109 protein-coding genes (1 of these 109 running past the window's edge) are annotated in these 110,912 nt (G+C 69.5%); 51 read left to right on the forward strand and 58 right to left on the reverse strand.

Annotation, left to right across the window (positions count from 1 at the left end; translation table 11 throughout):
• Window positions 1-354 precede the first annotated feature (354 nt).
• Window positions 355-1,329 carry a prolyl aminopeptidase gene (gene pip / locus Q8Q71_RS00900; RefSeq protein ID WP_305757764.1) on the reverse strand — a complete coding sequence of 325 codons (975 nt, stop codon included), beginning with the start codon at window positions 1,327-1,329 and terminating at the stop codon, window positions 355-357.
• 157 nt (window positions 1,330-1,486) lie between these two features.
• Here pip and Q8Q71_RS00905 point away from each other — a divergent pair, with 157 nt between their 5' ends.
• Window positions 1,487-2,665 carry an MFS transporter gene (locus tag Q8Q71_RS00905; protein ID WP_305757765.1) on the forward strand — a complete coding sequence of 393 codons (1,179 nt, stop codon included), beginning with the start codon at window positions 1,487-1,489 and terminating at the stop codon, window positions 2,663-2,665.
• Here Q8Q71_RS00905 and Q8Q71_RS00910 read toward each other — a convergent pair.
• From Q8Q71_RS00910 to Q8Q71_RS00920, 3 genes are all read right to left on the reverse strand, one after another.
• Window positions 2,629-3,228 (reverse strand): hypothetical protein, encoded by a 600-nt coding sequence (locus Q8Q71_RS00910; RefSeq protein WP_305757766.1) that lies wholly within the window; start codon window positions 3,226-3,228, stop codon window positions 2,629-2,631. The genes Q8Q71_RS00905 and Q8Q71_RS00910 overlap by 37 nt on opposite strands.
• 109 nt (window positions 3,229-3,337) lie before the next feature.
• On the reverse strand, window positions 3,338-5,848 hold the full coding sequence (locus Q8Q71_RS00915) for a tipN (RefSeq protein WP_305757767.1): 2,511 nt from the start codon (window positions 5,846-5,848) through the stop codon (window positions 3,338-3,340).
• Between the two features lie 129 nt (window positions 5,849-5,977).
• Complete coding sequence (locus Q8Q71_RS00920) at window positions 5,978-6,166, reverse strand: hypothetical protein (RefSeq protein WP_305757768.1); 189 nt, start codon at window positions 6,164-6,166, stop codon at window positions 5,978-5,980.
• A 131-nt stretch (window positions 6,167-6,297) separates the two neighbouring features.
• Here Q8Q71_RS00920 and Q8Q71_RS00925 point away from each other — a divergent pair, with 131 nt between their 5' ends.
• On the forward strand, window positions 6,298-7,824 hold the full coding sequence (locus tag Q8Q71_RS00925) for a phospholipase D-like domain-containing protein (protein ID WP_305757769.1): 1,527 nt from the start codon (window positions 6,298-6,300) through the stop codon (window positions 7,822-7,824).
• On the opposite strand, the gene Q8Q71_RS00930 is transcribed toward Q8Q71_RS00925, so the two are convergent.
• The 5 genes from Q8Q71_RS00930 to folD form a co-directional block, all read right to left on the reverse strand.
• Entirely contained in the window at window positions 7,811-8,548 is a 738-nt protein-coding gene (locus Q8Q71_RS00930) for an endonuclease/exonuclease/phosphatase family protein (RefSeq protein WP_305757868.1), read from the reverse strand. The genes Q8Q71_RS00925 and Q8Q71_RS00930 overlap by 14 nt on opposite strands.
• 79 nt (window positions 8,549-8,627) lie before the next feature.
• Window positions 8,628-9,320, reverse strand: a complete 693-nt coding sequence (locus Q8Q71_RS00935; protein ID WP_305757770.1) for a TPM domain-containing protein — start codon at window positions 9,318-9,320, stop codon at window positions 8,628-8,630.
• Window positions 9,314-10,135 (reverse strand): YgcG family protein, encoded by an 822-nt coding sequence (locus Q8Q71_RS00940; RefSeq protein WP_305757771.1) that lies wholly within the window; start codon window positions 10,133-10,135, stop codon window positions 9,314-9,316. Before Q8Q71_RS00940 ends, Q8Q71_RS00935 begins: the two co-directional genes overlap by 7 nt.
• Window positions 10,132-10,818 carry a LemA family protein gene (locus tag Q8Q71_RS00945; RefSeq protein WP_305757772.1) on the reverse strand — a complete coding sequence of 229 codons (687 nt, stop codon included), beginning with the start codon at window positions 10,816-10,818 and terminating at the stop codon, window positions 10,132-10,134. The genes Q8Q71_RS00940 and Q8Q71_RS00945 overlap by 4 nt, the downstream gene beginning before the upstream one ends.
• A 52-nt stretch (window positions 10,819-10,870) precedes the next feature.
• Window positions 10,871-11,794, reverse strand: coding sequence for a bifunctional methylenetetrahydrofolate dehydrogenase/methenyltetrahydrofolate cyclohydrolase FolD (folD, locus tag Q8Q71_RS00950; RefSeq protein WP_305757773.1), 924 nt, complete (start codon window positions 11,792-11,794; stop codon window positions 10,871-10,873).
• 98 nt (window positions 11,795-11,892) lie between these two features.
• Between folD and Q8Q71_RS00955 the strand changes: the two genes are divergently transcribed.
• Window positions 11,893-13,719 (forward strand): PPC domain-containing protein, encoded by a 1,827-nt coding sequence (locus Q8Q71_RS00955; protein WP_305757774.1) that lies wholly within the window; start codon window positions 11,893-11,895, stop codon window positions 13,717-13,719.
• 63 nt (window positions 13,720-13,782) lie between these two features.
• The gene (gene fni, locus Q8Q71_RS00960; protein WP_305757775.1) at window positions 13,783-14,802 is read left to right on the forward strand and encodes a type 2 isopentenyl-diphosphate Delta-isomerase; all 1,020 of its coding nucleotides are present in this window, start codon (window positions 13,783-13,785) and stop codon (window positions 14,800-14,802) included.
• 558 nt (window positions 14,803-15,360) lie between these two features.
• Here fni and hutH read toward each other — a convergent pair.
• The 3 genes from hutH to hutG are packed head-to-tail and all read right to left on the reverse strand — an operon-like array spanning window position 15,361 to window position 19,378.
• Window positions 15,361-16,890 (reverse strand): histidine ammonia-lyase, encoded by a 1,530-nt coding sequence (gene hutH, locus Q8Q71_RS00965; protein WP_305757776.1) that lies wholly within the window; start codon window positions 16,888-16,890, stop codon window positions 15,361-15,363.
• 2 nt (window positions 16,891-16,892) lie between these two features.
• Window positions 16,893-18,557, reverse strand: a complete 1,665-nt coding sequence (gene hutU / locus Q8Q71_RS00970; protein ID WP_305757777.1) for a urocanate hydratase — start codon at window positions 18,555-18,557, stop codon at window positions 16,893-16,895.
• Between the two features lie 2 nt (window positions 18,558-18,559).
• The gene (gene hutG, locus Q8Q71_RS00975; protein WP_305757778.1) at window positions 18,560-19,378 is read right to left on the reverse strand and encodes an N-formylglutamate deformylase; all 819 of its coding nucleotides are present in this window, start codon (window positions 19,376-19,378) and stop codon (window positions 18,560-18,562) included.
• A 63-nt stretch (window positions 19,379-19,441) separates the two neighbouring features.
• Between hutG and Q8Q71_RS00980 the strand changes: the two genes are divergently transcribed.
• The 3 genes from Q8Q71_RS00980 to hutI are packed head-to-tail and all read left to right on the forward strand — an operon-like array spanning window position 19,442 to window position 22,766.
• On the forward strand, window positions 19,442-20,839 hold the full coding sequence (locus Q8Q71_RS00980) for a formimidoylglutamate deiminase (RefSeq protein WP_305757779.1): 1,398 nt from the start codon (window positions 19,442-19,444) through the stop codon (window positions 20,837-20,839).
• Window positions 20,836-21,540, forward strand: a complete 705-nt coding sequence (gene hutC, locus Q8Q71_RS00985) for a histidine utilization repressor (protein WP_305757780.1) — start codon at window positions 20,836-20,838, stop codon at window positions 21,538-21,540. The genes Q8Q71_RS00980 and hutC overlap by 4 nt, the downstream gene beginning before the upstream one ends.
• Entirely contained in the window at window positions 21,537-22,766 is a 1,230-nt protein-coding gene (gene hutI, locus Q8Q71_RS00990; protein WP_305757781.1) for an imidazolonepropionase, read from the forward strand. The genes hutC and hutI overlap by 4 nt, the downstream gene beginning before the upstream one ends.
• A gap of 157 nt (window positions 22,767-22,923) precedes the next feature.
• On the opposite strand, the gene Q8Q71_RS00995 is transcribed toward hutI, so the two are convergent.
• Entirely contained in the window at window positions 22,924-23,526 is a 603-nt protein-coding gene (locus Q8Q71_RS00995) for a nitroreductase (RefSeq protein WP_305757782.1), read from the reverse strand.
• 45 nt (window positions 23,527-23,571) lie between these two features.
• On the opposite strand from Q8Q71_RS00995, the gene Q8Q71_RS01000 reads away from it, so the two are divergent.
• From Q8Q71_RS01000 to Q8Q71_RS01010, 3 genes are all read left to right on the forward strand, one after another.
• Window positions 23,572-24,222 (forward strand): NUDIX hydrolase, encoded by a 651-nt coding sequence (locus Q8Q71_RS01000; RefSeq protein ID WP_305757783.1) that lies wholly within the window; start codon window positions 23,572-23,574, stop codon window positions 24,220-24,222.
• 20 nt (window positions 24,223-24,242) lie between these two features.
• Window positions 24,243-25,064: a serine O-acetyltransferase gene (cysE, locus tag Q8Q71_RS01005; protein WP_305757784.1), complete on the forward strand. Its 822-nt coding sequence runs from the start codon at window positions 24,243-24,245 to the stop codon at window positions 25,062-25,064.
• A gap of 64 nt (window positions 25,065-25,128) precedes the next feature.
• Window positions 25,129-25,341 carry a DUF3126 family protein gene (locus Q8Q71_RS01010; RefSeq protein ID WP_298743451.1) on the forward strand — a complete coding sequence of 71 codons (213 nt, stop codon included), beginning with the start codon at window positions 25,129-25,131 and terminating at the stop codon, window positions 25,339-25,341.
• Window positions 25,342-25,421: 80 nt separating this feature from the next.
• On the opposite strand, the gene Q8Q71_RS01015 is transcribed toward Q8Q71_RS01010, so the two are convergent.
• Window positions 25,422-25,925, reverse strand: coding sequence for a hypothetical protein (locus tag Q8Q71_RS01015; RefSeq protein WP_305757785.1), 504 nt, complete (start codon window positions 25,923-25,925; stop codon window positions 25,422-25,424).
• 94 nt (window positions 25,926-26,019) lie between these two features.
• Between Q8Q71_RS01015 and Q8Q71_RS01020 the strand changes: the two genes are divergently transcribed.
• The 3 genes from Q8Q71_RS01020 to Q8Q71_RS01030 all read left to right on the forward strand — a co-directional run bounded on the left by Q8Q71_RS01020 (window position 26,020) and on the right by Q8Q71_RS01030 (window position 28,123).
• Entirely contained in the window at window positions 26,020-26,889 is an 870-nt protein-coding gene (locus tag Q8Q71_RS01020; protein ID WP_305757786.1) for a 50S ribosomal protein L11 methyltransferase, read from the forward strand.
• Entirely contained in the window at window positions 26,886-27,563 is a 678-nt protein-coding gene (locus Q8Q71_RS01025; protein WP_305757787.1) for an SMI1/KNR4 family protein, read from the forward strand. Before Q8Q71_RS01020 ends, Q8Q71_RS01025 begins: the two co-directional genes overlap by 4 nt.
• A gap of 68 nt (window positions 27,564-27,631) precedes the next feature.
• Entirely contained in the window at window positions 27,632-28,123 is a 492-nt protein-coding gene (locus Q8Q71_RS01030) for a hypothetical protein (protein WP_305757788.1), read from the forward strand.
• Between the two features lie 28 nt (window positions 28,124-28,151).
• Here Q8Q71_RS01030 and Q8Q71_RS01035 read toward each other — a convergent pair whose 3' ends face one another.
• The 5 genes from Q8Q71_RS01035 to Q8Q71_RS01055 are packed head-to-tail and all read right to left on the reverse strand — an operon-like array spanning window position 28,152 to window position 30,041.
• Complete coding sequence (locus Q8Q71_RS01035) at window positions 28,152-28,583, reverse strand: DUF1801 domain-containing protein (RefSeq protein ID WP_305757789.1); 432 nt, start codon at window positions 28,581-28,583, stop codon at window positions 28,152-28,154.
• A 14-nt stretch (window positions 28,584-28,597) separates the two neighbouring features.
• Complete coding sequence (locus tag Q8Q71_RS01040; RefSeq protein WP_305757790.1) at window positions 28,598-29,026, reverse strand: DUF1801 domain-containing protein; 429 nt, start codon at window positions 29,024-29,026, stop codon at window positions 28,598-28,600.
• Between the two features lie 5 nt (window positions 29,027-29,031).
• Window positions 29,032-29,253 (reverse strand): hypothetical protein, encoded by a 222-nt coding sequence (locus tag Q8Q71_RS01045; RefSeq protein ID WP_305757791.1) that lies wholly within the window; start codon window positions 29,251-29,253, stop codon window positions 29,032-29,034.
• 33 nt (window positions 29,254-29,286) lie between these two features.
• Complete coding sequence (locus Q8Q71_RS01050; RefSeq protein WP_305757792.1) at window positions 29,287-29,718, reverse strand: SRPBCC domain-containing protein; 432 nt, start codon at window positions 29,716-29,718, stop codon at window positions 29,287-29,289.
• Window positions 29,715-30,041, reverse strand: a complete 327-nt coding sequence (locus Q8Q71_RS01055) for a helix-turn-helix transcriptional regulator (protein ID WP_305757793.1) — start codon at window positions 30,039-30,041, stop codon at window positions 29,715-29,717. The genes Q8Q71_RS01050 and Q8Q71_RS01055 overlap by 4 nt, the downstream gene beginning before the upstream one ends.
• Before the next feature lie 145 nt (window positions 30,042-30,186).
• Between Q8Q71_RS01055 and Q8Q71_RS01060 the strand changes: the two genes are divergently transcribed.
• The gene (locus Q8Q71_RS01060; RefSeq protein ID WP_305757794.1) at window positions 30,187-32,001 is read left to right on the forward strand and encodes an aminopeptidase P family protein; all 1,815 of its coding nucleotides are present in this window, start codon (window positions 30,187-30,189) and stop codon (window positions 31,999-32,001) included.
• A gap of 72 nt (window positions 32,002-32,073) precedes the next feature.
• Entirely contained in the window at window positions 32,074-33,063 is a 990-nt protein-coding gene (locus tag Q8Q71_RS01065) for an aldo/keto reductase (protein ID WP_305757795.1), read from the forward strand.
• Between the two features lie 7 nt (window positions 33,064-33,070).
• Here the strand turns inward: Q8Q71_RS01065 and Q8Q71_RS01070 are convergent, their stop codons facing one another.
• Both Q8Q71_RS01070 and ligA read right to left on the reverse strand, forming a co-directional pair.
• Window positions 33,071-34,294 (reverse strand): hypothetical protein, encoded by a 1,224-nt coding sequence (locus Q8Q71_RS01070; RefSeq protein WP_305757796.1) that lies wholly within the window; start codon window positions 34,292-34,294, stop codon window positions 33,071-33,073.
• 86 nt (window positions 34,295-34,380) lie between these two features.
• Window positions 34,381-36,717, reverse strand: coding sequence for an NAD-dependent DNA ligase LigA (ligA, locus tag Q8Q71_RS01075; protein WP_305757797.1), 2,337 nt, complete (start codon window positions 36,715-36,717; stop codon window positions 34,381-34,383).
• Between the two features lie 161 nt (window positions 36,718-36,878).
• On the opposite strand from ligA, the gene Q8Q71_RS01080 reads away from it, so the two are divergent.
• From Q8Q71_RS01080 to Q8Q71_RS01090, 3 genes are all read left to right on the forward strand, one after another.
• Complete coding sequence (locus tag Q8Q71_RS01080; RefSeq protein WP_305757798.1) at window positions 36,879-37,850, forward strand: M28 family peptidase; 972 nt, start codon at window positions 36,879-36,881, stop codon at window positions 37,848-37,850.
• 146 nt (window positions 37,851-37,996) lie between these two features.
• Window positions 37,997-38,566, forward strand: a complete 570-nt coding sequence (locus Q8Q71_RS01085; protein WP_305757799.1) for an isoprenylcysteine carboxylmethyltransferase family protein — start codon at window positions 37,997-37,999, stop codon at window positions 38,564-38,566.
• Between the two features lie 55 nt (window positions 38,567-38,621).
• Window positions 38,622-39,164: a hypothetical protein gene (locus Q8Q71_RS01090; protein WP_305757800.1), complete on the forward strand. Its 543-nt coding sequence runs from the start codon at window positions 38,622-38,624 to the stop codon at window positions 39,162-39,164.
• A 7-nt stretch (window positions 39,165-39,171) separates the two neighbouring features.
• Here Q8Q71_RS01090 and Q8Q71_RS01095 read toward each other — a convergent pair whose 3' ends face one another.
• The 4 genes from Q8Q71_RS01095 to Q8Q71_RS01110 all read right to left on the reverse strand — a co-directional run bounded on the left by Q8Q71_RS01095 (window position 39,172) and on the right by Q8Q71_RS01110 (window position 44,763).
• Window positions 39,172-40,680 (reverse strand): Ppx/GppA family phosphatase, encoded by a 1,509-nt coding sequence (locus tag Q8Q71_RS01095; RefSeq protein WP_305757801.1) that lies wholly within the window; start codon window positions 40,678-40,680, stop codon window positions 39,172-39,174.
• Window positions 40,680-42,902, reverse strand: a complete 2,223-nt coding sequence (locus Q8Q71_RS01100; RefSeq protein WP_305757802.1) for an RNA degradosome polyphosphate kinase — start codon at window positions 42,900-42,902, stop codon at window positions 40,680-40,682. The genes Q8Q71_RS01095 and Q8Q71_RS01100 overlap by 1 nt, the downstream gene beginning before the upstream one ends.
• A gap of 106 nt (window positions 42,903-43,008) precedes the next feature.
• A complete protein-coding gene (locus tag Q8Q71_RS01105; RefSeq protein ID WP_305757803.1) occupies window positions 43,009-44,007 on the reverse strand; it encodes an RcnB family protein in 999 nt (332 codons plus the stop codon).
• 156 nt (window positions 44,008-44,163) lie between these two features.
• A complete protein-coding gene (locus Q8Q71_RS01110; RefSeq protein WP_305757804.1) occupies window positions 44,164-44,763 on the reverse strand; it encodes an RcnB family protein in 600 nt (199 codons plus the stop codon).
• Between the two features lie 172 nt (window positions 44,764-44,935).
• Here Q8Q71_RS01110 and Q8Q71_RS01115 point away from each other — a divergent pair, with 172 nt between their 5' ends.
• Both Q8Q71_RS01115 and Q8Q71_RS01120 read left to right on the forward strand, forming a co-directional pair.
• Window positions 44,936-45,655: a glutathione S-transferase family protein gene (locus Q8Q71_RS01115; RefSeq protein WP_305757805.1), complete on the forward strand. Its 720-nt coding sequence runs from the start codon at window positions 44,936-44,938 to the stop codon at window positions 45,653-45,655.
• Window positions 45,656-45,869: 214 nt separating this feature from the next.
• Window positions 45,870-46,172: a sel1 repeat family protein gene (locus tag Q8Q71_RS01120; protein WP_292068012.1), complete on the forward strand. Its 303-nt coding sequence runs from the start codon at window positions 45,870-45,872 to the stop codon at window positions 46,170-46,172.
• A gap of 127 nt (window positions 46,173-46,299) precedes the next feature.
• On the opposite strand, the gene Q8Q71_RS01125 is transcribed toward Q8Q71_RS01120, so the two are convergent.
• Window positions 46,300-47,073 carry a polysaccharide biosynthesis/export family protein gene (locus Q8Q71_RS01125; RefSeq protein WP_305757806.1) on the reverse strand — a complete coding sequence of 258 codons (774 nt, stop codon included), beginning with the start codon at window positions 47,071-47,073 and terminating at the stop codon, window positions 46,300-46,302.
• A 200-nt stretch (window positions 47,074-47,273) separates the two neighbouring features.
• On the opposite strand from Q8Q71_RS01125, the gene Q8Q71_RS01130 reads away from it, so the two are divergent.
• Window positions 47,274-47,774: a nuclear transport factor 2 family protein gene (locus Q8Q71_RS01130; RefSeq protein ID WP_305757807.1), complete on the forward strand. Its 501-nt coding sequence runs from the start codon at window positions 47,274-47,276 to the stop codon at window positions 47,772-47,774.
• A gap of 5 nt (window positions 47,775-47,779) precedes the next feature.
• Here Q8Q71_RS01130 and copD read toward each other — a convergent pair whose 3' ends face one another.
• Together copD and copC are read right to left on the reverse strand one after the other, a co-directional pair.
• Entirely contained in the window at window positions 47,780-48,673 is an 894-nt protein-coding gene (gene copD / locus Q8Q71_RS01135; protein ID WP_305757808.1) for a copper homeostasis membrane protein CopD, read from the reverse strand.
• 25 nt (window positions 48,674-48,698) lie between these two features.
• Complete coding sequence (copC, locus tag Q8Q71_RS01140) at window positions 48,699-49,061, reverse strand: copper homeostasis periplasmic binding protein CopC (protein WP_305757809.1); 363 nt, start codon at window positions 49,059-49,061, stop codon at window positions 48,699-48,701.
• 385 nt (window positions 49,062-49,446) lie between these two features.
• Between copC and Q8Q71_RS01145 the strand changes: the two genes are divergently transcribed.
• The 6 genes from Q8Q71_RS01145 (at window position 49,447) to Q8Q71_RS01170 (ending at window position 60,827) form a co-directional block, all read left to right on the forward strand.
• Window positions 49,447-51,948, forward strand: coding sequence for an exo 1,3/1,4-beta-D-glucan glucohydrolase (locus Q8Q71_RS01145; protein ID WP_305757810.1), 2,502 nt, complete (start codon window positions 49,447-49,449; stop codon window positions 51,946-51,948).
• 276 nt (window positions 51,949-52,224) lie between these two features.
• Entirely contained in the window at window positions 52,225-55,353 is a 3,129-nt protein-coding gene (locus tag Q8Q71_RS01150; protein ID WP_305757811.1) for a TonB-dependent receptor, read from the forward strand.
• Between the two features lie 79 nt (window positions 55,354-55,432).
• On the forward strand, window positions 55,433-56,950 hold the full coding sequence (locus Q8Q71_RS01155) for a tryptophan halogenase family protein (protein WP_305757869.1): 1,518 nt from the start codon (window positions 55,433-55,435) through the stop codon (window positions 56,948-56,950).
• Between the two features lie 8 nt (window positions 56,951-56,958).
• Complete coding sequence (locus Q8Q71_RS01160; protein WP_305757812.1) at window positions 56,959-58,497, forward strand: tryptophan halogenase family protein; 1,539 nt, start codon at window positions 56,959-56,961, stop codon at window positions 58,495-58,497.
• Between the two features lie 72 nt (window positions 58,498-58,569).
• Window positions 58,570-59,616, forward strand: coding sequence for a LacI family DNA-binding transcriptional regulator (locus tag Q8Q71_RS01165; protein ID WP_305757813.1), 1,047 nt, complete (start codon window positions 58,570-58,572; stop codon window positions 59,614-59,616).
• Window positions 59,613-60,827, forward strand: a complete 1,215-nt coding sequence (locus tag Q8Q71_RS01170; protein WP_305757814.1) for an MFS transporter — start codon at window positions 59,613-59,615, stop codon at window positions 60,825-60,827. The genes Q8Q71_RS01165 and Q8Q71_RS01170 overlap by 4 nt, the downstream gene beginning before the upstream one ends.
• 51 nt (window positions 60,828-60,878) lie before the next feature.
• Here Q8Q71_RS01170 and Q8Q71_RS01175 read toward each other — a convergent pair whose 3' ends face one another.
• The 6 genes from Q8Q71_RS01175 to cysG are packed head-to-tail and all read right to left on the reverse strand — an operon-like array spanning window position 60,879 to window position 67,066.
• Window positions 60,879-61,655: a sulfite exporter TauE/SafE family protein gene (locus Q8Q71_RS01175; RefSeq protein WP_305757815.1), complete on the reverse strand. Its 777-nt coding sequence runs from the start codon at window positions 61,653-61,655 to the stop codon at window positions 60,879-60,881.
• The gene (locus Q8Q71_RS01180; protein ID WP_305757816.1) at window positions 61,656-62,675 is read right to left on the reverse strand and encodes a cysteine synthase A; all 1,020 of its coding nucleotides are present in this window, start codon (window positions 62,673-62,675) and stop codon (window positions 61,656-61,658) included. It abuts the gene before it with no gap.
• Between the two features lie 35 nt (window positions 62,676-62,710).
• Window positions 62,711-63,784, reverse strand: coding sequence for a phosphoadenylyl-sulfate reductase (locus Q8Q71_RS01185; protein WP_305757817.1), 1,074 nt, complete (start codon window positions 63,782-63,784; stop codon window positions 62,711-62,713).
• Complete coding sequence (locus tag Q8Q71_RS01190) at window positions 63,771-65,438, reverse strand: nitrite/sulfite reductase (RefSeq protein WP_305757818.1); 1,668 nt, start codon at window positions 65,436-65,438, stop codon at window positions 63,771-63,773. The genes Q8Q71_RS01185 and Q8Q71_RS01190 overlap by 14 nt, the downstream gene beginning before the upstream one ends.
• A complete protein-coding gene (locus Q8Q71_RS01195; protein ID WP_305757819.1) occupies window positions 65,439-65,708 on the reverse strand; it encodes a DUF2849 domain-containing protein in 270 nt (89 codons plus the stop codon).
• Window positions 65,705-67,066, reverse strand: coding sequence for a siroheme synthase CysG (gene cysG / locus Q8Q71_RS01200; protein ID WP_305757820.1), 1,362 nt, complete (start codon window positions 67,064-67,066; stop codon window positions 65,705-65,707). The genes Q8Q71_RS01195 and cysG overlap by 4 nt, the downstream gene beginning before the upstream one ends.
• Before the next feature lie 113 nt (window positions 67,067-67,179).
• On the opposite strand from cysG, the gene gcvA reads away from it, so the two are divergent.
• The 4 genes from gcvA (at window position 67,180) to cysC (ending at window position 71,962) form a co-directional block, all read left to right on the forward strand.
• A complete protein-coding gene (gcvA, locus tag Q8Q71_RS01205; RefSeq protein ID WP_305757821.1) occupies window positions 67,180-68,109 on the forward strand; it encodes a transcriptional regulator GcvA in 930 nt (309 codons plus the stop codon).
• Window positions 68,110-68,208: 99 nt separating this feature from the next.
• Complete coding sequence (locus tag Q8Q71_RS01210) at window positions 68,209-69,030, forward strand: ferredoxin--NADP reductase (RefSeq protein ID WP_305757822.1); 822 nt, start codon at window positions 68,209-68,211, stop codon at window positions 69,028-69,030.
• 92 nt (window positions 69,031-69,122) lie between these two features.
• Window positions 69,123-70,088, forward strand: a complete 966-nt coding sequence (gene cysD, locus Q8Q71_RS01215) for a sulfate adenylyltransferase subunit CysD (protein ID WP_305757823.1) — start codon at window positions 69,123-69,125, stop codon at window positions 70,086-70,088.
• Window positions 70,088-71,962 (forward strand): adenylyl-sulfate kinase, encoded by a 1,875-nt coding sequence (cysC, locus tag Q8Q71_RS01220; protein WP_305757824.1) that lies wholly within the window; start codon window positions 70,088-70,090, stop codon window positions 71,960-71,962. The genes cysD and cysC overlap by 1 nt, the downstream gene beginning before the upstream one ends.
• Window positions 71,963-71,966: 4 nt before the next feature.
• On the opposite strand, the gene hisIE is transcribed toward cysC, so the two are convergent.
• Genes hisIE through Q8Q71_RS01260 form a run of 8 tightly spaced genes read right to left on the reverse strand, consistent with a single transcriptional unit; the run spans window position 71,967 to window position 78,630 of the window.
• Entirely contained in the window at window positions 71,967-72,587 is a 621-nt protein-coding gene (gene hisIE / locus Q8Q71_RS01225) for a bifunctional phosphoribosyl-AMP cyclohydrolase/phosphoribosyl-ATP diphosphatase HisIE (RefSeq protein ID WP_305757825.1), read from the reverse strand.
• Window positions 72,584-73,351 carry an imidazole glycerol phosphate synthase subunit HisF gene (hisF, locus tag Q8Q71_RS01230; protein WP_305757826.1) on the reverse strand — a complete coding sequence of 256 codons (768 nt, stop codon included), beginning with the start codon at window positions 73,349-73,351 and terminating at the stop codon, window positions 72,584-72,586. Before hisF ends, hisIE begins: the two co-directional genes overlap by 4 nt.
• Entirely contained in the window at window positions 73,348-74,082 is a 735-nt protein-coding gene (locus Q8Q71_RS01235; protein ID WP_305757827.1) for a 1-(5-phosphoribosyl)-5-[(5-phosphoribosylamino)methylideneamino] imidazole-4-carboxamide isomerase, read from the reverse strand. The genes hisF and Q8Q71_RS01235 overlap by 4 nt, the downstream gene beginning before the upstream one ends.
• Complete coding sequence (gene hisH / locus Q8Q71_RS01240) at window positions 74,079-74,681, reverse strand: imidazole glycerol phosphate synthase subunit HisH (RefSeq protein ID WP_305757828.1); 603 nt, start codon at window positions 74,679-74,681, stop codon at window positions 74,079-74,081. Before hisH ends, Q8Q71_RS01235 begins: the two co-directional genes overlap by 4 nt.
• Window positions 74,678-76,117 carry an imidazoleglycerol-phosphate dehydratase HisB gene (gene hisB, locus Q8Q71_RS01245; protein WP_305757829.1) on the reverse strand — a complete coding sequence of 480 codons (1,440 nt, stop codon included), beginning with the start codon at window positions 76,115-76,117 and terminating at the stop codon, window positions 74,678-74,680. The genes hisH and hisB overlap by 4 nt, the downstream gene beginning before the upstream one ends.
• Complete coding sequence (hisD, locus tag Q8Q71_RS01250; RefSeq protein WP_305757830.1) at window positions 76,114-77,418, reverse strand: histidinol dehydrogenase; 1,305 nt, start codon at window positions 77,416-77,418, stop codon at window positions 76,114-76,116. Before hisD ends, hisB begins: the two co-directional genes overlap by 4 nt.
• A complete protein-coding gene (hisG, locus tag Q8Q71_RS01255; RefSeq protein ID WP_305757831.1) occupies window positions 77,418-78,299 on the reverse strand; it encodes an ATP phosphoribosyltransferase in 882 nt (293 codons plus the stop codon). Before hisG ends, hisD begins: the two co-directional genes overlap by 1 nt.
• A 10-nt stretch (window positions 78,300-78,309) precedes the next feature.
• A complete protein-coding gene (locus Q8Q71_RS01260) occupies window positions 78,310-78,630 on the reverse strand; it encodes a YerC/YecD family TrpR-related protein (protein WP_305757832.1) in 321 nt (106 codons plus the stop codon).
• A 156-nt stretch (window positions 78,631-78,786) separates the two neighbouring features.
• On the opposite strand from Q8Q71_RS01260, the gene Q8Q71_RS01265 reads away from it, so the two are divergent.
• The 3 genes from Q8Q71_RS01265 to Q8Q71_RS01275 are packed head-to-tail and all read left to right on the forward strand — an operon-like array spanning window position 78,787 to window position 81,436.
• A complete protein-coding gene (locus Q8Q71_RS01265; RefSeq protein WP_305757833.1) occupies window positions 78,787-79,389 on the forward strand; it encodes a YdeI family protein in 603 nt (200 codons plus the stop codon).
• 1 nt (window position 79,390) lies between these two features.
• Window positions 79,391-79,978 carry a 2'-5' RNA ligase family protein gene (locus Q8Q71_RS01270; RefSeq protein WP_305757834.1) on the forward strand — a complete coding sequence of 196 codons (588 nt, stop codon included), beginning with the start codon at window positions 79,391-79,393 and terminating at the stop codon, window positions 79,976-79,978.
• A gap of 54 nt (window positions 79,979-80,032) precedes the next feature.
• The gene (locus Q8Q71_RS01275) at window positions 80,033-81,436 is read left to right on the forward strand and encodes a dicarboxylate/amino acid:cation symporter (RefSeq protein ID WP_305757835.1); all 1,404 of its coding nucleotides are present in this window, start codon (window positions 80,033-80,035) and stop codon (window positions 81,434-81,436) included.
• Here the strand turns inward: Q8Q71_RS01275 and Q8Q71_RS01280 are convergent.
• A complete protein-coding gene (locus Q8Q71_RS01280; RefSeq protein ID WP_305757836.1) occupies window positions 81,433-81,924 on the reverse strand; it encodes a VOC family protein in 492 nt (163 codons plus the stop codon). The genes Q8Q71_RS01275 and Q8Q71_RS01280 overlap by 4 nt on opposite strands.
• A 110-nt stretch (window positions 81,925-82,034) precedes the next feature.
• Between Q8Q71_RS01280 and Q8Q71_RS01285 the strand changes: the two genes are divergently transcribed.
• Window positions 82,035-82,382, forward strand: a complete 348-nt coding sequence (locus tag Q8Q71_RS01285; protein WP_305757837.1) for an arsenate reductase — start codon at window positions 82,035-82,037, stop codon at window positions 82,380-82,382.
• On the opposite strand, the gene Q8Q71_RS01290 is transcribed toward Q8Q71_RS01285, so the two are convergent.
• The 4 genes from Q8Q71_RS01290 to Q8Q71_RS01305 all read right to left on the reverse strand — a co-directional run bounded on the left by Q8Q71_RS01290 (window position 82,379) and on the right by Q8Q71_RS01305 (window position 86,396).
• Window positions 82,379-84,658 (reverse strand): glycoside hydrolase family 3 N-terminal domain-containing protein, encoded by a 2,280-nt coding sequence (locus tag Q8Q71_RS01290; protein WP_305757838.1) that lies wholly within the window; start codon window positions 84,656-84,658, stop codon window positions 82,379-82,381. The genes Q8Q71_RS01285 and Q8Q71_RS01290 overlap by 4 nt on opposite strands.
• A gap of 69 nt (window positions 84,659-84,727) precedes the next feature.
• Window positions 84,728-85,087, reverse strand: a complete 360-nt coding sequence (locus Q8Q71_RS01295) for a cytochrome c family protein (protein WP_305757839.1) — start codon at window positions 85,085-85,087, stop codon at window positions 84,728-84,730.
• A gap of 27 nt (window positions 85,088-85,114) precedes the next feature.
• Window positions 85,115-86,083: a lyase gene (locus tag Q8Q71_RS01300; RefSeq protein WP_305757840.1), complete on the reverse strand. Its 969-nt coding sequence runs from the start codon at window positions 86,081-86,083 to the stop codon at window positions 85,115-85,117.
• Between the two features lie 73 nt (window positions 86,084-86,156).
• Window positions 86,157-86,396 (reverse strand): hypothetical protein, encoded by a 240-nt coding sequence (locus Q8Q71_RS01305; RefSeq protein ID WP_305757841.1) that lies wholly within the window; start codon window positions 86,394-86,396, stop codon window positions 86,157-86,159.
• 189 nt (window positions 86,397-86,585) lie between these two features.
• On the opposite strand from Q8Q71_RS01305, the gene Q8Q71_RS01310 reads away from it, so the two are divergent.
• The 12 genes from Q8Q71_RS01310 (at window position 86,586) to Q8Q71_RS01365 (ending at window position 95,154) form a co-directional block, all read left to right on the forward strand.
• Window positions 86,586-86,999: a hypothetical protein gene (locus Q8Q71_RS01310; RefSeq protein ID WP_305757842.1), complete on the forward strand. Its 414-nt coding sequence runs from the start codon at window positions 86,586-86,588 to the stop codon at window positions 86,997-86,999.
• A 21-nt stretch (window positions 87,000-87,020) separates the two neighbouring features.
• Window positions 87,021-87,560: an RNA polymerase sigma factor gene (locus Q8Q71_RS01315; RefSeq protein WP_305757843.1), complete on the forward strand. Its 540-nt coding sequence runs from the start codon at window positions 87,021-87,023 to the stop codon at window positions 87,558-87,560.
• Window positions 87,550-87,873 (forward strand): hypothetical protein, encoded by a 324-nt coding sequence (locus Q8Q71_RS01320; RefSeq protein ID WP_305757844.1) that lies wholly within the window; start codon window positions 87,550-87,552, stop codon window positions 87,871-87,873. Before Q8Q71_RS01315 ends, Q8Q71_RS01320 begins: the two co-directional genes overlap by 11 nt.
• A 134-nt stretch (window positions 87,874-88,007) precedes the next feature.
• On the forward strand, window positions 88,008-88,409 hold the full coding sequence (locus Q8Q71_RS01325) for a DUF6249 domain-containing protein (protein ID WP_305757845.1): 402 nt from the start codon (window positions 88,008-88,010) through the stop codon (window positions 88,407-88,409).
• Window positions 88,410-88,433: 24 nt separating this feature from the next.
• Complete coding sequence (locus tag Q8Q71_RS01330) at window positions 88,434-88,988, forward strand: RNA polymerase sigma factor (RefSeq protein WP_305757870.1); 555 nt, start codon at window positions 88,434-88,436, stop codon at window positions 88,986-88,988.
• Window positions 88,978-89,391 carry a hypothetical protein gene (locus tag Q8Q71_RS01335; protein ID WP_305757846.1) on the forward strand — a complete coding sequence of 138 codons (414 nt, stop codon included), beginning with the start codon at window positions 88,978-88,980 and terminating at the stop codon, window positions 89,389-89,391. Before Q8Q71_RS01330 ends, Q8Q71_RS01335 begins: the two co-directional genes overlap by 11 nt.
• Window positions 89,392-89,470: 79 nt before the next feature.
• On the forward strand, window positions 89,471-90,307 hold the full coding sequence (gene panB / locus Q8Q71_RS01340) for a 3-methyl-2-oxobutanoate hydroxymethyltransferase (protein WP_305757847.1): 837 nt from the start codon (window positions 89,471-89,473) through the stop codon (window positions 90,305-90,307).
• Window positions 90,308-90,398: 91 nt separating this feature from the next.
• A complete protein-coding gene (locus Q8Q71_RS01345) occupies window positions 90,399-91,157 on the forward strand; it encodes a tetratricopeptide repeat protein (RefSeq protein ID WP_305757848.1) in 759 nt (252 codons plus the stop codon).
• 23 nt (window positions 91,158-91,180) lie between these two features.
• Window positions 91,181-92,602: a PQQ-like beta-propeller repeat protein gene (locus Q8Q71_RS01350; RefSeq protein ID WP_305757849.1), complete on the forward strand. Its 1,422-nt coding sequence runs from the start codon at window positions 91,181-91,183 to the stop codon at window positions 92,600-92,602.
• A gap of 33 nt (window positions 92,603-92,635) precedes the next feature.
• On the forward strand, window positions 92,636-94,258 hold the full coding sequence (gene der / locus Q8Q71_RS01355; RefSeq protein ID WP_305757850.1) for a ribosome biogenesis GTPase Der: 1,623 nt from the start codon (window positions 92,636-92,638) through the stop codon (window positions 94,256-94,258).
• A gap of 178 nt (window positions 94,259-94,436) precedes the next feature.
• Window positions 94,437-94,670: a hypothetical protein gene (locus Q8Q71_RS01360; protein WP_305757851.1), complete on the forward strand. Its 234-nt coding sequence runs from the start codon at window positions 94,437-94,439 to the stop codon at window positions 94,668-94,670.
• 67 nt (window positions 94,671-94,737) lie between these two features.
• A complete protein-coding gene (locus tag Q8Q71_RS01365) occupies window positions 94,738-95,154 on the forward strand; it encodes a hypothetical protein (RefSeq protein WP_305757852.1) in 417 nt (138 codons plus the stop codon).
• Here the strand turns inward: Q8Q71_RS01365 and Q8Q71_RS01370 are convergent.
• From Q8Q71_RS01370 to Q8Q71_RS01400, 7 genes are all read right to left on the reverse strand, one after another.
• Window positions 95,151-95,903: an SDR family NAD(P)-dependent oxidoreductase gene (locus Q8Q71_RS01370; RefSeq protein ID WP_305757853.1), complete on the reverse strand. Its 753-nt coding sequence runs from the start codon at window positions 95,901-95,903 to the stop codon at window positions 95,151-95,153. The genes Q8Q71_RS01365 and Q8Q71_RS01370 overlap by 4 nt on opposite strands.
• A gap of 36 nt (window positions 95,904-95,939) precedes the next feature.
• On the reverse strand, window positions 95,940-96,284 hold the full coding sequence (locus Q8Q71_RS01375) for a VOC family protein (protein WP_305757854.1): 345 nt from the start codon (window positions 96,282-96,284) through the stop codon (window positions 95,940-95,942).
• A gap of 6 nt (window positions 96,285-96,290) precedes the next feature.
• Complete coding sequence (gene purF / locus Q8Q71_RS01380) at window positions 96,291-97,805, reverse strand: amidophosphoribosyltransferase (RefSeq protein WP_305757855.1); 1,515 nt, start codon at window positions 97,803-97,805, stop codon at window positions 96,291-96,293.
• A gap of 26 nt (window positions 97,806-97,831) precedes the next feature.
• Complete coding sequence (locus tag Q8Q71_RS01385) at window positions 97,832-98,425, reverse strand: CvpA family protein (RefSeq protein ID WP_305757856.1); 594 nt, start codon at window positions 98,423-98,425, stop codon at window positions 97,832-97,834.
• Window positions 98,426-98,453: 28 nt separating this feature from the next.
• The gene (radA, locus tag Q8Q71_RS01390) at window positions 98,454-99,818 is read right to left on the reverse strand and encodes a DNA repair protein RadA (RefSeq protein WP_305757857.1); all 1,365 of its coding nucleotides are present in this window, start codon (window positions 99,816-99,818) and stop codon (window positions 98,454-98,456) included.
• Window positions 99,819-99,901: 83 nt separating this feature from the next.
• Window positions 99,902-101,191 (reverse strand): lytic murein transglycosylase, encoded by a 1,290-nt coding sequence (locus tag Q8Q71_RS01395; protein WP_305757858.1) that lies wholly within the window; start codon window positions 101,189-101,191, stop codon window positions 99,902-99,904.
• Between the two features lie 390 nt (window positions 101,192-101,581).
• Entirely contained in the window at window positions 101,582-102,094 is a 513-nt protein-coding gene (locus Q8Q71_RS01400; protein ID WP_305757859.1) for a hypothetical protein, read from the reverse strand.
• Between the two features lie 221 nt (window positions 102,095-102,315).
• Here Q8Q71_RS01400 and ykgO point away from each other — a divergent pair, with 221 nt between their 5' ends.
• The 3 genes from ykgO (at window position 102,316) to Q8Q71_RS01415 (ending at window position 103,261) form a co-directional block, all read left to right on the forward strand.
• A complete protein-coding gene (gene ykgO, locus Q8Q71_RS01405) occupies window positions 102,316-102,441 on the forward strand; it encodes a type B 50S ribosomal protein L36 (RefSeq protein ID WP_055832286.1) in 126 nt (41 codons plus the stop codon).
• Window positions 102,442-102,623: 182 nt separating this feature from the next.
• The gene (locus Q8Q71_RS01410; protein WP_292025971.1) at window positions 102,624-102,899 is read left to right on the forward strand and encodes a DUF2312 domain-containing protein; all 276 of its coding nucleotides are present in this window, start codon (window positions 102,624-102,626) and stop codon (window positions 102,897-102,899) included.
• Window positions 102,900-102,901: 2 nt separating this feature from the next.
• Window positions 102,902-103,261: a hypothetical protein gene (locus Q8Q71_RS01415; protein ID WP_305757871.1), complete on the forward strand. Its 360-nt coding sequence runs from the start codon at window positions 102,902-102,904 to the stop codon at window positions 103,259-103,261.
• Here the strand turns inward: Q8Q71_RS01415 and Q8Q71_RS01420 are convergent.
• From Q8Q71_RS01420 to Q8Q71_RS01435, 4 genes are all read right to left on the reverse strand, one after another.
• Window positions 103,258-106,023, reverse strand: a complete 2,766-nt coding sequence (locus Q8Q71_RS01420; protein WP_305757860.1) for a TonB-dependent receptor plug domain-containing protein — start codon at window positions 106,021-106,023, stop codon at window positions 103,258-103,260. The two genes, Q8Q71_RS01415 and Q8Q71_RS01420, sit on opposite strands and share 4 nt — an antisense overlap.
• Window positions 106,024-106,188: 165 nt before the next feature.
• Entirely contained in the window at window positions 106,189-107,661 is a 1,473-nt protein-coding gene (locus tag Q8Q71_RS01425) for a sigma-54 dependent transcriptional regulator (protein WP_305757861.1), read from the reverse strand.
• A gap of 286 nt (window positions 107,662-107,947) precedes the next feature.
• Window positions 107,948-108,262 (reverse strand): type II toxin-antitoxin system PemK/MazF family toxin, encoded by a 315-nt coding sequence (locus tag Q8Q71_RS01430; protein WP_305757862.1) that lies wholly within the window; start codon window positions 108,260-108,262, stop codon window positions 107,948-107,950.
• Window positions 108,263-108,403: 141 nt separating this feature from the next.
• On the reverse strand, window positions 108,404-110,248 hold the full coding sequence (locus tag Q8Q71_RS01435; protein WP_305757863.1) for a DUF4153 domain-containing protein: 1,845 nt from the start codon (window positions 110,246-110,248) through the stop codon (window positions 108,404-108,406).
• Between the two features lie 451 nt (window positions 110,249-110,699).
• Here Q8Q71_RS01435 and rplJ point away from each other — a divergent pair, with 451 nt between their 5' ends.
• A protein-coding gene (gene rplJ / locus Q8Q71_RS01440; RefSeq protein ID WP_305757872.1) for a 50S ribosomal protein L10 crosses the window boundary here: on the forward strand, window positions 110,700-110,912 show its 5' end (the start). The gene runs 303 nt beyond the window's last position; 213 of the gene's 516 nt are visible here — the first part of the coding sequence; the start codon lies at window positions 110,700-110,702; its stop codon lies beyond the right edge, outside the window.

The following is a 110,912-nucleotide window of genomic DNA, read 5'->3' on the forward strand; positions in this document are numbered from 1 at the left end:
CCGCCCCCGTCGGCTTGCGTGAACCGGTCGCGCGGAGCGCAGGCGGCGACGCCGAAAACTCAATCCGGTCCCCGTAACGCGAAAGCAGGGGGCCACATCACGGTTCCGGGCCGACCCGCCCGCGCTCCGCCTCCTCCCCACCACTTTCCGGCCCCCGGGCCGGAGAGGCGATCATGCATGCGCGGTCGGTCTCCCTCCCCCGAAGTGGGGAGGGACGGCGAGCCCTTGGCGAGCCCGGGTGGGGAACGCCAGTCCCGCACTGACCGCGCCCGGCTTCACCCTTCCCCACCCGGTCGCTTCGCGACCACCCTCCCCCCGAGGGGAGGGAGAAGGCGCCACCCCGGTCTTTGAAAACTAGAGCCCCGCCGCCCAGTCCGTCGCCCGGACCAGGCTGTCGACGATGCCCGGCTCGCTCGAGGCGTGGCCGGCGTCCTTGATGATGTCCAGCTTCGCTTCCGGCCAGGCGCGGTGCAGCGCCCAGGCGCTGGTGATCGGCGTCACCACGTCGAACCGGCCCTGGGCGATCCAGCAGGGGATGTGCCTGATCCGGCCGATGTTCTTCAGCAGCCAGCCTTCCTCCGGGAAGAAGCCGCCGTTCATGAAGTACCAGCATTCGATCCGCGCGAAGGCCACGGCGAATTCGGGTTCGGCGAATTTGTCGGGGCGGGCGTCCGGCCCCTCGACGCTGACCGTCTCGCCTTCCCAGCTGGACCAGGCGATGGCGCAGCGCTCGCGCTCGGCCCTGTCGTCGCCGATCAGCCGTTTGTAGTAGGCCCCCATCAGATCGTGGCGCTCGTCCTCGGGGATGGGCGCGACGAACCGCTCCCAGGCGTCCGGAAAAATGTTCGACGCCCCGTCCTGGTAGAACCAGTGCAGCTCCGGCTTGGTCAGCAGGAAGATGCCGCGCAGCACCAGGGCGGCGCTCCGTTCGGGATGGGTGATGGCGTAGGCCATCGACAGGGTCGAGCCCCAGCTGCCGCCGAACACGACCCATTTGTCGATGCCCAGCATCTCGCGCAGCCGTTCGATGTCCTCGATCAGCGTCCAGGTGGTGTTGTCCTCCAGCGAGGCGTTCGGCCGGCTCTTGCCGCAGCCGCGCTGGTCGAACAGGACGATGCGGTATTTCGCCGGATCGAAATAGCGCCGCATGCCCGGATTGACCGCCCCGCCCGGGCCGCCGTGCAGCACCACGACGGGCAGGCCCTGGGGATTGCCGCATTCCTCGTAGTAGATCTCGTGCACCCCGCCGGTGGGCATGAAGCCGGTGGCGTAGGGTTCGATGTCCGGGAACAGATCGCGGCGGGGGGCTTCGGGCACGGGAAAGGCCATACTGGAAATCGGTCTCTTTTCGCGCCGTCGGACGGCGATGGATTGTGTCCGCAATGCGGCATGGAAGGGCAAAAGCCAAGCCGCGATCGTCACGACGCCGCCGACATGGGCTGAACGCTAGCCGACAGAATCCGTCGCGTCTGCTATTGCCCCGCCCATGACCGCCGCCCAGCGCCTGGCTTTGCAGTATGTGTTGCTCTTCGGCGCCACCGGGGTCAGCCTTCCGTTTGCAGGATTATGGCTAAGCTCGCGGGGGTTGAGCGGCGCGCAGATCGGAACCCTGCTGGCCATCCCCATGCTGGCCCGAATCATCACGGGGCCGCTGCTCGCGGTCTGGGCCGACGGTTTCAGGCTGCGTCGCACCCCGGTCGCCCTGCTGGGCCTGGTCATGACGCTCGGCTACGGCGCGGCAGGGCTGGTGGACGGCTACCTGGCCTGGGCGGCCTGCTGGTTCGTCGGCGCCACCGCCATGGGGGCGCTGGTGCCGCTGACCGACGTGCTGAACCTGCGTCTGGCCGGTCGGCTCGGCTATACCTTCGCCCTGCCGCGCGCCTTCGGCTCCGCGGCCTTCGTCGTCGCCAACATGGTCATGGGCGCGATGCTGCTGACCCTGCCGGCCGATGCGGTCATCGTCTGGCTGGTCATCGCCTCGCTGGGCCTCGCCGTGGTGGCGGTGCTGGCCCTGCCGCCGGAGCCGGTGGCCGATGGAGAGCCGCTGCGCGGCCGCGAGCGGTTCCGCGGCCTGGGCCGGCTGGCGAAGAATCCGACCTTCATGGTCGCCATCTTCGCCGTCGGCGCGGTTCAGGCGGCCCACGCCTACCAGTACGGCTTCTCGGCCATCCTGTGGAAGGCCGAGGGGATCAGCGAGGCGGTCATCGGCCAGCTCTGGGCCTTCGGCGTCGTGGCCGAGATCGCCCTGATGTGGCTGTTCGAGCCGTGGCGCCGTCGCGTGGGCCTCGATCCGTGGCTCATGCTCGTCGGGGGCGCGGCCGCCGCCGTCGTGCGCTGGAGCGCCATGGCCTTCGCGCCGCCGCTCTGGCTGCTGTGGCCGCTTCAGGCGCTGCATGCCCTGACCTTCGCCGCCACCTTCCTGGCCGGCGTGCAGATCGTCGAACGCCTGGCGCCGCGCGACAGCCAGACAGCGGCCCAGACCCTGAGCTCGGTGCTGTCGGCGGGGGTGCTGATCGGCCTCGCGACGGCGGCGGCGGGGCCGCTGTACGACCGCTACGGCGCGGGCGGCTACTGGGCGATGGCGGTGATGGCGGGGGCGGGTCTGCTGGCCGCCCTCCCGCTCGGACGTCAGCTGGCCCGCGACCGGGGCAGGGGCGAAAGGTGACGCGCCATCGCCTGGGCGGCGGTCTTCACCGCGCGTTGAACGGCCGCGTCGGACGCGGTCTCCGGGGCGCGCAGCAAACCCACGGCGGGCGCGTCCAGACCCTCCGGAAGACCGGAGAGCACCCGGTACAACAAATAGCTGCCGGCATCCTCTTCAGCGTCGGAACTGGCTTCGACGGTCAGGCCGGCCTCGTTCAGCGCACTGACGATGTCGGCGACGGGCGCGGTCGCACGGGCCAGACCCGGACCGACGGTGTCCAACCGCCGCACCCCGTCCAGCGACCGGTTCTCGGCCCGGAGCTGCAGTCTGAAGGCGTCGCTGCGGCGGGTACGGCCGACCAGCAGCAGGCCGCGGCAGCGCTGATCGGCCAGGTGAACGGACAAGACCCTGGCCAAGGCGTCGGGCTCGTCGCTGGCCACGGCGACCGTCCGGGCGCCCGACGGACTCCAGGGCTCCCCGGACAGATCCTCGACCGGGTCCCAGGCCGTCTCGTCGGCGTCATAGGCGCAGATCAGGATCGCGGGGCGATGATCGGACGTCGTCTCGGCGGCGATGTCGGGCATGGACCCTGCTTACGCGTGACGGATAGGTGACGGCGGACGGTGTCCGGACGCCGACGCGTCCGTCAAGACGAAATCGGTCCCGGACCCTCTGTGGACGACCGATTCCCCTTCAGGTGAGATCGCCCACCGCGGCGTCGAGCAGCATGAAGGCGCGTCCGCCGTCCGAGGTCAGCCGTCCCAGGACGCCCGGCCGGTCGCCGGCGCCGGCGCGGGCCGCCAGGTCGCGTGCGAAGGCGCGAACATAGGCCTCGGCGTCGGCTCGCAGGTCGGGATCGGTCAGTACGCGGCGGGATACGCTGCGCACGGCCGCCGGCGCCACGCGACGCACGATCTGGCGCGCCCGGTCGGGATCGCGCTCGGCGACCGCCGCGGCGGCCTCCTCGACGCGCGACCGGGGCAGCAGCGCATTGGGGTCGACCCCCATCCGGCGTATGGCGGCGGTGACCCGTTCCTCGAGCGCCTCGGCGGTCGCCGCCGGCATCACCGGCGTTTCCAGATCCAGCGGCGCCTCGCCAGGGCCGTCATCGACCAGGTCGCTCCAGCCCAGACGCTCTCCGGCGGGCCTGGACGGCGCTCCCGAGCCGGGCATGGGCTCCAGTTTCAGTCGGCCCCGCAGGCCAAAACCTCTCGGCTCGTCGGCCTGGGGAGCATGCGGACGCGGCGCCGCGGCCTCGGCGGCGGGATCGGGCGCCGGCGCCGGCTCGCGGCGGCGCAGGGCGGGCGTGTCCCCCGACACCACGCCCATCAGCCGCACGGCCTCGGTCAGCATGTCGTAGTTGCGGCGCACCCGCTCCTGGAAGCCGGCGTCCAGCGCCTCGGTATCGGCCGCAGCCTTTTGCGAGGCGGCGGACAGGGCCGCGAGTCCCTCCTCGACCGAAGCCCTGACGGCCTCGACCCGCTTCTGCGCCTCGTCGGGCAGGCGGGCCGCGCGATCGTCCAGGTCGCCGATGGTCTCGTCGATCCGGGCCAGGGCGGCGTTCATCCGCTCGACCGTCGATTCCAGCCGTTCCACCGCGCGCTGGCCGGCCTCGTCCACGAGACCGCCCGTCTCGACGACGATCTTGCGGGCGCTGTCGACGCGGGCGTCGGCGGCCTGATCGGCCTTTTGCGCCGCGTCGAACAGGGCTTCGCCCAACCGGTCGGCGCGAATCTGGGCCTGTTCCGCGGCGTCGGTCGCGGCGGCGCGGGATTCCTCGGCCGTGGCCTGAAGGGCCGACAACGCCAGACGGGTCTCCTCCACCAGGGCGTCGCGGGCCTCGGCCGCCAGGGCCTCGAACCGGTCCAGCGCCAGCTTGGTGGCGGCGTCGAAACCGTCGGCCTCCCGCTGGGACATTTCGACCAGGGCGCGGAACTGATCCGTCGCGGCCTCGACCAGATCCTTGATCGTCTCGGTGGTGCGCGTCGAGGTGTCGCCCAGTTCGCCGGCGGCGGCGCGGGCGGCCGACAGCTGTTCGGTCAGCTGGGCGCGCTGGCTCTCGACCTGGGCCGAGAAATCTTCCTGGTCGGTCCGCAGGGCGTAGGCGGCGGTGACGAGGGAGGCGCGCTGCTGGCCCAGGCCTTCCTCGACCGACTGGATCTGTTCGGCGACGCCCGAACCGGCGTTTTCCAGGCGCAGGGTCTGCCGCGCCAGGTCGTCGGCGGCGACGCGGGCCGCGTCCTGGGCCTCTCCGGCGGCGGCGGCGAGATCGGCGGCGCGTGCGGCAAGGGCGGCTTCGGCCTCGCGCAACTGGGTCTGGGCCAGATCCGAAGCGTCGATGACCATGCGCGATTGCCGCTCGACGGCGTCGATCACACCGGACGCCTGGCTGTCCAGCTGGACGCCCAGGGTCTGCATCTGGGCGCGCTCGGCGCCCAGCTGCTCGGCCAGGCGGCGCGCGGTGCGGCCGGCGGTCTCGGCGGCCTCGTTGAGGCGGGAGGTCTCCTGGGACAGGGCCTCGCGCAGCAGGGCCATGTCGTTGCGGGCGCGTTCCGCCGCGAGAGAGGCCTGGTCGATGTCGTTGCGCAGGGAATGCAGGACTTCTCCGGTCTGCTGCGCCGCCAGGGCCGTGGGGGCGACCAGGGCCTCGGACAGCTCGCGGGCGCGGCGGGTTTCAGCCGCGAGGCCGGCGCCTTGGCGCACGGCATGGGCCAGCATGATGGCCATGCCGGCGGGAGCGAGAGCGATCAGCGCATAGACAGCCAGGCGCAGGGGTTCCAGCTCGACCGCGCCGGCCCCGACCTCGAAGGCGAGCCAGGCCGCGACGCCGCCCACCCACAGGGCCGAGGCGACGCCCGCGAGCAGATAGGCGTGGCGACCCGACGGCGCGGGCGGCTCGCGTCGGCGAACGGGAAGGGAGGGGGGCTCGTAGGCGACCGGCGGCGTTTCGGCGGATACCGTCAGTTCGGGCGCCGCGGCCGGCGGCGCCGCGCGTTCGGCCTCGGCCAGACTCCGCTCCTCGGCCCGTCGTTGTTCCTCGGCCAGGCGACGACGGCGACGTTCGGACATGGGTCGTTCCGCCATCGGAGCCGCGATGGGCTCCGGGGTCGACAGATGGTCGGTATCCAGAAAGGACTCGACCGCCGGCGCCTCCGTCTCCGGATCGGTCAGGTTCAGCGGGGGCCGTTGACGGGGTGGTTTCATGAAGCGGCGATCTCGTCACGGAGCGGCGTCGGCGGCCGACGCGCGAAAGGACGGTTCGACCCTAACGAGTCATTGGCGGCGCGCAAAGGCGAGCGCGGACGAATCCGGGGACAGTCCGCGCGCCGCGGATCAGCAGTCCTGATCGCGCTCGGCCGACCTGGCCAGGGTCGCGGCCGACGGCCCGTCGCCGCAATCGCGCACGCGGTGGATTTCACGTTGGGGCTTTTGCGGCGCATCGAGATCCACGCCGAACTGCGACAAGGCCGCGGCGGCCAGCATGGCCACAAATCCCGCGATGAACTCGATCAGCGCCTGCATCGCCGATCTCCCCCTGTCCGACTGACGGCGATCCTTATGCGCTCAAAACCGCGTTCAAACAATCCGGCCCCGCATGAACAAAGCGTCACCATTGACCCGTTGCTCCCGGACGTGGAACGGAAGTCGCCGGCATGCGTCCTGTAGAGCTTGGGGCGCACATCGTCGTCACGCGAATCGGCCAGACCTGCGCCATGAACGAACTCGGGGATGACCGCGGCCAAAGCCTGCTGACGCCGGGGCGCAATTGCTGGCGCGTCGATACGGCGGACCGGTTCGCCGTGCTGCTGGAGAATGCCGCCTATTTCGACGCCCTGCGCTCGGCGCTGGCCAAGGCGCGCCGATCGATCGTCATCCTGGGCTGGCAGTTTGATCCGCGCACCCGCCTGGATCCGGAGAGCCCGCATCGCGACCATCAGGCCCAGATCGGCCATCAGTTGCGCATGCTGGTGAGGGCGCGCCCAGACCTGGACGTGCGCCTGTTGATCTGGAAGTCGCCCTTGCTGATCGCGGCGTCCCAGGGATTTTACCCGCACCGGGCGCAGAACTGGTTCCGCAAGCGGATGGTGGAGTTCCGGCTGGACCAGACCGCCGCGCTGGGCGCCTGTCATCACCAGAAGGTGGTGATCATCGACGACGCGGTCGCCTTCTGCGGCGGTGGCGACATCGCGACCGACCGCTGGGACACTGAAGAGCATCTGGATGGCGATCCGCGCCGTTGCCAGCCGTCCGGCCTGATTCCTTCGCCCCGACATGAGGTCATGTGCGTCATGGACGGCCCGGCGGCGCGGGCGCTTGGCGACCTCGCCAGGGAGCGCTGGTTTCGTTCGACCGGCGAGAGGACGATACCCGACGAAACCGCCGGCGATCCGTGGCCCGACGACCTGGAGCCCGACATGCGGAAGACCCCGGTGGCCATTGCACGCACTGAACCGGCCGCGGGCGGACGCGCCGAAGTGCGCGAGAACGAAGCGCTGCACCTGGACGCCATCCGGCGAGCCAGGAAGCTGATCTATTACGAGAACCAGTATTTCACATCGCCGGTCATCGCGGCGGCCCTGGCGGAACGGCTGGCCGAAGATGACGGGCCGGAGATCGTACTTGTCTCGACCGGAACCAGTCCGAGCTGGTTCGATCGCATTACCATGGACACGGCGCGGTCGGAGGTGCTGTTCCGCCTGGAACAGGCCGACCGGCACAACCGCTTCTTCGCTTTCGCACCCCATACTCTCGGCGGCGAGCGGATTATCGTCCATGCCAAGGTGTCCATCTATGACGACGCGATTCTTCGGATCGGCTCGACCAATCTGAACAACCGGTCGCTGGGCTTCGACACCGAGTGCGACGTCGCCGTGGCGCCCCCCGGCGACGCGGGGCGGGCGGCCATCCGCCGCTTCCGCCAGCGTTCCATCGGCCACTGGATCGGGGTCGAAGGGGAGATCTTCGGGGCGGTCGAGGCGGTTACGGGGTCGGTGGGGGAAGCGATCCAGCAATCTGACACCGGCCGTTTGCACCCCTTGGGCGCGGAGCCGCCGTCACGGGTGGAACGCATCATAGCCGAGTTCCAGCTGGGCGATCCGACTTCGACCGGGGACGCCTTTCGTCCCTGGAGGCGGCGGACCCGCTCGCATCGCAGCCTGCCTTCGCCTACGGAATCCTGATCTCGAAATCGACGATCAGCGGCAGGTGGTCCGACGCCATGCGGGCCAGCGGGGAAAACGGGGCCTTCACCGCCGTCACCACCACTTCGGGGCTGGTGAAACAGTGGTCGATGCGAATGGCGGGGAAGCTGGATGGAAACGTCTTCACCGATGGCCGGAGTCCCAGGCTGCGCTGGCAGTCGGACAGCCGCCGGGCCAGGGTCTGGTAAGGGCGGGTGACCGAGGTCGCATTGAAATCGCCGGTCAGCAGGGTGGGGCCGACGCAGTCCGGATGGCCCAGCCAGTCGGGACCGACAAGCGCCGCCGCTTGCAGCCTCTGCTCGCGGGGGATCAACCCCAGATGGGTGTTGACGACGTTCAGCGCGACCCCGTCGATGTCGATCACCGCCCACAGGGCCCCGCGCGGCTCCAGCCCCGGGACGCCGCGGACCGAGGGCAGGGGGCCGGACTTCACCAGCCTTTCGGGCCTCAGGGTCAGGATGGCGTCCCCGTATTGCTCGGCCTCGACGCGCATCGCGGCATGGAAGTGAAACGTCATGGCCAGACCGTCGGCGATCGACCGGGCCTGATCGACGAATCCGGTGCGAGCCCGTCCGACGTCCAGTTCCTGCAGGCAGACGATGTCCGGCTCGTGCTCGGCGATCACGCCGACGATCCGGGCGACGTCGAGCTTGCGATCGACGCCGACGCAGCGATGGACATTGTAGGTCAGCAGGCGGGGCATGACGTCCTGGAAGCGGGTCGGGCGGCGGTCAGCCAATACCACGGGGATTGCGACACCAAAGCGGCGGGGCGATCCTGGTTCAGATCACGACCACCCTGTCTTCGATCTCGTTGGGATTCGTGTCCCGAGGAGGGAAATGCTCGGCCAGAACCTGACCGCACAGGTTGATCGCAACCTCGAAGCCAGCCGCGGGATCGCCGTTCTTCATGCCCCTGGCCAAGCCCTCGACGGCGTCGCCCCAGACGGCCTGGTCGACCTTGTCGTGGATGCCCTGATCGGCGACTACCTCGACCTGATGGTCCGACAGGGCGGCGAAGATCAGCACGCCGGTGCGACCCTCGGTCACGTGGAGGCCGTGGGCGAGAAACTGCTCGACCGCCGCCCGGCGCACCCGCGCCCGTCGGATGCTGCGCGGCGTCACGATGCGACGGACCCGGGGAATCGATGTGAGCAGGAACACCGTCAGGAACACCGCCGACTGGATCAGGGCGTAGGCGGCCAGGGATTGTCCCACGATCACGTCGCTGGATGACAGGTGGGCCGCCTGCCAGCCGTCGCCAAGGCCTGGAATCCAGGCTGGATCGAAACCGAACGGGATCAGGCCCAGCGGCAGGATCAGGGCCGCCGCCGCCGCCCAGCCCAAAGAGATGTCGCGATAGGACGAGACCCTTCGCGCCAGCACGCAGAAGATTTCGCCGGAAGTCCCGGCCTCGGCGGCCGCGATCGCCCTGGCGATTCGGTCATGAACCTCGGGAGTCAGCTTGATCACCATCCGCCGGACGCTCCCCCGCCGCCGAAGCTGCCGCCGCCGCCCCCGAAACCGCCGCCGCCCCCGAAACCGCCTCCGCCGCCTCGACCGCCGCTTCTCAACGCCTCGGCCGCCGCCCAAAGCAGGATGGGGCCCACCCCGTTGCCCCGCCGCCGCCGCCCCCGGCCGCCCGCGCCGCCGATCATCGCCAGGATCATGAGGACGAAGATCACCGCGATCACCACCCCGACGCCGACGGGGGGGCTGGACCGGGGTCGCTCCGCGGCCGCCGCCCGGGCCTGGGCCTCCGCGGGGTCCAGCCGCAGTTGCCGGTCGATGGCGTCGACGCCCTGTTCGATGCCCCGCTCGAAATGACCTTCCCGGAACGAGGGCAGGATCTCGTTCTGGATGATGAGGGCGGACAGGGCGTCCGTCAGCACCGGTTCGAGACCGTAGCCGACCTCGATCCGGACCTTGCGCTCCTTCGGGGCGACGATGAGCAGGACGCCGTTGTTCTTTCCGGCCTGTCCGATGCCCCAGGCCCGACCCAGTTGATAGCCGTACTCCTCGATCTCGTAGCCCTGAAGGTCGGGGACAGTGACGACCACGACCTGGTCGGTGGTGTCCCGTTCCAGGGCTTCGAGCCGGGCGGCCAGTTCCAATTCCTTGGCGTCCGACACGAGGTCGCCGTGATCGATGACCCGGCCATTCAGCGGCGGAAAGGTCGGACCGGCCCGGGCCAGCGCCGGGAGGGCGGCGACCAGCCAGATCGCCGCCAGCAGGGCGGCCCACAGGGCCGCGGCCTTCGCCAGCCGGGAAGCCGGAGCGGCGTGGATCACTGCGCCGCCGGCGCCGCGGGCGGAGCCGAGCCTGGCGCGGCGGCCGGCGCGCCGCCGCCGGGTTGGGTCGCGGGGTTGAGGGCGTCGAAATTCACCCCCGGAGCGGTCTGGGCGGTCTCGGTGGCGGTGAACAGCTGCATCGGTTCCGACCCGCCATGGATGGTGTTGGCCCATATCACCGTCGGGAAGGTGCGCAGCGAGGTGTTGTAGTCGCGAACGGCCTCGTTGTAGTCGCGCCGCGCCACGGCGATGCGGTTCTCGGTGCCCTCCAGCTGGGATTGCAGGGCGATGAAATTCTGGTTCGACTTGATGTCGGGATAGCGTTCCACGACCAGCAACAGCCGGGACAGGGCTTGCGACAACTGACCCTGGGCGGCCTGGTAGCGCTGGAAGGCGGCCGGGTCGCTGAGCGTTTCCGGCGTAACCGTCACGCCTGTCGCCTGCGCCCGGGCCTCGATCACCTGGGTCAGGGTGGTGCGCTCGGCGATGGCGGCGCCCTGGACCGTGGCGACCAGATTGGGGACCAGGTCGGCGCGGCGCTGGTACTGCGACTGGACGTCGGCCCAGCGCGCCTTGGCCGCTTCCTCCTTGGTCGGAATGGCGTTGATCCCGCAGCCGGCGGCGGCGGGGGCGAGGATGACGACGGCGGCGAGGGCCGTAACACGGGGCGAGAAGCGGATCATCGACGTCTCCTGACAGGCCAGACTCCGACTATCGGGGTTCCCCGGCGGCGGTTCAAGCGTCCAGCGGATCGGGCGCGACCCCGGCGATGCGACAGGCAGCCGTGTAGGTGTTGGCCAGCAGGCAGGCGATGGTCATCGGGCCCACCCCGCCGGGAACAGGGGTGATCCGCCCGGCCACGACGGCGGCTTCCTCGAAGGCGACGTCGCCGACCAGCCGGGTCTTGCCCTCTGCGGCCTTGACCGGATCGCGGGAGGGGACGCGATTGATGCCGACGTCGATGACCGTCGCGCCCGGCCTGATCCAGTCGCCGCGCACCATTTCCGGGCGACCGACGGCGGCCACCAGGATGTCGGCCGTGCGGCAGAGCGCCGGCAGGTCGCGGGTTCGCGAATGGGCCACGGTCACGGTGCAGCTCTCGCCCAGAAGCAACTGCGCCATGGGCTTGCCGACGATGTTCGAGCGCCCGATGACCACGGCGTTCAGGCCCGACAGATCGCCCAGTTCGGCCTTCAGCAGCATCAGACAGCCCAGCGGCGTGCACGGGACCAAGCCGGGCAGGCCCACGGCCAGACGCCCCGCGTTGACGACATGGAAGCCATCCACGTCCTTGTCGGGGTCGATGGCGCCCAGCACGGCGGCGTCGTCGATATGAGCGGGCAGGGGGAGCTGGACCAGAATGCCATGGATGCCGGCGTCGGCGTTGAGGGCGGCGATCAGGGCCAGCAAATCGGCCTGGGTGGTCGAGTCGGGCAGGCGATGGATGTCGGATCGCAGGCCGGCGCGCTCGGTCGTCTCGCCCTTGTTGCGGACGTAGATCTGGCTGGCCGGATCCTCGCCGACGATGACGACGGCCAGGCCGGGCTTGACGCCATGGGCGGATTCCAGCCGGGCCGAGGCGGCGGCGACCCGCTCCACCAGGCCGGCGGCGAAGGCCTTGCCGTCGATCAGGGTCGCGCGGGCGGGGTCGGCCGTCATGGATTTCGGCTCCAGTCGTCAGGAATCGTGCGGTCCCCGCGATTTACAGAGGGCGCGGTTCGGCGTCTATGATCGGCGTTGCAATCAGGGGGACCTCCATGCGCCGTCAGACCATCCTCGCCGCCGTCAGCCTGCTGGCGTTGTCGATCGCGGCCCCGGCCCTGGCCCAGACGCCCCGGCAGCTTTCGGTGGGCGCGAGCGTCGAGGGCCAGATCGAGGACGGGGACGCCACGGCGCCCGACGACGCCTACCGCTATGACTCCTATGCGATCATCGCCCGCGCCGGACAGCGGCTCGAGGCGATCATGCGGGCGGCGGAGTTTGACGCCTTCCTGGAAGTCTATCGCGATGGCGAGGACGATTCGCTGGCCAGCGATGACGACGGACTGGGCGAAGGCACCAATTCCCGCCTGCGCTTCACCGCCGACCGGGCCGGAACCTATCTGCTACGGGCCCGCACCCTGTCGGGCCTCGAGGGCGGCGCGTACACGCTGGCCCTGAGCGAGCGTCCGCAGGTGCCTCGCCCCCCGCGGCCCTCCCGAATCCGGGTCGGCCAGACGGTGGAAGGAGAGCTGCGCGCCGGGGACCCCGAGGCCGGGGACGGCGCGGTTTACGACGCCTTCGCTTTCCGCGCCCGGACGGGCGAACGGGTCCAGATCGATCTGACGGCCGACGCCTTCGATCCGGTGGTCCGGGTCGGGCGCATGCAGGGCGGAGACTTTGCGGAACTGGCCATGAACGACGACGGGCCGGATACGGGCCTCAACTCCCGGCTGACGTTCACCGCTCCGGACACGGGCGAGTATATCATCCGGGCCACGCCGCTGAACGGGGCGGGCGAGGGCTCCTACGCCCTGACGCTGGCGCAAGGGCCGGCGCCGGCGGCGGCCCAGACCATCGAGATCGGCGGTTCTGTCCAGGGCGATCTGACCGAAGACGACGGCAAGAGCGACGCCGGCGCCCTCGCGGACGCCTATCGCTTCTCGGGGCGCGAAGGACAGCGCATCCGCATCGACATGAGTTCGGACGATTTCGACACCTATCTGCAGCTGTTCGACGAAGATCGCGTCAGCCTGGCGGAAGACGACGACGGTGGGGCCGAGGGCACGGATTCGCGCCTGACCTTCACCCTGCCGCGCACCGGCTCCTATCTGATCGAGGCTCGCGCCTTCACCGAAGCCACGGGGGCCTATTCGCTGTCGATCTCCGAGGTCGAGCCGGAACGTCCCCCGGAGGCGCTGGCCTTCGGCGCGACCGTCCAGGGCGAGATCGGCGAGGGCGACTCGACCGACAACGACGATCGCGGCTTCGACGCCTACGCCTTCCGCGGACTGGCCGGACAGCGAGTGCGGGCGATCATGCGGTCGGGGGATTTCGACACCTATGTGCAGATCGGCCGGGCGGGAGCCGAGTTCGAGCCGCTGGCGTCCGACGACGACGGTCTGGGCGAGGGGACCGATTCCCGACTGAACTACGCCCTGCCCGAGGACGGCGACTATGTGTTGCGCGCCTCGCCCCTGGGGTCGGACGGCAAGGGACTGTATTCGCTGGAGCTGGTCGACCGGGGGCCGCAACCGCGGCCGGGCAGTCTGCTGGTCGGGGCCACCGCCCGGGGCATTCTGACGGAAGCCGACGCGACCGCCGAGGACAACAGCTTTTACGACGCCTATCGCGTGGAGCTGAAGGAAGACGAGAAGCTGTTGATCACCATGGTCTCCAACGAGGTCGACAGCTTCCTCGTTCTCGGGCGGGATCAGGAGGACGGCGGGTTCGAGGTGCTGGGTTCGGACGACGACAGCCTGTCCGACACCCACGCCAAGCTGGAATGGACCGCTCCCGCCGACGGGATTTACGAGGTCCGCGCCGGCACCTTCCAGCAAGGGCAGACCGGGGCCTATGCGCTGAACGTCGAGAAACAGCCGTAAGGGCGAGTTGAACTTCCCGTCCCGACCGCGCATTCCCGCGGGCGGGATGCGTGGAGTGACGATGTGCCCGGGACCGTGAACCGCAAGGACCAGCACCTGGACGTGATCCTGGCCGGCAAGGCGCGGCACGCGTTGGCCGCGGGCTTCGACGACGTCCGGTTCGTGCACGAGGCCCTGCCGGACCTCGACCACGGCAAGATCGACCTGGGCGCGGACTTTCTGGGGCGTCGGCTGAAGGCCCCCCTGCTCATCAGCGCCATGACCGGGGGGCCGGAGCGGGCCGAGGCGATCAACGCCCGGCTGGCCGAGGCGGCGCAGCAGCTGGGCATCGCCCTGGCGGTCGGCTCGCAGCGCGCGGCGCTGGAGAGCGACGGGGCGCCGGGGCTGGACATGGCACTGCGGCTCAAGGCGCCGGACACGCCGATCCTCGCCAATATCGGCGCGGCCCAGTTGACGCGGGGCTTCGGCGTCGATGAGGCGCGGCGGGTGCTGGACATGATCGCGGCCGACGCCCTGGTCGTGCACCTTAACCCGCTGCAGGAGGCCTGCCAGCCCGAGGGCGACCGCGACTGGTGGGGCGTGGGGGCGGCGCTGGAGGCGCTGGTCAAGGCGCTGGACGCGCCGGTGGTGGTCAAGGAGACCGGGGCCGGCCTCTCGGGCGGGACGGCCCGCCGGCTGATCGACATGGGCGTGGCGGCCGTCGACGTGGCCGGGGCCGGCGGCTCCAACTGGGCCCTGGCCGAGGGCGAGCGGGCCGAGGGGGAGGCGGACAAGGCCCATGCGGCGGCCTTCGGGGACTGGGGCATCCCCACGGCGACGGCCATCGCCGAGGTCCGGGCGGCCTGTCCGAAGGCGCTGATCATCGGTTCGGGCGGAGTGCGCGACGGGGTCGACGCGGCCAGGGCCATCCGGCTGGGGGCCGATATGGTCGGGCAGGCGGCGGGCGTGCTGGCGGCGGCGACGATCTCGACCGAGGCGGTGATCGAGCATTTCCAGATCGTGATCCGCCAGCTGCGGACCGTCTGCTTCTGCACCGGCTCGGCCAATCTGACGGCGCTGCGCAAGGCGCCGCTGCAGGACTGACTGTTCCGGTCTGCTGTCCCGGCGAGTGCTGGTTCATAACGAACGACACGAAGGGGGCCACGAAGGCCACAAAGGGACCTGAGTGGATGATAGCGGCGAGCCAAAATCCTGCTCCGAGCAATGCGGCATACGCCGCGATCACCAGACATCGGAAAAAACACTGACGTGGACACAGCCCAAGTCTCGTCGTGTCCTTTGTGGCCCCCTTCGTGTCCTTCGTGATGAACCTTCTCGCCGCCGCACCTTGCCGAAAGGGCAGCGGGCGAAGGGTCTGAACCGGGGTGCGAGAGTCTCGTATCATCCCGAAAAAATGCGCGCAAATTTTCAGGAGGCCTCCGGCGGGATCCTCTCGATGCGGAACCGGGCCTGAAAGGCGGCGCGGCGGGTGCTGGAAAATGTCAAAGACCCCGCCCTGTGGGCGTCACAGGACTACAACACGGGGATGCGTCAAAAGCGGTCGTCGCGACCGGAAGGCCGCTGAATTCCACTTTCCGAAGGGGCGGAAGTAGCGGAATCCGGGGGCGAGAGTAGCGGGTCGGGAGGGGCGAGAGTCTCCATTCAGACGGAGGGCAGGAGGTCTCCGGCGAAGGCGCGGTAACGGCCGGCCCGGACGCCGTCGGTGGCGCGGGCGATATCCGGCGCGAAATAATGGTCCGAGCCGTAGGCCGCGGCCGCCTCCCGGACGATGGCCCAGACCTTTTCGAGATCGGGCGAGGAGGTCAGCGGGCGATGGAATTCGATGCCCTGGGCGGCGGCCAGCAGTTCAATGCCGACGACGGCGGCGACGTTCTCGGCCATGTCGAGCAGGCGGCGGGCGCCATGGGTGGCCATGGAGACGTGGTCCTCCTGATTGGCCGAGGTCGGCACTGTGTCGATGCTGCAGGGGTGGGCGACCATGCGGTTCTCCGCGACCAGGGCGGCGGCGGTGACCTGGGCGATCATGAAGCCGGAGTTCAGGCCGCTCTCCCTGACGAGGAAGGCCGGCAGTTCGCTCATCTTCGGATCGACGAGGATGGCGGTGCGGCGTTCGGAGATATTGCCGATCTCGCACAGGGCCATGGCGATCATATCGGCTGCGAAAGCAACGGGTTCGGCGTGGAAGTTTCCGCCCGAAATAACGTCGCCGTCGTCGATGAAGACCAGTGGATTGTCGGTGACGGCGTTGGCCTCGCGCTCCAGCGTGGCCGCGGCGTTGCGCAGGACGTCCAGCACAGCGCCCATGACCTGGGGCTGGCAGCGCAGGGAGTAGGGGTCCTGCACCTTGGCGCAGCCCTCGCGGTGGCTGTCGCGGATGGCCGAGCCGGCCATCAGGGCGCGCAGGCGGGCGGCGACGGCGATCTGGCCGGGCTGGCCGCGCAGGGCGTGGATGCGGGCGTCGAACGGGGCGTCCGAGCCCTTGAGCGCATCGACCGACAGGGCTCCCGCCGCGATGCCGGCCGCGAAGGCGGCCTCGGCGGCGAACAGGCCGGCGAGAGCCAGGGCGGTGGAGCACTGGGTGCCGTTGAGGAGGGCCAGACCCTCCTTGGGGCCGAGGGTTAGCGGCGTCAGGCCGACGCGGGCGAGGGCGGCCTCGGCGGACAGGGTCTCGCCCTTGTGCCGGGCTTCGCCGACACCGATCAGGACGCAGGACATGTGGGCCAGCGGGGCCAGGTCGCCCGAGGCGCCGACCGAGCCCTTGGACGGGATGCAGGGCAGGACGTCGGCGTTGACGAGAGCTATCAGGGCCTCGAGCGTCCCGCGCCGGATGCCAGAGGCGCCCTTCGACAGGCTGGCGATCTTGAGCACCATCAGCAGGCGGACGGCGCGGTCGTCCAGCAGGGCGCCGACGCCGCAGGCGTGGCTGAGGACGAGGTTCTTCTGCAGCGTCTCCAGATCCTCCGTGGCGATGGAGGTGTTGGCCAGCAGGCCGAAGCCGGTGTTGACGCCGTAGACGGTGCGGCCTTCGGCCACGATGGCGGCGACCACGGCCGCGCCGCGCTCGACGGCGGTCCAGGCGGACGGAGCGAGTTCGACGGTGGCAGGGCCTTCAAGGACGGCGCGAAGTTGGGCGAGGGTGAGGGGCGACTGGCCGAGGGTGAGGGTGGTCATGATCAGGCCTTCAGGCTCGGCAGGTTGAGGCCGTGTTCGCGGGCCGCTTGCTTCGCGATCTCATAGCCCGCGTCGGCGTGGCGCATGACGCCGGTGGCGGGGTCGTTCCAGAGGACGCGCTCCAGACGCCTGGCCGCCTCGGGCGTGCCGTCGGCGACGATGACGACACCGGAGTGCTGGGAGTAGCCCATGCCCACGCCGCCGCCGTGGTGCAGCGACACCCAGCTGGCCCCCGAGGCGGTGTTCAGCAGGGCGTTGAGCAGAGGCCAGTCGGAGACGGCGTCCGAGCCATCAATCATTGATTCCGTCTCGCGGTTGGGGCTGGCGACCGAGCCGGAGTCGAGATGGTCCCGGCCGATGACGATCGGGCCGCTGAGCTCGCCCGAGGCGACCATGTCGTTGAACATGAGCCCCGCCCGGTGGCGGTCGCCGAGGCCGATCCAGCAGATGCGGGCGGGCAGACCCTGGAAGGCGATACGCTCGCCGGCCATGTCCAGCCAGCGGTGCAGGCCGGCGTTGTCGGGGAACAGCTTTTTCATCGCCGCGTCGGTCTTGCCGATGTCGTCCGGATCGCCGGTCAGGGCGGCCCAGCGGAACGGGCCGATGCCGCGGCAGAACAGCGGGCGGATGTAGGCGGGAACGAAGCCGGGGAAGTCGAAGGCGTTCTTCACGCCGGCGTCGAAGGCGACCTGGCGGATATTGTTGCCGTAGTCTGTCGTGGGGATGCCGGCGGACTGGAAGTCGAGCATGGCCTGGACGTGAACAGCGCAGGAGGCGCGCGCGGCGGCCTCGACGGCGGCTGGGTCGGAGACGCGTCTGTCCTCCCATTCGGCGACGGTCCAGCCCTGCGGCAGATAGCCGTTGACGAGGTCGTGGGCGCTGGTCTGGTCGGTGACCAGATCGGGCCGGACGCCGCGCTTGACGAGTTCAGGCAGAACATCCGCCGCATTACCCAACAGGCCGACGGATATGGCTTTTCCGTCTGCCTTCGCTTTCTCGAGCAGGGCCAGCGCCTCGTCCAGCGTCTCGGCCATGACGTCGAGGTAGCGGGTCTTCAGGCGCATCTCGATCCGGCTGCGCTGGCACTCGACGGCGAGGCAGGAGGCGCCGGCCATGGTCGCGGCCAGCGGCTGGGCCCCGCCCATGCCGCCGAGGCCGGCGGTCAGGATCCAGCGGCCCGACCAGTCGCCGCCATAGTGCTGGCGTCCGGCCTCCATGAAGGTCTCGTACGTACCCTGAACGATGCCCTGGGTGCCGATGTAGATCCACGAGCCGGCCGTCATCTGGCCGTACATCATGAGACCCTTGCGATCGAGCTCGTTGAAATGCTCCCAGGTCGCCCATTTGGGCACGAGGTTGGAGTTGGCGATGAGGACGCGGGGGGCGTCGGCATGGGTGCGGAAGACGCCGACGGGCTTGCCGGACTGGACCAGCAGGGTCTGGTCGGGTTCGAGCGCGCGCAGCTCGGTGACGATGCGGTCGAACGACGGCCAGTCGCGCGCGGCCTTGCCGATGCCGCCATAGACGACGAGGTCTTCGGGCCGCTCGGCGACCTCGGGGTCGAGGTTGTTCATCAGCATGCGCAGGGCGGCCTCGGCGGCCCAGGTCTTCGCGGTCATCTCGAGGCCGCGGGGCGCGCGGACGACGCGGGCGTTGGACGTGGTCATGATCAGGCTCGCTGGCTGAGCGCGAAGTCGCGGCAGGCGGTAAGGACGTGGCGCAGGGTGCGCGTGAGGGGTTCGGCCCGGGCGGGGTCAAAGGGCGTGGGCCAGGTGGCGGGGCTCGCCTCGGCCGGCTCGTCGACATAGCCGCGGCACGCCAGCTCCATCTGGATGGCGTGGACGTGGCGATCCGGCCGCCCGTAGCAGCGGGTGGTCCAGCCGCCCTTGAAACGGCCGTTGACGACGTGACTGTCGCCCGAGGCGAGGCAGGCCGCCTCGACGGCGGCGGTCAGGGCGGGGGCGCAGGTGACGCCGCCGTTGTCGCCGATGTTGAACTGCGGCAGCTGGCCGTCGAACAGGCGCGGCACCCGCGAGCGGATCGAGTGGGCGTCGTAGAGGACGACCGGCCCGGCCGCCGACAGCCGCTCGATCTGGCCGGTCAGGGCGGCGTGGTAGGGGTCGAAGAATTCGGTGCGGCGGGCCTCGATCTCGATCGCGTCGGGCTCTTCGCCGGGGCGGTACAGGGGCTCGCCGTCGAAGGTCTCGACCGGGCACAGGCCGGTGGTGGTCATGCCGGGGTAGAGGGACTGGCCGGACGGATCGCGGTTCACGTCGATGACGGAGCGGGAGACGGCGGTGCGGACGACGGTGGCGCCCAGGTCGCCGGCGAAGGCGTAGAGGCGGTCGATCCACCAGTCGGCGTCCTTGCGGGCCCGCCAGGGGTCGGCCATGCGCGCCTCGATGGCGGCCGGGATGTCCGTGCCGGCGTGCGGAACGGCGACGATCAGGGGGGCGTCGCCGGGCGTCACCGTCAGCCAGTCCGTCATCGCCGTCCCCCTGTTTCGCCCGTCTTGCCAGTCTGTCGATTATGTATAGACATATTCAGGCCGATGGAGGTTTGTCCAGTGCCGCAATCCCCGCCCGTAACCGCACACAGCCTGTTCTTCGCCCGCGCCCTGCTGCCGGCGGGGTGGGCGGGCGACGTGCGGATCAGCGTGACGGACGGCCGGGTGTCGCAGGTCGAGACCGGCGTGGTGCGCGCGGCGGGCGAGGCCGATCTGGGCGTGGCCCTGCCGGGGCTGTCGAACGTGCACAGCCACGCCTTCCAGCGGGCGATGGCGGGGCTGACCGAGGAACGCGGACCGACCGCCGGGGACGATTTCTGGTCGTGGCGGGCGCTGATGTACCGCTTTCTGGACCGGGGCGGGCCCGACGAGATCGAGGCCATCACGGCCCTGGCCTTCGCCGAGATGCTGGAGGGCGGGTTCACCCGGGTCGGGGAGTTCCACTATCTGCACAACGACCCCGACGGGCGGTCGTATGGCGACCCGGGCGAACTGGCGGGAAGGATCGCGGCGGCGGCGGCGGGGACCGGGATCGGCCTGACGCTGCTGCCGGTCTTCTACGCCCACGCCGGGTTCGGAGGGCAGCCGCCGGCGCAGGGACAGCGCCGGTTCATCAACGACGTGGGCGGGTTTTCGCGTCTGATGGAAGAGAGCCGGCGGATCGCCGCCGCCCTGCCGGACGCGGTGGTGGGCGTGGCGCCGCACAGCCTGCGGGCGGTGACGCCGGAGGAACTGGCCGCCGTGGTCCCGATGGCCGGGGACGGGCCGGTGCACATCCACGCCGCCGAACAGACGAAGGAGGTGCAGGACTGCCTCGACTGGTCGGGCGCGCGGCCGGTGCAGTGGCTGCTGGACCATGCAGGGCTGGACCGGCGCTGGTGCCTGATCCACGCGACCCATCTGACGCCCGACGAGACGAAGCGGATGGCGGCGAGCGGGGCGGTGGCGGGGCTGTGCCCGGTGACCGAGGCCAATCTGGGCGACGGCGTCTTTCCGGCGGTGGAATTCCTGGAGGCGGGCGGGGCGTTCGGCTTGGGGACGGACTCCAATGTGCTGATCGATGCGGCGGGCGAGCTGAGGGCGCTGGAATACAGCCAGAGGCTGACGCGGCGGGGCCGGGCGGTGCTGGCGGACCCCGGCGCCTCGACCGGCGGGACCCTGTACCGGCGCGCGCTGGCGGGCGGGGCCCAGGCGACCGGCGGAACGACCGGGATCGCCGTGGGCGAGGCGGCCGACCTGGTGGCGCTGGAGACGGACGATCTGGCCTATGCCGGCCGCCGCGACGACGCCCTGCTGGACAGTCTGGTGTTCGCCGGGCCGAAGCGGGCCATCCGCACCGTATGGCGGCGTGGGCGCGTCGTGGTCGAGAATGGACGCCACGTCCACAGGGCGGCGATCGAGGCGCGCTATCGCAAGGCGCTCGACGCCGTGCTGGGCGGATGAGTTCGCTGCACCGCCGGATCGGCGCGGACATCGAGCGGCGCATCCTGTCGGGCGAGTGGCCGCCCGGGGCGCGGGTGCCGACCGAGGCCGAGCTGACCGCCGAATACGGCTGCGCCCGGATGACGGTGTCCAGGGCGCTGACGGACCTGTCGGCGCGCGGGCTGATCGTGCGGCGCCGAAGGGCCGGGTCGGTGGTGGCGCGGCCGCCCGTGCATTCCGCCGTGCTCGACATCCCCGACATCGCCGCCGGGATCGCGGGGCGGGGGATGGCCTATGGCTACGAACTGATCGAGCGGAGGGTGCGGGAGGCGACAGACGTCGAAGCCTGGCTGGGCGACCAGGGCGTGCTGTCGATCGTCTGCCTGCACCGGGCCGACGGAGCCCCGTTCGCGCTGGAGCGGCGGCTGATCGGGCTGGCGGCCACGCCCGAGGCGGCCGACGAGCCCTTCACCGGGATTTCCCCGGGGGGCTGGCTGCTGAAACGGGCGCCGTGGACCGAGGCCGAGCACAGGATCTCGGCCGTGGCCGCCGACCGCGAGACGGCGCTGCGGCTGGACCTGCCGCCGGGCGAGGCCTGCCTGAAGCTGGAGCGGCGCACCTGGGCCGACGGCCGCGGCGTCACCTGGGCGTGGCAGACCTTTCCGGGACAGGCCTATGATCTGGTCGCCCGCTTCTCGCCCGCCCGCCCGGAGGCCCGATGATCGCCGACCGTCTCCTGATCGACTGCCGCCTCGCGACCATGGCCCCCGCTTTCGCGGGGATGGGCGGCGAGGCCTATGGGGCGATCGAGGAGGGGGCGATCCTGATCCGCGACGGCCGCATCCTCTGGGTCGGAGCGCGAGGGGCTCTGCCGGCCCACGAGGCGGCCGAGACAGACCGGCTCGGCGGGCGCTGGGTCACGCCGGGGCTGGTCGACTGTCATACCCATCTGGTGTTCGGCGGCGACCGGTCGGGCGAGTTCGAACAGCGGCTGGGCGGAGCGACCTATGAGGAGATCGCGCGGGCCGGGGGCGGCATCGTCTCCAGCGTGGCGGCGACCCGGGCGGCGTCGGAGGATCAGCTCTACGCCTCGGCGCTGGGGCGGCTGGCGGGGCTGAAGGCGACGGGGGTCACCACGGTCGAGATCAAGTCGGGATACGGGCTGGATCGCGAAACCGAGTTGAAGATGCTGCGCGTCGCGCGGCGGATCGGGCGGGAGGCGGGGGTGCGGGTGCGCACCAGCTACCTCGGCCTGCACGCAGTGCCGCCCGAGTGGAAGGCGGACCGCGGGCGCTATGTCGATCTGGCGGTGGACGACATCCTGCCGGCGGCGCACGCCGAGGGGCTGGTCGACGCGGTCGACGCCTATTGCGAGCCGATCGCCTTCTCGACGGGGGAGGTCGGACGGCTGTTCGACAAGGCGCGGGCGTTGGGCCTGCCGGTCAAGCTGCACGCCGACCAGCTGTCGGACGGCGGCGGGGCGGCGCTGGCGGCGAAGTATGGAGCCCTGTCCGCGGATCACATCGAACACACCGGCGAGGCCGGGGTTCGGGCCATGGCCGGGGCCGGCGTCGTCGCGGTGCTGCTGCCCGGGGCGTATCTGATGCTGCGCGAGACCACGCCGCCGCCGATCGCGCTGCTGCGGCGGCACGGCGTGGCGATGGCGGTGGCGACGGACTGCAATCCCGGGACCTCGCCGCTGGCCTCGATGACGGCGGCGATCAACCTGGCCTGCGTGCAGTTCCGCCTGACGCCGGAGGAGGCGCTGGCGGGGGGGACGCGGATCGCGGCGAAGGCGCTGGGACTGGAGGCCGAGATCGGCGCGATCGAGGCCGGCAAGGCGGCCGATCTGGCGGTCTGGGACATAGAGCGGCCGGCCGAACTGGCCTACTGGCTGGGCAAGCCGCTGCTGGCGCGGCGGATGGTCGGGGGGCGCTGGGACGCGTAGCCGGGGCCGAATCGCGACAGGATGGGGGCGGAGACCGCCGCCATGCTCAACCGGCCCGACCGCACCGAAAACATCCTGACCGCCCTGCTGGTGCTGGTCACCGCCCTGATGGCGGTCGCGACCCTGGCCGGTTTCGGCCTGTTCCGCGTCTGAAGCCTCAGTCGCGCCAGACGGTCAGGGCCGTCATGTCCGGACGCGGGCGCTCCAGCGGGGGCTCGGCCAGCGTCCCGATGTGGACGAAGCCCGCGACCCGTTCGTCCTCGCCGACCCCGTAGAGGGCCAGGGCCTCGCGGTCATAGCTGTACCAGTCGGTGATCCAGCTGGCCGAATAGCCCAGGGCGCCGGCGGCGTGTTCGAGGTTCATGCAGACGGCGCCGGCGGACAGTTCCTGCTCCCACCGCGGGACCTTGGGGTCGGGGACCGGGGCCGAGACGACGAGAATGGTCACCGGGGCGGCGGTCAGCTTGCCGAGGACGGCGCGGGCCTTGTCGGGGCCGGGCTGACGGGCGGCCAGCGGGATCAGGGCCGCGGCGAGTTCGCCCCGGGTCCGCGGGCCCATGACCACGAACCGCCAGGGGAAGAGCTTGCCGTGATCGGGGGTCCGGGCGCCGAGGGCCAGGATGCGGGCGACCTCGGCCGGCGACGGGCCGGGCGCCGCCAGGGCCTGGGCGGGGGCCGAGCGGCGACGGGAAAGACGGTCCTGCATCTCGGGCGAGGGGACGGGCAGGGGGAGCGGGAGCCCCAGGTCGGCGTCGGTCATGCCGCCTAGCTAGGCGAGGCGCGCGGTCGGCGCCATACCCCGCTGATGAGCGACTCGCATGACGCCTTCGATACCGACCGCCCTCTGCCCGGCTGGGATGACGGGAGCGACCGGCCGCCGCCGTGGCGGGACGCCGGCTCGACGACGACGTTCGAGAACCCGTGGCTGCGGCTGACGCGCCACGACGCGACGGCGCCGACGGGAATGAAGGCCGACTACGTCGTCATGCGGCCGAAGAATCTCTCGGTCGGGGTGCTGCCGTTGCACGACGACGGGACGGTGACCCTGGTGGGCCAGCAGCGCTTCGCCCTGATGAACTGGTCGTGGGAGATGCCCGAGGGCGGGGCTCCGTTCGACGAGGATCCGCTGGCGGGCGCGAAGCGGGAACTTGCCGAGGAGGCGGGGCTGGAGGCGGCGACCTGGCGGCAGGCCTACAAGGCCGAGATGAGCAATTCGATCACCGACGAGCGGGCCGTGGCCTGGGTGGCGTGGGGACTGACGCCCGTGCCCCTCGCGCCGGACCCGACCGAAATCATCCGCGTGGCGCGCGTGCCGTTCGGGAGTCTGCTGCACGAGATTCGCGCCAGCGCGATCCGGGACATGTTCACGCTGGCGACGGCGCTCAGGGCCTACCATATGGCGCGGGAGGGTGAACTGCCGCCGGAACTGGCGAAGGCCATGCTGGCGAGCGTATGATGAGCCCGAAGGAGTCGCTGATGCCCAAGCTCGAAGTCGTCGCCCGGCGACCCGACTGCTGGTCGGATCTGCGCGCCTCGGCCGAGGCGGCGGCGCGGGACGAGCCCCATCTGGCGTCGCAGATGAACGCCGTCATCCTGTCGCATGACGATCTCGCCAGCGCCCTCAGCTTCCAGATCGGGCGCAAGCTGGGCGACAGCGAATTGGGACCCATGTCCGTGCGGGAGGTGTGCCGGGACGCCTTCGAGGCCGATCCGGCCATCGTCGCCGCCGCCGAGGCCGATCTGAGGGCCGTGGCCGAGCGCGATCCGGCGATCAAGACGCTGTTGCAACCCTTCCTCTACTTCAAGGGCTTCCAGGCGCTGCAGGCCTGGCGGGTGTCGCACTGGCTGTGGACCCAGGGCCGCGAGACCCTGGCCTTCCATTTCCAGAGCCGCATCTCCGAACTGTTCCAGCTCGACATCCATCCGGCGGCGCGTCTGGGCTCGGGCCTGTTCCTCGACCACGGCACCGGCATCGTCATCGGCGAGACGGCGGTGGTCGGCGACGAGGTGTCGATGCTGCACGCCGTGACCCTGGGCGGCACGGGCGCCGAGCGCGGCGACCGCCACCCCAAGATCGGGAGGGGCGTATTGCTCGGGGCCGGGGCCAAGGTGCTGGGCAACATCACCGTCGGCGACTACGCCAAGGTGGCCTCGGGCTCGGTGGTGCTGAAGCCGGTGCCGGCCGGCTGCACCGTGGCGGGGGTGCCCGCGCGGCTGGTCAACTGCCCGACCGGGGCGACGCCGGCCCGGACCATGGATCATACCCTGGCCGACATCGTCTACGACTTCGTCATCTGAGGGTTTCCCTGCGGGGCGGGTTTCTCTAGGGTCCGCGGCTTCACGACTGACCTGAGGCCCACCCATGAACACCGCCGACATGAAGCGCGTCGAGACGCACCTGAAGCGCACCTTCAACACCGGCGGCATCATCCTGAAGCCGCGCGGCAAGCCCAGTGACTCGGCCGAGGTCTATGTCGGCGACGAATTCATCGGCGTGGTCTTCGAGGACGAGGACGAGGCCGGCAGCTTCATGTTCGAGATGGCCATCCTCGCGGAAGACCTGCCGGAAGCCTGATCGCCGTCGTCGATCGACGCGCATGAAAAAAGCGCCGGAGGATCGCTCCTCCGGCGCTTCATCGTTTCAGGCGTCGACGACTATTTCTTGCCGAAGATGAACCGGCCGAGCGCGGCGAAGAAGCCCTTGTCCTCGGCGGGCCTGGCCGCGGCGGGAGCGGGGGCCGGAGCCGCCGGCTTCGGAGCGGGCGTCGGCGCGGCGGCGGCGGGCTTCGGGGCGGCAGCCGGCGCCGCGACAGGCTTGGGCGCAGCGGCGGGTTTGGCGGCGGGCTTCGCGGCGGCCTTCGGCGCAGGCTTGGCGGCGGGCTTCTTCGCGGCCGGCTTGGCGGCGGCCTTGGGAGCTGCCTTGACGGCGGGTTTGGCGACGGCCTTCGCAGCGGGCTTTGCGGCCGGCTTTTTCGCGGCGGGCTTCGGCGCGGCCTTCACGGCGGGCTTGGCGGCGGCCTTCGGCGCAGCCTTGACGGCGGCGGACTTGGCGGCGGCCTTGGGCGCGGCGCTCGACTTTGTCGCCGGTTTCGGCTTGGAAGCGGCGACGGCCGGCTTCGGTTTGGCGGCCGCCTTAGGCTTGGATGGTGCTTTGGCCATGAATTCCCCGACCCCTCGGTTCTGTTGGTTGATGCTGGCGCAGGAGAGCACGCCAGCGCGTGTCTCGATTCGTCATGATAGCGGTGTTTGAGAAATGTCCGAGTCCGCAGTTCAAATAATCGCACGCGGCCCGCGCGAAATCACCGAGGCCGCGGCCGCGTCGCTGGATTCCGACCCGCTGCTGGAAGGCGCGACCTATTCGATCCTCGAGGAGGACGAGGACAGGGGCCTCTGGCGCATCGACGCCTTTCCCAACGACGCCGACGACGCGCGGGGCATCGAGGCGCGGCTGAAGGCGCACGACGGCCTGACGGTCGTGGTAGAGAAACTGGCCGACGCCGACTGGCTGGCCATGTCCCTGTCAGGGCTGCCGCCGGTGCGGGCGGGACGGTTCTTCGTCTACGGGGCGCATGACGAGGGCGTCGTGCCCAGGAACACGGTGAACCTGAAGATCGACGCCGGCGCGGCCTTCGGCACCGGCCACCACGGGACGACGGTGGGCTGCCTGATCGCCTTCGACGAGCTGCTGAAGCGCGAACGCTTCGAACGCGTGCTGGACGTCGGCTGCGGCACCGGGGTGCTGGCCATCGCGGCGGCGAAGACGGGATCGAAGGTCGCGGTCGGCACCGACATCGACCAGCCCTCGGTCCGGATCGCCAACGAGAACGCGAAACTGAACATGGCCGACGCCCGCTTCGTCCACGCCTTCGGGCTGAACGACCGCAAGGTCCGCCAGCACGGCCCCTACGATCTGGTCTTCGCCAACATCCTGGCCCCGCCGCTGGTGAGCCTGTCGCAGGACATCAAGGAGGCGCTGAGCCTCGGCGGGGTGGCCATCCTGTCGGGCCTGCTGCGGACGCAGGAGCGGCGGGTGTCGGCGGCCTATCTGTCGCGCGGATTCGTTCTTGAGCGGCGGATCCACCGCGATGCGTGGAGCGCGTTGGTGCTGAGGCGGGTGGGGTGAGTTGGGAGGGCGCCGAGCCGCTTCTGGCGAAACTGGAGCGCTGGCGGCCGGCGGGCTGGGTCGAACACGAGGGCGGCGGTCTGCAAGTCTGTCACGTGCCTGACGAAGGCGCCCTGGCCTATCTGCACACCCTCTATCCCGGCTTGTCGGAAGATCGTCTCGCGCTGACTGAAGCGGCCTACGACCGGCAACTGCCCGCTGAATACCGCTGCTTCCTCGGCTGGGCCAATGGCGCCGGCTTCTTCAGACATCTGCGTCTGAACGGAAGCCACATCCGCGGGACCGATCGCGAGCCGATCGACCGGAGCGGCGTCGGCGTGGGTCAGACCATCAGCCTGGACTACGGCAATCAGTTCGGCTGGCCCGCGGGCGCCCCCTATACCGCCTGGGTCCTCGGAACCGCTTCAGGCTGGTCGGGGCAAGGATATCTGCTTCTCCGCCAGGACGGCGGCGTGACCCTGTGTTCGATGACCGATGCGACGGACGTGTCGGCGTCATGGGATTCGTTCAGCGATATGCTGTTCAGCGAGTTCGATCGAATGGCGGCGCTGGTCGGTGATCGGGGCGAGCGGCTGGCCCCGCACGAACACTTCCTGCCCGAACCGGCGCGACGGTGGGAAAAGCCGAAGGTCCGGAAGCCCGGGCTGCGGAACCTGTTCCGCACACCGAAGTGAGGCGGGTGGGTTAACGGCGGAACAGGCGCGGGGCGCAACCGTTGCGGCAGTTCAGTGGAGGAAACGCCGTGACCCAGTATGACCCCAACCTCGATCCCGCCGACCGCCGCGAGACGGTGGTGACCGAGACCGTGGTGACTCCGTCCCGCACGACCGAGAGCACCGAGACCGTCCTCGTGCGCGACTCCAACACCGGGTGGTGGATCGCCGGCATCCTGGGCGGGATCGTGCTGATCGCCGTGCTGTGGATCCTGTTCGCGCGCGGCGCGGACCCGCAGACCGACGAGGCCCTGCTCGAAGCCCAGCTCGACGCAGCGGCGGCCCAGGCCCAGGCGGACTCGGCGCTGATCCAGGGCCAGGTCGCCGGCGCCCAGGCCAGCGTCGACATCGCCCGCGCCGACGCCGCGCGCTCGCAGGCCGACGCCGTCCGCGCCGCAAGCGAGGCCCGCGCCGCGGAAGCCCGCGCCGCCCAGCCCGTGATCATCGAGCGCGAGACCCAGGCGCCGGCCCCCGCGCCGGGCGGCGTCGCGGTGGTGACGCCGACCTCGCCGCAGAACTAGCGGGGACCGCCGGGCGAGGCTGCCGTCTTCAGACCCCGTCCGGTCCCTTTCGGGAGCGGGCGGGGCGCGACAGGTTCAGGGCCACGGCGGCGCGAACCAGCGCCTTCAGCGCCTCTTCATCGATCGCGTCGCCCTCATGGAAGTCGATGGCGCGGCGGGTGTTTCCTTCGAGGCTGGAGTTGAACAGGCCCGACGGGTCCGGCAGCGAGGCCCCCCTGGCGAAGGTCATCTTGACGGCGGTCTTGTAGGTCTCGCCGGTGGTGAGGATGCCGGCGTGCTCCCACACCGGGACGCGGCCCCATTTCACCGTCTCGACCACCTCGGGGTCGGCCTGATGGATCAGGGCGCGGATCCGGGCGAGCGTTGCACCCCGCCAGTCGCCGAGCGCCGCGATCTTCGCGTCAATCCGCTGCGAGGCGGGAAGGCCGTCTTCGGCCGGGTCGATATCCATCTTTCCCATGGGGGTTCCCTTCGTCACATGCGTTCGCCGGGCAACCGGCTGGCCTGTTTGATCCAGTCGGCGAGTTGCACCTCGTCGAACGGATCGTCCTCGTGGATGTGGAAATAGCGCACGTCCTTCTGCTTCGACGCGACGGGCGGCATGGGCTTCAGCGCCGCGCCGCGGAAGAAGGCCACCTTCAGATAGCGGTCGAAGGCGTGAAAGCTCGCGAACCAGACCCCGTCCTCGGCCCCGTACAGGGGCGTGTTCCATTTGACCGCCTTCTTCACGCCCGGGACCGTGCGTTCGATCAGGGCGTCGAGGCGGCGGCCGACGTCGCCTTTCCAGCCCGGCGCGGCCTTGATCCAGGCCTGCACGGGCGCGTCGCCGTAGCCCTTGGCGATCCGGGGGTTGCCGCCCGAGAGCAGGCCGGGCCCGGCGGCCTTCCCAGGCTTCCTGGTCATCGCCTTCACTCCGATCCGCGCCCGCCGCGCCGCCGGCCGACATAGGGCAGGACGAACATGTACAGGCCGGTGAGGGCAAGCAGGGCGAGCGGGAACAGCGGCAGGAAATACACCCATTCAACGGGCTGATTTCCGGTTCCGAGGGCGACGAAAATGGCGACGACGACGGCGACGAAGACGATCGAGGTCCAGCGGTGAAGCGGCCGGATCCAGGCGTTCCAGGTCATGGGGATCTCCTCTCGATGAAGTCGAAGGCGGGGCTAGTCCACCCGCGCCAGAAGCTGTTCCAGGTTGGCGAGGAACTGCCGCCAGCCGGCGTTGGCGCCGCCGAAGGCCTGTTTCTGATCCGGGCGGAAGCCGGCCTGTTCCACGCGCAGATGCGTTCCCGCGTCCGTCGGGGTGAGGGTGAAGGTCACCACGCTCTTCATGGCGTACGCCGGATCGTCGTGCGCATAATCCCAGGTGTAGGACAGGGTCTTTTCCGGCTCGACGGTCAGGACCTCGCAGTCCAGCACCCCGCCCCAGTCTCCGCTGAGCTTGAAGCCGTGGCCCACGACCGGCCTGAAGTCGTTCTTCATCAGCCATTCCTCCATCAGGTGCGGCTGGGTGAGGGCGCGCCAGAGCTTCTCCGGCGGAAACGGGATCTCCCGCTCGACGACGACGGAGCGGGTTTCGGTCGTGGCAAGGGTCATTGGTCCATCCTTTTGAGCAGGTCCTCGAGGTGGTCGATGCGGGCTTCCCAGAAGCCGGTCATCCGGCCGGTCCAGTCGGCCAGGGGGGCCAGGGCTTCGAGCCGGGCGCTGTAGTGGGTCTGGCGGCCGTCGGGGCGGTCGCGCACCAGCCCCGCCTGTTTCAGGACCCCGAGGTGTTTCGAGACGGCCGGCTGCGAAACGCCGGCCCCGGCCGTCAGCGCCCCGACCGTTGTTTCTCCTTCGCGGCACAGCCGTTCGAACAGCGCCCGCCGGGTGGGATCGGCGAGGGTTCTGAAGAGCGCATCGGGGGTGGTCGGCGTCAAAACATATAACTCTTTGGCTATTGATTGAATGCATAACCGACGGGATATGTGTTGGGCAAGAGGAAATGTGGAGCGACCCCATGGGCCGCCGGCCTGGAGGGATCGGGCCTCCCCACGACCGCGGCGGGGATGCTATGGCTCCGCCATGCGCCAGTCCTTCGATGAAACCACCGATCCGTCCTTCGGGGCGAAACACCTGCCCCGCGTCCGGGCGAGGATGGCCGAGCAGGGTCTCGACGGCCTGCTGGTGCCGCACGAGGACGAGCACCAGAATGAATACCTACCGGCCGCGAACGACCGGCTGGCGTGGCTGACCGGCTTCACCGGCTCGGCCGGCGCCGGCGCCGTGCTGATGGACCGGGCCGCCGTGTTCGCGGACGGTCGCTACACGGTGCAGGTCCGGGCCCAGGTCGATCCGGCGCAGTTCGAGATTCTCGACCTCGTCGAGGGCGGCGTGCCGGCCTGGCTGGAGCGCGCGCCCAGGGGCGCGGTCATCGGCTATGACCCGCGGCTGCACAGCCCCGACGCGCTGGCGACCCTGAAGCGGGCGGCGGCGAAGGCCGGGGCGGAGCTGAAGCCGGTCGAGCCCAATCCGCTGGACCTGGCCTGGGCCGACGAACGGCCCGGGCAGCCGGCCGCGCCGGTCGTCCCGCATGAGGACCGCTACGCCGGGGAGAGCAGCGCCTCGAAACGCGCCCGCATCGGCGAGGCGGTGGCCCGGGCGGGAGCCGAGGCGGCGGTGCTGACCGCGCCGGCGTCGCTGGCCTGGCTGTTCAACATTCGCGGGGGGGACGTGATCCGCACCCCGCTTCCGCTCGGGCAGGCCGTGGTGAAGGCGGACGGGACGGCGAAACTGTTCCTCGACCCGCGCAAGGTGACCAACGCACTGCCGGGCTGGCTGGGCGACGCCGTGTCGGTCGAGGCGCCCGAGGCGCTGGAGGGCGCCCTGGACGCCCTGTCGGGCCACAAGGTGCTGATCGATCCCGGCCAGTCGCCGGCCTGGTATTTCGACCGGCTGGAAGCGGCGGGGGCGACCGTGGTGCGCGGCATGGACCCCTGCGCCCTGCCGCGGGCCTGCAAGAACCCGGTCGAGATCGAGGGGACGCGTCAGGCGCATATCCGCGACGGCGCGGCCCTGACGCGGTTCCTTCACTGGGTCGACACGACGGGGCAGGAGACCCTGCCCGACGAGCGCGAGATCGCGGAGACGCTGGAACGGTTCCGCGAGGAAACCGGCGCGCTCAAGGACCTGTCGTTCGACACCATCGCCGGGGCCGGGCCGAACGGCGCCCTGCCGCACTACAAGCCGGTGACCCGCACCATCCGCCGCATCGAGAAGGGCTCCCTGCTGCTGGTCGACGGAGGCGGCCAGTATCTGGACGGCACCACCGACGTGACCCGCACCATGGCGGTGGGCGAACCGACGGCTGATCAGCGCCGGATGTTCACCCTCGTGCTCAAGGGCCATATCGCCATGGCCGTGGTGCGTTTCCCGGCCGGGACGACGGGGCATCAGCTGGACGCCATGGCGCGCCTGCCGCTGTGGATGCAGGGCTTCGACTACGACCATGGCACCGGCCACGGCGTGGGATCGTATCTTGGCGTCCACGAGGGGCCGCAGCGGATCGCCAAGGCGGTGAACAGCCAGCCGCTGCTGACCGGCATGATCCTGTCCAACGAGCCGGGCTATTACCGCGAGGGCCACTGGGGCATCCGCATCGAGACGCTGCAGGTGGTGACGCCGCCGGAACCGATCCCCGGCGGCGAGCGGCCGATGCACGGCTTCGAGCAACTGACCCTGGCGCCGCTGGACCGCAGGCTGATCGACGTCGGCCTGCTGACCCCGGCCGAGCGCGCCTATGTCGACGCCTATCACGCCGAGGTGCTGGCCAAGGTCGGGCCGTTGCTGGATGGGGCAGCGCTGGACTGGCTGAAGGCGCAGGCCGCCCCCTTGAAATAAGGCCGAACGGCGCCCATCTCCAGTGAGCCGGCGGATGCGCCGCCGGCCCCCCACATTTCAAGGAGAGCGCTCATGAAGACGCGCACGCTGGGCCGTTCGGGCCCTGAAGTTTCGGCCATCGGCCTGGGCTGCATGGGCATGGCCGCCTTCTATGGTCAGCCGTCCGACGAGGGGCAGGCGACGGCGGTGATCCACCGCGCGCTCGACCTCGGCGTCACCTTCTTCGACACGGCCGAGATGTACGGCCCCCACACCAACGAGATCCAGGTCGGCAAGGCGCTGGCGGACCGGCGGGACAAGGCCTTCGTCGCCACGAAATTCGGCATCGGCTACAACGCCGACCGCACGGCCCTGACCGTCGACGGCTCGCCGAAGAACGTGCGCCGCGCCATCGAGGGCAGTCTGAAACGGCTGGGGATGGACCACGTCGATCTCTACTATCTGCACCGCGTCGACCCGAACACGCCGATCGAGGAGACGGTCGGGGCGATGGGCGAGCTGGTGAAGGAAGGCAAGGTGCGCTTCCTCGGACTGTCGGAAGCCTCGCCGGCGACCCTGCGAAAAGGCCATGCGACCCACCCGATCACCGCCCTGCAGACCGAGTATTCACTGTGGAGCCGCGAGCCCGAGGACGAACTGCTGGCGACCTGCGAGGAGCTGGGCATCGGCTTCGTCCCGTACAGCCCCCTGGGCCGGGGCTTCCTGTCGGGCGAGATCAAATCGGTCGACGACCTGGCGCCCGACGACTTCCGCCGCTCGAACCCGCGGTTCCAGGGAGAGAATTTCCAGAAGAACATCGACCTGGTTCACGCGGTCGCCGGGATCGCCGCGGACAAGGGCGTGACCGCGGCGCAACTGGCTCTGGCCTGGGTGCTGGCTCAGGGGCCGCATCTCGTGCCGATCCCGGGAACCCGACGGATACGAACGCTGGAAGAGAACGCGGCGGCGGTCGATATTGCCCTGACCCCGGACGATATGGCGCGCATCGAAGCGGTCTTCCCCAAGGGCGCGGCCTCGGGCCATCGCTACGCCGAGGCGGCGCGAGCGGCCTTGAACCGCTGATCCGCGTTCAGCCAGTCGTGGCGCGGCGGGAGCCGAGGCTGGCGTGGGAGGCCCCGGCCAGACCGGCCAGGGCCAGATATTCGGGCGCAGACAGGCCGTGGATGATCACCGAGCGCGTGACGCGTTTGGCGTTGGTCACAGCCCGCTCGGCCCAGGTCAGGAATTCCTGGTGGTCGAGCGGGTGGGGGGCGCTCTCGAAGGCCACGCCCTGGAGCCGGACGTCGCGGAGGTCTTCGGGCGTACGAGCGGGAGCCTCGCGCAGCTTGCCGGCGACGATCAGGCAGAAGGGCTTTATCAGCACCGTGACGGCGGCCAGCGCGCTTCCCGGCACGCCTTCGATGTCGCATATCTCGCAGACCACGCCCTTTTCGACGCCCGCGGTCGCCTCCTTGAACCGGGCGATAAGGGGGCCGCGCCCGCGCTGACTCGCCAGGGTCGTGTAGGAGACCGGCAGGAAGAGGGTGGGCTGTTTGGCGTTGCCCTGTTCGGCGCGCAGGCGGCTGACGCCCCGCGCGATGGTGGCGATGTCGACCCTTTCGACGTCGGCCGTGCTGAGGTTGCGCAGGTCCTGGGCGTTCAGTTCGATCTCGCCGGGCATGCTCAGCACCCGCCGTGCGATGCGGAAGCCGATCTGGGAGAAGGTCCTGAGTTCGAAGACCGGCTCGAGCGCGCATGACACCCGCAGAACCCGGCCGTCGGCGGCGACGAAGGGGTTCCAGGCGTCCGGCAGCGGCCGGACTTCGGGCGGGGCGACGCGGGGTTCGGTGCGGGCGGCGTCGAGGGCGTAGGCGCCGTCGATCTCGGCCGCGAAAATCCGGCCACCGCTGAGATTGGTCACCTCCAGCACATCCAGCGTCTCGGGCAGGGCGCCGCCCAGGAAGTGGGCCAGCAGGTCGCGCAGGTAGATCATGCACGAGGCCTGGCCGCCGAACTTGCCCAGTTCGGGCTGGACGACGAGATAGTCGGTCGGGGAAACGCGCTGAAAGAAGCCCCCGCTCTCGAGATGTTTGCCGAGGGTCCGCTCGACGTGCTGGTAGATCTGCTCGCGCCGGCTTTCCCAACGGTCGCCGAGGCGTTCGGCGATGGCGTCCAGCCCGATCAGATTGATCCGGCCCTCTTCCAGCATGCCCGAGGCCTGGAAGCGTTCGAGCAGGGACCCGAGGTCCTCGCTCGAGAAGCGCTCGACCGGCCGTCGAGCGTCCGGCCCGGGATCGAGACGGGTATCAGCCATGAGTCCATATGCACGCGTTCGGCGAGTTTATCGATCTGGTTTTTTCATCCGGAACAGTCTTCTGCCGCCATACGCGCCGCGCCGGATCAATCGATCAGGGCCAGCCATTCGTCCTCGGTCAGGACCGTGACCCCGTGCTTGAGGGCGTCGGCCATCTTGGACCCCGCCCCCGGTCCGGCGACGAGATAGTCGGTCTTCTTCGACACCGAGCCGGAGACCTTGGCGCCGAGGCTTTCGGCGCGGGCCTTGGCCTCGTCGCGGGTGAAGCGTTCCAGGGCGCCGGTGAAAACGACGGTCTTGCCGGCGACCGGCGTATCGGTCTTCGGACGTTCTGCGTCCTCGATGCGGTCCAGTTCGGCGACGAGGGCGTCGACCATGGCGCGGTTGTGGGGCTCGCGGAAGAACAGGGCCAGCGCCCGGGCCGCGACCGGGCCGACGCCCGAGACGCCGGCGATCTGGCCGAGTCCCTCGGAGGGGCCTTCCTCGCGCGCCACCTTCGCCAGATGGACCAGACCCGCCCAATCGTCGGCGAGGGTCGCGAGACCGCGGCGGGCGGGCGCGGCGAGGCCGGGGAAGGCGAGGGCGATCTTCTGGTCGAAGGGCGCCTCGGGCCATGGATCGGCGGCGGACGGCGAGGCCTCCGCCAGCGCGGCGACGACCCGCGGAGACACTGCGTGGGCCTCGTTCAGCCGGACCCAGGCCTCGCTCGGGATGCCCCCGGCGGCGGCGATACAGGCGGCCTCGAAGGCGGGCCAGGTTTCGAAGGCGCGGGCCAGGACGATGGAGGTCTGCTCGCCGATGTCGCGTACGCCGAGGCCGTAGATGAAGCGGTCCAGGGCGATGGTGCGGCGGGCGTCGATGCCGGCGACGAGATTGCCCACGCTGGTCTCGCCATAGCCGTCCTCGGCGCGCAGGGCGTCGAGCTTTTCCGCGTCGCGGGCGAGGCGGAAGATGTCGGCCGGCTGGTTGATCCAGCCGCGTTCGTGGAAGGCGATCAGCTGCTTCTCGCCCAGGCCTTCGATGTCGAAGGCGCGACGGCCGCAGAAATGCTTGAGATGTTCGATCCGCTGGAAGGGGCAGGCCAGTTCGCCGGTGCAGCGGCGCACCACCGATTCCTCGCCCGAGGCGTTGGTCTCCTTCACCAGGGCGGTCTTCAGCGGGCAGATACAGATGTGCGGGAAGACCCAGGGCGGGCCACGGCCGGGGCGATCCGCGTCGACCACGCCGAGGATCTGCGGGATAACGTCGCCCGCCCGCTGCAGGGTCACGGTATCGCCGAGGCGGACGTCGAGCCGGGCGATCTCGTCGGCGTTGTGCAGGGTGGCGTTGCGCACGACCACGCCGCCGACGGTGACGGGATGCAGCCGCGCGACGGGGGTGTGCGAACCGGTGCGGCCGACCTGGATGTCGATGTCCTCCAGCACGGTCGTCGCCTGCTGGGCGGGGAATTTGTGGGCGATGGCCCAGCGCGGGGTGCGGGCGACGAAGCCGAGGCGGGCCTGCCAGTCCAGGCGGTCGACCTTGTAGACCACGCCGTCGATGTCATAGCCGAGGGCCGCCCGATCACGCTCCAGCCCGGCGTACAGGGCCTGAAGGCCGGCGGCGTCCTCGACCTTGCGCGAGCGGGCGTTGACGGGAAAGCCCCAGCTTTCCAACGCCTTGAGCGCATCCGCCTGGGTTCCGGCGAACGGTCCGGAAACCTCGCCCCACGCATAGGCGAAGAAGCGCAGCGGCCGCTTCGCCGTGATCGCCGGGTCCTTCTGGCGCAGCGAGCCGGCGGCGAAATTGCGGGGGTTGGCGTAGGTGCGGGACCCTTCCGCCCCGGCGGCGGCGTTGAAGGCGTCGAAGGCCTCATTGGGGGCGTAGACCTCGCCCCGCACCTCGATGACATCGGGCCAGCCCGTGCCGGACAGGGTCTTTGGAATGTCGGCGAGGGTGCGAAGATTGGCGGTGACATCCTCGCCGGTCCGGCCGTCGCCGCGCGTGGCGCCGGTGACCAGCACGCCGTTCTCGTAGCGCAGGCTGGCGGACAGGCCGTCGATCTTGGGTTCGGCGACGAAAGCGACATGCTCGTCGGCCGGCAGCTTCAGGAAGCGGCGAATGCGGGCCACGAAGTCGGTCACCTCCCTGGAGGAGAAGGCGTTGTCGAGCGACAGCATGGGCACGCCGTGGCGGACGGGGGCGAACTGGCTCGAGGCGGCCGCGCCGACGACCCGGGACGGAGACGCCGGGCCGGTCAGGTCGGGGAACAGGTCCTCGATCTCCAGCGCCCGGCGCTTGAGCGCGTCGTAGTCGGCGTCGGAAATCTCGGGGGCGTCCTCGCGATGATAGAGGGCGTCGTGCCGGGCCAGTTCGGCGGTCAGCCGGTCGAGTTCCTCCCGCGCGGCGGACTCGGTCAGTTGATCGACGGGAAGGTCGGACATGGGCGCTCGCCGGAAGGATTCTTCAGGTCGTTCTAGCATCGCCCGCCGCCGTTTCGAGGCCCCGAAACCGGATTGCGGCCACGGTGTCCGGCATGACAGGGAGTTAAACTGACATCGCCGCCGCGTCCCGCTAGCGTCGCCGCGATTCCCAAGGAGCCTCCATGCGCCACGCCCGCCTTCTCGCCCTGTCGTCCGCCCTCGGCGGGGTTCTGCTGCTGTCGGCCTGCGGCGGACTCGCGCCCGCCGAAACCGTCCCGGCGGCGCCGGCGCCGGTTCCGGCCGCGCACGCCCGGTTGATGGAGGATGTCCGCATCCTGTCCGCCGACGACATGCAGGGCCGCGACACCGGGGCCCCGGGCGGCGAGCGGGCGCGCGCCTATATCGTCGGCCGGCTGGAGGCGTTGGGCGTCGCGCCGCCGCCGATGGGGCGGCTGCAACCGTGGGAAATGCAGGGCCGCACCCGCGCCGGCCCGAAGACCTTCAACGGCGTCAATATCATCGGGCTGATTCCCGGCACGCGCGTGACCGACCGCTACATCGTCGTCACCGCCCACTACGACCACGTGGGCGTCAACGCGGAAGGCCAGGTGTTCAACGGCGCGGACGACAACGCTTCGGGCGTGGCGACCATGCTGGCCCTCGCGGCGGATCTGAAGCGCCAGGCGCCCGAGCACAGCGTGATGATCGTGGCCCTCGACGGCGAGGAGCACGGTCTGCTGGGCGCGAGACATTTCGTCGAGGCTCCGCCGGCGCCGCTCGAATCCATCGCCATGAACCTGAATTTCGACATGACGGCGCGGGCCGAGACCGACGGCAGGCTGTGGGTTACCGGGACCTACCAGAACCCGGCCTTTCGACCGATCCTGGAGGGTATCCCGGCCAATGGCGCCGTAGCCCTGGCGTTCGGCAAGGACACGCCCCAGGACACGGGTCAGGACAACTGGGTCGAATCCTCGGACCACGCGGCCTTTCACCGGGCCCAGGTCCCGTTCCTGTACCTGGGGGTGAACTATCACCCCGACTATCACCGGCCGTCGGACGATTTCGAACGGATCACCCCGTCCGTGTTCATCAGCGCCACCGAGTTGTCGATCGCCGCGTTCCGGGCGCTGGACGCCGGGCTGGACCGGTAGTCGCGCGCCCGGGACATCCGTAAAGATACGGGCTTGAAAAAGTCGCGCTCCAGCCGTCTGGTCCGGCGATCGGAGGCGCGCCCATGACAATCACTCATCGACCGACCCCGGATCTCGGCGCGGTTCAGAGAATACGGAAGGTTGCCGTGCTCGCGGCCCTTGTGGGGTTGGTGGGGCTGGCGCTGGTCACGCAGTCGATCGGCGGCGTCGACGGCGAATGGCACGAGCGGGTCGAACTGGCCGGCTTTGTCGCCATGATCGTGTCGATCGTCGGCCGGGCCTGGTGCTCGCTCTACATCGGCGGCCGCAAGAAGGCGGAGATCGTCGACCGCGGTCCCTATTCGATCAGCCGCAACCCGCTCTATGTCTTCAGCTACATCGGCGCCTTCGGCATCGGGGCCCAGAGCGGCAGCGTCACCATCGGTCTGGGCTTCGTCCTGGCGGCCATGGCCGTCTTCTACCTGACGGTGCGGCGCGAGGAGGCCTTTCTCGAACGGGAGTTCGGGGCCGTCTATGTCGCCTACAAGGCCCGCACCCCGCGCTTCTGGCCGCGGTTCTCGCTTTGGCGGGACGAGGAGCAGCTGACCATCCGGCCGACCCTGTTCGTGACGACGATTCGGGACGGGCTGGTCTTCCTGCTGGCCATCCCGGTGTTCGAACTGATCGACGCCGGCCAGGCGGCGCACTGGCTGCGGGTGGTCGCCTTGCTTCCCTGACGCTGGACACCGGCGCCCCGCCGTGATCGGAAGGACCGTTCAAGGAGCCGTAGAGATGCGCCGTTCAATCTGCCTCATCGCCTGCCTCGCGATCCTCGCGTCCTGCGAGCGATCGCCGGAACCGGCGGAAGCTCCCGCCGCGACGGCCTTCAGCTACGCCTCGACCGGCGACCTCTCCGGCTACTACATGCCGGCCAGCGATGTGCGCGTCGGCAAATGGAGCCTGGACCACGTCTTCGTGGGCCAGGCGGCCGAATTCCGTTTGTGGACCGGGGACGACAGCAGCGCGACGTTCGCGCCGGTCATGCTGCAGTTCGACGACGTCACCAGTCCGATGGTCCAGACCGAGCTCGGCGAGGCCCGCAGCGTCACGGCCCGGGTCCTGCCCACGCGCTACGCGGTCAGCGACGACCGCCTGCGGTTCGAGGGAACCTCGCCCGAGCTGGGCCGGGTCAGCTTCGAGGGCCGACTGGACCCGGGCGCGCTGGCGACCTCGCGCCGCAATCTGGGCGACGAGGGCGTGGTTCTGACCGGCACGCTGACCGCCGGGGGCCAGACGGTGCGCGACGTGCGCCTGCGCTGGTGGATGGGCGACTGAGGACGGCTCAACCGCCGTTGCGGATATCCAGCTTCAGTCCCATGGCCTCGGCCAGGGCCTTGCCGCGACGGCGCGTCTGCTCGCCCAGCAGGACGTCGGCGTAGCCCTCGCTGGCGGTCAGCACCAGGGCGCCGTCCTTCACCGTGGCGCGAGCGTTGACCAGCAGCTGCGGCGAGCGGCCGGACAGGTCGCAGGCCAGCCGGATCGCCAGCCCCAGCGCCCGGGCGCCCTGACGCTGGTCCTCGTTCAACAGCCGCGCCACGGTGGCGGGTTCCGGCGTCGCGGCCGAGCCGCCGTAGCGGGCGTTGACGGCGGTCGCCAGATAGGCGCGTTCGGCATGGGTCTGGCCCGGCACCGGCGCGCGCAGCACCTGGTCGAAGGCCAGTTCCACGCGGTGGTCGGGATGCAACCGGGCGCCGAGGTCGGCCAGACGGCAGGCGGCGTCGGCCAGCAGTGCGTCGCGGTCCCGGTCGAAGACGGGAGGCAGGGCGGCGACGAGGGGGGTGATCCAGCCGTTGAGCGCGCCGGAAAGGGTCGGCGAAATGCCTTGCCGGGCCCCCAGGGCCGAGCAACCGGCCAGCAGCGGGTCGGTCGAGGCGGTTTCCCTGTCCAGGGTCTCGAAAAGCAGGCCTTCGCGCACGCCCCAGGCCGACAGGACGATGCGTTTGAGGTCCAGCCGCTCGATCAGACCTTCGAGGACAAGGGCGGCATGGGGCAGGGTCTCGGCTCGCTTCTTCGACAGGCCCGGCCATTTTTCGAGCGAGGGTTTCGACTGGCGCGCGACCAGCCGCGCCGTGGCGAGAGCGTCCGCGGCGTCCATCGCATACTGATGGACGATGCGCAGCGGATGGCCGCTGACCTGCATCTGCACCTGCGCCAGCGTCCGCCAGGCTCCGCCGACGGCGTAGAGGGTGTCGGCCTTGTAGTCGCCGACGGGCTTGAGCCGTTTGGCGATCGCTTCGCGCAGGCGGTCGGCGTCGAAGCCCTTTTCGTCGGCGAGGGCGAAGGGGCCCAGCGGCAGGGTGACGCCCCGCCCGACCGTTCCACCCGAGACGCGCACCAGTTCGAGGCTGGACCCGCCCAGATCGGCCACGACCCCGTCGGCATGGGGGATGCCGGCCAGCACGCCGAGGGCGGCGTAGCGGGCTTCCTCCTCGCCGGTCAGCACGCGAATCCGGAGGCCGGTTTCGGCGGCGACCCGCTCGCAGAACGCGCCGCCGTCCCCGGCCTCGCGCACGGCCGCCGTGGCGGCGACGAAGGCGTGGGCCGGCCGGACGCCGTCGACCACCGCGGCGAACCGTTTCAGCGCCGTCATGGCCTGGGCCGCGCCGTCGACCGACAGCTGTCCGCTCGCGGCCAGATCCCGGCCCAGTCCGGCCAGGACCTTCTCGTTGAACACGGTCCAGATCGCGCGCCCTTCCAGCCGGTACAGGACCATGCGGACCGAGTTCGAGCCTATGTCTATGGCGGCGATGTCGCGCGGCGAACCGATGGCCGAGAGCAGGGCCTCGGGCATCAGCGCTTCTTCCGCGAAGGCTCGTAGCTGAGCTGGCCCGGCAGCGTCTTCACCTTGCGGCCACGGCCAGACAGGCTGGGGTTGGTCATGAAGTATTTGTGGGCCGAGAAGGGACGTTCGGGGTCGGCCGGCGCGACGCGGATGTAGGCCCCGTCGGCGGACAGGACCCAGCTCTGGGCGTCGTCCTTGAGATTGGCCACCATGATCTGGTCCAGCACCTGATCGTGCACCGTCGCGTTCAGCACCGGCGTCATCAGTTCGACGCGGCGGTCGAGGTTGCGGGTCATCCAGTCTGCGGACGAGATATAGACCTTCGCCTTGTCGTGCGGCAGGTCGCGGCCGTTGGCGAAGGCGATGATGCGGCTGTGTTCCAGGAAGCGGCCGACGATCGACTTGACGCGGATGTTCTCGCTGAGGCCCGGCACGCCGGGGCGCAGGCAGCAGATGCCGCGCACCACGAGTTCGATGCGGACGCCCCACTGGCTGGCGCGGTACAGGGCGTCGATGATCTGCGGATCCACCAGGGCGTTCAGCTTGACCCAGATCGCCGCCGGTTTGCCCTTGGCGGCGGCCGACATCTCCTTGCCGATCAGTTCGAGCAGCTTCGTCTTCATATTGAGCGGCGAGACGATCAGCTGCTCCAGTTCGTCGGGCTGGGCATAGCCGGTGATGTAGTTGAAGACCCGCCCGGCGTCGCGGGCCAGCACGGGGTCGGAACTGAACAGCGACAGGTCGGTGTAGATGCGCGCCGTGACCGGATGATAGTTGCCCGTTCCGAAATGGCAGTAGGTCTTGAGGCCCTCGCCCTCGCGCCGCACGACGACGCTGAGCTTGGCGTGGGTCTTCCATTCGACGAAGCCGAAGACGACGTGGACGCCCGCCCGTTCCATGGCCCGGGCCCAGCGCAGGTTGGCCTCCTCGTCGAAGCGGGCCTTGATCTCGACCAGGGCGGTGACGTTCTTGCCGTTCTCGGCCGCCTCGATCAGGGCGGCGACGATGGGGCTGTCCTTGGAGGTCCGGTACAGCGTCTGCTTGATGGCGATGACGTTGGGGTCGCGGGCCGCCTGGCGCAGGAACTGGACCACCACGTCGAAGCTCTCGAACGGGTGGTGGATCAGCATGTCCTTCTCGCGCACGGCGGCGAAGATGTCCCCGCCGTTGTCGCGCACCCGCTCGGGATAGCGCGGCTCGTAGCCCTTGAATTTCAGGTCGGGGTGACCCGAGGGGATCAGCTCGGCCAGCTGGGCGAGGCCCAGCATGCCGTCGATCAGCACCGTGTCCTGCGGCGCCGCATCCAGCTGACCGGTGATGAAGGTGCGCAGGTCCTCGGGCATCGAGGCCTCGATCTTGATGCGCACGACCGAGCCGAGACGCCGTTGCTTCAGCGCCTCCTCGAACTCCATGACCAGATCCTCGGCCTCCTCCTCGATCTCGATGTCGCTGTCGCGGATCAGACGGAAGACGCCGCGCTCCAGCACGTCGCAGCCGGGGAACAGATGGTCGATGAAGAGCGTCAGCAGGCTCTCAAGGGTCAGAAAACGCCTTTTTCCGGGCGTCGAACGCCCGTCGGTGGCCAGGGGCCAGAACCGCTTCACCTGGGTCGGCACGGGGACCAGGGCGTAGAGGGTGCGGTTGTCCGACCGACGCTTGAGCTTGAGCGCCAGCGAGAAGCCGAGGTTGGGCAGGAAGGGAAAGGGGTGGGCCGGGTCGATGGCCATGGGCGTCAGGACGGCGAACAGCCGGTTCAGGAATTCCGGCTCCAGCCGTTCGCGCTCGGTCTTGCTGATCTTGCCGGCGTCGACCACCTCGATGCCGGCGGCGGTCAGCTCCTTGCGCAGCTTGCGCCAGCGCCGCTGTTGTTCGGCCATCAGGGCGCCGGCGGCGACATTGACCTTGTCCAGCTGTTCGGCGGCGGTCAGGCCGTCCGCGGACAGCACCCGGACGCGTTCGCGCACCTGGCCTTTCAGGCCGGCGACCCGCGTCATGAAGAACTCATCCAGGTTGTTGGCCGAGATGGACAGGAAACGCAGGCGCTCGAGCAGCGGATGGCCCGGATTGGCGGCTTCCTCCAGCACCCGGCCGTTGAAAGCCAGCCAGGAGATCTCGCGGTTGAAGAAGCGGGCGGGCGAGGCCATCAGCTCTTCGGACAGATGGAGCTGGGGCGCCCGCGAGGAGGGGACCTCCTCGCCGGTGGTCGTGTCGCTGATCGCCGCGTCGGTCATGCCGCCGGTTCTGGCCCGACGCGGCGGCGGCTGCAACCTTGCCCGTTCACAAGAAAAAGCCGCCCGACCTTGCAGTCAGGCGGCGTTTCCTCCGTGTCCTGACGGTCTACCAGCTCCAGGCGTCGTAGATGACGTCGATGATGTAGCCGTCGTATTCGTCGATCAGATAGATGTGGTTGTCGACCAGCACCCAGCGCGTGCCCTCGGGCGGATAGCCGAGGCCGTAGGTGCGCCAGTCGTCCAGCCGGTAGCGCCAGAAGATCGACGGCAGGTAGTCGCCGACATGGTAGCGCTGGCCCCAATAGCTGCGCGGCACGCTGTAGTAGCCGTAGCCAGGCGCGAAATAGAAGCCGATGCGGAAGCCGTTGTAGCCCCTGAACCGCCGATCATTGCGCCACCAGCCGGACCCATGACGTCGGTTCCAGTCGCGCCGCCAATGGTCGCCGTTGAAGCGATTGCGGAACTCGCGATATTCGCGGCGGTCCTGACGCCGCTCCTGACGATCGTCGCGACGGTCCCGGCGGTCGTCGCGCCGGTCATCGCGCCTTTCCTGGCGGTCCTGCGGACGGTCGGGACGGTTCGGACGATCGGGCCTGTCGGGACGATCGGGGCGGTTGGGCCTGTCAGGACGGTCGGGTCGATCCTGACGATTTCCGCCGGCATTGCCGTCGGGCCAGCCGGGCCGATCCGGGCGGTTGGGCCTGTCAGGGCGGTCGGGCCGGTTGGGCCGGTCCGGCCGGTTTCCGCCGGCGTTGCCGTCGGGCCGGTTGGGGCGGTCGGGCCGATCCGGGCGGTCGGGCCTGTCAGGGCGGCCGGGCCGATCCTGACGGTTTCCACCGGCGCTCCCGTCCGGCCGATCGGGCCGATCGGGCCTGTCAGGGCGATCCGGTCGTTCCTGCCGGTTTCCGCCGCCGTTGTCGGCGTTCGGTCGATCCGGCCGGGCGGGCCGGTTCGGGCGGGCGGGGCGATCCTCGTCGCCGTTCTGTCGCGCGGCTCCGCGACGACCGCCGTCGCGCTCGCCGTCCTGGGCCAGCGCCGTCAACGGCGCGGCCGCCGGCAGGGCGAAGGACGCCACCGCGACCGCGACCATAAATGAGTGTTTCATTCCCGTATCTTCCCCGCACGCCCCTGTCAGACGGCTTGAGGTGAAAATCGCGCGTTTACGATGAACCGTGACTGAACGAACGGCGCGATCGTTCCGGACATGAAACGCCCCGCGCGCCGGAGCGCGCGGGGCGAAGGTTCGACCGCCGATCGCGGTCTAGTAGACGCCGGACAGGACGCTGGCGATCAGGCCGGTCGCGATGGCGATCATCACGATGTCATTGCCCGCGTGGACATAGCGATAGCCGCGGGGGGCCGGACGCAGGTTGTAGGCGTAGGGATCGCGCACATAGTAGCTGCGATAGGCCGAGGGCAGGTAGTGGCCACGTTGCCAGCGCTGGCCGTAGTAGCGCGGCTCGACCCGGTAATAGCCGTAGCTGGGCGCATACCAGTAGCCGCTGCGGGCGCCGCGGTAGTCGCGGAAGTCATTGCGGTCACGCCACCAGTCGCGGTCGTTGCGATCCCAGCGCTGGTCGCGGCGGAAATCCCGGCGGTCGTCGCGGCGTTCTTCCCGGAAGTCGCGGCGATCCTCGTGACGGTCCTGACGGTAGTCCCGGCGGTTGTCGTAGTCGCCCTGACGCCAGTCGCGGCGGTCGTCGCGGCGCTCCTGACGGAATTCGCGGCGGTCGTCCCGACGGTCCTCGCGATAGTCGCGCCGGTTCTCGCGGCGGTCTCCGCGGTTCTGGGCCTCGGCGGCCAGCGGCGCGGCGGTGGCCATCACCAGTCCGAGCACCGCGGCCTTGGCGAAGCGGTTCATGATCACTCTCCAGCTGAAGGGCGGCGACGGAAGCGGCCCGTTAATCATGAGCCGAAGGTCGTCGCGGGCGGATGAACTCTCCCTGAACGCGAATGTCAGATTTGGAAGCGGGGCATTGCGCGCCCGACATGATCGACCCACGCTGTGAGCCAGCTTCACGGGACGCATTTGCATGACCGCGCCGATCGAACTCTGGTACTGGCCCACCCCGAACGGCTGGAAGGTTTCCATCGCCCTGGAGGAGATGGGCGTCCCGTATGAGATGAAGCCGGTCAATATCGGCGCCGGAGAGCAGTTCGCGCCGGCCTTCCAAGCGATCAGCCCCAACGGACGCATGCCGGCCATCGTCGATCCGGACGGTCCGGACGGGAAGCCGCTGTCGATCTTCGAGTCCGGGGCGATCCTTCAGTATCTCGGCGTGAAGTCTGGTCGGTTCTATCCGCAGGATCCGCGCGGCAGGGCGGAGGTCGACCAGTGGCTGTTCTGGCAGGTCGGCGGCCTCGGGCCGATGGCCGGGCAAACGCATCATTTCCGCCAGTACGCTCCGGCCATCATCAAGGACCAACGTCAGCTCGCCTATGGCGTCCGTCGCTATACGGACGAGACCCATCGCCTGTACGGCGTGATGGAGCGGCGACTGGCCGATCGCCATTACCTGGCGGGCGACTATTCCATCGCCGATATGGCGGCATGGCCGTGGGTGCTGCCGGAGCTGCAGGGACAGAACCTCGACGAATTCCCCAACCTCAAGGCGTGGATGGCTCGGGTGGGCGCGCGGCCGGCCGTGATCGCGGGGCGGGCCCTGGGCGACGAGATGCGTCGGAGCCTCGCCGCGTCCGGCAAGGCGGCCGAAGCGGCGCGCAAGGTGCTGTTCGGACAACGCGCGCGGTAACCGTTCGTAAGCCTTCCGGTCACGTCCCGTTAGCAGGTGTGAATCAGGGATTTCCGAACTATTTCAGAGAGCTGAACAAGGGCGGAGTATTCGGTCGAACTGTACTGAAAAGGCCCTCGCGGCCCCGTGCCGTTAACTTTACCTTCAAACCGCGGGTATTTGATCGCGTCTCAGAGGTCGGGGCCAGAACGGCGCCGGTTCGGGAGATACGGTGATGAACGCGCAAGAAATGGCGCCCACGGTCAATGAAGAGCAGGGCCTGCCCCTGCCGACCGCCGACATGAGCGGCGACGACCTGTTCCGGCTGGGCATGATGTATTCGAGCGGTCAGGGCGGGTGCCCGATGGACCGCGTCTCGGCCCATATGATCTTCAACCTGGCCGCCATGAAAGGCTCCATCGAGGCGCGCGTCTATCGCCGCGAGATGAGCCAGGAGATGGAGCAGGACGAGATCGCCGAGGCCCAGAAGGCGGCCCGCCGCTGGATCGACGCGGGCGTGGTGTCGCTCGCGGCCTAGGCCGCTCGCTGCATCCTTGTTGGGCCGCGGTCATAAGGCTCCGCCTTGTCGACCCGACGCGGCCTGGCGCTTCGCGCACGCTCCGCGCTCAAGCAGCGAGCGACCGCGTCGCGAGCGCTAGCGCCCATCAGAACGACTGGTACTGCCCGCCGATGGCGTAGGTGAAGCCGACCGGCAGGGCGTTGCGGATCTGGGTGACGAAGTTCGCCACCTCGCCGAGGTTCGAGCGCGGCACGAAGATGATGTCGCCGCGCCGCAGGGCCACGACCTCGCCCCGCCGGGGCCGCAGGTCCACCGCCCGCATCATCCGCACCCCGCCCGGCCCGCGCCGGATCAGCGCCACCTCGCCCTGGCGGGCGGTCGGCAGGAAGTCTCCGGCCTGGATGATGGCCTGATAGGCGTCCAGATCGCCGTTCATCTCGATCATGCCCGGCGTGCGCACCTCGCCGCCGACCCAGACGCGGATCGGGCCGGCCGTCTTCAGGGTGACCTCGACCACGGGACGGCGCAGCTGGCTGGCGAAGGCCGCGGAGGCGTCGGCCTCGAGCTCGGCGATGGTCCGGTCGGCCGCCATGATCTGGCCGACCAGCGGCAGGGAAATCCGCCCGTCGGGGCCGACCCTTTGCGTCCGGGTCAGTTCGGCGGCGGTCGGCGTGGCGATCTCGATCTCGTCGCCGGGATACAGAACATATTCCGGCTCCATCTCGGTCCAGTCGGCGAAGCCGATCTCGGGAAAGGCGGTGCGGCCCACACTCTGGACGCGGGCGCCGCCGCCCGAAGTCTGCGGCAGGGGCATGCGCGAGTCGTAGTCGCCGCCGCCCAGGCCCGGGACGCCGCCGCAGCCCGTCAGCCCGCCAGCCCCGATCAGGCCGAGCAGCATCAGGCGGCGGTCGATGGACATGGGGACTCACTCCGCGAAAACAGCGTCGGGGGCAGGGTCGGCGCTTAGGGGTAATCAGTGGTTAACGCGTCCGGCCGATGCGTGCCGGGGCGGCGGCGCTTGATGAACAGATGCGCCCCGGATAGGCCAGACTGCGGATATCCCTGTGAGGGGTTCCCGCGTGTTCGCCCGCCACGATCAACCGCCTTCCGGAGTCTGCAATGTCCCGCGCCTCTCTCGCCATCGCCGCTGCGGTCGCCGTTCTCGCCACGACGCCCGCCGTCGCCCAGGATCACGCCCACGGCCCCGCCCATGCCGCGGGCTCCGTAGCCGCGGAAGCGGCGGACGCGGCGACGGTCGTCGACGCCTTCCATGCCGCGCTCAAGGCCGGCGACACGGCCGCCGTCCTGGCCCTGCTGGCTCCGGAGGTGATGATTTTCGAGGAAGGCGGCGCGGAGCGGTCCCGCGACGAATATGCGTCCCATCATCTGGGTTCGGACGCCGCCTTCGCCGCCGCCTCCGAGGCCGTCGTGGCGCGGAGATCGGGCTGGGCCGACGGCGATGTCGCCTGGATCGCCAGCGAGGGCCGCACGACGGGACAGTTCAACGGGCGCGCCGTGGATAGGCTGACGACCGAGACCATGGTGCTGAAGCGGCACGCTGACGGCTGGCGCATCCACCACATCCACTGGTCATCGCGCGCGCCCAGCCAGGCGCACTAGCCAGGTCACATGGCCGACGGCGGGGCGAGCGTGCCCATCACCGCCACGACGGCCAGCAGCAAGGCCCCGGCCAGCGTCTCCGCAAGGACGCTGTGTCGGAGCCTTTGGAACGCCGGTCGGGGATCCTGGCCGCCCGCCAGAGCCGAACCCAGGGCCGGCGTGAGGCGGAAGCGGTTTCGCGCGGCCAGGGCGAGCATCAGGGCGAACAGCGCGAGTTTGGCGATCAGAAGCTGACCATAGGGGCTGGCGCCGATTTCCATGACGCGGGCCGGACCGACCAGGAACCAGCTGTTCACGAGGCCGGTCAGGACCAGCAGGACAACGGCGAGGGTCCCCAGACCGGAGAAGCCGTCCAGGGCGCGATGGATCGCCAGGTCGTCCGGTCCGGTCCGGCGCAGCAACAGGATCGTCAGGGCGGTCAAGGCCCCCAGCCACAGGGCGGCGGCGGCGGCATGAACAATGTCGGCCGTCAGATGAACCAGCCCGCCGGCGCCGTCGGTCGCGGCGCCGTGACCGGTCCATGCGAAACTGGCGACGACGGCCAGTCCGGTCGTGGCCGTCAGGGCCCAGAGCGCCCGGCCCGGTCTCATGGCGAGGATCGCGGCAAGGCCGAGAAGGGCGAGGCCGGCCCGGGCGGCCATGGCCATGCCCAGCGCCGTGCCGGTGACCATGAAGGACAGCGAGGCGGGCCTGACGGCTTCGCTCAGCGACCCGGCCATGACGGCGGTCTGGGCCACCAGGGCGGCGAGAGAACCGAGCGCGACGACGCCGGCCGCGACGAACAGGGCGGCGCGAGCCTGGATCAGGTTTGGAACTGCGGGGGCCCCGAAACTGTGAAGCAGGAACAGCGGCGCGCCGAAGAGGACGACGGCGCTGCTGTACTGAAGCCAGCGGAGCAAGATGACCGCGGCTTCCAGCACGCCGTCAGCGCACCGAGAAGGTGTAGGAACCCGTCATGCGGTGGCCGTCGCCCGACGCGATGCGCCAGTCCACACGGTAGGCGCCGGCCGCCAACGGACGCGCCAGAGTCCCGGTCAGGGTCCTGCCGTCCTCGGCCACCGAGGTGCGCACCGCGATCTTCTCGCCCGCCGCGTTGACGACGTCGAAGCCGGAAAACGCCGCAACGGTGCGTTCGCTGAAGGTCAGGCTGAGCGACCGGGTCGCGGCCACTGTCGAATTGGGCGCCGGGGTCGCGCTGACCAGCCGGGCGTGGGCCGCCGCCGGCCCGGCGGCGAAGGTCATGACCGCCGCCACGGCGATCAGCGGCGCGGGGTTGAAGCGAGGCATATCCAGTCTCCGCCATGGCCGGTGCGGCCGTGTACTCTTTTACGCGCCGGACGGGCGCTTCCCTCATCAAGGACGATCGCGGTCGATTCAGGGGTCGGCCGCCTCACCTGACCGGGCCGTCCGCGCGCCCGGGTGCGGTCGGAGAGTTTCGCGACCAACCATTCCCTACCGCCTTGCCGACGTCAACGCGCCGTCCGGGCCCTGGGCCAAACGAGATCTGCCCGGATTGTGAACGCTCACAATCTGTGCTCTCCTTGGCTCAGGAGGCGGAGTCCTCGGGGAGGAAGGCGGCAAAGACGCGTTGTGCGGGAAAACCGGGTTCATCGCGTCCATCGCTGCCGACACCCCGGCGTCATTTGAGCCCGCTGTCCGACCGGAGGACGAAATGCGCAGTTCAGTCTCGGCCCTGGCCCTGGTCGTGTCAGCGGGCGTCGCCCTCGGCTGGCCCGCCGCGGCCCAAACCCCGGCCGGTTCTCCCGACGCCGCGGCGACGGCCAGGGCGACGCCCGCGCTCTGGCCCATGGCCGGCTCCCCGGAGGCCATGAGCGATGCGGCCACCGAGGCGTTCGTCACCGAACTGATGGGGCGGATGACGGTGGAGGAGAAGGTCGGTCAGACCATTCAGGCCGACATCGGCTCGATACGGCCAGAGGATTTGCTGCAGTATCCACTCGGATCGATCCTGGCCGGCGGGAATTCCGGCCCCGGCGGCGAGGAGCGGGGCGACCCCCAGGGCTGGGTGGACCTTGCGCGGGCGTTCCGCGCCAGTGCGGCGGCGCGGCCCGGCGCCCGCGTGCCGTTGATCTTCGGCATCGACGCCGTGCACGGGCACAACAATGTCGTCGGCGCGACCATCTTCCCGCACAACATCGGCCTCGGCGCGACCCGCAACCCTGCCCTGATCGGGCGCATCGGGGAGGCGACCGCGCTGGAGGTGGCCGTCACCGGCGCCGACTGGACCTTCGGGCCGACCCTGGCCGTGCCGCGCGACGATCGCTGGGGCCGCGCCTACGAGGGCTATTCCGAAGACCCTGAGGTGCAGCGGGCCTATGCCGGCCCGTTGACGCTCGGACTGCAGGGAGAACTCCGGCCCGACCGGCCCCTCGAGCCGGGCCGGATCGCGGGGTCCGCCAAACATTTCCTGGCCGATGGCGGCACCGCGGGAGGACGCGACCAGGGCGACTTCAGGGGCGCGGAACAGGAGCTGATCGACATCCATCTCGGCGGCTATGTGCAGGCCATCGACGCCGGCGTGCTGTCGGTCATGGCCAGCTTCTCTGGCTGGAACGGGGTCAAACACACCGGCAATGCGACGTTACTGACGGACGTGTTGCGCGGACCACTGGGCTTCGACGGCTTCGTGGTGTCGGACTGGAACGCCCATGGCCAGTTGCCGGGCTGCTCCAACGAGAGCTGCGCCGCCGCCTTCAACGCCGGCATCGACATGTTCATGGCCCCGGACAGCTGGCGGCCGCTTTACGAGAACACCCTGGCGCAGGTCCGCTCGGGCGAGATTCCGATGGCCCGGCTCGACGAGGCCGTGCGCCGCATCCTGCGGGCCAAGGTCAAGACCGGCGTGTTCCGCGAAGAGCGGCCGGTCGAGGGCCAGCTTCAGCATCTCGGCTCGCCTGCCCACCGGGCGCTGGCCCGCCAGGCGGTGCGGGAATCGCTGGTGCTGCTGAAGAACGAAGGCGGCGTGCTGCCTATCGCGGCGGGCGCGCGGGTGCTGGTGGCCGGCGGGGCGGCGGACGACATCGGCCAGGCGGCGGGCGGCTGGACCCTGAGCTGGCAGGGCACGGGCAACGTCAACGAACACTTCCCGGGCGGGCAGTCGATCTGGGCGGGACTCAATGAGGCGGTCGCCGCTGCGGGCGGCGAGGCGACCCTGAGCCCCGACGGAACCTTCGCCGAGCGGCCGGACGTGGCCATCGTGGTGTTCGGCGAAACTCCTTACGCCGAGTTTCTCGGCGACCTGCGCACCCTGGACTTCGTTCCGGAGGAGCCACTGTCCATACTGCGGCGGCTCAAGGCCGCGGGCGTGCCCACCGTCTCGGTCTTCCTGTCGGGCCGGCCGATGTGGGTTAACCCCGAGATCAACGCCTCCGACGCCTTCGTCGCCGCCTGGTTGCCGGGGACCGAGGGGGGCGGGGTCGCGGACGTCCTGATCGGGGACGCGGACGGCGCGGCGCGGCACGACTTCTCGGGCGTCCTGTCTTTCAGCTGGCCCCGTGACGCCGCCGGCCAGCCCCTGAATCGCGGCGAGCCGGGCTACGACCCGCTGTTCGCCTACGGCTATGGCCTGAGCTACGCGCGGCCGGCCGTGGTGACTATCCTGTCCGAGGAGTCGGGAGTGACCTCCGCCGCCGGCGGCGCGGACCAGTATCTTGTCAGTGGACGGATCAATCCGCCCTGGTCGCTGATCCTCGAGGACTCCGGCGGGCAGACGCGGCTGGGCGGCGAGGCCGCCGCCGAAAGTCCGCGCGGCGGGGTTTCGGTGCGGGCGGTCGACGACCTCGCCCAGGAGAGCGGCCGACGGCTGACCTTCACCGGTCCGGCCCGCGCCGTGATCTGGGGGCCGCCGGTCGATCTGCGTCGCGAGATCAACGGCGACCTGGCCCTGAGCTTCCGCTACCGGATAGACGCGGCGCCGGCCGGGGCGCTGTCGATCGGGTTCGGGGACGTGCTGGTGGATCTGACCGACGAACTCGCCGCCGGGCCCGCGGGGGAATGGCGCATCCACAAGGTCCGGCTGTCCTGCTTCGCCGAGCCTGGGCCGGAGGCGATCGAGTCGCCTTTCGTACTGGCCAGTTCCGGCCCGGCGACAATCTCCGTGTCGGAGATTCGGCTCAGCGCGGACGTGGGCCCCGCCAACTGCCCGGCGACCTAGCAACAACGGGCGGAGCGATTGAAAATTCAAGCATTCACGGGATCAAAACGAACCATTGTGAACGCTCTCAACCTGTGCTTAGCTTGATATCAGAAGGCGGAGACCTTCGAGGTAGGAAACCCAGGAGCGCGCCCGTTCGCGGACGTGAAACACCGCGCCGCCGATACTGCGGCGCTGCGGCGGCGGCGGAGTCCGCAGCCGCCGGTCCCCTGCGCCTGCCTCGGCGGCCCCCGTTTCGACCACGAGGGTTTTTAGCGGCGAAGAGGGGGAAGTTCGATGAGAGTGAACCGTGCGATCTGGCTGGGGGCCCTGATGGCCAGCAGCGCGCTTTCGGGTCCGGTCCTGGCGCAGGACCCTGGCGATGCGCCGGCGACCGAGATCGACGAGGTCATCGTCACCGGCATCCGCCGGTCGCAGGAGCAGTCGATCGACATCAAGCGGGACTCGACCGCGATCGTCGACGCCATCTCCGCAGAGGATATCGGCAAGCTGCCGGACGTCACCGTCGCCGACGCGCTCCAACGGATCGCGGGCATCCAGGTGCAGCGCAACGCGGGTGAAGGTTCGACGGTGAACATCCGCGGTCTGCCGCAGGTCGTGACCCTTCTGAACGGCGAGCAGTATCTGAGCGCCGGCAACCTGGGCACCGCCCAGCCGAACCTCAACGACGTGCCGTCGCAGCTGATGAGTTCGATCGTCGTCTTCAAATCGATGGACCCGCGCAACGCCCTGTCCGGGATTTCTGGCACCATCGACCTGCGCACCCGGCGTCCGTTCGACTTCGATCACGGAACCACGGTCGCCCTGACCCAGGAGTACGCCACCGGCGAGGACACCGGCGAGGACGACTATCTGTTCAACGGCCTGCTCAACTGGCGGACCGACGGCTTCGGCGTGATGGTCTCCGGTGTCGTGAGCCAGGCCAATCTCGGCAACAACTATTCCGGCGTCAGCGGCGGAGTCTTCGGCAACAACGACTGGGGCGGCGCCGGCGACAACTGGATCGCGCCCCATGGCTACGACAGCTTCCGGCGGGTGGTCGAGCGCGACCGCTACAGCCTGAACGGCGCCCTGCAATGGGAGATCGGTGAGGGCCTGACCCTGACCGGCGAGGCCTTCTATACCAACCAGAAGGAATACAATCGGGCGGCGGGCCTCAACATCTCCAACCGCTGGAGCGCGCTGGGATGGACCACTCCGACGGTGTCCGAACCCACCGGCGTCAACGGCGGCAATGGCCAGCCGTGGCTCGATGTCGAGGAATATGACCTCGACGTCTGGTGGATGAACTCCTTCACCGTGAACCGGGTCACCGAGACCGAATCGACGAACCTCAACCTGGAGCTCGACTACGACAACGGCGGGCCGTTCCGCGTCTCGGCCCGCGTGATCCATGCGGACGCCGATCTGCTCAGCATGAACGGCCAGGTGCAGGGCGATCTGTCGAACTGGCAGTATTCGCCGGACCGGCAGTTCACCCTGTTCCGCGATCCGAACGACCGTACGCGCGGACCCTTCTACCCGGCCTCGATCGCGGCCCTGTACCCGGCCTCGCAGTATTCCAACGGCGTCGTCGGCTCGAACGGGGGCCGCTACATCAACCCCAATCCGCTGGGCATCGGCGAGGACCCGCTGGTCCATCTGGACATCGGCGGATCGAACACCGTCTGGAGCCGGTTCGACCAGCCGATCGCGGGCGGTCTCGGACCCGGGCACACGCTGACCGACTATATGTCGAACCTCGACAGCTACGCGGTGGCCGCCTTCTCGTCCGAGGGCAACCAGCGCAACGAGTCGAGCCTGGACGTGGCCCGCGTCGACGGCTCCTACGACTTCGACGCGCCCTTGCTCGGCTTTATCACCCGCATCGACATGGGCGGACGATTCTCCGAGCGAGAAGTGGAAATCGAGAATTTCCATCTGTTCTCGGACTTCTACGCGGGCAACGGCGCCACGAATCCGAACGGTTGTTCGGCCCAGTGGAAGGCCATCGACGTGGTCATGAACCAGAACCAGTGCCAGGCGGGCGAGATGGTGTCCAACCCGGCATTCAACCCCCTGCTTCCGGTCGGCGCGACACCCGGCAACTGCGGCGGCGGCGCTCCGAACACGCCCACCTGCTTTCAGGGCTATACGGTCAACCGGCCGACAAAGCTGAACGAGCACAACAACGTCTATTTCCTCGACAGCTACGGCTCGATCACCCGGGGCCTGCCCGGCGTGTGGGTCATCGACCCGCGGGATTTCGACGACGTCACCGCCTTCCAGCAGAGGGTGTTCGGCAGCGCCTATCCGGTCATCATCCCGGGCAACAGCTATGACGTCGCCCTGGTCGAACAGAGCGTCTACCTGACCTCCGGAATCGAGGTCGGCGCGCTGCACGGCGACATCGGCCTGAAGGTGATCCGCACCGAGATGGACGTGCGACAAAACCTGACCGGGGAAACCCGCAACTACGGCGACACCAACCTGGACGTCGGGGACACCTTCTCGAGCCGGAGCTATTACGACTACCTGCCGTCGGTGAATCTGGCCTGGGACTTCAGCGACCGGCTCAGGCTGCGGGGCGCGTTCAACAAGACCATGATCCCCCTCGACCTGGGCAACTATGGCGGCGGCGTCACGATCCAGACCGCCGATTCGCTCGGGCCCACGCCTGCTGATCCGACCGCCCCCCCGGTCGGCGTGCGCCGGGTCACCGGAGCGAGCGCCAACGGCAACCCTGACCTCAATCCGTGGCGTTCGGACAACTACGACCTGAGCCTGGAGTACTATCTCGGCCGCGGGACCCTGTTCAACGTCGCCCTGTTCAAGCTGAACATCGAGAGCTTCGTGACCCGCGCCACGGTTCTCGACGGCGAGTTCCCCGACCAGGACGGCGTCATCCGTCGCATCGTGCCGGTGAATCGGCCGGTCCAGGGGGAGGGCGGGGAACTGCAGGGGATCGAGCTGGGCGCCAAGATCGCGCTGAGCGACTTCCTGCCCGAAGGCGGCCTTCTGTCGAACTTCGGTTTTGACGGCAGCTTCACCTTCTCGGACAGTTCGCAGAACGCGACCAACCTGTCCGGCGAGGATCTGCCGTTCCCGGACAATTCCAAATACCAGCTGAACGCGGCCGTCTGGTACCAGGACGACCGGCTGCAGGCCCGCGTCGCCTACAACTACCGCACCCCGCGACTGTCGGGCACGTTCGGGCAGATCCCGATCTATCAGGACACCGCCCAGTATCTGGACGTGAACGTCACCTATGAGGTGAACGACATCGTCAGCATCTATCTGAACGGGTCGAACGTCCTCGGCGAGATCGAGGAGTACTATCTGGAGTTCGAGGACGGGGCCCAGCAGTTCCACTCGCGCAACCAGTTCGAGCCGCGATACTCCGTGGGCCTTCGCGCCCGGTTCTAGCTTCCCCTGAAGACCTGGCCGGCGGCGGAGACGTCGCCGGCCGACTTTTCAGACGGCCTTTTGGGTGCAACCTTCCCTGATGGACCCGGATTCCCGCATCCGAAGCGTGATCATCGTCGGCGGCGGCACCGCCGGCTGGATGACGGCGGCGGCCCTCGTCCAGCATTTCCGCGGAACCCCGCTCAGGATCACGGTGGTGGAGTCCTCCGGGATCGGGACCATCGGCGTCGGCGAAGCCACCATCCCGACGATCCGCCGCTTCTACGCCCGGTTGGGGCTGAGCGACGCGGAGGTGATGCGGGCGACCGGCGCCACCTGCAAGCTCGGGATCCGCTTCTGCGACTGGTCGGAACCCGGCTCGGATTTCATCCATCCGTTCGGCCTCTACGGCCAGGACCTGAAGGGGATCGGCTTCCATCACTTCTGGCTCGCCGATCGCGAGCGGGGCGAGACCGCCCCGATCAGCGCCTATTCCCTAGGAGCCTCCCTGGCGAAAGCCGGACGATTCGTCACGCCGTCGCCGCATCCCCCTTCCAGCCTGTCGGTGTTCGACTGGGCCCTGCACCTGGACGCCACGGCCTTCGCCCAGCATTTGCGCGCCTATGCCGAGGCCGGCGGATGCACGCGGATCGACGCATGCATCCAGGGCGTGGACCTGCGGCCCGAGGACGGCTTCATCAAGGGCCTCGTGCTGGACGACGACCGGCGGATCGAGGCTGACCTGTTCATCGACTGCTCGGGCTTTCGCGCCCTCCTCATCGGCGAGGCGCTGGCCGAGCCGTATGAGGACTGGTCCCGGTGGCTGTTCTGCGACGCCGCCTTCGCGGTGCAGAGCGAGAACGCCCCGGGCGACGAGCCGCCGCCCTTCACGCGGGTGACGGCCCGGCCGTCCGGCTGGCAGTGGGGCATCCCGCTGCGCCATCGCGCCGGCAACGGCATCGTCTTCTCCAGCCGCCATGTCACCGACGAGCAGGCCCTCGCGGACCTGACGCCGAACCTGATGGGACGTCCGCTGACGGAGCCCCGACGCATCGGCTTCCGTCCCGGCCGCCGCCGCCGCGCCTGGGTGAAGAACTGCGTCTCGATAGGCCTGTCGTCGGGTTTCCTCGAACCGCTGGAGAGCACCTCCATCGCCCTGATCGAGACCGCGATCGACCGGCTGAAAAGTCTATTCCCGGATCGCGGGTTCGCGACGCCGGTCCTCGACGAGTTCAATGACCAGACGGCCCGCGAGATGGAACGGACCCGGGACTTCGTGATCCTGCACTACAAGCTGAACGGTCGCGATGAGCCGTTCTGGCGTGACTGTCGCGAGGCCGCCATTCCGGAGACGTTGCAGCGCAAGCTCGACCTGTGGAAGGCGCGCGGAGAGTTCGTCCGCTACCGCTGGGAGATGTTCCACCCGGCCAGCTGGCTGGCGATATACGCCGGCTTCGGAGTCTGGCCGGACGGCTACGACCCGGCCGTCGGCGCCCTCGACCCGGACCAGCTGTCCCGCAGTCTCGCCGCGATGCGCCAGGCGGTCGCCGACGCCGTGGCCCGCGCCCCCGCCCACGCCGAATTCCTGTCTTCCCTCCAGCCTCCGGTCGCCGCATGAACCCACCCATGGACCCGGCCGCCCGCCGTCCGTTGCGAAAGCTGTGCATCGTCGGCGGCGGCACGGCCGGCTGGATCGCGGCGGCCGTGATGGCAGAGCATTTCAAGGGCAAGCTGTTCGACATCGAACTGGTCGAATCCGACGCCATCGGCACGATCGGCGTCGGCGAGTCCACCGTGCCGCCCTTCCTGCAACTGCTCGCCAAGCTCGGAATCAACGAGCAGGAATTCGTCCGGGAGGTCGGGGCCAGCTTCAAGCTGGGCATCGAGTTCCGCGACTGGTCCGAAAAGGGCGAGCGCTATTTCCATCCTTTCGGCGGCATCGGCGCGCCGGTCGGGCTCAGCGACTTCTACCAGGTGTGGCTGAAGGCGAAACGGCACGGCTACGCCGCCGGGCTGCAGGACTTCGCTCCGGCCAGCGTCATGGCGCGCGAGGGCCGGTTCACCCTGCCGTTCAAGGTCCCGAACACGCCGATCGCCGGCGCCAGCTACGCCCTGCACGTGGACGCCACCAGGGTGGCCCGCTACCTGCGCACCTATGCCGAGGCGCGCGGGGTCAAGCGCACCGAGGGCATGGTCGACGCGGTGGTGACACGGCCGGACGGCTTTGTGGAGCGGCTGCAGCTGAAGGACGGCCGCTCGGTCGAGGCGGATTTCTTCATCGACTGCTCGGGATTCCGCGCCCTGCTGATCGGCAAGGCGCTGGGCGTCGAGCACGAGGACTGGTCGCACTGGCTGTTGTGCGACCGCGCCATCGCGGTCCAGACCGAAAACGTCGGCCCTCCGGCGCCATACACCCTGGTGCACGCCCAGGATCACGGCTGGCGCTGGCGCATCCCCCTGCAGCACCGGACCGGCAACGGTCACGTCTTCTCGAGCCGCCACCTGAGCGACGACGAGGCCACGGCTGTCCTGATGGCCCAGGTCGAGGGCGAGCCGGTCGCCGCGCCGATGGTGGTGCCGTTCAGGACGGGGATGCGCAAACAGATCTGGAGCCGGAACGTGCTGTCGCTCGGCCTCGCCGGGGGCTTCATCGAACCCCTCGAATCCACCGCGATCCACCTGATCTATCGCGGCATGGACTTCTTCTTCCGCTATCTGCCCGACGCCGACTGCGACCAGAATCTGATCGACGAGTACAATCGGCGGATGACCGCGGACTATGAGGAGATCCGCGACTTCGTCATCCTGCACTATTGCACCACCCGGCGTGACGACACGGCCTTCTGGCGGGAATGCCAGACCATGGAGCTGCCGCCCTCGCTGCAACGCAGGATCGACCTGTTCAAGGTCAACGGCTCGCTGGCGGAGGGCCTCGACGAGCTGTTCCGCGACGTGAATTGGCAATCGATCCTGGACGGCATGGGCGTGGTTCCCCGCAGCTGGCATCCGCTGGTGGACCGAATCCCGTTCGCGCGCGTTCCGGCGGAACTGGAGGCCGCGCGGGAGGGGCTGGCCCAGCTGGCGGCCCGACTGCCGACGCATGCCGAGTTCCTCGCCGCCCATTGCGCCGCCGAGCGGCCCGCACCGACGGCCTTGTCGGCATGAGGCCGGTCGCTTGCCGGGGGACGGTCAAGCCTGACACAATGCCGGGGACCGTAAGGGTCGGGGGCTGAACCGTTGCGCCGCGCCGTCACCATCAAGCATGTGGCCGCCGAGGCCGGGGTGTCGCTGCAGACCGTTTCGCGCGTCATCAACAACGCCCCGAACGTGCGGCCGCAGGTGCAGGCGCGAGTCCACGCCGCGATCGCCAGGCTGGGCTACGTCCCGAGCATCGCCGCCCAACGCATGGGCGGTTCGCGCTCCTATCTGCTGATGGCCTTGAACGACCGCGACCGGACCATAGACGCCTGGCGGTCGGGGGAGGGGACGGACTGGGTCGACCAGATGCTGCTGGGCGGCATGCTGAGGTGCGCCGAGTCCGGCTACCGGATGATTTTCGAGCTCATCGACACCCATTCGTCCCAGGTCGAGCGAGAGGTTCAGGCGGCCCTGTCGGCCCTGCATCCCGACGGGGTGATCCTGACGCCGCCGCACTCCGACAACCCGCTGATCACCGGGTTGCTGGTCCGGCAGGGGCTGCCTTTCGCCCGGATCGGGTCCGAGACGCCGGGGCCGGGCTTCGCCATCTCGATGAACGACGCCGGGGCGGCGGAGGCGGCGACCGGCCATCTGCTGGACCTCGGCCATCGCCGGGTCGGCTTCATCACCGGAAGCGACGAATACGCGTTGAGCGCGGCGCGCCTCGCCGGCTATCGCCTTGCGCTGACATCCCGTGGCCTCGAGATCGACGAGGCCCTCATCGGGAGCGGCGACTTCACCTATGGCTCCGGCGAGATCGCCGCCCGGCAAATGCTGGCCCTGGCGCAGCCGCCCACCGGCATCGTGGCCAGCAATGACCAGATGGCGCTGGCGACGCTCGCCATCGCCAAGGCGTCGGGCCTGTCAGTGCCCGACGATCTCTCGATCGTCAGCTTCGACGACACGCCGATCGTGCGTTTCAGCCACCCGCCGCTGACCGCCGTCGTCCAGCCGATCGCCGCCATGACCGCGGCGGCGGCCGACCTCCTGATCCGCGCCAAGTCCAAGGCGGCGGATCTACCGGAACAGATGGTGACCCCATTCGGCTTCGCCGTTCGAGGTTCGACCGCACGGCCGCGCTGGTGACCGCCGCCGCCGGTTCGGGCGAACCTCGTCGACCGCCCGCCTGGTTGCTGCTGTACGCCCTCGCCTGGGGAGGCGGGGTGGTTGCCTATACGCCGCTGCTGACGCTGCTCCTGCCCCTGCGTATCGCCGCGCTCGGGCTCGAGGACAAGGTCGGCGGCCTGTCCCTGGCCGTCCTCGCCGGGGCGGTGACCGCCAGTATCGCCAATATCGCCGCCGGCGCCCTCAGCGACCGATTCAGCCGCGGCCCGGGAGGCCGGCGCCCCTGGGTCGTCGCGGGCCTCGCCGCCACCGCCATGGCCTATGCCCTGGTCGGCATGGCGGACACCCTCCTCGGAATTCTCGCCGCCGTCGCCATGTTCCAGGCGGGGCTCAACCTGATGCTCGCGCCCTTGGCGGCGTTGGCCGCCGACGAGGCGCCGGACGCGCAGAAGGGGCTGCTGGGCGGGCTGATGGGCGCCGCCTATCCGCTGGGCGCGCTCAGCGGAGTCGTGGTCATGTCGGCGTCGTCCCCCGAAGCGCGACTGGCGGTGACGGTCGCCATCGCAGCCATCCTGATCACGCCGTTTCTGCTGATCTTCCGTGATCGGGCGGCGGCGACCCCGCCCGCAGCCCACACGACCGCCGTTCGGGCCGGACGGGCGCGTGATCTCGCCGCAATCTGGGGCGCGCGACTGCTGGTCCAGATCGCCGGCGCCATCCTGTTCGCCTATCTCCTCTACTATTTCGAGACCGTGGAAGTCGCCGGAGAACGGCTCGACGCCGACCGCATGGCGGTTCGGGTGGCGTGGCTGAGCGGCGTCGTCGCGGCCGTGACGGTCCCGTTGTCGATCCTGCTGGGCCGCTGGTCCGACCTGGTCCGGGCGCGCAAGCCTTTCCTGCAGGGCGCGGCCCTGGCCTCGGCCGTCGGCCTGGTTCTGATGGCGCTCTTTCCCGACTGGGGCGTCGCGGCCTGGGGCTACGGCCTGTTCGCGACCAGCAGCGCCATCTTCCTGGCGCTGCAGTCGACCTATGCGATGCAGCTTCTGCCATCGCCCGAGCACCGGGGGCGGGATCTGGGCGTACTCAATCTGACCAACACCCTGCCGGCGATCCTCGGGCCCGGTCTGGCCTATGCGACCGTTGGAGCGGGCGGGTTTCGCCCCTTGATGTTGCTCCTTGCGGGCCTGGCCGTCCTGGCGGCGGTGCTTATGAGCGTTGTGCGGGAGCGATAGCGGACCGCCCGTCGAAGCGGCTTCACGTCCGGGGCCGCAACCCGGCGCGGGTCAACGGCCGAGCAGAGGTCCCACCAGCTGGATGGCCGCGAGCAGCAGGATCAGGACGCCGATCAGCCAGGAAAAGGGCTGTACGGGCAGGACCCGGGCGATGCGGGCGGCCAGCGGCGCGGCGATGACCCCCCCGGTGACCAAGCCCGCGACCGAGGTTCCGTACTGCCTCAGGTCTTCAAGGTCCCGCCAATGACCCGTGGCGAGGGCGACGATGAAGGTGGTCGAAACGGCCGCCGCGACGACGGCCTCGGCGGCGTTACCCGTGCCGACGGCCTGACGTGGCGGTTCGCCGGCGCTGACCAGGGTCGTCGTCACGGTCGGCCCCCAGCCTCCGCCGCCCAGTGCGTCGAGAAAGCCGCCCACCAGGCCAAGCGGCGCGGCGCCCCTGATCGGCACATGGCGAAGCCGGATTTCCCGGGTCGATCTGACAAGGATGATCACTCCCATCAGTGCGAGCCATCCCAGCACCCAGGGCTTGATCTGGTCGCCATCCACCGATGTCAGGAAGACGCCGCCGACCACGCCGCCGATCACGCCTCCGAGGGCCAGCGGCCAGAACAAGGACCAGCGGACGTTGCCGTGGGTGAGATGGGACAGGCCCGATGCCGTTCCGGTGAACACCTTGGCCGCATGGACGCTGGCCGAGGCGACGGCCGGCGGCGTGCCCAGGCTGAGCAGCAGGGTCGAGGAGATCACGCCGAACGCCATGCCGAGCGCCCCGTCGACGATCTGGGCGGCGAAACCGACGGCCGCGAACAGCAGGAAATCCTGCATTCAGGCGATCGCCCGACCGGGCGTCAGCCAGTCCGGCGTCGGCAGACCGCGCGCCGACAGATATTCCACATTGAACAGCCGCGAGGCATAGCGGATGCCCGGGTCGCACAGCAGGGTGACGATGGTCTTGCCGGGGCCAAGCTCGCGGGCGAGCCGCGCGGCGCCGACCAGGTTGACGCCGCTCGATCCGCCCAGGGAAAGGCCTTCCTCCTGGACCAGATCGAAGATGACCGGCAGAAACTCCGCGTCCTCGATCCGGAACGCGTGGTCTGGCGTGAAGCCCTCGAGATTGCCGGTGATCCGGCCCACGCCGATGCCCTCTGTGATCGAGGAGCCCTCGGACTTCATCTCGCCACGGGTGAACCAGCTGTACAGCGAGGCGCCGGCCGGGTCGGCGAGGGCGACCTGGATTGCCGGATTCCGTTCCTTCAGGAAGCTTCCCACCCCCGCCAGGGTGCCGCCGGACCCGACGACGCTGACGAAGCCGTCGATGCGGCCCTGGGTCTGCGCCCATATCTCCGGGCCGGTTCCTTCGTAGTGGGCGAGCCGGTTGGAGACGTTGTCGAACTGGTTGGCCCAGAAGGCGCCGTTCGGGAGTTCGGCGTCCAGTTCGCGCGCCAGACGCGCCGAGTGATGGACAAAATGGCCGGGGCTGGAGAAGGGCGCCGCGTCCACCTCGACCAGCCGGGCCCCGAGCGCCCGCAAGGCCAGCTTCTTCTCCTCGGACTGGGTGCGCGGCATGACGATGACGGCCGGATGGCCGAGCGCGGCCCCGACCAGGCTCAGACCGATCCCGGTGTTGCCGGCGGTGCCTTCGACGATGGTCCCGCCGGGACGCAGTTCGCCGGACGCCCGCGCTCGCTGGACGATGGACAGGGCGGCGCGGTCCTTGATCGACTGGCCGGGGTTCAGGAACTCCGCCTTGCCGAGGATTTCGCACCCTGTCGCATCCGACAGCCGGTTCAACCGGAGAAGCGGAGTCTGACCGATCAGGTCGATGACGGAACGTCGAGACGTCAAAATCTTATCTCTGGAAAAGCGGAGAACCGGGGAAGTCAGCCGATGGCGAGCGCGCGGCGACCCAGATGTATACCGCATTCGGTCTTGGCGGCGCCCGACCAGCGGCCGAGACGGGACTCTTCGCCCGCCTCGACGGCCCGGGTACAGGGCCAGCAACCGATCGACCGGTAGCCCTGCTCGCTGAGCGGGTGTCTCGGCAGATCCCCGGCGTCGAACCAGTCATTGAGCCGCTCTTCCGACCAGTCGTGCAGGGGATTGATCCTGACCCGGTCTTCGAAGAGTTCGAAGGGCTGAAGGCTGGCGCGTTCGGCGGTCTGATGCCTCTTGCGGCCGGTGATCAGGGCGTCCAGGCCGACCAGCGCCCGCGCGAGCGGTTTCACCTTGCGAAGGTCGCAGCAGGCGTCGGGATCGGCGCGCCACAGCTCGTCACGGGGATCGAGATCGGCCCGTTCCTTCGCAGCGGGCGTCACCAGCCGGATATCGGTCAGGCCCAGTCGTTCGGACAGCGCCTTCCGATAGGCCAGGGTCTGCAGGAAATGCATGCCGGTATCGAGGAAGACCACCGGGGTGGACGGGGCGATCCGCGCGACCAGCGACAGCAACACCGCCGCTTCCGCGCCGAACGACGACAGGACCGCCGGCTTCAATCCGAGGGAAGGATCAAGCGCCGCCCGGAGAATATCCTCCGCGTCGCCGCCGAGTGTTTCGCGGTTGAGCCTTTCGACGAGCGCCTCGGGCTTCCGTCGTGCGAGTCCCCGGCGCCGCCAGATCGGGACCGCATTGTCTTCCACCGCCTGGTAGGTCGCGCTGAACGCGGCGTCCATCCGCCTCCACGCGTCGACGTCCGAACCCTCGCCCAGAACCACGCCGTCAAAACCGGAGCGGCGCAGGTGACGGGCCTGATCCGGAATGAGGCGCCCATCCGCGATCAGCCGCCCGCGATAGCCGCGCTCGCGCAGGACAGCGGCAAGGGAGAAGCCCCGACCGTCGCGGAAGGCGTCGAACTCCAGAACGAGAACCTCCGCGCCCCGCGCCGCCGCCTCGACCTCCGCCAACAAGGTTGTTACGGGCAACCGCACGCCGTCGGGCGCTCTATCAAGCCACTGCATCGACCGCCCCATAGATGGCGTCCCGGAACGGATCGGCGCCCAGGCGGCGAACCGCGTCGAGGAAGGTTTCGCCCTCGCGTCGGACCTCCAGATAGCGATCCAGCGCCCGTCCGACCGCCGGCGCCACCTCGTCGGCGGCGAGGCTCCGGCCCACGATTTCGCCCAGGGCGGCGGTTTCATCCGCCGAGCCGCCGACGGTGATCTGGTAGTATTCCTCGCCCTTCCGGTCGACGCCGAGCACGCCGATGTGGCCGACGTGGTGGTGGCCGCAGGCGTTGATGCAGCCGCTCATGTTCACCCGGATCGGGCCCAGCCGTTCCTGATAGTCGAGGTCGGCCAGTCGCTTCGACAGGGCCTGGGCGACCGGGATCGACCGGGCGTTGGCCAGGCTGCAGTAATCCAGGCCGGGGCAGGCGACGATGTCGGTGACCAGATCCGCGTTCGGGGTCGCCAGACCGGCCTCGGCCAGCCGCCGCCAGATCTCCGGCGTGTCGTCCAGCCGGACATGGGGCAGGACCAGATTCTGTTCATAGGCCGCCCGCACCTCGTCGAAGGAAAAGCGCTCCGCCAGGTCGGCGACCAGCTCCATCTGGCCCGCCGTGATGTCGCCCGGAACGCCGCCGACGGGTTTCAGCGAGACGATGACGGTCGCATAGCCCGGCTGGCGATGGCGCCGGATATTGTTGCGCGCGAAACGGGCGAAGTCGGGGTCCGCCAGCGACGCCCGGTCGAACGCTCCGCTGGTCCGCGGCAGATCCGCGAACGGCGGCGGTGCGAAATAGGCGCGGATGCGGGCGACTTCTTCGTCAGGCACCCGCAGATCCTCGCGTCGCAGGGTGGCGAAATGCCGCTCGACCTCCTCGCGGAAGGCGTCGATGCCGAGCGAGGCCACCAGGATCTTGATCCGGGCCTTGTGGATGTTGTCGCGGCGACCCAGCAGGTTCCAGGCGCGCAGGATGGCGGTGAGATAGGCCAGGAGATCCCGCCCCGGCACCGCCGGCGCGATCTCCTGCGCGATGTGCGGGATCCGTCCCTGGCCGCCGCCGACGAAGACGCGGAAGGCCGTCCCGCCGTCCTCGCCCCGCACCAGCTGAAGGCCGACGTCGTGCGTGCGCATGGCGGCCCTGTCCTTCGGAGCCGCGATCACCGCGATCTTGAATTTGCGCGGCAGGAAGGAGAATTCGGGATGGATGGTCGACCACTGGCGCAGGATTTCGCACCATGGCCGGGGGTCCTCGATCTCGTCGTCCGCGCAGCCGGCGAAGACGTCGGTGGTGACATTTCGGATGCAATTCCCGGAGGTCTGGATGGCGTGCATCTCGACCTCGGCGAGTTCCGACAGGATCGCCGGAACGTCGCTGAGCGCCGGCCAATTGTACTGGATGTTGGTGCGGGTCGTGAAATGGCCGTAGCCCTTGTCGTAGACCCGGGCGACGTGGGCGAGGCGGCGCAGCTGACGGCTGCTCATGGTTCCATAGGGCACCGCGACGCGCAGCATGTAGGCGTGCAGTTGCAGATAGACGCCGTTCATCAGCCGCAACGGCTTGAACTCGTCCTCGGTCAGGCTTCCCGACACCCGGCGCGAGACCTGGTCCCGGAATTCCTCGATCCGCTCGCGAACCACGGTCATATCGAATTCGTCGTACCGGTACATTCAGGGATGCCCCAGGCTATGGCCCACGGTGGGACCTTGGGACCGGATCAGCTCCTTGAAGCGGTCGCGGCCCGACGGGCGACCCTCCTCGACCTCGACGAGATACGGATTGACGAAGATGGCCGGGTCGCGGGCCGCTCGCGACAGGGCGGCGTCGGCGGCCTCGCCGTCGAACCGGCCGGCCCGGTCGAGAGCTTCGACGGGATTCCCCGACGGGTCGGCGTAGATCACCCGGCCGTCGGAGAGGCGGTTCGCCGTCACGATTTTCATGCCGCGACCTCCCTGGCCACCGCCTGCGACCGGGCCCACGCCGCCACCTCGCCGACGATCAGCAGCGCAGGGCTGACAACCTTCTCGCGGGCTACCAGCCGGGCCAGACCGTCGAGTCGTCCGGTCACGACGCGCTGATCGGGACGGGATCCGTTCTCGATCACCGCGACCGGCGTGCCGGGAGCCCGACCAGCCTTGAGCAGACCGGCCTGCACCGCGGTCGCGCCGGCCACCCCCATGTAGACCGCCAGCGTATGGTTGGGGGCCGCGAGCGCGGCCCAGTCAGGTCCGACGCCGCCGGGTCGGGTCTCGGCGGTCACGAAGCTGACGGCTTGGGCCTGATCACGGTGCGTCAGCGGAATGCCCGCGACTGCCGCGCATCCGAGGGCGGCGGTGATGCCGGGAACGACGATGACGTCGATCCCGGCGGCGCGCACGGCCTCCAGTTCCTCGCCGCCGCGGCCGAACACGAACGGATCGCCGCCCTTCAGTCGCACCACGCGATGCCCCGCCTTCGCCTCGGCGACCATCAGCGCCGCGATTTCCTCCTGCGGAACGGAATGCTCTCCTCTCCGCTTGCCCACATAGATCCGGCGCGCATCGCGCCGCGCGCGGTCGAGAACGGCGACCGGCGCCAGACGATCATGAATGACGACGTCGGCGTCCTGCAGGGCGCGCAGCGCCTTCAGCGTGAGCAGTTCGGGATCGCCCGGGCCGGCGCCGACCAGATGCACGACGCCTTGCTCGCGTTCAGGGCGATTCAGCAGGCGCAGCATCTCCCGGCGCGCCTCGGCCGTTCGGCCGTCGAGAGCCAGGTCCCGTGGCGCGCCGCGGAAGGCGGCCTCCCAGAACCGGCGGCGCGCCATGAAGTCCGGCAGGGTCGCCATGACCGTCTCGCGCAAGCCCTCGGCGAGACGGGCCAGACGATCCAGCCCTTGGGGCAAGGCGGCTTCGACGCGGGCGCGAACCTCGCGGGCCAGGACCGGCGCCGCGCCGCCCGTGGCGATCCCGACCACCACCCCGCCCCGGTCGATCAGGGCGGGCGTATGGAAATCGCTCAATCCGGGCTGATCCACGACGTTGACCTGGGCGCCCGACGCGCGCGCCAGATCGGCGAGGGCGGCCGATTGAGCCGGGTCGGCGACGGCGATGAAGACCAGCCTGGCGCCGGCGATATCCTCCGCATCCGGCCAGCGCGGGATCCATGCGTCGTCCGTTCCGGCTTCCGGGCCGGCGAACCACTGCAGCCTGGCTCCGGACCCGTCGAACAGCCGCGCCTTGGCGGCGGCGGCGTCGCCGGCGCCGACCAGGACGATCAAGGCTCCCGGCAAGGGAATGGAGGCGAGAAAGACGCGCATCGGATCACTTCCCGGCGCTCTGACGGCCGGACTTCCGTTCCCAGCCCTACGTTCGGCGGCCAGGACCAACAAACGAGATTGTCTTTGCCCGCTTATTAGGATTTCTATCAAGCATGGCCCGGACCCTGCTGCCCCTGAACGCCCTGCGCGTCTTCGAAAGCGCCGCGCGGCATCTGAGCTTTTCCCGGGCGGCGGAAGAACTGGCGGTCACCCCCGGCGCCGTTAGCCAGCAGATCCGGCAGCTCGAGGACATCATTCGCGCGCCGCTGTTCAAGCGGGAAGCCAAGGGTCTGCAGTTGAGCGATCTGGGCCGCTCGGCGGCGCCGCTGGTGGCCGAGGGTCTGGACCGGCTGCGCGACGCCTCGGCCCTGATGCGGGAGCCGCCGCGCCGGCGCCAGGTCTCGATCAGCGTCGCGCCGTCCTTCGCGTCCAAATGGCTGATGCCCCGCATGGACGACTTCCACACACAACACCCCGAGATCGAGGTCTGGGTGTCGGCGGACATGGCGCCGGTCGCCTTCGATCAGGGCCAGATCGACCTGGCGATCCGCTATGGCCCGGGACACTACCCCGGCCATGTGTCGGAGCGATTGCTGATCGAAAGCGTCCTTCCCGTCTGCGCGCCGGCGCTGATGGAGGGACCGAATGCGATCCGTTCGCCCGGGGACCTGGTCCACCACGTGCTGCTGCACGACATGTCGGGAGATGGGGACCCCGGCCGGCCGGACTGGCCGATGTGGCTGATGGCGCGCGGCGTCCGCCATGCCGACGCCCGACGGGGCTCCCGCTTCAACCAGTCCGCCATGCTGATCGAGGCGGCCGTCGCCGGCCGCGGCGTCGCCCTGGCCAAGCGCACCCTGGCCCAGGCGGATCTGGCGGCGGGACGCCTGGTCGCGCCCTTCCACGACGGCGGCGCGGTCGTCGGTTTCGCCTATCACGTGGTGCATCCCAAGGACCGGCCGCTGTCCCCGAGCGCCAAGGCTTTCACCGACTGGTTGAGGAAGCAGGCGGCGTTCCACGAGACCGGTCTGGACCAACTCTAGGGGACCGCTCGCAGTTTTTCTGCCCCACGGCGGCAGAAGAAGTCGTTCGCCCTCTGGCGGCGCCGTCTCCTATGGCGAGGCCCCGCCTTGAGGATCGCCATGACCGAAACCCTTGCGCCCGACCGTCTCCCGGTCGCGGCTTCCGCCTGGCACGAGCCCAGCATCCTGTGGACCCGGCGCTGGACCGACCGCCTGTTCAGCTTCGCTGTCGAACGGCCCGAGAGCTTCCGGTTCCGCTCCGGCGAATTCGTGATGCTCGGTCTTCCAGCCGAGGACGGCGCGGGCAAGCCCACGCTCCGGGCCTATTCGATCGCCAGTCCGAACTGGGCGGACGAGCTGGAGTTCTTCTCCATCCAGGTCCCCGACGGCCCGCTAACCTCGCGGCTCGGACGACTGGCCGCGGGAGACAGGATTCTGCTGGGCCGCAAGCCGACAGGCACCCTGGTGCTGGACGCCCTGACCCCGGGCCGGCGGTTGTTCCTGGTCGCCAGCGGCACCGGCCTGGCGCCTTGGCTGAGCGTACTGCGGGATCCGGAAACCTGGGAGCGGTTCGACCGGATCGTCGTGACCCATACCGTTCGGGAGGTGCGGGACCTGGCCTATCGCAACTTCCTGACGCGCGACATTCTGGACGACCCTCTGATCGGCGACCTCGCGCTGGGGCGGCTGTTCTACTATCCGACCGTTACGCGCGAGCCGTTTGAGCGGCCGGGGCGGATCACGAGCCGGATCGCCGACGGCGCGCTGTTCTCCGATCTGGGCCTCGGCTCCGGGTTCGATCCGGCGGCCGACCGCGTCATGCTGTGCGGCTCGACGGCCATGATCCGGGATGTGGCGGCCCTGCTGGAGCAGGCGGGCCTCACCGAAGGGTCGAACGCCGCTCCGGGCGACTATGTGCTGGAGCGGGCCTTCGTCGGCTGAACCATCAGAAAAACTATCGACCTCGCCCAGATCAAATCGTTCGACCGTGGTCGCATGGGTGGGGTTTGAGGGGGGATGTTCACGAGGCTTTCATGACCCTGGCCGCACCGCTCGTCCGTCCAACCGGCACGCCGCCGGCGCCCCTGGCGCCGATCGCACGGCTGTCGCCGCATCTTCGACGGCTGGAAGCCGAAGCTATCGAGATCTTCCGCGAGGTCGCCGCCACGGCGCGCAACCCGGTCATGCTGTACTCGATCGGCAAGGACTCGGGGGTGCTGCTGCATCTCGCCGCCAAGGCCTTCTATCCGGCCACGCCGCCGTTCCCGCTGCTCCACGTCGATACGACCTGGAAGTTCCGCGACATGATCCGGCATCGGGACACAGTCGCCGACACCTACGGCGTCCGCCTGCTGGTCCACGTCAATCAGGACGGCCTGAAGCGCGGCGTCAGTCCCGTCGTCTCGGGGTCCTCGCTGCACACCCAGGTCATGAAGACGGACGCGCTCAAGCAGGCGCTGGACACGCACGGCTTCGACGTGGCCTTCGGCGGGGCCCGGCGCGACGAGGAGAAGAGCCGGGCCAAGGAGCGGATATTCTCGGTTCGCGGTCCTGGACACACCTGGGACCCCCGCCGCCAGAAGCCGGAACTGTGGAAGCTGTGGAACTCAGCCCTCCAGCCCGGCGAGTCCCTGCGGGTCTTCCCGCTGTCGAACTGGACCGAGCTCGATATCTGGGAATACACGCGAAGCGAGGCCATTCCCGTGGTCCCGCTCTACTTTTCCGCACCTCGCCCCGTGATCGAGCGCGACGGCGCCCTGATCGTGCGTGACGACGAAAGACTGCCGCTGCGGGCGGGCGAGGTTCCGCAGCTGCGCCGCGTGCGTTTCCGCTCGCTCGGCTGCTACCCGCTCTCGGCGGCGGTCGAATCCGGGGCCGCTGACATCGACTCCGTCATCGCGGAACTACGGTCGAGCCGCGTCTCCGAGCGCCAGGGCCGACTGATCGATGCGGACGAGACCGCCTCGATGGAGCGCAAGAAGCGCGAAGGCTATTTCTGATGGACGGCGAAGTCGTGAATCTGTCCCGACCGGGCCCCGATCCCATCGTGCGCGATCACCTGCGGTTCCTGACCTGCGGTTCGGTCGATGACGGCAAATCCACCCTTATCGGCCGCCTGCTTCATGACACCGGGCAGGTCGCGGACGACCAGCTCGCCGCACTCGCGCGCGACAGCCGCCGCTTCGGCACGGCGGGAGACCAGCTGGATTTCGCCCTGTTGCTGGACGGTCTCGAGGCCGAGCGCGAACAGGGCATCACCATCGACGTCGCCTGGCGCTACTTTTCGACCGCCCGCCGCAATTTCATCGTCGCCGACACCCCGGGGCATGAGCAGTACACCCGCAATATGGCGACGGGTGCATCCGGGTGCGACGCGGCCGTCATCCTGGTCGATGCGACCCGGGGCGTCACAGCCCAGACCGAACGGCACAGTCGCATCGTCTCCCTGTTCGGCATCCGGCAGGTCATCCTGGCCGTCAACAAGATCGACCTGGTCGAGGACCCTCGCCGGGCTTTCGACGCCATCGCTTCGGACTACGCCGCCTTCTCGGCCGGTCTCGCCTTCCGGTCGGTCACGGCCGTGCCGATCAGCGCCCGTGATGGCGACAACGTCGTCCGGAACACCCCGCGGTTGTCCTGGTTCGAGGGGCCGACCCTGATTGAGGCGCTCGAAGGGCTGCCCGTCGAGGACGGCCGCCTGTCGCGGCCGTTTCGCTTTCTCGTGCAGTACGTCAATCGGCCGGATCACGCCTTCCGGGGCTACGCGGGAACGGTGGCGTCGGGACGCGTCCGCGCCGGCGACCAGATCGTGGTCAGCCCGTCCGGCAAGGCGGCGACCGTCTCGCGCATCGTGACCTGGGAAGGCGACCGGACTTCGGCCGAGGCGGGCGACGCCGTGACGCTGGTGCTCAAGGAGGAGGTCGACGTCGCGCGCGGCGACGTTCTGGCCTTGCCCCACGCCCGGCCGGCGTCCGTTGACCGGTTCTCGGCCAGCCTGCTGTGGATGGACGACCGGCCCTTCGCCCCTGACCGCGCCTACAGGATCCGGATCGGCGGTCGGACTTCGCCGGTCAGGGTGATGCTGGCCGGGGCCGAAGCGGGCGCCGCGGCGGGAATGGATCTGAACCAGATCGCCGCCGCCGAGCTGACGCTCCCGTCGCCCATCGCGTTCGATTCGTTCGCGGACGACCCCCCCATGGGCGGCTTCATCCTGATCGACCGGGAGACCGGCGTCGTGGCCGCGGCAGGCGTCGCGCGCGCGGCGCTCGGTCAGGCCGGGCACATCTATCCGACCGCCGAGGCCGTCTCGCGGCGAGACCGGTCCCGCCTGAACGGTCATGAAGGCGGCGCGATCTGGCTCACGGGCCTGCCCGGCTCGGGCAAGTCGACCATAGCCACGGCCCTGGAGCGCAAACTCCATGCGCGGGATACCCGGACCGTCCTGCTGGACGGCGACAATCTGCGCCACGGCCTGAACCGGGATCTCGGCTTCTCGCCGGAGGACCGGGCGGAGAACGTCCGCCGTGCCGGCGAGGTGGCGCGCCTGTTCGTCGAGGGCGGCGTGATCAGTGTCTGCGCCTTCGTTTCGCCCAGCGTCGCGGCGCGTCAGGCCGTTCGGGACCGGCTTCCCCCGAACGGCTTCCTCGAGGTCTTCGTCGACGCGCCCCTGGACGCCTGCCGGGCGCGCGACCCCAAGGGCCTGTACGCCCGGGCCGACGCGGGCGTCATCGCCGACCTGACTGGCGTGGGCTCGTCCTATGAACCGCCGCCCAGTCCGGACCTGGTTCTCGATACGCTCGCGCTCAGCCCCGAGGCGGCGGCCGACCGAATCATCGCCTTGCTCGAAAACCGCCGATGGATTCCGGCCGGCTGAAGTCTCAAGCCGCGGGAAGACGTCGCGATCGCTGATCCAGAACCGCGAGAACGGTCGCCAGGCCCAGACCGCGCGCATGAAGCAGAACAAGAAGGTGGTAGATCAGGTCCGCGGCCTCTGACGCCAGTTCCTCGTCCGTCCCGGCGACGCCGGCCAGCGCGGTCTCGACCCCCTCTTCGCCGACCTTCTGCGCGACACGCTTCGTCCCGTCGGCCAGAAGTCGCGCCGTCCAGCTTCCGGCGGGGTCGGCCGAGGCGCGTTCGGCGATGGTGCTCTCGAGTCGGGCGAGGCGTCCGAGACCGGGCGCGTCCTCCTCGCCGAAGCAGCTGACGCGGTTGAGGTGGCAGGCGTTCCCGACCGGGCGGACCTTGAGCACGAGGGCGTCGGCGTCACAGTCCGGGATGATCGAGACGACCTGCAGCCGGTCGCCGGAGGTCTCGCCCTTGCGCCAGCGACCGCCGCGCGAGCGGGAAAAGAAGGTGGCCTCGCCGGAAGCGATGGTCTCGTCGAGCGCGGCGCGGTCCATCCAGGCCAGGATCAGCACCTGCAGGGTGGCCGCGTCCTGGACGACGGCGGGGATCAGGCCGCCGGCCTTGTCGAAATCGAGGGTGGAGGGATCGATCACGGACGCACCTCTATGCCTGCCTCATCCAGAAACGCCTTCAGGTCCGGAATGGCCAGCGACCCCGTGTGGAAGACGCTGGCGGCGAGAGCGCCGGATACGCCGGCCTGCTGGAATACATCGCGGAAATGCGCGGCTTCCCCGGCCCCGCCCGATGCGACCAGCGGAATGGTCAGACGCGCCCGGGCGGCGGCGAGCTGGGCGATATCGTAGCCACGGCGGACGCCGTCCTCATCCATGCAGTTGAGCACGATCTCGCCCGCGCCCAGCGCCTGGGCCTCGACGATCCAGTCGAGGGTGCGCCGGCCGGCGCCGCGGCTCGCCGTGGGGTCACCGGTATACTGGTGGACGAACCAGTCGCTCTCGCCGCGCTTCGAATCGACCCCGACGACCACGCACTGGGCGCCGAAACGGTCGGCCAGTTCGGCGATCAGTTCCGGGCGTTCGAGGGCGGGGGAGTTGACCGACACCTTGTCGGCGCCGTGATCGAGGCAGCGGGCGGCCTGCTCCACGGAACGAATGCCGCCGGCGACGGCGAAGGGGATGTCGAGGAGACGGGCGATGTCGCGCACCCAGCCATAGTCCAGGGTGCGACCCTCGGGAGACGCGGTGATGTCGTAGAAGACCAGCTCGTCGGCGCCCTGGTCGCGGTAGCGGGCGGCGAGGTCGGCCGCGTCGCCCATGTCGATGTGGCCTTCGAAGCGGACGCCCTTGACCACGCGGCCGTCCCTGACGTCGAGGCAGGGAATGATGCGTCGGGCGGTCATGAGCGGACGGCCTCCAGCGCCTGTTCAAGGGTGAAGCGGCCCTCGTAGAGGGCGCGGCCGACAATGGCGCCGGTCGCGCCGACCGAGCGGGCGGCGGTCAGGTCCGTGAGCTCGGCGACCCCGCCGGAGGCCTGCAGCCAAAGGTCAGGGCGGCGCTGGCGGATTTCCGCCAGCAGGTCGAGGTTGGGACCGGCGAGCGCCCCGTCGCGGCCCACGTCGGTGACCAGAAGGTGTTTCGCCGCGCCGGACGGATAGCGGTCGAGCGCGGCCCACAGATCGACGGAGGCGGCCTCGGTCCATCCCCTGAGCGCGGGCACGTAGCGGTCCCCATCGGCGCGCACGTCGATGGCTAGGGTCAGGCGGTCGGGGCCGAAGCGCTCGAGCCAGCCGGCGACCCTGCCGGGATCGGAGACAACGAGGGAGCCCACGACGACCCGGCCCACGCCGGCGTCGAGCAGGCGCTGCACGTCGTCGGTCGAGCGGACGCCCCCGCCGGACTGGATGCTGACGTTGGTGGAGGCCGCGAGTTCGCCGATGAGGGCGTGCTGCATTGCGCGTCCCGCTTCGGCGCCGTCGAGGTCGACGATATGGGCCCAGTCGGCGCCGGCGGCCGCGAAGGCGGCGAGGCGGGCGGCGGGATCGTCGTCATAGCGGGTCACGGCGTCGAAGCGGCCATGCATCAGTCGCACGCAGACGCCGCCTCTCAGGTCGATGGCCGGGTAGACGATCATGCGGGCAGGTCCAGGAAGTTGCCGAGGATGCGGGCCCCGACCACCGCGGACCGTTCCGGATGGAACTGGCAGCCCCAGCGATTGCCTCTGCGAACCACGGCCGGGACCGGGCCGCCGTAGTCGGCCCGGGCCAGGGTCGCTTCGCCGTCGGGGCAGGCATAGCTGTGCGTGAAATAGGCGTACGCGGCCTCGTCCACTCCTTCCAGCAAGGGGTCGGCGCGGTTGAGCGAGAGCCGCGACCAGCCCATGTGCGGCACAGGACGATCAGGGGCAGGCTCCAGCCTCCGGACCATTCCGTGGATGAGACCGAGCAGGGCGACGCCTCCATCCTCCTCGCTGGTCTCGAACAGCAGCTGCTGGCCAAGGCAGATGCCGAGCAGGGGGCGGGGAAAGGCGCGGATCGGCTCGATCAGACCGTGAGCCGCGAGCCGGGCCATGGCGTAGCCGGCCGCGCCGACGCCCGGCAGGATCAGGCGTTCAGCGCTCGCGATTTCCGCGGGGTCGGCCGTCAGGCGGACGACAGCGCCGAGCCGCTCCAGGGCGAACTGGACCGAGGCGACATTACCCGCGCCGTAGGACAGGACCGTGACGGGGCTCACAGCATCCCCTTGGTGCTGGGCACGACGTCGCTCTCCACGCGGATGGCCTGACGCAGGGCGCGGCCGAAGGCCTTGTAGACGGCCTCGGTCTTGTGGTGGTCGTCGTCGCCGGTGACCGAGACATGGATGGCGGCGCCGAGGTGCTCGGCCAGCGACCGGAACACGTGGGCGGTCAGGTCGGTGCGGTAATTGCCGATGAAGGGTGTCGCGAAGGCTCCCTCGAACACCGGATAGGGTCGGCCGGACAGGTCGATGGAGACCGAGGCCCTGGCCTCGTCCATGGGCAGGACGAAACCGTAGCGGGCGATGCCGCGGCGTGCGCCGAGCGCCTGTTTCAGGGCCCGGCCCAGGGCGATGGCCGAGTCCTCGACGGTGTGGTGCGGATCGGTATGCAGGTCGCCCTCGCAGGCCAGCCGCAGGGAGAAGCCGCCGTGGGCCGCCACCTGCTCCAGCATGTGGTCGAAGAAGCCGACGCCGGTGGCGATGGAGACCGGGTCGGCCGCGTCGAGGTCGACGGTGCAGACAATGCGGGTCTCCCTGGTGTCACGGACGGACTGGCCGATCCGGTGCGCGCGCGCCGGAGCCGGCGCCAGTTCGAGTGCGGAGAGCAGGCGGTCGTTGATCTCGGCGTGGACGGAGACGGGCAGGCGCAGGCGGTCTTCGGCGCGCTCGGCCGGAACGCCATAGCGGGCCAGGGCGGCGAGAACGGCGTCCGGATCGGTGGGGCGGGTCACGATGACGGGGCCGACTCCGGGCTCGACGACCATGGCCCGCGCCAAGGCCCCGGCGACCCGCTGCCGCTCGGCGCGGACGACGGCGATCCGCTGCCGGGTTTCCATCAGACGGGATGGATCGAGCGCCTGCAGGGCCAGCCGGATCGAAATTTCCGGCAGGGCGTAGGGCTCCATCGCACCGGCGAGACGGGCCAGGGCTTCGGGCCGGGCGAGGGCGGCCCCGACGCGGGCGCCGGCAAGACCGTAAGCCAGCGACAGGCTGCGAAGTACGACCAGATTGGCGTGGGCACCGATGACCGTCGCGGCCGAAAGGGCGTCGGTGAACTCGGCAAGGCCCTCGTCTATGACGAGAAGGGCCGGGGCGACGCGCGCCGCCATCTCGGCCACTGCCTCGGGGGAGCCGAGCGCGCGCAGGATCACCGCCCCGGCGCCGGCGTCCACGGCGGGCCGCGGGTAAAGGGCGGCGAGCGCGCGATACGGCTCGGCGTCGGGGGCCTGGACGGTCAGTCCATCGCGGGCGGCGAGGCGGAAGATCAATTCCAGCCCATGGGTCAGGCCGCGCACCGGCAGGACTTGTTCCGCGGGGACGCCGTAGAGGTCGCCCATGCGGGCGGCCAGGGCCCGCGGCTCGGCCGGATAGCGGTCGAGGCCCTCGCCGCCGGAAACCAGGGGAGGGAAGGGGGCGGGAAGGTTGGTGATCATCGGGCCCTCAGGTCGGCGGCGCGGGCATGGGCCTCCAGCCCTTCGAGGCGGGCGAGGCGCGCGGCGACCGGCGCGAGCTCCCGGGACCCGGCTTCGGAAGCGGCCTGGACCGACATCGAGGTCATGAAGCTGGCGGTCGCGACGCCGCCCAGGGTGCGGGCGGCGCCGTCGGTGGGCAGGACGTGGCTGGGGCCGGCGGCGTAGTCGCCCAGGGTTTCGGCCGCGAAGGCGCCGACGAAGACGGCGCCGGCGGCGGTGATACGGTCGAGGAGGGTCTCGGCGTCCACGGTCTGCAGGGCGAGGTGTTCGGGGGCGTACAGATTGGCGACCTCGCAGGCCTCGGCCATGTCGCGGACGCGGATGGCCCGGCCCCCGACCAGCGAGGCGCGGGCGATGTCGGCGCGGGGCAGGGACTGCAACTGGCGCTCCACCTCGGCGAGGATGGCGTCGATATTGGCGCGGCTCTCGGAGACGAGAATGACCTGGGCGTCGGCGTCATGCTCGGCCTGGCCGAGCAGGTCGGCGGCGGCGATTTCGGGATTGGCGTCGCGGTCGGCGATGACCAGCAGCTCGGACGGTCCGGCGGGCATGTCGACGGCGGGACCGCCCGGCAGGGCGGCGGCCTGCTTCTTCGCCTCGGCGACCCAGGCGTTTCCCGGCCCGAACAGCTTGTCGCAGGGCTCGATGACGCCGTCGTCCAGTTCGGCTCCGAAGGTCAGGACGGCGATGGCCTGGGCCCCGCCGATCAGCCACAGGGCGTCGAGTCCCGCCTCGGCGGCGGCGAAGATCATGGCCGGGTGCGGCTCGCCCGAGGCCGATGGCGGGGTCACGGCGATGCGGCGCCCCACCCCGGCCACGATGGCGGGGAGGGCCAGCATCAGCAGGGAGGAGAACAGGGGCGCCGTGCCGCCGGGGACATAGAGGCCCGCCGATCGCAGCGGCCGCCAGACCAGACGCGAGCGGACGCCGGGAACGATCTCGACGTCGGGCGTGTCTTCGGGCCGGGTCGCCTCGTGGAAGATGCGGATGTTCTCGGCGGCCATGCGGATGGCGCGGGTGTCGGCGGGGCGCAGGGCGTCGCGGGCGGCGGCGACGCGATCCGGCGTCAGCGCCAACCGGCGCGGCGCGGCGCCGTCCAGCTTCAGGCTCCAGTCGGCCACGGCCGCGCCGCCGCGCGTGCGGACGTCATCCATGATCTCGCGCACCGTATCGCCCACGCGGGCCTCGGTGCGGCGACCCGGACGGGCCAGGGCCTCGATCCGCCCGGCGATGTCGAGCGTGCTCCAGTCGATACGGCGCATCACATCATCTTCTCGATGGGGAGGACGAGGATGGCCGAGGCGCCGGCGGCCTTGAGCCGTTCCAGCGTCTCCCAGAAGACCGCCTCCTGGCAGACGGCGTGCACCGCCACGGCGTCGTCGCGCCCGGCCAGCGGCATGACGGTCGGGGCGCCCGCGCCGGGGAGGATGGCGGTGATCCGGTCGAGGGCCGACCGGGGCGCGTTGAGCATGACGTATTTGGCCCCCTGCGAGGACACCACGCCGGCCATCCGCTCGATGATGCTGTCGAGCAGGTGCTGCAGGCCGTGCTCCGGCGCGACCGGCGAGCGGATCAGGACGGCTTGGCTATCCAGCACCGTCTCCTTCGGCGCCAGGCCGTTGGCCTCGAGCGTCGCGCCGGTCGAGACCAGGTCGCAGATGGCCGAGGCCAGTTTGAGCCGGGGCGCGACCTCGACCGCGCCGCGCATGACGACAATGTCAGCGGCGACCCCTTGGGCGTCGAGGAAGCGGCGCAGGATCTTCGGATAGGAGGTGGCGATGCGCAGGCCGGCCAGCGAGGCGGGGCCGGCGTAGTCGAGCGCCGGCGGCACGGCGATCTTCAGGGTGCAGCGGCCGAAGCCGAGCGGCATCAGCACCTCCGCCACCGGGCCGCCGTTTCGCACCTCCTCCAGCACGTTCTCGCCGACAATGCCGAGGTCGCAGACGCCGTCGGCGACGAAGGTCGGGATGTCATCGTCGCGCACCCGCAGCAGGTCGATGGGATAGTTCTCGACCCGGTACAGGAGGTCGTTGTTTCCCTTGACCACGCGCAGACCCGCGTCGCGGACGAGGTCGAGGCTGCGGTCGGCCAGGCGGCCGGATTTCTGAACGGCTATGCGAAGCCGCCCCTGGACAGTGCTCATGACGGGGTGCTCAGACTTTCTGCTTCAGGCGGTCCAGCACCAGGCGATAGCCCTGGTGCGGCATTTCCCTGAGGAAGCGGGCGACGCGAACGACGGTGGTCGGACTGGCCCCCGCCTCGGCGGCGATCTCCCGGTAGGACTGCAGATGTCGATCCAGCAGCCGCGCCACCGCCCACCGTTCGGCGAAGGCGCGGAGCTCCGACGGCGTGCACAGATCGGCCAGAAACGCGTCCATCTCCTCGCGCGTCCGCAAACACAACAGGGCGTCATAAAGGGCGAGCCGATCTTCAGCCGCCTTGTGCACGGCCTCGCGGGGCAGGGTGTCGTTCATGCATGTTCCATTATGCTGTAACAGTGAAACGATCAAGCTCTATTAACCGGCAGACGTCGTATTGCCCTTGCGGGTGAGCCGGTCGAAAGTCGGTCCGCTGCATGCATTGCGATTGCGGCGCGGCTGGAAGCGGAGCCCTTGAGCCATCGAGTGGGAATGAAAGGCCCGATCACGGTCGACCCCGGCCACGTCCACGAGTTCGTGGACGCCGGGGCTTTTTACGCATGGCTCGGCAAACACCACGCCAGCGAGGACGAGGTCTGGATCAAGATCCACAAGGTCGCCTCGGGCCTGCCCTCGATCACGCCGAAGGAGGCCATAGACGTGGCCCTGTGCTGGGGCTGGATCGACGCGGTGCGCAAGAGCTTCGATGCGACCAGCTATCTCCAGCGCTACACGCCGCGGACGAGGAAGAGCATCTGGAGCCAGATCAACGTCGACAATGTCGCCCGCCTGACCGCCGAGGGCCGGATGACGGAACACGGCCTGAAAGAGGTCGAGGCCGCCAAAGCTGATGGCCGCTGGGCCCGCGCCTATGGCGGCAGCAAGGACATGGCCATCCCGGACGACCTCCAGGTCGCGATCGACGCCGAACCGAAGGCGAAAGCGATGCTGGCGAAACTCAGCGCCCAGAACCGCTTCGCGCTGGCCTTCCGCACCCACAACATGAAGACCGAGGCCGGGCGGAAGAAGAAGATCGTGGACCTGGTCGAGATGCTGAAGCGCGGCGAGACCCCGCATCCCCAGCGGGAGCGCTGAGGTGCCGGCCGTGTCGGGCGACCTGTTCGGCGCCCCCGCTTCGATAAGGATTGAGCGGCTGTTCCTCGGGCTGATGTTGCCGCCCGATGCGGCCGCGGGCGCGTCGAAGGTGCTGGACGATGCGCGCGCGGATCACAGGCTGAAAGGGTCGGCCGTTCGCCCCGACCGGATGCACGTCACCCTGATCCATGTCGGCGACTATGCCGGTTCGCTTCCGCAGGGTGTGGTCGCGGACATCAGGGCGACCGCAGACGGCCTGTCCGAAGCGGCCTTCGACGTCGCGTTCGACCGCGCCGACAGCTTCGCCGGCGCGCCGGGCAGACATCCGTATGTCCTGCTGGGAGGAGAGGGCGTCGAGGCGCTCAGGGCGTTCCGCGACCGGCTCTTCAGGGCGCTGTTGCGCGCGGGGGTCCGGACGCTGTCCCGGGAAGCCTTCAATCCCCACGTGACCCTGGCCTATGGTGATCAACGGCTGCCCGGAGGCGCCATCGACCCGGTCGGCTGGCGGCCCGCCGACTTCGGTCTGATCCACAGCGAGGTCGGGCGATCAGTCTATCACCCGCTCGCTCGCTGGCCCCTTCGCGACTGAGTCCGTAGGCTGGGTCCGGGAATCGCGCCGGATGCGCGACGGGAGGGAAACCGCATGGCCCGCAAGCCGACGACATCGGATACGCCGCGCCCGCGGACGACCCGGCCTGTGAAGGCCGCGCCCGGCGTCGCCGTCGAGGTCGCGCCGGCGCCCTTCCCCGCAAAGAAGAGGCCGGTCTGGACCCACCTCTATTTCCAGGTTCTGGTAGCCATCGGCCTCGGCGCCCTGATCGGCCATGTCTGGCCCGCGTTCGGCGAGGATCTGAAGCCGCTGGGCGACGCCTTCATCCGGCTGGTGAAGATGATCATCGCCCCGGTGATCTTCCTGACCGTGGCCACCGGCATCGCGCACCTGCGCGACCTCGGCCGGCTGGGGAAGGTGGTGGGCAAGGCCTTCGCCTATTTCCTCACCTTCTCGACCCTGGCCCTGATCATCGGCCTGGTGGTCGCCAATGTGGTGCGGCCCGGCGCGGGCATGAACGTGGATCCGGCCACCCTCGACCCCGCCGCCGTCGGGACCTACGTCCAGAAGGCGCACGAGACCGACATCATCGCCTTCCTGATGAACATCATCCCCGAGACTGTGGTCGGCGCCTTCGCCGGCGGCGAGATTCTGCAGGTGCTGTTCTTCGCGATCCTGTTCGGCATTTCCCTGGCCATCATCGGGGACCGGGCCCAGCCGGTCATGACGGTGCTGGAGAGCGTGTCCGAGGCCTTCTTCAAACTGGTGGCCATCCTGATGAAGGCGGCGCCGATCGGCGCCTTCGGCGCCTTCGCCTTCACCATCGGCCGGTACGGCATCGACTCGGTGATCAACCTCGCCGCCCTGGTGGCGACCTTCTACCTGACCTCGGGCTTCTTCGTGGTGGTGGTCCTCGGCGCCGTGGCGCGGTTCAACGGCTTCTCGATCTTCAGACTGATCCGTTACCTGAAGGAAGAGCTTCTGCTGGTCCTCGGCACCTCATCGTCGGAGGCGGCCCTGCCCAGCCTGATCGAGAAGATGGGCCGCGCCGGTTGCGACAAGTCCGTGGTCGGGCTGGTCGTGCCGACGGGCTATTCGTTCAATCTGGACGGCACCAACATCTACATGACCTTGGCCGCCCTGTTCATCGCCCAGGCATGCGGCGTCGACCTGTCGCTGGGCGACCAGTTGCTTCTGCTGGCCGTGGCCATGCTCAGCTCCAAGGGGGCGGCGGGCGTCACGGGCGCGGGGTTCATCACCCTGGCCGCCACCTTGGCGGTGGTGCCCTCGGTGCCGGTCGCCGGCATGGCCCTGATCCTCGGTGTCGACCGGTTCATGAGCGAATGCCGGGCCCTGACCAACTTCATCGGCAACGCCGTAGCCACCATCGTCGTGGCGCGGTGGGAGAAGGGTCTGGATCGCGACGCCCTGGACCGGGCGCTGTCGGGAACGCCTGGTCCGGTCGTCGCCGGCGCCGTCCAGGCAGACGAGGACTAGCCCCGCGCGGCGCGTTCCAGCTCGGCGATGTTCAGCCGCTTCATGTCCATCATGGCGTCGAACACACGCTTCCGGACGCCCTCGTCGGGATCGGACAGGAGGCGGGTCATCGCATGGGGCACGATCTGCCACGACAGGCCGTAGCGGTCCTTGACCCAGCCGCACTGCTCGGCTTCGGGCACGGTGGACAGGGCGTCGCTCAGGCGGTCGACCTCGGCCTGGTCCTCACAGTCGATCTGCAGGGAGACGGCCTCCGTGAATTTGAACATCGGGCCGCCGTTCAGGGCCGTGTAGCGGCTGCCGGCGAGGGTGAATTCCACCACCAGCACGTCCCCGGCCTTGCCGCTGGGATAGTCGCCGGGCGAACGGACGACGGCGTCGACCCGGGAGTCCGGCAGCAGCGACACATAGAAGCTGGCGGCCTCTTCGGCCTGTTTGTCGAACCAGAGGCAGGGAATGACTTTCTGACGGGGCGCGGGGGCGGTCATGGGGCCTCTCCTTCATTGCTAACGAGGAGAGCATATTAAACTATTCGGTTAAATGCAAATGCGGAGGGGGGCGGCTTGCGGTTCCCGGCCTGGCTGGGCAGACAGGCAACATGACCCCGACCCTCTACGGCATCCCCAACTGCGACACCGTCAAAAAGGCCCGCGTCTGGCTGGCCGGACACGACGTGGCGCATGAGTTCCACGATTACAAAAAAGCCGGAATCGACCGCGCGCGCCTCGAGGGCTGGGTGACCGAGCACGGCTGGGAGACGGTGCTCAACCGCGCCGGCACGACCTTCCGGGCCCTGCCGGACGACGACAAGGCCGACCTGAACGCGGCGAAGGCGGTCGATCTGATGCTGGCCCAGCCGTCGATGATCAAACGCCCGGTGCTGGATCTGGGCGACCGGACCCTGGTCGGGTTCAAGCCCGATATCTACGCCGCGATCCTGACCTAGCGGATCACGCTGAACGTCGCCGGCTCGCCGCCCTGGGCGTCGGCGCTCAGCCAGACGTCGAACAGGCCCGGCTCGACCGTCGGCCGCAGGTCGGACCCGAGGAAGCTCAGGTCGGCGAACCTCAGCGGCAGGGACACCTCCAGGACGCCGCCCGCGGGCACGGTCACGCGGCGGAATCCCTTCAGCAGTCGCACGGGCTGGGTGACTGAGGCGGCCTTGTCGCGAATGTACAGCTGCACGACCTCGGACACGGGACGCGCGCCGGTGTTGGTCAGGGTGACCGTCGCCGTGACCTCGCCGTTCCAGGCCATGGTCGGCGCCGACAGGCGAACCGGCGACCAGCTGACGGATCCGTAGGTCAGGCCATGCCCGAACGGATAGAGGGCCAGATGCGGCGCCTCGCGGAATTTCGCGGTGAATTCGGTGTCCGTGGGCCGCGACGGTCGGCCGGTGGCCTTGTGCGCATAATAGAAGGGCGACTGTCCCGACCTGTGTGGGAAGCTGACCGGCAGCCGCCCCGTCGGGGCATGATCGCCGAACAGGACATCGGCCACGGCATTGCCCGTTTCGGACCCGAGGAACCAGGTGACCAGAATGGCCGGGGCGTCCTTCACCGCGCCCGCCAGCTCCATGCCCCGGCCGTTGCGCAGCAGCACCACCACGGGCTTGCCGGTCGCCGCAACGGCCTCGGCCAGCGCCAGTTGGGGCGCGGGAAGGCCGATGTCGACCCGCGACTTGGACTCGGCCGACATCTCCTGCGACTCGCCGACGGCCAGCAGCACGACGTCGGCCTGGGCCGCCGCCACCACCGCCGCCTCGATCCCGCCGGCCAGCGGGGCCTCGACGTTCGAGCCCTTGACCACGGTCAGGCTGGAGCCCTCGCCCAGCGCCGCGCGCAGGCCCAGTTCCAGCGACACCGCCAGCTTCGGATCCTTGAAGATCGACCAGGGACCGAACAGGTCCGTCGCATCCGCCCCGAACGGCCCGATCAGGGCGTAGCGTTTGCCCGTCTTCGGCAGGGGCAGCAGGCCGCCCTCGTTCTTCAGCATCACGATCGACTTGCGGCCCGCCTCGCGCGCCAGCGCCAGATGCTCGCGGCTGCCGTGGACGCGGCGTTCCATGCGCACGTCCGAGCCGCGGTAAGGATTGTCGAACAGCCCCAGGGCCGCCTTGGTCATCAGCACCCGCCGCACCGCCTCGTCGACGCGCGCCATGGGCACGTCGCCCGACTGGACCAGTTCCGGAATGTGCTTGAGGTACAGACCGCTCTTCATCGACATGTCGACGCCGGCTATCAGGGCCAGCCGCGCCGCGTCGCGTCCGTCTGCGGCGTAGCCGTGGGCGATTAGCTCCTGCTCCGAGGTGTAGTCCGATACCACGAAGCCCGCGAAGCCCCATTCGCCGCGCAGGATGTCGGTCAGCAGCCATCTGTTGCCGCTGGCCGGGACGCCGTTGAGGTCATTGAAGGCGCTCATCGTCGACAGGGCGCCCGCGTCGAAGGCGGCCTTGAACGGCGGCAGATAGACCGAGCGCAGCTCCAGCTCGCTCATGTCCGTGGAATTGTAATCCATGCCCGCCTCGGCGGCGCCGTAGGCGGCGAAATGCTTGGGACAGGCCAGCAACGACGACCAGGCCTTCAGATCGTCGCCCTGGAAGCCGCGGGTGCGCGCCGCGGCGAACAGATTGCCGAGGAAGACGTCCTCGCCCGCGCCCTCGACCACCCGGCCCCAGCGCTGGTCGCGGCCGATGTCGACCATGGGGGCGTAGGTCTGGTGTACGCCCGCGGCTCCGCCCTCGACGGCGGCGGCGCGCGCCGTCCGCATGGCCAGGTCGGCGTCCCAGCTGGCGGCCTCGCCCAGAGGTACGGGAAAGGTGGTGCGCAGGCCGTGGACGATGTCGGCGGCGAACAGCAGGGGAATGCCCAGCCGGCTGTCCCGCACCGCCATCTCCTGCACCATCCGGGTGTTTCCGGCGCCCACGCCGTTGAACAGGGCCCCGATCCGGCCGGCGCGGATGTCGGCGGCGACGGCTGACTGATCCGGGTTGAGGTCGCCGGGGTTCACCCCCTCGGGCCGCCAGCGGAAGGGGTCGTTCAGCAGGTTCAGCTGGCCTGCCTTCTCCTCGATGGTCATACGCGCGATCAGGCCGTTGACCCGATCCAGGTCGGCCGCAGCCTGCGCCGCCGCGATCCTCGGCGCCATGACCATGCCGGCGGCCATCGCGCCTCCGGCGAGGAGCATGCGGCGGGTCGGGGCGGGGAGGGAGGCGTGACGCATGTAACCGGTTCCGCAAGCTGTGGGAGGCAGACCTAACGGCCGGGGCCGGTCCCGCCTAGTCCGCCCCGATCACATCCCGTTGCGCGGGAGGACCGTTCGACCGGCCAGCCAGTCGATCAACGCCGCGCGTTCCGCAGCCGACCCGCCCTGATAAGGCATGGCTGTTCCCGGCACGACGGCCTCGGGATCCGCCAGATAGCGGTCCAGCGTCGGCCCATCCCAGACCAGACCTCTCTGGCCCGCCGCGCGCATCGCGTCCGAATAGGCGAAGCCCGGCACAGTCCCCGCGCGGCGCCCGAACACATCCTTCAGGTGGGGGGCCGGCATGGCGACATCGTCCGGCCGCAGCGAATGGCAGGCCGCGCACCGTTGGAACGCGCGCTCGCCCGCGTCCGTCAGGGTCCGTGGCTCGGACCCGGCCAGCGCCATGAACAGGAGCCAGAACGCCGCCACGCCTCAACCGCCGTGCCGGATGACCACCAGCCGGTCCGTGCCCGACTCCGCGCCCCAAACCTCTCCGGGGCGGCCCAGCATCTGGCGCACATTGGCCCCCGGCCGATCGCTGGGAAAGCTCTGGAAGGTCTCCGTGGCCGGGTCGAACCGGACGATGGCATTGGCGCCGAAGTCGGTCAGCCAGACCTTGTCCGTCTCGTCGACATAGACGGAATAGGTCTTCGGCGCCTCGCCCGGCAGTTTCCAGGTCCGCCAGCTGGCGTCGCGCGGGTCATGGACGCTGACGTTGCCGCTGTTCCACTCGCTGACCCAGATCCGGCCGTGGCTGTCGGACCAGACCCGGCGCGCGCCCTGGTTCGGCGTCGGGGGCTCGACGATGGTCGCCTCGCCGGTGTCGAGATCCACCTTCGCTATGTGGTTGCCGGCGAGAGAAGCGTACCAGACATCGCCGGACGGCGTGGTGGTGATGCCGTAGGGGCCGCGGCCGCGCGGGGCGGCCCAGACCCTCATGTCGTCCGTCGCCGGGTCCAGCCGACCATAGAAGCCCGTCTGGCCGGTGAACCAGATGCGGCCGCGATGATCGAAGGTGGCGGTGTTCAGGTTCACTGGTCCGGTGTCCGCCGGCAGCGGCCAGACCTTGACCTCGCGCGTGGCCCGATCGACCCGGACGATGGCGTTCTGGCCGCCGTCGGTGATCCAGGCGTTCCCGTCGGGCCCGACGATGACGCCGTGAGGGGCCGAGCCCTCGCCGAGCGGAACAATGACGGTCTCGCCGGTGTCGGGATCAAGGACGCCGTGGCCGCCGCCGCGCTGAACGGTCCACCAGACCTCGCCGTCCGGGGTGACGGCGACGTCGTGAGCGCGGCCGCCGGGCGGAACGGCGTAATAGCGCACCTCTTGCGCCAGCGTGGGGCTGACGAGGACCATCGCGATCACTAACGGGGCCGCGAACCCGGAAAGGCGGCGGATCATGGCGCTCTCCTTGCGTTCCTGTCGCGACACCATAGCCGAATGGAGGCGGGCGATTCGACCGGGTCGCGCCCGTTCAGCCCTCGACCTCGGCTTCCGGTCGGTCATGACCGTCGGCGCGTTCGGTGATCCAGCGGCCCGAGGCGTCGGCGTATTCGATCAGGGAATCCTCGTCCGGCACCTTCTGCTCGCGGGCCGCGGCCGCCGCGGCGGCGCGGGCGGAGTCGTGGTCGGGATAGGTTTCGGAATAGGTGCCGCCCAGCTGATAGGCCCAGCCTCCGTCGTGTTCGACGATGCGATAGGTGATCTGAACCATGGGGCAGGCTCCGGCTGGGCGTGGGAGGAAGTGTCGGCTAGCGAACGCGGGGCGACAAGGGCCGTTGCACGCGAATTCCTCCCCGACCCGCGTGGAATATCTTCGCCGGGGCGCATCCGCTGGCGGCGCCGGCGCCGACTACCCTATGAAAGTTCGGGCAAGGCGTCCGGCGCATGAGGGGTGACGACGATGGAAGATCTGTTTCGTTCTTACTGGTGGCTGCTGTTCCCGCTGGCCTGGTTCGTGTTCGGCGGCTTCTCCAGCTTCCTGAACTACCGGCGTCAGAAGGATACGCTGAAGCTGATCCAGACCTATGCCGAGCGGGGGCAGGAGCCCCCGGCCGCGCTGCTGAAAGTGCTGGAACGGCCGATCGACGCGGACGACGATTCCTGGCACTCGCGCCGGGATGGCCGGCCCGGCGACGGGTCCTGGTTTTCGGTGGTGCTGTTCGGCGTGATGTCGGCGGGTTTCGCCTACGCCAGCTGGGCTGACATCTATGGAGCCCAGGAGGCCTTTCTGATTGTCAGCTTCGTGCTCGGGGCCCTGTGCCTGGCCTCGCTGGTCTCGGCCTTGCGCAGCGGCGGGCGCGGTCCGCGGGCCTGATGCCGGCCGGGGATCAGGGACATGGGGGGACTGCAGACCGACGCCGAGTTGGTGGGCCGTGCGCTCGCCGGCTCGGACGCGGCCTTTTCGCGGCTGGTCGAGCGGCACCAGGCCGCGGTGCGAGCGTTTCTGCGCCGCATGCTGGGCGGGGGCTGGGCCGAGGCGGACGATGTGGCCCAGGACGCCTTTCTCGCGGCCTGGGGCTCGCTGCGCTCGCTGAAGGAGCCGGCCGGGGTCCGCGCCTGGTTGTGCGGCATCGCCTGGCGCAAGGCCCAGGATCGCATCCGGTCCTCCCGGCGCAGCGCCGCACGCGACACCATCTGGCTGGAGACGGTCGAGACCCCCGCCGGGGTTTCGCCGGAAGACCGGATGTCCGTCGCGGGGGCGATGGCCGACCTGCCGCCCGACGTTCGCGCCTGCGTGGCCCTGTGCCTGGCCGACGGCTGGTCGCACGGCGAGGCGGCGATGGCCCTGGGCTTGCCTCTGGGTACGGTGAAGTCGCATGTTGCACGGGGAAGGGCGCGTTTGCTCAAGGCGCTGGGAGGTCCGGATGACGCCTGAACAGAAACTGTCCGCCCTGTTCGCCGCCGAGGCTCCGCCCGCGCGCGATTACGCCTTTCAGGTCCGGATCGCCCAGGCCATCGCCCTTCGTCGGGCGTGGATGACCGTGGCCGCCCTGGTTCCGTGGGGCGTGGCGTCTGTCGCCGTGCTGTGGGCCCTGATCCCGGTGGTCGGACCGATGACCGAAAGCCTTGGCCCGGCGCTCGAACCCGCGGCGGCCATGTTGGCCGGGGCGGCGGTCACCGCCGTCGCCGCCCTGTGGCTGTCCCGCCGCTTCAACGGACGCTCGCGCAAGCCATTCATCGCTCGCTGACGGTCGCCGCGGCGGCTGGGCCGCCTTACGAAAGTTTCACGAGCGCGTTCGCATCCGTACGGCCCCGCCAACGCCTCTTGTCGTCAGAAGGCCGAAGCATCACGCTCCGGTTTCGAACAAGAGGGGATACCCACATGGAAGACTTCATCCCGCTGGTGGCCATTCTGTCGGTCTTCGGCACCATCACCGCCATCGCCTTCGGCCCCGCCTATCTCAAGTCGCGCGAGAAGCGCGAAATGCAGGCCACCGTGCGCCACGCCATCGACAAGGGTCAGCAACTCCCGCCCGAGCTCATCGACGCCATGACGAAGGATGTGGCCAGCAAGCTGCCTTCGCGGACGCGGGACCTGCGCCGCGGCGTGATCTGGCTGGCTGTCGGCGTCGGCATCGCCGCCTTCGGCTTCCTCAGCGATCTGGGCTGGGACCACCACGAGATGGATAACATCGGCAACGGCCTGCTGGGCGTGGCCGCCATCCCGGCCACCATCGGGCTGGCCTTCATCGTGCTCAGCTTCTTCAACTCGAACAAGGAATAGGACCGGGCGGACGGGGGAAGCATGATGACCCAGCCCTTGGTCGACCGGCACGACGTCGAGCTCGCCGCCCTCGCGGCGGCGGGCGGGCGGCGGGAGTTCGGCGAGTTGGTGCGCCGCCACGGCTCGGCGGTGCGCGGTCTGCTGCGGCGGATGGGGGCCCAGGCTTCCCTCGCCGACGACATCGCCCAGGACGCCTTCATCCAGGCGTTCGAGCGGTGCGCGGAGTTCCGCGGCGAAGGCACCTTCGCCGCCTGGGTCAAGCGGATCGCTGCGCGCCTTTACATCAAGCGGGTCGCCAAGGAAGCCCGCTACATCGCTGAAGTCGAACAGGAAGATATCGCGCCCGCCGCCGATCATGCGGGCCTGATGGACCTCGATGAAGCCCTCAAGGGCCTGAGCGAGCCCGAACGACTGTGTGTCTCCCTTTGTCACGGGGCCGGCATGGCGCATCCCGAGATCGCCGCCGCCCTGAATTTGCCACTCGGCACGGTGAAGTCTCATGTCAAACGTGGTCTGGATAAACTCCGCGCGCGGCTCCAGCCGCAGCAGTCCCTGGGGAGCACGCAGCATGTCGGCTGACGAGTTCGATCCCTTTGTCGAGCGCCTGTTTGCGCGCGCGCCCCAGATGCCCGATTCCGCCCTGTTTACGGCGCGGGTCGAGCAGCGGCTGCAGAAAGGCTCCCGCGTCCGCTTCCTCGCCCTCGGTCTCGCCGGCGTCGTCGGCGGCGTGGTGGCGGTGCGCGAAACCATGAGCGTCGACCTCGGAAATGGCGAGGGCGTCGTGGCCGGCAATGCGTTGGGCCAGGGTATCCGCAGCGCGTCGCTCAACGCCCAGGGCGCGGTCCAGTCGGGTCTCGACCAGCTCGGTCTGGCCAATCTGGAACTCGGCTCCATGGGCGGGATGCAGATGTTCTGGATCGCCGCCGGCGCCCTGATCGCCCTCGCCGCCGCCGGGGTGATGAAACTGTCCCAGGATGTGTGACCGCCTCCCGTCATCCCGCGAGGGATGACGGGGATGGCCTCCGCGACTATCTAGGAGGCCCGAACAGGAGGCCCTCCCCATGTCCAGCCAGAAGCAGGAAGCGGTCAAACGCATCTCGGCGCCTGACATCCGCGCCCGCAAGGGGGGCGAGCCCATCGTCTGCCTGACCGCCTATGACGCCCCGACCGCCGCCCTGCTGGACGACCACTGCGACCTGCTGCTGGTCGGGGACAGCGTCGGCATGGTGGTCCACGGCATGCCCAACACCGTCGGGGTGACGCTGGAAATGATGATCCTGCACGGCCAGGCCGTGATGCGCGGCTCGCGCCGGGCCATGGTGGTCATCGACATGCCGTTCGGCAGTTATGAGGGCGGCAAGGAACAGGCCTACCAGAACTGCGCCCGGGTGATGAAGGAGACCGGCGCCCAGGGGGTGAAGGTCGAGAGCGGTCCGACCGTCGCCGAGACCATCGCCTATCTGGTTCAGCGCGGCATTCCGGTCATGGGCCATGTCGGCCTGCGTCCCCAGGCGGTGCTGACCGACGGCGCCTTCAAGGCCAAGGGACGCACCGACGAGGAGCGGCTGCGCGTCCTGAGCGAGGCCGAGGCCACCGCCGACGCCGGGGCCTTCGCCGTGGTGATCGAGGGCGTGGCCGAAGGCCTGGCCCGCGAGATCACCCTGGCCATCGACAAGCCCACCATCGGCATCGGCGCCTCGTCCGCCTGCGACGGCCAGATCCTGGTCACTCCGGACATGCTGGGCCTGTTCGACTGGACCCCCAAATTCGTCCGCCGTTACGCTGATTTGCGCGGCGATATCGACCGCGCGGTCGGCGCCTACGCCGCTGACGTCAAGGCCCGCCGTTTTCCTGCCGAAGTCGAGACCTACTTCTCGAAAAAGCCCGTCACGCCCTAAGCGGCGCGTTGCGGGCGGCAAGCTGACCCTCTAGGGTCCGGCCGGACTGAATTTCAGCGGCCTATTTCCGTTTTCTGGGGGCGACGTATCCGTGGTTGATGTCTTCGAGCAGGTCGAGGAGGAGCTTCGCTCCGACCGCTACAAGCGGCTGGCCCGCACCTGGCTGCCGATTGTCGGCGGCGTGCTTCTGGTCGCCCTCGTCGCGGCCCTGGCCGTCTGGGGCTGGGACAGCTGGCAGACGTCCAAGGCCGACAAGGCTTCCGTCGCCTACGACCGCGGCCTCGAGTCCCTGCAGGCCGGCAATCCGGTCGGGGCTGACGCCGCCTTCGTCCAGGCCGCCAAGGAAGGCAACGACGCCTACAAGGTCATGGCCCTGATGCAACGCGCCGGAATCGCTCTCGAGGCCAACCGCATTCCCGACGCCATCCGCTTGCTGGACGAAGCGGCCAAGGCGTCGCGGGATGCGCTGCTCTCCGACCCCGCCGCCTACAAGGCCGCCCTGCTGGCCATGGACACCGAAACCCTGGCGCAGATCGAGGCCCGCCTCAAGCCGCTGACCGACCCGGACCGTCCGCTCAGCCCCTTCGCCGTGGAAGCCCTGGCCATGGCCCGGCTCGAATACGGCCAGACGGCGGCGGCTCGCGAAGCCTTCGTACTGCTCAAGAACGGTCTGGATACGCCGGAGATCGTCAGCCAGCGCGCCGACCTGGCCATCGCGGCCATCGATTCCGGCGCCGCCGCCAATCTCAAGCGCATCACCGGCGCCCAGGCCGCTCTTCCCGCCCCCATCGCCCCGGTCGCGCCCGCCGGGCCTGGCGGCCCCGCTCCCGCCGCTCCGGCTCGCCCGTGATCACCGTTTTCAGGACGTCACCCATGAATCGCGTGCTTAAAGTCGTTCTGTTGAGCGGGCTCGCCGCCGCCGTCGCCTCGTGCAGCACGGTACGGAACGTCCTCCCATTCGGTCTTGGCCGGACCGACGAACCCCAGGCCCGGGCGAGCGAGGGTCAGCGCATCTCGGTGCTGGAGTTCGAACAGCAGCTGGCTCCGTCGGCCGCCCTGTCCGGTCGCGACTTCTTCATTCCCGGTCCCCAGGCGGCGATCGCCTGGACCCAGCCGGGGGGCAATGCCGAGAATTCGGTCGAGCATGTGATCGCCGCGCCCGATTTCACGGTCGCCTGGCGACGCGGCGTTGGCGCGGGCTCCTCGCGCACGCGTCAGATCATGGCTCCGGTCGTGGCCGACAACGGCCGCGTCTTTGTGCTGGATGGCGAAGCCACCGTCTCGGCGCTCGACGCCGGCTCGGGCTCCACGGCCTGGAAGGCCAACGTCAAGCCCGACGAACCCGAATTCCGGCGCAGCATGTTCAGCTTCGGGCTGGGCGGCGGATCGACCGGCGGCGGCTTCGGCGGCGGCGTGGCGGTCGGCGGCGGCAAGGTCTTCGTTTCGTCCGGCTATCGCACCGTCACCGCCCTCGACCAGGCGTCGGGCGCCGTGATCTGGACGACTCCGGTCGATGTGCCGATCCACGGCGCTCCCACGGTGTCGGGAAACCGTGTCTTCGTGGTCGATGTTGAGAACCAGATACAGGCCTTCGACGTCACGACGGGCGAACAGGACTGGTCCTACCGCGGCATCCCCGAGCCGGCCCGCATCCTGCGCGCTTCCAGCCCGGCCGTGACCGGCGACACGGTGATCGCCCCGTTTTCCTCGGGCGAGGTCGTCGCCTTGCGCGCCTCGACCGGCCAGGCCGTCTGGCAACAGGTCCTGTCGCGCACCAGCCGCACCAGCGCCCTGTCGGAGATCCGCGACATCGCCGGCCGGCCGGTGATCAGTCGCGGCGTGGTCTATGCCGTCAGCCACTCCGGCGTGCTGTCGGCCCTGGATATCCGCTCGGGCCAGCCCAAATGGACGCTGCCGGTCGCCGGCGTGAACGCGCCCCTGCCGGTCGGCGACGTGGTCTACGTCGTGTCCAAGAATGGCGAGCTGACGGTGATCAACAGGGACAGCGGCCAGATCTACTGGACCCGCGACCTCAACGAGAGCCGCGTCCGCCAGGAAGGGGGCCTGCTCGGCTTCTTCGACCGCACCGTGCGGCCGGAGTGGTCGGGTCCGCTGATGGCTTCCAATCGCCTGGTGCTGACCAATTCGGACGGGGAACTCGTCGCCTTCGATCCCAAGACCGGCGCCCAGACGGCGTCGATCCGGCTCGGCGGCCCCGCCTATCTCGCGCCGGCCGCCTACAACGGCGCCCTTTACGTCCTCACAGACAACGGCGACCTCGTCAGCATTCGCTGACGTTTACACCCCGAACTGCGTTAGAAGGCCGACATGGCTCTCAAAGTCGCCATCGTCGGCCGCCCCAACGTGGGCAAGTCGACACTGTTCAATCGTCTCGTCGGCAAGCGCCTCGCGCTGGTTGATGATCGCCCGGGCGTGACCCGCGACCGTCGCTACGCCGACGGCAACATCGGCGACATGGACCTGACGCTGATCGACACCGCCGGCTATGAGGACGTCACCGACGACAGCCTCGAATCCCGCATGCGGGAACAGACCGAGGCGGCGCTGGAAGACGGCGACCTGATCCTGTTCATGATGGACGCCCGCGAAGGCGTGACCTCGCTGGACCAGATCTTCGCCGATCGCCTGAGGAAACAGCACAAGCCCGTCATCCTGCTGGCCAACAAGTCCGAGAGCCGCGAGAGCGGCGGCGGCATCGGCGAGGCCTATTCGCTCGGCTTCGGCGAGCCGGTCGCCATCTCGGCCGAGCACGGGGAGGGCATGGCCGATCTCTACGCCGCCATCGTCGCCGCCAGCGCCGATATCTTCATCGAGGAGGTCGACGAGCCCGACAAGCCGATCCGCATCGCCATCATCGGGCGCCCCAACGCCGGCAAGTCCACCCTGATCAACCGCCTGATCGGCGAGGACCGCATGCTGACCGGCCCCGAGGCCGGCATCACCCGCGACTCCATCTCGGTCGACTGGGAATACGAAGGCCAGAACATCCGTCTGGTCGACACCGCCGGCATGCGCCGCAAGGCCCGGGTGCAGGAGAAGCTGGAGAAGCTGTCGGTCGCCGACACCATCCGCGCCATCACCTTCGCCGAGGTGGTCGTGCTGGTCATGGACAAGGACGACGCCTTCGACACCCAGGACCTGCAACTGGCGGACCTGGTCGAGCGCGAGGGCAGGGCGCTCGTCTACGTCGCCGCCAAATGGGACCTCGAGACTGAGCCCCAGTCGAGACTGGCCAAGCTGACCCAGATGGCCGAGGACAAGCTGCCCCAACTGAAGGGCTCGCCCTTCGTGGCCCTGTCCTCACACAGCGGCCGCGGCGTCGAACGGCTGATGCCGGCCGTGCTTCAGGCCCACGCCACCTGGTCGGTCAAGGTCAAGACCAAGGACCTGAACACCTGGCTGGCCCTGGCCACCCAGAGGCATCCGCCCCCCGCCGTCGACGGCAAGCGGATCAAGCCCAAATACATGGCCCAGACCAAGGCCCGCCCGCCGACCTTCGTGCTGATGGCCAGCCGCGCCGAGTCCATGCCCGAGCAGTACAAGCGCTATCTGGTCAACAACCTGCGCGAATCCTTCGACCTGCCGGGCACGCCGATCCGGCTGATCGTCAAGTCGGGCACCGAGAACCCCTATGCGCCCGGCGGCTCCAAATCGGGCCCCGAACGCTACAAGGGCGACGCCAAGACCGCGCCGCGCAAGGTCATCAAGAAGGCCGAACGCGCCGAGATGCTGTCCAACCTGCCCGGCAAGGCGCTGGAGCAGAGGAAGGCCGGCAAGACCAGGCTGAAACCGCTGGCCGGCCTCAAAGCCAGCGCCAACAAGAAGGCCGGCTCGTCGGTCGCCGTCCAGAAGGGCGCGCGGGGCGGGGCGCGTCAGGTATCGCGGTCCGGGCGGGTGCGGACGGGTCAGAAACATCTGCCGAAGAAGTAGGCGTCCCGTTGACGCCGCCGCCGCTTCTCGCCGATCCTCGCGCGAAGGTGGAGGAACAATCGTGGCGTTTTCGACGGGACTCATCGCAGCCTTGGCGCTTCTGGCGTAAGGCGGAACAGGCTAGGATACCACCTGCGCGGAGCCGGCCATTCCGGTCGTCGAGCGTCCGGCGAAACCCGTGCGCCCGTCGCCGCCATCCTGCGTCGACGAAGCGCGCAGCCGCCATACCTGCACCAACCGGGTGATCGGCGCCTACAACGCCGAAATGGAGCGTTACGGCCAGTCGTTCGATGCATATGTCGCCGCGGTCAACGGCTACGGCAGGAAGCTCGCCGCCTATGTCGAAGCGGTGAACGCCTATGTCCAGTGCGAACAGCGCGTGGTCATGCCGTCGCCCTTGATTGAGGGCTAGCGTCCCGCCCGTCTTTGACGCATCGCGGACAACGACGCTAGGTTGGCTGATCTCGGGAGGGTTCAAGATGCTCAGGTCGGTCCTGGCCACTATCGCCGGCGTGGTCATCGCCTTCATCCTCGTCTTTCTGGGCGACATGCTGTCCCAGTCCCTCGCCGTGTCCGCTGGGCCCGCGCCCACCGACATGAACGATCGCGCGGCAATGGAGGCGTATGTGGGGGGGCTGCCGACGGCGGTGTTCATCGTCATGCTGACGACGTGGACGGTCGCCGCCTTCGCCGCCGCGGCCTTCGCCGCCCGCTTCGGCCGTCGCGGCGCCTGGCCGGGCTGGGCCGCCGCGGGCCTGTTCCTGTGCGCCACCGCCGCCAATCTGTTCCTGATTCCCCATCCGGCGTGGATGGCGATCGCGGGCGTTGTGCTGGTCGTGGCCGCCGGCTGGTTCGGGGCGCGGGCCGGATCGACCGGATTTCTGCGCGCGGCCTAGATCAGCGCCGCCACAGCCGGTCCGCCTGACCAGTCCTTGAAGCTTACCTCCAGTGGCGGCTCCCGATCGCCCCGCGCCAGTTCGACCATGAGCGGGCCGATCGCCGACGGATGGGTGAGCTCTTCCGGATCCTCGCCAGGATAGGCCTGGGCCCGCATCTGGGTGCGCATCCGGCCCGGATCGACGATGGCGATCCGCACGGGCGTGGACTCGATCTCGTCGGCCCAGCATTTAACCAGGGCCTCCGCCCCCGCCTTGGTCGCGGCGTACATGCCCCAGAAGGCCTTGGGCGCAGCGGCGACGCTGGTCGTGATGTAGACGGCGCGACCGGCCCCGGACGCCTTGAGCAGGGGCTCCAGCGAGCGGATCAGGCGGTAAACGGCCGTGAAATTGGTCTTTTCGACCTTGGCCCAGACGCGCGGATCGGCGTGGCTGACCGGCGTCAGGCCGGATGCGCCCAAGGTCGCCGCCGCCTGCACCCAGATGTCGAGCCGCCCGAACCGTTCGTGGATCGCGCCTCCGAGCCGGTCGATCGCTCCGCCGTCGACCAGATCGAACGGGATCAGGGTCGCGTGCTTGCCGGTCGCCGCATAGATGGCGTCGTCCAGCTCCTCCAGGCCGCCGACGGTTCGCGCCGTGGCGATCACGTGCGCGCCGGCCTTCGCCAGCGCCAGGGCGCTCTCGTAGCCGATGCCACGCGAGGCCCCGACGACGAGGGCGATACGGTCCTTGAGGGGGATGTCAGTCATGCGCGCCTGATAGCGCGCGCGCCGGTCCGGCGGAAGCTAGAAGCCGGCGGCCGGTTGCCACAGGCTGAAGCTGACGCCCTGGTCGTCGCAGACCACCGCCGTCGTTCCCGACCGGCTCTCGGAAGGGACCGCTGCCTTGCCGCCCAACTCCACGACCCGGGCGCACAGCGCCTCGATGTCGTCGACACGGAAATACAGGTGCGGATTGTCCTTGGCCCGTTCGACCTTGGTGAAGCCGAACGGCGGCTGGGCGCCCGCCACGTGGGCGTAGGTCGGATGCGATTCGGCCTCGTCGAAGGTCCAGCCGAACAGGGCGGAATAGAAGGCTCTCGCCTTGTCGAGGTCCTCGGTGTCGATGGTGAAGTAGCCGAGCTGGATCATGCTGGCTTAAGCGCTGACCAGCAGCGAAAGTTGCCGCGCGGCAACCTCGCGCCCGCCTTCCTCTATCTCGCGGTCGAGCAGGCGGGTGGGGTATTCGCCGGTGAAATAGTGATCCGTGAACTGCGGGTTGCGCGGATCGCGCGGACCCGCCTCCATCGCCTGGTACAGGCCGTCCACCGACAGGAAGCCCAGGGAGTCGACCTCCAGATAGGCCTTCATCTCCTCCAGCGTCTTGTTGGCGGCGATCAGCTGGTCCCGTTCGGGCATGTCGATGCCGTAGAAGTCCGGCCACAGGATCGGCGGCGAGGCCGAGCGCAGGTGCACCTCGGTCGCGCCGGCGGCCCGGACCGCCCGCACCAGCTTCACCGAGGTCGTGCCGCGCACGATGGAATCGTCGATCAGCACCACCCGCTTGCCTTCCAGCACCGAGCGGTTGGGGCTGTGCTTCATCCGCACCCCCTTCTGCCGGGCGCCCTGGCTGGGCTGGATGAAGGTGCGGCCCAGATAGTGGCTGCGAATGATCCCCATCTCGTAGGGAATGCCGCTCTCCTGGGCATAGCCGAGCGCCGCCGGAACGCCGCTGTCGGGCACCGGCACGATCACATCGGCCTCGACCGCGTGTTCGCGGGCCAGCGTCATGCCCATTCGCTTGCGCACGCCATAGACCGAACGGCCGTTCACGATCGAGTCGGGCCGCGAGAAATAGACGTATTCGAACAAACAGGGCCGGGCCCCGCGGGTCGGGAAGGGCTTGAGCGACTTCAGCCCCTCGTGGTCGATGACGATGACCTCGCCATGCTCCACGTCGCGTTCGAAGGTCGCGCCGATGGTGTCCAGGGCGCAGGTCTCGGAGGCCAGAACCCAGGCCTCGCCGAGGCGGCCGAGCACCAGCGGACGGATGCCCAGCGGGTCGCGGGCTCCGATCATCTTGGACCGCGTCTGGCAGACCAGGGCGTAGCCGCCCTCGATCCGGCCGATGGCGTCGATGAAGCGGTCGACGATCTTGGCCTTCCGGCTGCGCGCAATGAGGTGGAGGATGACTTCGGAATCCGAGGTCGACTGGAAGATGGCGCCTTCGCCGACCAACTGGTTCCGCAGGTAGAGGAAGTTGGTCAGATTGCCGTTGTGGGCGATGGCGATGCCGCCGCTGTCCAGATCGGCGAACATCGGCTGGATGTTTCTCAGGAAGGAACCGCCCGAGGTCGAATAGCGCGTGTGGCCGATCGCCGCCGAACCCGGCATCCGCTCTGACAGGTCCGACCCGCCGAACGCCTCTCCGACCAGGCCCATGTGCCGTTCGGTGTGGAAGCGCGTCTCGTGCACGCTGGCGATGCCGCAGGCTTCCTGGCCGCGATGCTGCAGGGCGTGGAGGCCGAGCGCCACGACGGACGAGGCGGCGTTCTTTTCCGCACCCCAGACGCCGCAGACGCCGCATTCGAGACGCGGCCGATCGTCGTCCGGGTCGCGATCATGGGCCCGGTGGACGACCGGGTCGGCGATGGAATGCACGGGACTGCTCATCGTGGGGCTCCGATGACGCGGGAACTCTAGTCGGCGGCTGGCGGCGAAGTATTGCCTGTTTGGGGCGGCGGCAAGGCTTCTTCTTCCGAAAACCCTTTGCTTACGGACGAAGTCACGACCGGGCTGAGCGCGTCCGCGCCGCGCCCGATGCCGGGCAGGATGATCTGGATCGCCCGGGCCGCGCCCGCCGTCACCGGGCGCAACGCCGCCTCGCTGAGCCATGTCGGTGTCTTCTCGCCCGGCATGGCGGCGACGATGACCAGGTGGATGGCCCCCAGCAGCACCAGCGAGCGCGCTGCCCCAACGAAAACGCCGATGAAACGGTCTATCCCGCCCAGTTGTGGATGGGCCTGGGCCCGCTTCGACAGGATAGAGCCGAAGATGCGGACGCCGAAATAGATCAGTAGAAACGAGCCGATGGCCGCCGCGATCGTCCCCGCCCAGTCCGGATCGATCAGGCCCCTTCCGATCGGCGCCGTCACGGGAAGGGCGACCAGGGCGACGAAGGCCGCCAGCACGAAGCTGAGCAGGGTGATGATTTCGCGCGTGCCCCCGCGGACCCAGCCGGCGGCGGCCGAGGCGAGGATGACCAGGATGGCGATAACGTCGAAACCGGTCATGCTGGCTCGGAAAGCTGTCGATCCGTCCTCAATAGCGGTTTTGCGAGATTCGTTCGACCGCCTCGGACAGCCGTGTCACCGAGGTGACGCCCACGCCCTTGTGCCTGACCGTCAGCGTGGGCGTCAGGGCCTGGTCGAAGCCCAGCTTCTGCGCCTCGCGCAGCCGCGCCTCGGCGCGGCCGACGGCCCGGACCTCGCCGGACAGGCTGATCTCGCCGAAGACCACGCAGCCCTGGGGCAGGGGAACGTCGGTGGCGGAACTGATCAGCGCCGCCGCCGCCGCCAGATCCGCCGCCGGCTCGTTGATGCGCAGGCCCCCGGCCACGTTCAGATAGACGTCCTGATCCCCGAAACCGAAGCCGCAACGCGCCTCCAGCACCGCCAGCACCATGGCCAGCCGCCCCGTGTCCCAGCCCACCACCGCCCGTCGCGGCGTGCCATAGGCGGATTTGGACACCAGCGCCTGCATCTCGACCAGCACGGGGCGGGATCCCTCGATGCCGGCGAAGACCGCCGCGCCCGGGGCCCGGTCGTTGCTTTCGCCGAGGAACAGGGCGGAGGGATTGGCCACCTCGCGCAGGCCTGCGTCGCCCATTTCGAACACGCCGATCTCGTCGGTGGCGCCGAAGCGGTTCTTGGCCGCGCGCAGGATACGGAAGGGATAGCCGCGCTCGCCCTCGAAGCTCAGCACGGCGTCGACCATATGCTCGACCACGCGCGGGCCGGCGACCTGGCCGTCCTTGGTGACATGGCCGACCAGCACGACGGCGACGCCCTGCGACTTGGCCAGCCGCACCATCTCGCCGGCGCAGGCCCGGACCTGGGTGACCGAGCCGGGCCCGGCTTCGTGAGCGTCGGACCACAGGGTCTGGATCGAATCGATGACGACGATGTCGAACCGCTCGCGTTTCAGCGTGCCGAGGATGTCCCGCAGCGCCGTGGCCGAGGCCAATTCGACCGCCGCGTGGGTCACGCCCATCCGTTTGGCTCGGGCCCGGATCTGCTCGATCGCCTCCTCGCCGGAGATATAGGCGACGCGCGCGCCCTTCAGCGCGGCGCGGGCGCAAACGTCGAGCAGCAGGGTCGATTTGCCGACCCCGGGGTCGCCGCTCAGCAGGATGGCCGAGCCCGGCACCACGCCGCCGCCGCAGACCCGGTCGAACTCTGTCACGCCGGTGACGATGCGCGGCGGCTCGGGGGTGTCGGACTGCAGCGTCTCGAACTGGACGCCGCGGGTCCGGGCCGCGCTGACGGGCTTCATCGCGCCGGGCGGAGCCGAACGGCTCTCCTCGACGATGGAGTTCCACTGGTTGCAGGCCCCGCACTGGCCCGACCACTTGCCGTGGACGGCTCCGCAGGCCTGGCAGACATAGATCGCGCCGTCTCTCGCCATGCCGGTGGCTTACAGGAGTCGGAAGGCGCGGGGCAGGGGGGACCGCCGGGGGTACGACCGAAACTGTCGCAGGCGGATCGCGATCAGCCCGCGCGCCGGATCAGTTCGTCGGCGAGGTCGGCGGTCAGATAGCCGTCGGCCAGCCGCCCGTTGGCGATCTGCCAGCGGCGCAGGGCGGCGCGGGTGTTGGCCCCGACCACGCCGTCGATGCCCTGGGTGTCGAAGCCGAGGGCGGTCAGGGCGCGCTGGGCGCCGATGCGCTGGTCGCGCGACAGGGGGGCGTCGTCGGGCCAGGTCGCGACGAGGCCGGGCTTGCCGGCGATTCCGTCGGCGGTCAGGCCGATGGCCAGGGCGTAGGAGACCGAGTTGTTGTAGCGGCGGATCACATAGTGGTTGGGCAGGGCCAGGAAGGCCGGGCCGCGCGCGCCCTGGGGCAGCAGGATCACGGCTTCTTCCAGCGCTTCCGCGGCGTTGGGCGCGCCGCCACGGGCGAGGGATACGCCCCGCTGGGCCCAGTGGCGCCATGGATGGCGGGGCCCCTCGGCCTCGGCGTAGTCGAAGCCGGCCGGCAGAATGACCTCATAGCCCCAGGTCTGGCCGGGCTTCCAGCCGGCCTGCGCCAGCAGATTGGCGGCCGAAGCCAGGGCGTCGGCGTCCGAACCCCAGATGTCGACCTTGCCGTCGCCGGACTGGTCGACGCCGAGGCGGAGATAGGCGTCGGGCATGAACTGGGTCTGGCCCATGGCCCCCGCCCAGCTGCCCTTCAGTCCCGCGCGGTCGCGGCGTCCGTCGACGACGATGTCCAGCGCATCCCTGAGCTCGCTCTCGGCCCAGTCGCGGCGGCGGCCGTCGAAGGCCAGGGTGGCCAGGGACCGCACGACGTCATAGTTGCCCTGGATGGCGCCGTAGCCGCTTTCGTTGCCCCAGATGGAGACGAGGATTTCAGTCGGGACGCCGTAGCGCCGGGTCACTTCCCACGGCACGCGGTCGGTGCGGGCGCGGCCCTGGGCGATCCGCGTCGCCGAGGCGGCGGACTGGACATAGGCGCCGGCGGGGCGGCTGAACTCGGGCTGGTTCCGGTCCAGCCGGATGACCGACGGATCGGGCGTGAGGCCGGCGAGCTCGCGCTCGTATTCGGCTCGACGGGCGCCGCCGTGGCGGGCCAGGAAGCCCTGTTTCCAGCCCTCGAATCCGGCCTGGTCGGCAGGGGTGTCGACCGGAGGCTGGCTGGGCGGCGCGAGCGGGACGGGGCTGCCAGCCAGGGGCGTCGGCTCCCCGGGGGTGATGACGGGCGGGACCGGCGGCGCCTCCGGGAGCATGGGGGCGCAGGCGGCGACTGAGACGATGAGCAGGAGGCGAAGGCTGATGCGCATGGCGATAGCTGTAGAGTCCCCGATGGCCGCCCCGTCATAACAAGTGCGCGAGGGCGGCCAGCGTTGCTGCAATACCGGGGCCAAAGCGAGGCTCCGTCCTCAAGCCCCAGCCGACTGTGTCGTTTGGGTCGCGCGACAGGCGACGGCGGGGGCCGGGATTCTCTGTTTTGCGTCGTTAACCCTCAATATCATGGATTATTTCAGAGGCCCTGGCGCACAAGGAGCCCAGCTCTGAGACCCGATACGGCCTGGTGGCGGAGGGGCTACGCAACGGGGGTGCAACCCCGGAGACCCTCCGTTCAACTCGGAGGCCAGGCCTCCATCCTGTTGGGCTCTGACGCGACCGACGCGATCGCTCGCTGCTGGCTCGGCGTTCTGTCAGCGCGCCGCTCAGAGCTTGCCGAACGCCACGCCGCGCCAGCCCCAGCCCGCCTTCTGCGCCGCGGCGACCAGCGGCTTCTTGATCTCGTCGGTGTCGAACCGGTAGCTGTAGACCTCGCCCCAGGACAGGTCCTCGCGGAAGGCGTAGACCGTTTCGAAGCTCTTTTCCCAGGTCTGGCCGCGGACGCCCTCGGCCGTGGCGGAGAGGTCGGGAACGCCGGCGCGCCATTCCACCTCCCACGACTGATCCACGGCGCGGACCTCGCCCCTTGCTTCGTCGAACTTCATCAGCACCTTGAAGACGCGCTTGATCCCGGCCTTGGCGAAGACCTCGTACCATTGGGCGTCGACGATCCGCCATTCGGCCACGAGGTCGACGCCTTCCGGCGCGCCGTCGCGGACGATGAAGGGGGCGGTGTCGCGGTTGATGGCCAGAAGGCCGTCCCGGAGCGCCGGAACAGGGAGGCGCGGCACGCCGTCGGGCGCGCGCTTGCTGCCGGTCATCCAGTCGAACAATCCCATGGGCGTGGTTCCCGGCCGCGACGACGAGGGGCGATGTCAGCACCCGCTTGCACGATGCGGGGAGCGGTTACAATCGCGGACGACCCGGACCGGGGTCTCCCGGCCGCGCCAATGTCCCTGCCCATCTGGTTGACGAAGCGGGGAAGCCTCTCTATACGCACCGCTCCGCCGCAGGTTCGTCCCGCGGCTTTTCTGTTTTGCTTTGCCCCAGGACGACGACCATGAAGGTCCGCAGCTCGCTCAAGTCGCTCAAGACCCGCCACCGCGACTGCAAGGTCGTGCGTCGCAAGGGCGTGGTCTATGTGATCAACAAGACCGACCCGCGCTTCAAGGCGAAGCAGGGCTAAAGACGGCCTTTCCGCGTCGCGACGCGGTTCGAAAGTTTCAGGGCTGCGGACTTGTCCGCAGCCTTTTTCGCGTCCGACCCCAGCCGTCGTTGAGTCGCGCGCCCCGGCGTGGTTAGCGTCTTCATTCTTTTTGCCCCGTCGGCCTTCGGCCTGCTTGAGGGCGTGTTTCCCGGAGTTCTCCCTTGGCCGACGACGCTTCCTTCGATTCCTCGCCCGACGTGCTGACGTCCGCCGCCCAGGGCCGCCTGCGCACCGTGATCGAGCGCCTCGAGCGCCTCGAAGAGGACAAGGCGGCGGTCATGGCCGACATGAAGGAGGTCTTCGCCGAGGCCAAGGGCGAGGGCTATGACGTGAAAATCCTGCGCAAGGTCATCCGCATCCGCAAGCAGGACAAGGCCAAGCGGCAGGAGGAGGACGCGATCCTCGACCTGTACCTCTCGGCCCTCGGCGAGATCTGACACTGAAGCGAACCGGCTTCGGCGGAGGCAAGGGCGGTTCGAAAAAACCGCCCGCCAGTCCGTTCGAGGCTGAACGCGAGGCGGCCCGGCGCGCCGCCCTCAACGCCCTCAGACGCGCCCGCCGCTCGGCAGAGAAGGCGGGTGTTTCGCTGTCCGAGTGGGAGGGCGAGTTCATCGACTCGGTGAGCGAGCGGATCAAGACCCACGGGCGCGCCTTCGGCGACCCGGAACTGGGCGCGCCGGGGCAGGCCCTGTCCGCCCTGCAGGGCCGCAAGCTCAAGGAGATCGCGGCCAAGGCGAAAGGCGAGTCGCCGAAACGCCGCTGGGGCCGCAAGGCCCCACCGCCGTCCCCCGATGACTAGAACAGGATCTTGCGGAAGGTCAGGCTGACGACCCGGCCCTGGGGGTCGAGATAGTCGGCCTGGTAGTTCAGCGGGACGTCTCCGGCGGTTGAGGTGACCTCGGGCCGGCTGTCGAACAGGTTCTGAACGCCGAGATTGACCCGCGCGCCCTTCAGCCAGGGATATTTGGCGACCCAGGACGCCCGGGAGTTCAGGTCGATGAAGACGTTCAGATTGACCGTCGCCTGGTCCGAGAACTCAAGGTCCGGCCCGCTCCCGCCGTCCACGCGGGTCGAGGCCCGCCAGTTCGCGTTGACGAAGGCGCCCATGCCGTTGCGGAACACGCCGCCCTGGGCCTGGATTTCGTGGCGCGGGCTGCCGCCGCGGGCGCCGGTGGCGGCGCCGTCCAGCAGGTTGAGGAGCGGCAGGCCGTCGGCGATCAGGATTTCGTCCTGCAGCCGCCAGGTGTGATAGATCGACAGGTTGAAACGGCCCTGTCCCGGCTGCATGCCGCCGCCGCGACCACCCCCGCCCCCACCCATGCGAATCTGGGGACCGCCGGCTCCGGGGCCGTCACCGCGCGGCCGGTCTCCGCCGGCGCCCTCGCCGCGCATCTCGATCCGCATCGGGCCGCCGGGGGGCCGCGCGCCGCCGGGCATGCCGGGCAGGGGCGCGGCCGCGGGATTGGGCGTGCCGAAGGCGCGGGAATAGTTGAAGCCGGTGCGGATGTCCTGGCGCTCGAACCGTTCGAAATTGAGCGGCCGGGCATCGAACGAGACCAGATCGCCGTCGGCGTCCCGGACGAAGCGGCCGGGCAGGGCGGCCTCGAGATCCGGCGTCAGCGTCGGGAAGGCGGCGATGGCGTCTTCGGTCAGGCTCCAGGTCCAGGTCGAGCTGAACCGGAAGTCGGTCTCGGACCAGGGCTTGAGGTTGAAGCCGGCCTTCCAGACCCGGCGATTGTCCGGGTTCAGGTCCGGGTTGCCGCCGTCTATGCGGGTGACCAGCACCGTCCGGCCGGTGGCGAAGTCGAACACCGGGACGTTGGGGGTGGAGATGGTCGGATCGTTCAACTGCGAGATCGTCGGGGAGCCGCTCTCGTCGGTGTAGCTGACCTGCAGCGACAGGGGTTCGATCGGCGACCAGTTGAGGCCGAAGCCGAGGGTGGACAGGCCGCCGAAATCCGACAGCTCCTCATAGCCGACGTTGAAATTGGCCGACAGGTCGCCGAACGCGGGCAGGACGCCCAGGCGGCGGCTGGCGATCGGCAGGCTGAAGCTGGCCTGGCCGCTGAGCCGTTGGCGGGACTGTCCGCGGTCGGTGGTGACGCCGCTGCGCGTGCTGGTGGAGTCCAGCGACACATCGTCGAAGCCGAATTTGAAGGTCGAGGAGACGCCGCCGGCGGGAAGGTCCCAGACATCGCCGGTCAGCACCAGTTCGGTGTCGAGCCGCTCTGACACCGAGCGGGCGGTGTCGTCGGCGATGCGCGCGAAGTCGGCGGGGGCGAGGGAACCGAAGGGATTGGCGCCGGCGTCGCCGGCGTCGAGCCGGGCCTGGAAGGGATCGGCGCCGTAGCCGCGGCCGGTGAGGGTCTCGGTTTCGTTGCGCGTGTACTCGCCGGTGAAGGTCCAGCGCCAATCCTGGCCGAGGAAGCCGTCGAAAACCAGGCCCAGCTCGCCGGTCAGGCCCTCGGTCTGGCGGCCGAGGACGTCGGGGGCGTCCAGATAGCGATAGACCAGGACGTCGTCGGCGAAGGGCGAAAAGGGGTTGCTCTCGGACAGGGTCAGGGTGACGCCCGGCAGGCCGTTGAAGCTGCGGCTGGACCGGTCTTCGAGGCTGCCGCTGAGGGTCGCCTGGGTCGTACTGTTCAGGTCCCGCTTCATCGTGCCCCGGAGGGTGGCGCGCTCGCTTTGGCCCAGCAGGGTGCGATAGGCGCCCAGGTCGCCGGTGCGAGGATCGCCCGCCGCGGCGGCGAAGTCGCCGATCGTCGGCGCGCCGGCAACGGTCGGGACCGGATTGACAAGCACGGTCGAGCCGACCTGGGCCGACAGGGCGGGATCGATCTCGGTCCCGAAGGGCGAACCCGAGACATTGCCGATCAGATCGTAGGGGGTGGAGCCCGCATCGCGAACGATGTCGCGCTCGGACTCGAACAGCGGACTGGAGCGCTCGTATTCGGCGTCCATGGACCAGCGGCCGGGCCCGGAGATACGCAGGATGTTGCCTTCGACCTCTACGGTGGTCCGGCCGCCTTGGGTCGGCATGCGGCCGGCGACCTCGCCGGTCATCGATCGGAAATTGTCCTTGAGCACGAAATTCACCACGCGCTGGTCGGCGCGGTAGCCGTATTCGAGCGCGACCTCCTCGGGCAGGATGTCCATCCGCTCGATCGCCTCGGGTGGAAGGCTGTGGATCTCGCGGAAGCCGGAGATGCGGCGGCCGTTGACCAGCAGGACAGGCTGCCCGTCGGCGCGACCGCGCGAACTGCGGGTGACCGGCTCGAGATAGGTCAGCAACTCGGCGATGTTCGAGGCGCCATAGGCCTGGATTTGATCGGCGGTCAGGGTGAGGTCCGGCGGGATGTCGGAATTGGCGCTGCCGCGGGGGCGGGTCCCGGTGGTCGTCACCGTCTCGAGCTCATAGGCGTCCGGATCGGGCCTGGCCGTCGGCGTCGGTTCGGTGGCGGGGGGCGTCGGTTGTTGCGGCGGCTGTTGCGACGGAGGAGCCGGCGCAGTCTGGATCATACCGGCCATGAGCCCGGACAGGGCGGTGGTGACGAGCAGCATGCGAACGGGTCCCGGGGAGTATCCAGCCCTCAACGTGCCCGGCCAACATTTCCGTCGCATTTCAGCGTCGAAACCGAAGGTTGAGTTCGCGCGGAGGCTTCACCCGTCATCGTGGTTCCGGGGGCGGCTGGCCAATGAACTTTTGGTCAGGTTCCGGCCTTCGCCTCAGCCGGCTTCCTTGAGGATGCCTTCCAGACCCTGTTCGCGCACCTTGCGGTACAGGGTCGAGCGGCCGATGCCGAGGCGCCGGGCGATCTCGGACATATGGCCGGCGTAGACCTCGATAGCGTGCTGGATCAGGTCGCGCTCGATCTCCTCGAGGGTGCGCAGATGGCCGCGCTCATCGAGGATGCGGATGGGGGTGTCGGGCAGGGGCGGCAGATCCAGGCCAGCGTTCACGGTCGGCGGCTCCTCCACCCCTTCGCGGTCCCCGCCCTCCTGCTCCGTCGGCAGGAAGGGCGCGGCCATCCCGGAGATGGCGGGGAAGTCGTGCGGCTGCAGGAAAGGCGCATCGGCCAGGACGATGGCGCGGTAGACGGCGTTCTCGAGCTGGCGGACGTTGCCGGGCCAGTCGAAGGCGCAGAGCAGGGCGAGAGTTTCGCCCGCGCAGCCGGCGACGCGCTTGCCTTCCTCGACATTGAAGCGGGCGATGAAGTGGTCGATCAGGGCCGGGATGTCCTCGCGGCGCTCGCGCAGGGACGGAGCCTCGATCGGGAAGACGTTGAGGCGGTAGAACAGATCCTCGCGGAAGGCGCCAGCGCGAACCTGCTGGGCCGGGTCGCGGTTGGTGGCGGAGACGATGCGGACGTCGACCTTGACCGAGCGTTTGGCGCCGACCGGGTCGACCTCGCCTTCCTGCAGGGCGCGCAGCAGTTTGACCTGCATGTCCAGAGGCAGTTCGCCGATCTCGTCGAGGAACAGGGTGCCGCCGTTGGCCTCCATGAATTTGCCGGGGTGTTTGTCGTGGGCGCCGGTGAAGGCGCCCTTCTCGTGGCCGAACAGGATCGACTCGATCAGGTTCGACGGCAGGGCGCCGCAGTTGACCGCCACGAACGGCTTGCCGGCGCGGTCCGAGGCGCCGTGCAGGGCGCGGGCGATGACTTCCTTGCCGACGCCGCTCTCGCCGGTGATCAGGACCGGGATGGAGGATTTGGCGGCGCGGGCGCCCAACGACTTGACCATGCGCATGGGGGCGCTCTGGCCGACCAGGTCGTCGAAGGAGGTACGGCCCGAGACATGCTTCTTCAGCCGGCCGACCTCGGCGGTCAGCTGGGTCAGCTGCAGGGCGTTGCGGACCCCGACCAGCAGGCGTTCGGCAGAGACCGGCTTGACGAAAAAGTCCTGGGCTCCGGCCTGCATGGCCTTGACCACGGCGTCCACCCCGCCCGAGGCGGTCAGGACGATGACAGGCGTCGTGACGCCGGCGGTGCGGATTTCGGCCAGGGCCTCCATCCCGCTCATGCCGGGCATGACCATGTCGAGCAGGACCACGTCGGCTCCGCCGCCCCTGGTCAGGCGGTCGATGGCCTCGCCGCCGGATTCGGCGTGGACGACGGCGTAACCTTCGCGCTCCAGCACGGCCTGGGCGAGGCGGCGCTGGGTCGGATCGTCGTCGACCACGAGAACGGTCTTGGCCATGGAGCGGCGCCCTTCATCATCACGGTTGCGGCCGGTCCTCATGCAAGCGGGACTGGCTCATTCCGGGACGTTTTAGCCGTCACAAGGTGAAGATCGGGTTGGGGGGCAGGGTGAGTAGAGGGTTAAGGGCGGCTAGAGGGTGCCGCGCGGGATCGAGTGTCTTTGGGTCCAGAAACGACAAAGGGCCGGTTTCCCGGCCCCATTCACGGCACGGCAGGCTTGTCATCACCTGATGCCGCACCGGCTGCTCCGAAGAGCAGTCTCGCAAGTCCCCGAGGGGAACCCGCTAAATATGGGTTAAGTCGAGCGCCTTTGCAACCGCGCGGCGAATGGCTTCAAAATCATCGGGGGGCAGCATCGGTACAGCATACTGTCCGCGCCCAACCTTGTAGCGGTCGAGGCGCGCCAAGGAGACCGTGGTCAACATATCGCATTTGGCCCAGCAACGGATGGCTTCCCGACCCGGCAACGGGTTGTTGGCGAGAGCGTGGTGGTGATCCTCCAATGAATCCGGCTCGGTCGTCGAGAGCGGCACTATCGTCACGAGGCGCCGGTTTCTGCGATTGCGCGCGATCACAACAACAGGCCGCACCTTGACCATCTCCGGGACCACAAACCCCGATAGTCGCACATGACGACATTTCCCGGACGGGGCTGATAGAGCATGGCCATGCAGGGTTGTACGAAGAAGCAACCCTGAGGACAATCAATCCCCCGTTCGAGGCTCCGGCGGCAGGCCGGGTCAAGGGGCCGGACCGCCTACATCGGTGACGGGCGGCGGAGGCGTCGGCGCGGTCACGACCGGCGCGCTCTCGCAGTCGGGGATGTCATCGGAGTGGAACCGGGCGACCTGACGCCCGTCCGCGAAGACCAGATCAGGCCAGACCGGCTGGACGGCCCGCAAACGCCCGGCCCGCAAGGCTACGCGAGGGTCCGGGCGCCTGTCGCCGCGGCAACGCTGGCGGAAAAAGCCCAGCAGGCTCCAGCCGTCCCCTTCCGGGATGAACACCCACACATCTGTATGGCCAGCGATCAGTATTTCCATGGTTCCATCGCCGTTCAGGTCCCTGCGCGTCGCAAGACAGGGGTCGGCGTGCTGGCAGTCCCGGAGGTCGTAGCGGTTGGCGGAGGCGATGATACCGGCTGGAAGGGGCGCCGCCCCGACCGGCCAAATCTCGATCGTCGGCACCGGCAGGTCTTCCTCGGCGGGCCGCGCGTCATAGCGGTTCTCGATCTTCTGCGCGGCCACGGCTTCGGCCGCCACGGCGGCGTTCGTGGATCGGGTGAGCCGGGCCAGGGCCGCCTGTCCGGCCTTTCCGCTCTCGAAGCGGAGGAAGGCGTAGTCGAACTTGTCGGGCGTGACCGCGCCTCGCTCCAGCCGGGCGACCTGGTCCATCACCGAGAGCCGGGAAGGGTCCAGCACGGGGCTGAAGAGCAGCAGGATGACGGCGACGGTCAGGACGGCGGTCCAGATGGTGGTGCGCTCCAGCGGGCGCATCCAGTCGCCCTTTCGCCAGAAGGGGCTGAGGGCGGCCCAGCCGTAGCCGGCGGCGAAGGAGGCGCCGACGAGGGCGCAGGCGGCGGCGATGATGCGATCGGGAGTCAGACCGTACTGACCAATGCGCAGGGCCAGGCCCCAGAAGGCGATGACGATCAGGGGCGTGATCAGGACGGCGGCGACGCGAACGGCGGCGCGGAGCACGAAGGGCGGCCGGTTGTCGGGCTGTCCGTCCTGATAGGCGGCGTTGATCAGGATGATCAGGGCGGCGGCCGCGGCCAGGACCAGCGAGACGCCGCTGCCGGTTTCCCACAGTCCGCCGAGGCCGGTGAAGGGCAGGGCCGCGAGGAAGCCTCCGACCAGAACCGTGATGACCAGCAGTAGCCACGACAGGAGCATGAGGGCGACGGTGCGGACGCCGCGGATCAGGCCGTCCCGTACGTCGGTCAGATGGACCGCCGCGGCGAAGACGAGGCCGGTGACGGGGATCGCGAACCACGGCTCGCGGAGCAGGTTCTCGAGGAAGTCGAGGTTGATGATCCGGAAAAGAGCCGCGCCGAGATGGAGAAGGATCCAGAAGGCGCCGGTGAAGCCGGCCGACAGGGCCAGCTGGACGGCGGCCTTGGTCGCTGTGTCGAAATAGGCCGGATAGCTGGCGATGCGGCGGCGCTCCATATCGGCCGGCGCCACCAGATGGTGGGCGATGAACAGGGCGGCGGCCGAGAACAGGATCACCTGCGGCGACAGGAAGGGCGGGCCCTGAAGCGTGTCGGCGCTCTGACGGGCGATGTCATGCAAGCCGAGAAGGGCCAGAACGACCCCCGCGACCACGGTCCAGATCACCATGGTCACGGGGCGGAGGCGGCCGACGCCCGCCAGCAGGACCAGCGGCAGGAAGCCGACGACGAGCAGCAGCGGACCGAACAGGAGGGGGTGAGTCGCGCCCCACGATGTTCCACCGTCCGAGGCGCGGTGCAGCCAATACAGGCCGAGGCCCTGCAACAGGCCGACGCCGATGCGGAGGGCGCCGAAGGCTGCGGGCGAGGCGCCCAGGCCGTCCCGGCCGGTGGATTCGCTGGCGTCGGTCATTCGGTTCCCCTCCGTATGCCGGGGCAGCCTGCACCATATATCTATCTCGCGTCTCAAGGATTTCTCGTGCAGTCCCGGTGCAGGGCCCGGGGCGGCTTGAGTTCTGCGCGGGTCCGTGTATAGAGCGCGCCTCTTCCGTCGCAGCTTCGGCCGCGGCGGTCCTGTCCGAGAACTTCGGGGTCTGGGGGTCACCCGGGCCATAAATGTCAGAGAGCCCTCTGACGCCGTGGGGAGATGGGGATGCAGACGACGCCAGACGTTCCGGTATCCGGGCGTCGGGGTTCGAGCTTCCTTCGGACATTACGACCGGCCTGAACGCCTCGCAGCGATGCGCGGCGCTTTGGCCACAGCAAAATCCTCGGATTTTGCTGAACTTCCATGGGAGCATTCCAAGGAATGCTCCTGTGTCGTCGGGAATAAGCCCGGCGGCGAATACAGACTGGAGACCGCAATGGACCGCGCACAAAAAGCCGAGTCGATCGAAACGCTGAAGGGCGTTTTCGCCGACGCGGGCGCCGTGGTCGTGACCCACAACCTGGGTCTGACCGTTGCGGATATGGAAGACCTGCGTGGACGCCTTCGTAAAGAAGGCGGCACGTTCAAGGTGGTCAAGAACCGCCTGGCGCTCAAGGCGCTCGAAGCCGACGAAGGCAGCGAATTCCAC

This window comes from Brevundimonas sp., assembly GCF_030704825.1.
Lineage (GTDB): Bacteria > Pseudomonadota > Alphaproteobacteria > Caulobacterales > Caulobacteraceae > Brevundimonas.

Bases quoted from the DNA above. Each gene is read 5' to 3' on its own strand.
- Q8Q71_RS01275 (WP_305757835.1), top strand. From the start codon at position 80,033: ATGGCCCGCAAGCCGACGACATCGGATACGCCGCGCCCGCGGACGACC.
- Q8Q71_RS01350 (WP_305757849.1), top strand. From the start codon at position 91,181: ATGAATCGCGTGCTTAAAGTCGTTCTGTTGAGCGGGCTCGCCGCCGCC.
- Q8Q71_RS01330 (WP_305757870.1), top strand. From the start codon at position 88,434: ATGACCCAGCCCTTGGTCGACCGGCACGACGTCGAGCTCGCCGCCCTC.
- Q8Q71_RS01195 (WP_305757819.1), bottom strand. From the start codon at position 65,708: ATGAAAATCGTGACGGCGAACCGCCTCTCCGACGGCCGGGTGATCTAC.
- Q8Q71_RS01295 (WP_305757839.1), bottom strand. From the start codon at position 85,087: ATGGCGCTGGCCGGGTCCGAGCCACGGACCCTGACGGACGCGGGCGAG.
- Q8Q71_RS00925 (WP_305757769.1), top strand. From the start codon at position 6,298: ATGCGTCCTGTAGAGCTTGGGGCGCACATCGTCGTCACGCGAATCGGC.
- hisF (WP_305757826.1), bottom strand. From the start codon at position 73,351: ATGACCGCCCGACGCATCATTCCCTGCCTCGACGTCAGGGACGGCCGC.
- Q8Q71_RS00905 (WP_305757765.1), top strand. From the start codon at position 1,487: ATGACCGCCGCCCAGCGCCTGGCTTTGCAGTATGTGTTGCTCTTCGGC.
- Q8Q71_RS00915 (WP_305757767.1), bottom strand. From the start codon at position 5,848: ATGAAACCACCCCGTCAACGGCCCCCGCTGAACCTGACCGATCCGGAG.
- ligA (WP_305757797.1), bottom strand. From the start codon at position 36,717: ATGTCCGACCTTCCCGTCGATCAACTGACCGAGTCCGCCGCGCGGGAG.
- Q8Q71_RS01095 (WP_305757801.1), bottom strand. From the start codon at position 40,680: ATGCCCGAGGCCCTGCTCTCGGCCATCGGTTCGCCGCGCGACATCGCC.
- hutC (WP_305757780.1), top strand. From the start codon at position 20,836: ATGAGTTCGCTGCACCGCCGGATCGGCGCGGACATCGAGCGGCGCATC.
- Q8Q71_RS01280 (WP_305757836.1), bottom strand. From the start codon at position 81,924: ATGACCGCCCCCGCGCCCCGTCAGAAAGTCATTCCCTGCCTCTGGTTC.
- Q8Q71_RS01045 (WP_305757791.1), bottom strand. From the start codon at position 29,253: ATGACCTGGAACGCCTGGATCCGGCCGCTTCACCGCTGGACCTCGATC.
- Q8Q71_RS01285 (WP_305757837.1), top strand. From the start codon at position 82,035: ATGACCCCGACCCTCTACGGCATCCCCAACTGCGACACCGTCAAAAAG.
- hisD (WP_305757830.1), bottom strand. From the start codon at position 77,418: ATGCGCCGTATCGACTGGAGCACGCTCGACATCGCCGGGCGGATCGAG.
- Q8Q71_RS01120 (WP_292068012.1), top strand. From the start codon at position 45,870: ATGAACGCGCAAGAAATGGCGCCCACGGTCAATGAAGAGCAGGGCCTG.
- Q8Q71_RS01370 (WP_305757853.1), bottom strand. From the start codon at position 95,903: ATGACTGACATCCCCCTCAAGGACCGTATCGCCCTCGTCGTCGGGGCC.
- Q8Q71_RS00935 (WP_305757770.1), bottom strand. From the start codon at position 9,320: ATGGTGATCAAGCTGACTCCCGAGGTTCATGACCGAATCGCCAGGGCG.
- Q8Q71_RS01160 (WP_305757812.1), top strand. From the start codon at position 56,959: ATGGACCCGGCCGCCCGCCGTCCGTTGCGAAAGCTGTGCATCGTCGGC.
- Q8Q71_RS01315 (WP_305757843.1), top strand. From the start codon at position 87,021: ATGGGGGGACTGCAGACCGACGCCGAGTTGGTGGGCCGTGCGCTCGCC.
- Q8Q71_RS00930 (WP_305757868.1), bottom strand. From the start codon at position 8,548: ATGCCCCGCCTGCTGACCTACAATGTCCATCGCTGCGTCGGCGTCGAT.
- Q8Q71_RS01430 (WP_305757862.1), bottom strand. From the start codon at position 108,262: ATGGTCAAGGTGCGGCCTGTTGTTGTGATCGCGCGCAATCGCAGAAAC.
- Q8Q71_RS00980 (WP_305757779.1), top strand. From the start codon at position 19,442: ATGGAGGTTTGTCCAGTGCCGCAATCCCCGCCCGTAACCGCACACAGC.
- Q8Q71_RS01010 (WP_298743451.1), top strand. From the start codon at position 25,129: ATGAACACCGCCGACATGAAGCGCGTCGAGACGCACCTGAAGCGCACC.
- Q8Q71_RS01290 (WP_305757838.1), bottom strand. From the start codon at position 84,658: ATGCGTCACGCCTCCCTCCCCGCCCCGACCCGCCGCATGCTCCTCGCC.
- Q8Q71_RS01375 (WP_305757854.1), bottom strand. From the start codon at position 96,284: ATGATCCAGCTCGGCTACTTCACCATCGACACCGAGGACCTCGACAAG.
- Q8Q71_RS00945 (WP_305757772.1), bottom strand. From the start codon at position 10,818: ATGATCCGCTTCTCGCCCCGTGTTACGGCCCTCGCCGCCGTCGTCATC.
- Q8Q71_RS00955 (WP_305757774.1), top strand. From the start codon at position 11,893: ATGCGCCGTCAGACCATCCTCGCCGCCGTCAGCCTGCTGGCGTTGTCG.
- Q8Q71_RS01305 (WP_305757841.1), bottom strand. From the start codon at position 86,396: ATGGTTCAGATCACCTATCGCATCGTCGAACACGACGGAGGCTGGGCC.
- Q8Q71_RS01235 (WP_305757827.1), bottom strand. From the start codon at position 74,082: ATGATCGTCTACCCGGCCATCGACCTGAGAGGCGGCGTCTGCGTGCGA.
- Q8Q71_RS01175 (WP_305757815.1), bottom strand. From the start codon at position 61,655: ATGCAGGATTTCCTGCTGTTCGCGGCCGTCGGTTTCGCCGCCCAGATC.
- Q8Q71_RS01015 (WP_305757785.1), bottom strand. From the start codon at position 25,925: ATGGCCAAAGCACCATCCAAGCCTAAGGCGGCCGCCAAACCGAAGCCG.
- cysG (WP_305757820.1), bottom strand. From the start codon at position 67,066: ATGCGCGTCTTTCTCGCCTCCATTCCCTTGCCGGGAGCCTTGATCGTC.
- Q8Q71_RS01110 (WP_305757804.1), bottom strand. From the start codon at position 44,763: ATGAACCGCTTCGCCAAGGCCGCGGTGCTCGGACTGGTGATGGCCACC.
- Q8Q71_RS01065 (WP_305757795.1), top strand. From the start codon at position 32,074: ATGAAGACGCGCACGCTGGGCCGTTCGGGCCCTGAAGTTTCGGCCATC.
- Q8Q71_RS00910 (WP_305757766.1), bottom strand. From the start codon at position 3,228: ATGCCCGACATCGCCGCCGAGACGACGTCCGATCATCGCCCCGCGATC.
- cysC (WP_305757824.1), top strand. From the start codon at position 70,088: ATGGACGGCGAAGTCGTGAATCTGTCCCGACCGGGCCCCGATCCCATC.
- Q8Q71_RS01105 (WP_305757803.1), bottom strand. From the start codon at position 44,007: ATGAAACACTCATTTATGGTCGCGGTCGCGGTGGCGTCCTTCGCCCTG.
- pip (WP_305757764.1), bottom strand. From the start codon at position 1,329: ATGGCCTTTCCCGTGCCCGAAGCCCCCCGCCGCGATCTGTTCCCGGAC.
- Q8Q71_RS01070 (WP_305757796.1), bottom strand. From the start codon at position 34,294: ATGGCTGATACCCGTCTCGATCCCGGGCCGGACGCTCGACGGCCGGTC.
- hutI (WP_305757781.1), top strand. From the start codon at position 21,537: ATGATCGCCGACCGTCTCCTGATCGACTGCCGCCTCGCGACCATGGCC.
- Q8Q71_RS01060 (WP_305757794.1), top strand. From the start codon at position 30,187: ATGCGCCAGTCCTTCGATGAAACCACCGATCCGTCCTTCGGGGCGAAA.
- Q8Q71_RS00920 (WP_305757768.1), bottom strand. From the start codon at position 6,166: ATGCAGGCGCTGATCGAGTTCATCGCGGGATTTGTGGCCATGCTGGCC.
- Q8Q71_RS01125 (WP_305757806.1), bottom strand. From the start codon at position 47,073: ATGTCCATCGACCGCCGCCTGATGCTGCTCGGCCTGATCGGGGCTGGC.
- Q8Q71_RS01100 (WP_305757802.1), bottom strand. From the start codon at position 42,902: ATGACCGACGCGGCGATCAGCGACACGACCACCGGCGAGGAGGTCCCC.
- copC (WP_305757809.1), bottom strand. From the start codon at position 49,061: ATGCCTCGCTTCAACCCCGCGCCGCTGATCGCCGTGGCGGCGGTCATG.
- Q8Q71_RS01365 (WP_305757852.1), top strand. From the start codon at position 94,738: ATGCTCAGGTCGGTCCTGGCCACTATCGCCGGCGTGGTCATCGCCTTC.
- Q8Q71_RS01185 (WP_305757817.1), bottom strand. From the start codon at position 63,784: ATGCAGTGGCTTGATAGAGCGCCCGACGGCGTGCGGTTGCCCGTAACA.
- Q8Q71_RS01310 (WP_305757842.1), top strand. From the start codon at position 86,586: ATGGAAGATCTGTTTCGTTCTTACTGGTGGCTGCTGTTCCCGCTGGCC.
- Q8Q71_RS01090 (WP_305757800.1), top strand. From the start codon at position 38,622: ATGCGCCGTTCAATCTGCCTCATCGCCTGCCTCGCGATCCTCGCGTCC.
- hutG (WP_305757778.1), bottom strand. From the start codon at position 19,378: ATGACGGACTGGCTGACGGTGACGCCCGGCGACGCCCCCCTGATCGTC.
- hisG (WP_305757831.1), bottom strand. From the start codon at position 78,299: ATGAGCACTGTCCAGGGGCGGCTTCGCATAGCCGTTCAGAAATCCGGC.
- Q8Q71_RS01210 (WP_305757822.1), top strand. From the start codon at position 68,209: ATGACCGAAACCCTTGCGCCCGACCGTCTCCCGGTCGCGGCTTCCGCC.
- radA (WP_305757857.1), bottom strand. From the start codon at position 99,818: ATGGCGAGAGACGGCGCGATCTATGTCTGCCAGGCCTGCGGAGCCGTC.
- Q8Q71_RS01335 (WP_305757846.1), top strand. From the start codon at position 88,978: ATGTCGGCTGACGAGTTCGATCCCTTTGTCGAGCGCCTGTTTGCGCGC.
- Q8Q71_RS01425 (WP_305757861.1), bottom strand. From the start codon at position 107,661: ATGGCCAAGACCGTTCTCGTGGTCGACGACGATCCGACCCAGCGCCGC.
- Q8Q71_RS01155 (WP_305757869.1), top strand. From the start codon at position 55,433: ATGGACCCGGATTCCCGCATCCGAAGCGTGATCATCGTCGGCGGCGGC.
- Q8Q71_RS01435 (WP_305757863.1), bottom strand. From the start codon at position 110,248: ATGACCGACGCCAGCGAATCCACCGGCCGGGACGGCCTGGGCGCCTCG.
- Q8Q71_RS01020 (WP_305757786.1), top strand. From the start codon at position 26,020: ATGTCCGAGTCCGCAGTTCAAATAATCGCACGCGGCCCGCGCGAAATC.
- Q8Q71_RS01040 (WP_305757790.1), bottom strand. From the start codon at position 29,026: ATGACCAGGAAGCCTGGGAAGGCCGCCGGGCCCGGCCTGCTCTCGGGC.
- Q8Q71_RS01000 (WP_305757783.1), top strand. From the start codon at position 23,572: ATGAGCGACTCGCATGACGCCTTCGATACCGACCGCCCTCTGCCCGGC.
- Q8Q71_RS01260 (WP_305757832.1), bottom strand. From the start codon at position 78,630: ATGAACGACACCCTGCCCCGCGAGGCCGTGCACAAGGCGGCTGAAGAT.
- hutH (WP_305757776.1), bottom strand. From the start codon at position 16,890: ATGACCACCCTCACCCTCGGCCAGTCGCCCCTCACCCTCGCCCAACTT.
- Q8Q71_RS01080 (WP_305757798.1), top strand. From the start codon at position 36,879: ATGCGCCACGCCCGCCTTCTCGCCCTGTCGTCCGCCCTCGGCGGGGTT.
- Q8Q71_RS01325 (WP_305757845.1), top strand. From the start codon at position 88,008: ATGGAAGACTTCATCCCGCTGGTGGCCATTCTGTCGGTCTTCGGCACC.
- Q8Q71_RS01150 (WP_305757811.1), top strand. From the start codon at position 52,225: ATGAGAGTGAACCGTGCGATCTGGCTGGGGGCCCTGATGGCCAGCAGC.
- Q8Q71_RS01115 (WP_305757805.1), top strand. From the start codon at position 44,936: ATGACCGCGCCGATCGAACTCTGGTACTGGCCCACCCCGAACGGCTGG.
- der (WP_305757850.1), top strand. From the start codon at position 92,636: ATGGCTCTCAAAGTCGCCATCGTCGGCCGCCCCAACGTGGGCAAGTCG.
- Q8Q71_RS00995 (WP_305757782.1), bottom strand. From the start codon at position 23,526: ATGACCGACGCCGACCTGGGGCTCCCGCTCCCCCTGCCCGTCCCCTCG.
- Q8Q71_RS01420 (WP_305757860.1), bottom strand. From the start codon at position 106,023: ATGCTGCTCGTCACCACCGCCCTGTCCGGGCTCATGGCCGGTATGATC.
- Q8Q71_RS01190 (WP_305757818.1), bottom strand. From the start codon at position 65,438: ATGTACCGGTACGACGAATTCGATATGACCGTGGTTCGCGAGCGGATC.
- cysD (WP_305757823.1), top strand. From the start codon at position 69,123: ATGACCCTGGCCGCACCGCTCGTCCGTCCAACCGGCACGCCGCCGGCG.
- Q8Q71_RS01145 (WP_305757810.1), top strand. From the start codon at position 49,447: ATGCGCAGTTCAGTCTCGGCCCTGGCCCTGGTCGTGTCAGCGGGCGTC.
- gcvA (WP_305757821.1), top strand. From the start codon at position 67,180: ATGGCCCGGACCCTGCTGCCCCTGAACGCCCTGCGCGTCTTCGAAAGC.
- Q8Q71_RS01300 (WP_305757840.1), bottom strand. From the start codon at position 86,083: ATGATCCGCCGCCTTTCCGGGTTCGCGGCCCCGTTAGTGATCGCGATG.
- Q8Q71_RS01320 (WP_305757844.1), top strand. From the start codon at position 87,550: ATGACGCCTGAACAGAAACTGTCCGCCCTGTTCGCCGCCGAGGCTCCG.
- panB (WP_305757847.1), top strand. From the start codon at position 89,471: ATGTCCAGCCAGAAGCAGGAAGCGGTCAAACGCATCTCGGCGCCTGAC.
- hisB (WP_305757829.1), bottom strand. From the start codon at position 76,117: ATGATCACCAACCTTCCCGCCCCCTTCCCTCCCCTGGTTTCCGGCGGC.
- hutU (WP_305757777.1), bottom strand. From the start codon at position 18,557: ATGACCACGTCCAACGCCCGCGTCGTCCGCGCGCCCCGCGGCCTCGAG.
- Q8Q71_RS01395 (WP_305757858.1), bottom strand. From the start codon at position 101,191: ATGCGCATCAGCCTTCGCCTCCTGCTCATCGTCTCAGTCGCCGCCTGC.
- Q8Q71_RS01400 (WP_305757859.1), bottom strand. From the start codon at position 102,094: ATGGGATTGTTCGACTGGATGACCGGCAGCAAGCGCGCGCCCGACGGC.
- Q8Q71_RS01265 (WP_305757833.1), top strand. From the start codon at position 78,787: ATGAAAGGCCCGATCACGGTCGACCCCGGCCACGTCCACGAGTTCGTG.
- Q8Q71_RS01130 (WP_305757807.1), top strand. From the start codon at position 47,274: ATGTCCCGCGCCTCTCTCGCCATCGCCGCTGCGGTCGCCGTTCTCGCC.
- Q8Q71_RS01035 (WP_305757789.1), bottom strand. From the start codon at position 28,583: ATGGGAAAGATGGATATCGACCCGGCCGAAGACGGCCTTCCCGCCTCG.
- Q8Q71_RS01050 (WP_305757792.1), bottom strand. From the start codon at position 29,718: ATGACCCTTGCCACGACCGAAACCCGCTCCGTCGTCGTCGAGCGGGAG.
- cysE (WP_305757784.1), top strand. From the start codon at position 24,243: ATGCCCAAGCTCGAAGTCGTCGCCCGGCGACCCGACTGCTGGTCGGAT.
- Q8Q71_RS01385 (WP_305757856.1), bottom strand. From the start codon at position 98,425: ATGACCGGTTTCGACGTTATCGCCATCCTGGTCATCCTCGCCTCGGCC.
- purF (WP_305757855.1), bottom strand. From the start codon at position 97,805: ATGAGCAGTCCCGTGCATTCCATCGCCGACCCGGTCGTCCACCGGGCC.
- ykgO (WP_055832286.1), top strand. From the start codon at position 102,316: ATGAAGGTCCGCAGCTCGCTCAAGTCGCTCAAGACCCGCCACCGCGAC.
- folD (WP_305757773.1), bottom strand. From the start codon at position 11,794: ATGACGGCCGACCCCGCCCGCGCGACCCTGATCGACGGCAAGGCCTTC.